Source organism: Celeribacter halophilus, assembly GCF_900114135.1.
GTDB lineage: Bacteria > Pseudomonadota > Alphaproteobacteria > Rhodobacterales > Rhodobacteraceae > Celeribacter > Celeribacter halophilus.
This window is the reverse complement of the sequence record NZ_FORY01000002.1, coordinates 227,695-317,739: the sequence shown is the minus strand read 5'-3', so window position 1 is coordinate 317,739 and position 90,045 is coordinate 227,695. Positions and strand designations below refer to the sequence as shown.

Below are 90,045 nucleotides of genomic sequence, written 5' to 3'. Positions count from 1 at the left end.
TGTCCGACAAGGTGAACCGCATGGCCAATGTGCTCTTGAGCCAAGGCGTCATGCGCGGGGATCGTGTGGTCATCTATATGCCGATGATTCCCGAAGCCGCCTATGCCATGCTGGCCTGTGCGCGGATCGGTGCAATCCACTCCATTGTCTTTGCAGGGTTTTCCCCCGATGCGCTTGCCAACCGCATCAATGACTGCGGCGCGAAGCTTGTCATCACCGCCGACACCGCCCCGCGTGGTGGTCGCCGCACGCCGCTCAAGGCCAATACAGACGCAGCACTCCTGCACTGTTCCGACAAGGTCCGCTGCCTCGTGGTCAAACACACCGGCGATCAGATCACATGGATCGACGGGCGCGATGTTGATGTCAAATACCTGATGGAACACGCCTCGCCCGACTGCCCGCCGCGTCCGATGAACGCCGAGGATCCGCTTTTCATCCTCTACACCTCCGGCTCGACAGGCAAACCCAAAGGCGTCGTGCACAGTTCCGGCGGCTATCTCGCCTATGCGGCTCTGACCCATAAATATGTCTTCGACTATCACGATGGCGATGTGTTCTGGTGCACTGCCGATGTCGGCTGGGTCACCGGTCACAGCTATATCGTCTACGGCCCGCTGGCCAATGGCGCCACCACGGTGATGTTCGAAGGCGTGCCCACCTACCCCGACGCGGGCCGGTTCTGGGCCGTTTGCGAAAAGCATAAGGTCAACCAGTTCTACACCGCCCCGACTGCGCTCCGATCGCTCATGGGGCAAGGTAATGAATGGGTCGAGAAATACGACCTGTCCTCGCTCAAATTGCTGGGCACGGTCGGCGAGCCGATCAACCCCGAGGCATGGAACTGGTATAACGAGGTGATCGGCAAGGGCAGATGCCCCATCGTCGACACATGGTGGCAGACGGAAACCGGTGGTCACCTTCTGACCCCGCTGCCCGGCGCGATCCCGACCAAACCGGGTTCTGCGACCAAGCCCTTCTTCGGCGTGCAACCTGTGCTGCTCGACGCCACCACCGGCGAGGAACTGCACGAAACCGCCACCGAAGGCGTGCTCTGTCTCAAGGACAGCTGGCCGGGACAGATGCGCAGCATCTGGGGCGATCATGAGCGCTTTCAGGAGACCTATTTCCAGCAATATAAAGGCTATTACTTCTCCGGCGACGGCTGCCGCCGCGACGAAGATGGCTATTACTGGATCACCGGTCGCGTGGACGATGTGATCAACGTCTCCGGTCACCGCATGGGCACGGCCGAAGTCGAAAGCGCACTGGTGGCCCACGCCAAGGTCGCCGAGGCCGCCGTGGTCGGGATGCCGCATGAACTCAAGGGTCAGGGCATCTACGCCTATGTCACGCTGATGAACGGCGTGGAGCCCACCGACGAGCTGCGCGCCGAGCTGGAGAAATGGGTCCGCACCGAGATCGGCCCGATCGCCAAGCCGGACTTCATCCAATGGGCACCGGGCCTGCCGAAAACCCGCTCCGGCAAAATCATGCGCCGCATCCTGCGCAAGATCGCCGAAAACGACACCGGCAGTCTGGGAGACACATCCACCCTCGCAGAACCTGCCGTCGTGGATGAGTTGATTGGTAATTCGCTCTATAACAGGGGCTGATGAACAAAGTCCGAACCTGACCGGTCCGATCAAAGAGAAACCGCCCTTCGGGGCGGTTTTTTTGAGTATTTTTGCCATCAGAAAGCCGGACCCCTCGATTTTGCCGCGACATTTACACCAAGCCTTAACCTCTCTACGGCATACAGCAGGTCGGGCACACAGCACCGCACGCTCGCGCCAGCGCGTTTGTTCTCATTGCCGGTCTTGCGAAAAGATGCCTGATGAAGGTCGGCCATATCGCCAGAACGCGCTGCAGGTTGGTGAAGGTCACGGAAGACGCACGGGCGGTAATTTCGTGACGAGATCAAAAGGGAGAATCGAATCTGAAACATTTCAGGAAAATTAATTGTTTTAAATCAAACAACTAAACGCACAAATTGAAACGTCTTCCGTATTTCTCGGAACAATACTCCGGCGGCGTTCATTGTCTCTTCATACATCATGCCAACGCATGAACGAAAGGAAAGACAATGAAAACGCTGACACAAAACCTGATGATTTCTGCCGCCGCTATGGCCCTCGCAACCACTCCGGCCCTTGCTGATATGACGAGTGAAAGTGATGCCACCGTAGAAGACAACGGGGCAGTGATCGAAAACGACACCACCATGACCACGCCGGAGACGGACGGTGCGATGGAGCAGACCGAAGGCGAAATGGAAGAGGTCTGGACCGACACCAAAGACACCGCCTCCGACATGGCGGACAGCACCGCCGAGGCCGCTGGCGAGGCTTGGGCCGCCACCAAGGACGGGGCGCAGAACGTGGTCGCAGCACTTGAGACCTTTGGCGATGAAACCGTCTCCGAGATCGTCGGCACGCAGGTTGTGACCGAGACCGGTGAGGACGTGGGCGAGATTGACGCTATTGTCTCGGCCGACGAGGGCATCATGGCGATTGTTGGCGTGGGCGGCTTTCTCGGCATTGCCGAACATGACGTGCTGATCGGCGTCGACCGCTTCACAATGGTGGATGAAAACAGCGTCATGATCGAAGGCGCAAGCGAGGAACAGCTCAAGTCCATGCCCGATGTGGACCAATCCGATTACACCGCCATCGAGGGCGATATGACCCTTGAACAAGTGATGGGCATGTAACCCGCCCTTCTCCATGTCTCCTCGCGGACATGCAAACCCCGCCCCGGCATTGCGTCCGGGGCGGGGCTTTTCACATCTGACGCGCTTATTTCAGCGCAGCGTCCGTGATGTCGAGAGTATAGGCCCCGACCGGCTCTTTGGTGATAACCGGATCGGACCCGCCGGAGAGCAAAGACGCCACCGTGCGTTCGTAATCCCCCACATCCAGCGCCCCTTCCGTGCCCTCGATCAGCTTGGCCACTTCGGTCATCATGCGCACCTGATGCGTCATCGTCTGCGCACCGGTCTCGTCATATTCGAGCACAATCTCGGCGGCCTCTTCCGGATGTTCCGCCGCATATTTCCAGCCCTCCATAGAGGCCTTCACGAAACGCGCCATCTTGTCTTTGAACGCCTCATCCGTCAGGCTTTCTTCGAGCACATAAAGACCGTCTTCGAGCGTGGCCACGCCCTGATCCTCATATTTGAAGGTCACAAGATCCTCCGGAGAAATCCCCGCGTCAATCACCTGCCAATATTCGTTATAGGTCATGGTGGAGATACAGGCCGCCTGCTTTTGCAGCAGCGGATCGACATTGAAACCCTGTTTGAGAACCGTCACGCCGCCTTCGGAACCGTCGGTCGGGATGCCCAGTTTGCCCATCCACGACAGGAACGGATATTCGTTGCCATAGAACCAGACGCCAAGCGTCTTGTTCGGGAAATCATCCGGCCCCGTGATGCCGCTCTCTTTCAGACAGGTCAGCATCATGCCCGATTTCTTGAACGGCTGCGCGATGTTCACCACCGGCGCACCGTTTTCACGCGCGGCCAGAGCCGAGGGCATCCAGTCCACCATGACATCGGCACCGCCGCCCAGAAGCACCTGCACAGGTGCCACATCCGGACCGCCCGGCTTGATCGTCACATCAAGATCGGCCTCTTCATAATAGCCTTTTTCCAGCGCCACATAATAGCCTCCGAACTGGGCCTGTGTGACCCATTTGAGCTGCAAAGTCACCTCGTCGGCAGCAAAGGCTCCTGTGGTCATGGCGGCCAGAGCAGCCGCGCTCGTCAGTAGCTTTTTCATATTAAATACAACCTCCAAGTTGTTTAAATGGCCGGATTTTTCCCCGTGCCTTTTTATGACGGACCTTACGATCCGCGTTGTGAGGGGTGCCAGAAGGTCACCCGCTTTTCGATGCCCGCGACCAGCCCGTAAAGCGCTGTGCCGGTCACGGCGGACACCACAATTTCAGCCCAAACCATGTCGGTTGCCAAGCGTCCCATCTCTGTGGTGATGCGAAATCCCATGCCACGGATCGGAGAGCCGAAATATTCAGCAACAATAGCCCCGATCAACGCCAGAGATGTTGCAATTTTAAGACCGTTGAACACAAAGGGCAGCGCCGCAGGTCCGCGCAATTTGCGCAGGGTCTGCACATGGCTCGCCCCGTAGGTGCGCATCAGGTCGCGCTGCATCGGGTCAACCGCGGCCAGACCGCCCAGAATATTCACCAGCATCGGGAAGAACACCATCACGGCGACCACGGCGGCTTTCGACTGCCAGTCAAAGCCGAACCACATCACCATGATCGGCGCGAGTCCCACGATTGGCAGCGCAGCAAAGAAATTCGCCACCGGCATCAAGCCACGCTTCAGAAAATCGAAACGGTCAATCACCAGCGCCACCACAAGCGCTGCCAGACTGCCCATCCAGAGCCCGTTGAGCGCGCCTTTCACCACGGTCTGCACCCAGTCTTCCCACAGGATCGGCAGCGAGCCCGCCATCGCGGCAAGGATCGCACTCGGCGCCGGCAGGATCGCCGGAGAGATGCCAAACACCCGCACCCCGATTTCCCACAGAACCAGAACCAGAAGGCCGAATCCCACGGGCCATGCGAGTTTTTCAAATGTGCTGTCCGTTTTCATACCGCACGCCCTCCCATCATATATCGCGCCAGTTTCTCGAACCCGCCGACGAGGAAAATCAGGATCGCCGCAAGGATCGCGGCGGCAAAGAGCGCCGCCCACATGATCATCGGCTCCCCGAATTGCGAGCCGATCAGCATCCGCGCCCCCAGCCCTGCAATCGCAGAGGTGGAGAGTTCCGCGACCACAGCGCCGACAAAGGCGGCGGCGACGGAGACTTTCAGCGAGGCAAAGAAATAAGGCATCGAGGACGGCAGGCGCAGTTTCCAGAACACGTCGCGCTGGCTGGCCCCATAGGTTTTCAACAGATCAAGCTGCATCTGGTCGGGGCTGGACAGGCCTTTGACCATTGAAACCAGCACCGGATAAAAGCTCAGATAGGCGGCGATGATCGCCTTGGGCACCATGAGCGTGCCCGTGCCCGCCGCATTGGAGAGCACCACGATGATCGGCGCGAGCGCAACAATCGGGATGGTTTGCGAAATGATCGCCCAAGGCATCAGCGTCAGCCGCCCCACGCGGCTCAACACGATCACCGTGGCCAGCGCGATCCCGATCACGATCCCGAAGCCAAAACCGAGAAGCGTTGTTTTCAGCGTGATCGAGCCTTGGTAGATCATCGAGCGTTTCGAGGTGATCTTTTTCTCCACCGTGGTCTTCCACAGTTCGGTCGCGATCTGGTGCGGCGCGGGCAAAAGCGGGCGCGTTTGCGACATGGTGTCTGTGACCAGTTCGGAAAAGCTGACCTCGGTGCCTGCACGTTCGGCCTGATCGAAGGTCCAAGTGCTGTTCATCTTCACCGCCGCCGCATACCAGATCACGATCAGCACGGCGAGGACGGTGAGAACGGGAACGATCTTGTTCATGCGGCCCACTCCATCCGGTATTGCGCGGGGGTTCCTTCGGCGTCGGGGCCAATCTCGCCCATAACCTTGAAGCCTTCGCGTTCATAAAATCGATGTGCGCGTGTGTTCGGCTGATGAGTTTGCAGCCAGAGAAACCTGCGCCCTTGTTTGGCCAGATCGATCAGCGCCTTGCCGTGACCCTGCCCCGTTGCCGTCAGGTAGATCGCGCCAATTTTGTCCGTGTCCGGATCCACCGACATATAGCCCACGATGGTCTCCGATGGCGTCTCCGAGACCACATGGATGTCGCGCAGGTCAAAGACCTCATCCATCGCCGTCTCGATCATATCCGTGGTCGGGCCTTCCGGCATCCACGGCATGTCCTTTTCCCACCCCACAACGATTGCCGCCATGTCGGGAATGTCGTCGCGCGTGGCTTTTCTGATCCGTGTTGTCATGCGCGCCCCCTTCCGAAACGGCCTCGCGACTGTGCGCAGGCTTGCCCGACAGATGTCCGACAAAAGTCCGACGCTTTTCCGACCGTGATTTTTCCCGAAAATTCGCTCATAGGTCATGCCCCGCCCGCAGCCCGTCCCGCACCCGATGCGCGATCTCGATGAACTCCGGCGTGTCGCGGATTTCCAGCGGGCGCTCTTTCGGTAACGGTGAGTCGATGACGTCCGTGATCCGTCCGGGACGCGGGCTCATCACCACGATTTTGGTCGAGAGATAGACCGCCTCGGGGATCGAGTGGGTCACAAATCCGATGGTCTTGTTGGTCGCCGCCCAGAGCCGCAGAACCTCTTCGTTCAGCTTGTCGCGCACGATCTCGTCCAAAGCGCCAAAGGGTTCATCCATAAGGAGAATTTCGGCATCAAAGGCCAAAGCGCGAGCAATAGATGCCCGCTGCTGCATGCCACCTGACAACTGCCACGGATATTTCTTGCCAAACCCTTTGAGATCAACGAGTTCGAGCACTTTCTCGACCCGTTTTTCCTGATCCGCTTTCGGAAATTCCATGATCTCCAGAGGCAGTTTGATATTGCCCGCAATCGTGCGCCACGGGTAAAGCCCCGCCGCCTGAAACACATAGCCGTAAGCCCGTGATTTGCGCGCTTCTTCGGGGCTGATCCCGTTGACGGTCAACTTGCCGCCGGTCGGGGTCTCAAGCCCCGCAATACAGCGCAGAAACGTGGTTTTCCCGCAGCCCGAAGGCCCGATGAAGGAGACGAAATCCCCCTTGTTGATCTGGAGATTTACATCTTTGAGCGCATGGACGGGACCGTCACCCGTCTGGAACGTCAGGTCCACCGCCTGCGCGTCGATCACTGGCTTTTTCATTGGCTATGTCTTTGTTTTTGCCGCGTCTTCGCGGTCTGTCCCTGTTGGCAGGCGGGCCGTTTTCCGGCCCTGCCCGATCTCTTCGTGACGCCTCAGACGCCGGTCGCGGGAATACCCGTGCGCACCACCGGTTGCGGCGTGGTCAGCTCTTTCCACTTGGACAGCGCCTTGTTCACCGTCGCATTCGGATCGCGGGCCACAAATTCGCCGTGACCTTCCTTGGCCTTCAACTCGCCCTTATCCACGGCGACATAGCCCCGTGTGAGAACGTAACGCGGCAGCGCCGTAACCTCGATCCCTTCAAAGACGTTATAGTCGATCGCAGAGGCCTGTGTATCGGCCGAAATGGTTTTGCCCATCGACGGGTCCATCACCACCAGATCGGCATCCGAACCCACCAGAACCGCACCTTTTTTCGGGTAACAATTCAATATCTTGGCGATATTTGTTGAGGTAACAGCGACGAATTCGTTCATCGTGATCCGCCCTGTTTCCACACCTTTGGTCCAGAGCACCGGCAACCGGTCTTCAAGCCCGCCTGTGCCGTTCGGGATTTTCGAGAAATCACCAAGGCCAAAGCGTTTCTGCTCGGTCGTAAACGCACAGTGATCGGTCGCCACACAGGAAAGCGTTCCCGACGCCAGACCGGCCCAGAGGCTGTCCTGGTGCTTCTTGTTACGGAACGGCGGCGACATCACCCGCCGCGCGGCATGATCCCAGTCCTCGTTGAAATATTCGCTTTCATCCAGAACGAGATGCTGGATCAAAGGCTCGCCCCAAACCCGCTTGCCGTTCATTTTAGCTCGGCGGATCGCTTCGTGGCTTTCCTCGCAAGAGGTATGCACCACATAAAGCGGCGCGCCCGCCATATCGGCCAACATGATCGCACGGTTGGTGGCCTCGCCCTCGACCTGTGTCGGGCGGGAATAGGCATGGGCCTCTGGACCGGTATTGCCCTCGGCCAGAAGCTGCGCCGTCAACTCTGCAATCACATCGCCGTTCTCGGCATGAACCAGAGGCGTCGCGCCAAGTTCCGCACAGCGTTTGAACGAGGCATAAAGCTCGTCATCATTGACCATCAACGCGCCTTTATAGGCAAGGAAGTGCTTGAAAGTATTGATGCCCTTCTCTTCCGTGATGATCTTCATCTCGTCAAAGACCTGCTCGCCCCACCATGTGATGGCCATGTGGTAAGAGTAGTCGCAGGCGGCCTGACTGGATTTGTTGTCCCAGACCTTGAGCGCATCCAACAGGCTTTCACCGGGGCTAGGCAGGGCAAAATCAATCACCATCGTCGTGCCCCCCGCCAAAGCCGCGCGAGTGCCGGAGGCGAAATCATCGGCGGAGAACGTCCCCATAAACGGCATCTCCAAATGCGTATGCGGGTCGATCCCGCCGGGCATCACAAAACAGCCCTCCGCATCCAGAATTTCGTCGCCGCTCAGGTCCGGCCCGATCTCAACGATCACCCCGTCCTCGATTTTCACATCGGCTTTATAGGTCAGATCGGCTGTGACGACCGTGCCGCCCTTGATCACCTTGCTCATATCTATCTCCTTGTTGGCAAAAAGCGGCGCGCCTTGTTTCCGGCGCGCTCCGGCTTTCTGATGGCTCAAATACTCATTCGACGATTTCGGCGGTTTCCAGCACCGCATGCATCAGCACATCCGTGCCCGCAGCGGCCCACTCCGGCGTGATATCTTCGGCCTCGTTGTGGCTCAGGCCATCGACACAGGGGCACATGATCATCGTCGTTGGCGCCACAGCTGCGGCCCAACAGGCGTCATGTCCTGCGCCCGATACGATATCCATATGGGAATACCCCAGTTTTTCCGCCGCATTGCGCACGTTCGACACAAGTTCAGGAGTGAAGGTCACCGGATCGAAATGGCCGACAGGTTCCACCGAACAGCCCACGCCGATCTCGTCACAAATCGCAGCGGCGCGTTCTTCGATCTGGCTGCGCATAGAGGTCAGTTTCTCGATGCTCGGTGTGCGGATATCGACCGTGAACACCACCGTGCCGGGCAAAACGTTGCGCGAGTTCGGGTTGAATTGCATCTGACCGACACCGCCCACGGCGTTCGGCTGGTGGTCCATTGCAACTTCCTGCACCATCTCCAGAATTCGTGCCATTGCCAGTCCGGCGTTGGTCCGCATCGCCATCGGCGTCGAGCCGGTGTGCGCCTCCTTGCCGGTGAGCGTAAATTCCAGCCACCAAAGCCCCTGACAATGGGTCACAACACCGATGTCTTTGCCTTCGGCTTCCAGAATCGGCCCCTGCTCGATGTGCAGCTCGTAATAGGCATGCATCTTACGCGCCCCGACCTCTTCATTACCTTTCCAGCCAATGCGCTCAAGCTCTTCGCCATAGGTCTTGCCCTCAAGATCGGTGCGGGCATAGGCGTAATCCATCGTGTGTTTGCCAGCAAAAACCCCCGAGGCCAGCATGGCCGGTGCAAAACGTGCGCCTTCCTCGTTGGCCCAGTTGGTCACTACAATCGGGTGTTTCGTCTTGATGCCCAGATCATTCATGGTCCGCACCGCCTCAAGTGCCCCCAGAACACCCAGAACCCCGTCATATTTCCCGCCAGTGGGCTGGGTGTCGAGGTGCGAGCCGACATAGACCGGCAAAGCCTCCGGATCGGTGCCTTCGCGGGTCATGAACATCGTGCCCATCGCATCGACCCCCATGGTCATCCCCGCCTCTTCACACCATTTCTGGAACAGCTTGCGGCCCTCGGCATCTTCATCGGTCAGCGTCTGGCGGTTACAGCCTCCGGCCACCCCGGGTCCGACCTTTGCCATCTCCATGAGACTGTCCCAAAGACGTTCCGAATTGATTTTGAGGTTCTCACCTGCGGCTGCGCTGGCCATGGGGTTTCCTTTCCATAAATCTGTCGCTCCAAACGGATCACCCTTGATCGGCACTGCGGGCACATCGCCCCTGTCGCACCGAGATTGCAGATCACCGCCAAAACCGTTCAAGTGTCCATGTCATACGACAGACCTCTTTGCTCCGGATGTGGTGAAGCTCTATCTCCCTCAAGGTTTGACCATTTGGTCAAGGGAACCCTAACAGCAACTCGCGAAGACACAAAACAATGCGAGTGCCTAAAACCCATGCAAACTTGCACCACGAACGGTTTTAAGGCAATTCGCGCTTCGGTTTGACGTTTTTTTTAGCAAGTATGAGCCTAGAGGCGACAGAAAGCAGGATCAGAATGGGAATCAATCGCGACACGCCGGGCCGAAAACCCCGCACAAGAATCCAGAAAAAGAACACAGAAGCCATTCTGGATGCCGCTCTCGATGTCTTTTCCCAATACGGGTTTCGCGGCTCAACACTGGACCAGATCGCTAAAGCCGCGGGGCTATCAAAGCCGAACCTTCTTTATTATTTCCCCTCGAAAGTCGCGATCCACCGCGCCTTGATCGACGAGTTGATGCAAAACTGGCTTGATCCGTTGCGCAAAATGCAGGCAGACGGCGAGCCGGTTGAAGAGATCCTTGCCTATGTTTTACGCAAACTTGAAATGGCCCGCGAATTTCCGCGCGAGAGCCGATTGTTTGCCAACGAGATCGTGCAGGGCGCCCCCAATATCATGGACAAGATCGAGGGGGAGCTGAAAACACTGGTCGAGGAAAAGGCCGCCGTGATCAACGGCTGGATCGCCTCAGGTGCGCTGGCCCCAGTCGATCCCTATCACCTGATTTTCTCGATCTGGTCGACCACCCAGCACTATGCAGATTTCGATGTGCAGGTCCGCGGTATTCTGAAGCCCGAAGGGGACGCCCATTTCAAAGATGCCGAAGCCTATCTCGACACGCTGTTCCGGCGGATGCTCACGCCGCCTGCGGGTTAACCAAGAGTCAAAATAGTTGGGGATGTTAACCCCTGAAAAACCGTAATCTTTTATAAAGATTCGTGGTGGGGGCTCCTGAGAAAAGGAGCTTGAGCATGACCAATGTGACGGGCGTGCCGGCTTTCGGAGGAGGTGGATTTGCATTCCGGCAGCCACCTGATCCGCCAAAGCCGGACGTTCCGAAAATCGCGGAAACCGCGTTGAACGGAACGGCAACATATACCAAGGGGAACGAGCTTCCCGGCCAGAACGGCGATATTCTAACCTATCCAAGAGAGAGTGACGCCGAGGCCGATACTGCCGCAGTTCCGACATATGTCACGGAATACCCCTTGGCTGCGCAGAACGCCTTGCCCGAAGATGTGCTGGTCGGGCCGACACCGGCATTTCAGGCCTCTGTTCTTGAGGTCAGGATGGATCTGCGCAACGCCATCGCCGAACATGCCGCAAAACGCACGCAATCGGAGGACGAGGCCGCCATTGCGCCTTCGGCTCATGCGCAGAGCGACGAAATGTCGGACATAATATCGGATAGAGTGCCTCTTGAGGACGGGAACGAAGCGACAGCAGACGCACACGCAGAACAACAGGCCGTTGAACAGACATTGTCTCTGAGTGCCGCGCCCGCTGAGGCGATAGATCCAGAAAGCCGCTATGCCGGACCGGCAGCGGTGCAGCCGGCACCTTTCGACGGCGGTTCATAGGCCCGCCTTTGGTGCCGCGTCTCACATCACAAAAAGAAACCCCCGCGACATCACGGGGGTTTACTCTTTTGCATTACTTGCGCCTGCAAGATGAAAGCCAGCACCGGAGGAAAGCACCATCACCTGCGGCGCGCCGGATCACTCCGCCGAACAAGCCGCCACATTGTTGGGATGCGTTGTCCAGTTGGCATAGTCACCAACCGTCTCTCCGGTGCGCGGGTCCACCTCACCCTTTTCAAGCGTTTTCATGGTGATGCAGCCTTCAATCGGGCAGACATTCACACAGAGGTTGCAGGCCACACATTCCTCATCCTTGACAGTAAATGTCCGGTCCGCCGACATTTCAATCGCTTGGTGCGACGTGTCCTCACAAGCCGCATAACAGCGCCCGCACTTGATGCAGTCGTCCTGACTGATCTCCGCCTTGGTGACATGGTTGAGGTTGAGATATTGCCAATCCGTCACATTCGGCGTGGCTTTCCCGACCAGTTCGGAAAGCGCCATGTCCTTTTCATCAAGGTATTGGCTCAGGCCGGAAATCATCTCCTGCACGATTTTGAACCCGTAAGTCATTGCCGCCGTGCAGACCTGCACATTACCCGCGCCCAAAGCCATAAACTCCGCCGCGTCGCGCCATGTGGTCACGCCGCCGATGCCGGAAATCGGCAGGTTTGCGGTTTCGGGATTGCGCGCGATCTCGGCCACCATGTTCATGGCAATCGGCTTGACCGCCGGACCGCAATAGCCGCCATGCGTGCCTTTGCCGTCAATCATCGGCTCGGGCGCAAACAAATCAAGGTTCACAGTGGCAATCGAATTGATCGTGTTGATCAGAGACACCGCATCCGCCCCACCGCGCAGAGCCGCCTCGGCGGGGGCGAGAATATTGGTGATGTTCGGCGTCAGCTTGACGATCACCGGCAGGTCCGTAGCCTCTTTACACCAGCGCGTTACCATTTCGATATACTCAGGCACCTGCCCGACGGCTGCGCCCATGCCGCGCTCGGCCATCCCGTGCGGACAGCCGAAGTTCAACTCGAACCCGTCGCAACCGGTTTCGGCAATGCGTGGAATGATGCTCTTCCAGCTTTCCGCATCACAAGGCACCATCACGGAGGCAATCAGCGCCCGATCAGGATAGTCCTTCTTGACCCGCGTCATCTCTTCGAGATTCACCTCCAAGGGACGGTCGGTGATCAATTCGATATTGTTCAGCCCAAGCAAGCGCCGGTCCGCGCCATAGATCGCGCCGTAACGCGGGCCGTTGACGTTGACGACCGGCGGGCCTTCCTCGCCCAGCGTTTTCCAGACCACACCGCCCCATCCGGCCTCGAAGGCGCGGCGGACGTTGTATTCCTTATCAGTTGGCGGCGCAGAGGCCAGCCAGAACGGGTTGGGGCTTTTGATGCCGCAAAAAGTGCTCGTCAGATCGGCCATGGCTCAGCCCTCCATCAGCTTGGCGTGGATGTCTTCGGCGGCGTCGCGACCCTCGGCCACAGCCGTCACGGTCAGGTCTTCGCCCCCGGTGGCACAATCGCCACCGGCCCAGATGCCTGACACGGAGGTCCGTCCCACAGCATCCACAGCAATCTTGCCGCCAGTGATTTCGACTTCGTCCGGCACACCATCGAGCGTCTGACCAATGGCCTTGAACACCTGATCCGCAGGCAGGCGGAAGGTCTCTCCCGTGCCTTTGAGCGTGCCGCCATCCTCGGCGGTATATTCGAATTCCACCTCGGTCACGGATCCGTTGCCGTAAACCGCCACAGGAGCGGCATTGTAGAAAATCTGCACCCCTTTGGACGCGGCGAGATCCTGTTCGTATTCGGAGGCCGACATCCGCGCGCGGCCACGACGGTAGACCATAGAGACGTTTTGTGCGCCCAGAAGCTTGGCCTGCACTGCCGCATCAACGGCGGTCATCCCGCCACCGATTACCACGACATTGCGCCCAACCGGCAGTTTCGAAAGGTCCTCGGCCTGACGCAATTCTGAGATGAAATCGACAGCATCAAGAACGCCGCCCTTGTCCTCGCCCTCGGCGCGTAGGGCATTCACCCCCGCAAGACCGATGGCAAGGAACACCGCGTCATATTCGGACTTGAGCCCTTCAAGCGAGAGTTCCGCGCCAAGTTTTTTGCCATTCACAACGGTGATCCCGCCGATCTGCATCAGCCAGTCCACCTCTTTTTGGGCAAACCCGTCTGGCGCCTTGTAAGAGGCGATGCCATATTCGTTCAGACCGCCGGATTTCGGACGCGCGTCAAACATCACCACATCGTGACCATACATGGCCAAGCGATGCGCCGCCGAAAGACCCGCCGGACCGGCTCCGACCACAGCGACGGTCTTTCCGGTCGGCTCTGCGCGAGTAAAGGGATGCTCCCCCTTCTCCATCAGAATATCGGTCGCATAGCGTTGCAAACGGCCGATCTCAACCGGCTTGCCTTCCGCCACCTCACGCACACAGACCTCTTCGCAGAGCGTCTCCGTCGGACAGACGCGGGCACACATGCCGCCCAGAATGTTCTGCTCCAGAATGGTCTTTGCAGCGGCCTCCGGTGTGCCTGTCATGATCTGCCGGATAAACAATGGCACATCAATCGAGGTCGGACAGGCCGTCATACAGGGCGCGTCGTGACAAAAGTAACACCGATCCGCAGCCACCAGTGCCTCGTGTTCATCGAGCACCGGATGCAGATCGGAAAACTGCGCCGCATAGCTTTCCTCGGGCAGGCGACCGGCTGTAATGCCGGGCGTCAGCGGGGTGTTGGACATCGGCTTGCTCCCTATTGGCTTGCTTTTCTTGTGACTCGAAGGTGGCAGGCTTCATTTTTTTATCAAGCGGTAAAATTTAAGACATGGTCATTTTCAGTCTTTTGCGCCCCCTCAAGCCAAATAATCATGCGCAAACGCCCAAAACATGGGCAGAGTTTACGTCATTCTCCGGCAAGGCCGGCCGGATAGCGGGTTTTCACGCAACGTCACAACCCCTATATACGGAGATCAGAAGATCAATCAGCCTGGGCTCAAACGGCATGTCCAAACGGGCATCGCCAGAGAACCGGGCGGCCATAAAAACCGAGTTGAACATATGACAAAGCAAAACGACGCCGACGTGGCCTTCATTCAGGCATTGGCCGAACTCCTCAGCGCCAACGAGCTCACCGAACTCGAAGTCATGCGCGAATACGGCGACAATGACAGCCTCAACGTCCGCGTAAGCCGCGCCGCGCCGCAGGTTGTTCAGACCGTTGCAGCCCCCGCACCGGCCCCCGTGGCCGCCGCTCCTGCCGCCGCCGCTCCGGCCGCAGCCCCCGCCGCAGATGCAGGCGATCCGGCCAACGATCCGAACGCCGTGCCCTCGCCGATGGTTGGCACCGCCTACCTCGCCGCAGAACCGGGTGCTGCGCCTTTCGTCAAAGTGGGTGACAAGGTCTCCGAAGGCCAGACGGTCCTGATCGTCGAAGCGATGAAGACTATGAACCATATCCCCGCACCGAAATCCGGCACGGTCAAACGCGTTCTTGTTGAAGACGGCACACCGGTCGAATTCGGCGCTCCTCTGATGATCATCGAATAAGGGGCTCCCGATGTTCGATAAAATCCTCATCGCCAACCGTGGCGAGATTGCCCTTCGGGTGATCCGTGCCTGTCGCGAGATGGGCATCCAGTCGGTGGCCGTTCATTCGGAGGCCGACGCAGACGCCATGCATGTGCGCATGGCGGACGAAGCGGTCTGTATCGGCCCGAATTCTTCGGCACAGTCCTATCTGAACTTCCCCGCGATCATTGCCGCCTGTGAGATCACCGGCGCGCAGGCGATCCATCCGGGGTATGGCTTTCTTTCGGAGAACGCGGCCTTTGTGCAGATCGTCGAAGATCACGATCTGACCTTTATCGGCCCCTCCGCCGAACATATCCGCCAGATGGGCGACAAGATCACCGCAAAAGAGACCGCCGAAAAACTCGGCATCCCTGTGGTGCCCGGCTCCAAAGGCGGTGTGCCCGATGTGGCAGCGGCCAAGAAAGCCGCAGCCGACATGGGTTATCCGGTCATCATCAAAGCCACAGCTGGCGGCGGCGGCCGAGGCATGAAAGTGGCCTTGAACGAAGAAGAACTCGAAGTTGCCTTCCGCACCGCGCGTTCCGAATCCAAAGCCGCCTTTGGCAATGACGAGGTCTATATGGAGAAATATCTCCAGAAACCGCGTCACATTGAAGTTCAGGTCTTTGGCGACGGACAGGGCGGCGGGGTCCACTTGGGCGAACGCGACTGTTCGCTTCAGCGGCGCCACCAGAAAGTATTCGAAGAAGCCCCCGGCCCCTCGATCTCTCCCGAAGAACGCGCCCATATCGGCGGCATCTGCGCCAAAGCCATCGGAGAGATGGGCTATCGCGGCGCGGGCACGATCGAGTTTCTCTATGAGGATGGCGAGTTCTATTTCATCGAGATGAACACCCGGCTTCAGGTCGAACATCCGGTGACAGAGGCGATCTTCCGCCAAGACCTCGTGCGCGAGCAGATTCGCGTCGCGGCAGGCGAGAAACTGTCCTTCACACAGGATGATCTGCTGCTCGACGGTCATGCCATCGAAGTACGGATCAACGCCGAGAAACTGCCGAACTTCACACCCTGCCCCGGCAAGATCACGCAATACCATGCGCCGGGCGGTCTGGGTGTGCGGATGGATTCCGCGCTCTATGACGGCTACACGATCCCGCCCTATTACGACAGTTTGATCGGCAAGCTGATCGTCCACGGGCGCGACCGTCCCGAAGCCCTCGCGCGTCTCAACCGTGCTCTGGGCGAGTTGATCGTGGACGGGGTCGACACGACGATCCCGCTGTTCCACGCGCTATTGCAGGAAGAGGATGTGCTCACGGGTAATTACAACATCCACTGGCTGGAGAAATGGCTCGAGACCCATCTCGGCTGAAATTCCGCACACAAGAGATTTTGAAAGGCCGCGTCGCAAGCGCGGCCTTTTCATTTGCCGAAAGCCGCGTCACATTCTCCCTATGAACCATGTCGAACTGTCCCCCGAACTAATCCTGCAAGCCTATGCCAACGGCGTCTTTCCCATGGCGGAAAGTCGCGAGGATGAAAGCCTGTTCTGGGTCGATCCGCGCGAAAGAGGCATCATCCCGCTGGACGGGTTCCACATCTCACGCTCGCTCGCCCGCCTGATCCGCCAAGAGCGCTACCGCGTGACTTTCGATCAGGATTTTTCCGGCGTCATGGAGGGCTGCGCCGACCGTGAAGAGACATGGATCAATGCCACGATCTTCGACCTCTACGGGCAATTGTTCGAAATGGGCTTCGGGCACTCCGTTGAAATCTGGGACGGCCCGCGCCTTGTCGGAGGCTCCTACGGGCTTGCCTTGGGCACGGCATACTTCGGGGAAAGCATGTTTTCACGGGTGCCAAACGCGTCCAAACTTGCTCTCGCCTATCTGGTCACCCATCTCAGACGCACGGGGTTCACACTGTTTGACACGCAGTTCCTGACCGAACATCTCGCCAGTCTCGGCGGCATTGAAATTTCGCGTGCGCAATATCGCAGCCTTTTGCATGAAGCTTTGCAGCACAACGCGGATTTCAACGCCGTTTCAGAGCCACTCACGCCTCAAGACGTGCTGCAACTCAAAGGCCAGATGTCGTAGCGCTGATGATCCATCGCGTTCAAAGCGGGGCTAGAGGCCACCATCCAGCCTGAGAACACCGGAGCATCCTCGCCCTGCGCACGCACTACGAGATAGGCATAGGCATCACCCGACGGGTTGTTTTCAGGATAACGGCAATCGCCAAGAAACACTTCAATACGGCCAAACGCCTGCGTCTCTCCGGTCTCAAGTGTCAAATCCGCGACTTCACCCGTCAACTTGTCCAACGCGCGCACGGTGGCACCGGCGGCAGAGACAACTTTCTCCTGCAACTCCGTCGTGATGTCTTTCAACTCTTGCTGGAAGCCGCCATTGGGCAGGTCCTGCAAGTCCTCAAGCGACAGCCCGCCAGCCCCGAAACCGCCAATATCGGCATCCTCATCCAGCGGGGTGATGATGATTTCGTCGAGGCCGGTTTCCAGATCGTCATCAAAGCCGCCCTCTTGCGCCCAAGCGGGGGCAACCAGCAGCAAGGACAGCGATGCGGCGCGCAACAACGGAATCACTGTGCCGCCCCCGCGTCATCACCGCTGCCAGTGACGAATTTGAGAAGGAGGTTAATCAGGCTGACCGAACCTTGCGTGTCCGCGATCACCTGACCATCCTCGAAATTGAACATGGAGCCGCCAGGGACCAGTTCGACAAAATTGCCGCCCAGAAGCCCTTCGGACGCGATCAGTGCCGCCGTATCATCCGGCAGAACAACATCGCTATCGAGGGTGAGCTTGGCTTCAGCGCGGAATGTTTCGCGGTTCAGGTCGAGGTCCGTGACCGTGCCAACCTTGACCCCCGCCAGCCGCACATCGGTGCCGATGGAAATCCCCTCGGCGGAGCGGAAAGAGGCGGTAAGTTGGTAATGCTCGGAAGCACCGGACCCAAGCCCGGTGAGCTGGCCTGCATAAAGCAGGAAGCCCACAGCAAGGGCGATCACGCCTGCACCTACCGCAACTTCTGTCGGATTTTCTGCCATTTAAGCCTTCCAGAATGGACTTGAACAACATCGCAAGCAAGAGCCCGCAAGACATTGACGGGTTATCGACACTCCCGAAACCTTGCCGCCCACATATCTGCGCGACGGGTTGGTCGAAGTCGGGTTACTCGGGCTGCCACGCCTCATAGTCGCGGCGTTCGACCGGATGTACGCGGCGAATCGAACCGGCGGGCGCATAGGCGGCCACTGTGCCGGTCAGGTTCTCGACATGCTCTTTTTCCCAGGTCTTGTGCTCAAGCGCCTCATGACCGGGGTGATTGTCGAACGTATGATGCAGCCAACCGTGCCAATCGGGGCTGACGCGGGTCGCCTCAACGTCACCGTTATAGATGACCCAGCGGCGACTGTCGTCTTTGTTGCGATAGAACACATTGCCCTGTGCATCTTCGCCAACCTTGATGCCTTTGCGCCATGTGAAAAGCTGTGTCCCGATGGTTTGACCGTCCCACCAGATCAGCGCGCGTAGCGCCGTGTTCAAAATTCCCATGACCTTGTCACCTTTCGAATTTCGCTCGGTTCTTTCTATGAACCATCCGCGCGCGGAGGTCCAGAGGGCAGCGGCCGCAGAGGATGCGTTTTCCGCCCTACAGAGCGAAAAAGCAAAACCCCGCCGACAGGATTTGCGGCGGGGTGTTGGCTAGTTTTATTCCGCAAGGATCAAGACGCTGTCTTTTCCTTGGCCTCATCCTCGGCAAAGATCATCAAAGGTTTGGCATCCGAAGTCACCGCCTCTTCATTGACCACCACCTCGGAGACATTCTCCATCCCCGGCAGTTCGAACATCGTATCCAGAAGGATATCTTCGAGGATCGAACGCAGGCCACGCGCGCCGGTTTTGCGTTCGATGGCACGTTTTGCGATAGCCGACAGTGCCTCTTCGGTAAAGGACAGCTGAGCATCTTCGAGTTCAAACAAACGCTGATACTGTTTCACCAAGGCGTTTTTCGGCTGCGTCAGAATGGTGACAAGCGCGTCTTCGTCGAGGTCTTCCAGCGTTGCAAGAACAGGCAAGCGGCCAACAAACTCGGGAATCAGGCCGAATTTCAGTAGATCTTCCGGTTCGAGTTCCTGGAACAATTCCCCCACGCCGCGATCATCATCGTTTTTGACATCCGCGCCAAAGCCCATGGCAGAGCCTTTGTTACGCTGCGCAATGATCCGGTCGAGACCGGCGAAAGCGCCACCACAGATAAACAGGATGTTCGTGGTATCCACTTGCAGGAATTCCTGCTGCGGATGCTTGCGCCCGCCTTGTGGCGGCACGGAGGCCACGGTGCCCTCCATGATTTTGAGAAGCGCCTGCTGCACCCCTTCGCCCGATACATCGCGAGTGATCGACGGGTTGTCGGATTTGCGGGTGATCTTGTCGACCTCGTCGATATAGACGATGCCGCGCTGTGCGCGTTCGACGTTATATTCGGAGGCCTGAAGCAGTTTCAGGATGATGTTTTCCACATCCTCGCCCACATAGCCCGCTTCCGTCAAAGTGGTGGCGTCGGCCATGGTGAACGGCACGTCAAGAATACGTGCAAGCGTCTGTGCCAAAAGCGTTTTCCCGCAACCGGTCGGACCGATCAGCAGGATGTTCGACTTCGCAAGCTCGATATCCCCCGCGCCTTTGGCAGCATGGTTGAGACGCTTGTAATGGTTGTGAACAGCCACCGAGAGCACACGCTTCGCGGTTGCCTGACCAATGACATAGTCGTCAAGAACCTGACAAATCTCTTTCGGCGACGGCACACCTTCGGAGGATTTCAGACCGGAGGTCTTCGTTTCCTCACGGATGATATCCATGCACAGCTCGACGCATTCGTCACAGATGAACACGGTCGGGCCCGCAATCAGTTTGCGCACCTCGTGTTGGCTCTTGCCGCAGAACGAGCAGTAAAGCGTGTTTTTGCTGTCACCACTGGACGAATTGCTCATCACATTCCCCTGAACCCCAGACGGGCTCTCTTGTGTTGTGCTTCAACCGACAGGGCCGGCCAAAAGGCGATATTTGACAGAGTGTAGGACAGCCGATTTTCGGGCACAATGGCAAAATCCCATTGACTGAACACCCGATCATGAGGCTGCCCTGCCTCAAGAATGAAACGGCACACCGACCATAGCCGGTGCGCCAAGTGTCTTACTCTTCGAGCGGCGCGCGATTTTCGACGATTTCGTCAATCAAACCAAACTCTTTCGCATCTTCCGGCGACATGAAATTGTCACGCTCAAGCGCATCGACCACGGTCTCGATGCTCTGGCCCGTGTGTTTGACATAGATCTGGTTCAGGCGATCCTTAAGCTTTTGTGTCTCTTGCGCATGGATCATGATATCGGTCGCCTGCCCCTGATAGCCGCCAGAAGGCTGGTGCACCATGACGCGGGAATTGGGCAGCGAGAAACGCATCCCTTTTTCGCCAGCCGTCAGAAGCAAAGAGCCCATAGAGGCCGCCTGCCCCATCACGAGTGTCGACACTTTCGGGCGGATATATTGCATCGTGTCATAGATCGACAGACCGGAGGTCACGACGCCGCCCGGGCTGTTGATATACATCGCGATTTCTTTTTTCGGGTTCTCGGCCTCAAGGAACAGAAGCTGGGCACAGATCAGCGAGGACATGCCGTCATGAACCGGACCGTTGAGGAAAATGATGCGTTCTTTCAAAAGACGCGAGAAAATATCGTAAGCGCGTTCACCACGGCTCGTCTGCTCGACCACCATGGGAACGAGTGTGTTCATGTAGGTATCAATCGGATCTTTCATCGGGCCCTGCCTGTTGCTTCATCTGATGTGTTAGCGCGGAAGTGTTACTCAAGTCTTAGTAGCGGACTTGGGGACCTGCAAGAGCACCCGATGTCTGTCGCGGCTTTCCTCCGGTCATTTGCGGGGGCACGTTATTTGATCAGGCATACAGGAAAAACAAATTTCAGTTTAATATCAAATAATTACACCATTCAAAAGGTAACCGACCACCGTTCACAAAAACGGCAACATGAGGGGTGTTGCCGCTTTGCCTCAAATTTGGAGAAAATTTTTGATAAATGTGATTCACCCGACCAGAGCAGGCAAGGCCACAAGGTGATTGTCCCATGCCAGCCCCGGAACCGCGTTCAATGGTAACATGTTCTCCTTGAGTGCCAGTAGCGCGCCGAATCCGTCAGAGCCAAGATACCCGTCCTCACGCGGCGCCAGGCCACAGATGTCACCACGCAGCACCGCACCGAGAAAGGTGCCATCCGGCGCGAAACGGTGCAGGCGTCCGCCCCGTGGCGAGGTGATCCCCACCTCCGTGCCATCGCCCGAAAAGGAAATCGAGCCGGCATAGCCCTTCATCGCATATTGCTCGCCCATATCCGCCTGCGGCAACATCACCTCTTCACCGCGTCGGTGCAGACCGATCAGCGGGACAAGCTCCATCTCGTCGCCTTCCCATTGCATCGCGAAAGCCACCTGATCGTCGGGGCCAATGGACAGATGCCGGATCGAGTTCTGATGCAGTTCCGGTGCGAGGACATGCTTTTCTTCCAGCGCGAAACTCGGGGAAAGGTAAACCAGCGAAGGCTCCATATCGTCGATATTGAGCTTTTGCCGCCCCTCACCGATATCGGGATGGGTGAAGATACCGCCATTGGCGACCACCAACGTCCCGTCCGACAGCGGGCGCACATCATGCGGACCGATGCCGTGGGTCGCCACCTCGCCCACACGGGTGTAGCCTTTGGCGCGATCCCAGATACCCAGAACCCCTTTTTTCTCGGCGTAATTGTTCTCCGGCGTGACCAGCAAAGCCCCGTCATTCACGAACAGCCCATGCCCCATGAAATGCCGCCCTTCCGGCGCATCAAGCCGGTGGGTGATCTTGCCTGTGGCGCAATTTACCACCACAGCAAAGGTGCCCGGACGGCGGGCGAAGGCCACGGCCTCAGGCTTGGTCGGATGCGCCGCAGCGGCATGACCCCGCGCAGGCAGAGGCGCGCGGAACAGGATTTGTGCATCATGATCCAGACCGTAGAGCGCATAATCGCCATTGGTGTCCTTGGCCGCGCCCAAAAAGGCCGGAGACCCCGCATCGGCCCAGCTCAGGCGTGGAACAAAAGCGGCAGCCAAGGCGGCTTTAATGAATGTACGACGTGTACTCATAACGGAGTTTCCCAGTGTTTTTGCTTTTATTGCGGAAAAGAGAGACGGTCAGTCACCGTCAGAGGCGTTGAAACCTGCGGAGACGCCCAAGGGGGCGCCCACCTCATTGGCCAGATGTCCGAGAATCGTGTCAATGTTCTGGCCGATGATCTCGATCTTGAGGCGACCCATCGGGTCTTCGGCACCTTCAAATGCGGGATCATCAAGCTCTTCGGTCAGAGCAATCGTCTTGGCAAAGGCGGCCTCGGCCAAGGGCATCTCGCCAGGTGCAAGTTTGCGTGCCAGATCGCGGGCGGCTTCGAGTTGGAGCATGACATTGCGCGCGGACCGTTCAGAGCGGCGGGCTTCCGCACGGGTGGGGCGCGGGCGCTCGAACGTGCCGATGGGGCGACCGATGCGCTGCAACTTTGTGTTTTCCAAAGACGACGTGAGCATGGTGTAGAGCGCCTGCACGCTTTCCGTCTCGCTCAGATAAAGCGGCTGGGCGGCGTCTCCGGCTTTCAAAAGCGTGTCGGCAAACCCGTCCGGCATGGTCCATTCCTGATCAATCTCATGCGCCATCCGGCCCAAGTCATGCGCAATGGCCTGCACCAGATGGCAGGCATAGCTGCCGTCCTCATAGCCATCGAACTGCGCATCATAGAGCATGTATTCCAGCGCAAAGAGCCCCCGCACCGCGATAGAGGCGGTGGCGAATTCGGCGGGGTCTTCAATGATCGGGTCCTCATCGGCAATATAGCTGGCCAATGTGCGCGGGGTCATACCTTTTTTATCCGGCCAGAAAGCAATGGCGAGGATACGCCCGTTGGCCTCGACCGGCCCCATGTGCAAATGCTGCAACCCCATCCACGCATCAAAGGCCGCGTGATAGGCGGGCTTCACCGCCTCGGGCAGACAGTTCTGCGCCGCCACATCGGCCAGTGCCGCGGCCTCGGCATCAAAGGTTTTGACCGCCGGTATCGTGTGGTCGTTCACAGCCCGCCTCAGCGCCTCATGAAGCGGATCGGCCGCTAGCGGTGTTGCACAGGAGAGCGAGAGACAAAGAGCAGTGAGCTTGCGCATGGGGTCCTCTAAAGGCTTTCGAGAAAACGGATCAGTGCAGCGCGGTCCTCGGGCAGCATTCGGGTGACGGCGTCGCGGGCATCTTGTGCCTCGCCGCCGTGCCAGAGCACTGCCTCCAGAAGCGAGCGCGCACGCCCGTCATGGAGATAGGTCGTAGGCCGAGAAACACGCGAGGTCAAACCGATCCCCCAGAGCGGCGCGGTGCGCCATTCCCGACCTGTTGCACGATGTTCGGGACGATGATCGGCCAGCCCCTCGCCCATGTCATGCAACAGAAGGTCGGTATAGGGCCAGATCAACTGGAACGAACGCGGCGCGTTTTTGTCACCGGTCAGCCGCGCCGTGACGTGTTTGGGCGTGTGACAGGCGCTACATCCGGCCTCGAAAAACATCTCCTTACCGCGCAGCACTTGCGGGTCGGACAGGTCTCTGCGGGCCGGAACCGCAAGATTTCCTGCATAAAACGTCAAAAGATCCATGCCGATCTGATCAATCTCCGCCCCGCGCACATCATCTGCGCCGTGAGGCGCGGCGAGACACGCGACCTGCTCCGCCGTGCAGTCACCGGAGGGCGCGGTAAAGAGCTGAGAGGAAATACCGATGTCGGAATGGAATGCGGCGGCGGACTGTTCCTCCACCGTCGGCTCGCCCGCTTTCCAGCCGAAACGCCCCAACATGGGCTGTTCAAAATGCCGTGACCACACGATATTCGGACGGCCAGAGATGCCATCCCCATCCGCATCATCAGGATCGGCTAGCGCCAGAATGTCCTCTGAGGGAATCGCTTCCAGAAGCCCCAGCCCGATCATCGGGTTGGCCACACGTGGCGAGAGTTGCAGCGTCTCTGGCAAAGGGCCATAGGCCGGCGCGGAAATCGAGTAGACCGGTTTGCGCAAATTGACGACCTCGCCCTCGCTGAGCATCACGGGCTGCTCTTCGTAGTCAATCTCCATCCGCCCCTCGGGCGCAAAGCCCACGAGCGCCAGATCCTGAAGCTGTCCGCCATAGCCCGGCACGGGGCGCGTGCGCGGCGTGGCGGCCTCCCCGTCGATCTGCGCAAGATAGGCTTCCAGTTCCGTGAGCGGCGCATCCTCTGCGGGCACCGAGAGGCGCAAGAACATGGAAGTCCGCGCATCCTCCGGCCCCTCCGGCGGATGGCCGCGCCCGTCATTGACGTGGCAGCGCTGACAGGAACGCGCGTTATACAGCGGCCCCAGCCCGTCGGAGGCCTTTGTCGAAGAGGGCGACGACACCCAGAGCTTGGCAAAGAGCGCATTGCCAAGTTCAAAATCGAGTTTCGTTTCGAAGGGCAAGGTTGACGGCGGCTGGCTGAAAACCGTCTCGTCGCCCGTATCCGCCACGGTTCCGGCACCGCCCTGATTGGCCTCGAACACCTCCGGCTGGGTGAAATCGGCAGTGGGCGCGATGACCTTGGCAATGCGTGCGCGTTCGGTCTGCGTGCGCGGCACAGCAGACAGATGCGGGTCGGAGATCAGGAGAGGATCAGCACAAACGCCCTGCCCCATGATCGCCGCGAGGCTCAGGGACAGGGTGAGACTTAGAACGGAGTTATTCCGCTTCGTCCATCGGGGCCGCGTTAAGCAGCGCGTAGCCTTGCTCGCCAAGACGGCTGTAGAGATCGAGCTGGGTTTCGAGAAAATCAACATGGCCTTCCTCGTCGGCGATCAGCTCTTCAAAAAGCGATTTCGACACATGGTCGCCAACAGATTCACAATAGCTGCGCGCCTCTTTGTAAAGCGTGAGCGCGTCAAGCTCTCCGGCGAGATCCGCCTCAAGCGTTTCTTTCGGGGTTTCACCGATCCTGAGCGGATCGAGTTTTTGCAGATTCGGGTGACCTTCGAGAAAGATGATCCGGTCGATCAGCTTGTCGGCGTGGTTCATCTCTTCGATGCTTTCCTCGCGCGACTTCTTGGCCATTTTTGCCAGACCCCAATCGGCCTGAAGTCTGAAATGCAGCCAGTATTGCGATACGGCCGTGAGTTCGGAGCGGAGCGCTGCGTTCAGGTATTTGATGACCTTTGCGTCGCCTTTCATGGGGTTATCCCTTTCGTCTGATGCGATGATCCTTCAGCCCACGCAATTCGGCAGGCACTTTGAGGTTATCATTTTGGCGCATAGAAGAAAGGAAAAGCGACATGCACCCGCCGCAATCAGGCGTCTTGCCCAATGCGCGGTAAACTTTTCCCGGTGTGATAATGGTCTGCGGGTCCGACGCACGCATCCAGTCAATCGCGGCATGGATGTCGCGGTCGGTGATGGCATTGCAGGAACAGACAATCATGGGGCACTCCGGTCATTCGGAACCAAGACAGAGCAAGGCGGGACAAGCCCTTGATTTGAAAGCAGCTTGGCGGAGGGCATGAAGCGCCGACAGGTTCCGCCCTTCTCTATGCAAACCACCTGCACAGGCAGGCGACGGGCCGGAAACCTCCGGCCCGTCTTTGTCTTTTATTCAAACACTGCGTCGGGATTGTCCAAGCTGTCGGAGCCTTCGACTTCGATATCAGCTTCGGTCAACACGCTGACAGCGCGTTCGATCTCACGTGTCTGCGCAACCAGCGCATCCACCGCAGACATGATCAACTCTTCACCGGCTTCATTGCCGCGTGCGAGCATCTGGTCATAAGAGAAACCCGCTTCGGCTGCGGCTTTGATCTCGGCCAGTTCCGCCACGGATTTGTCGAGAGCGGAGCCCAGTTCAGCGGCCAGATCGGCGTCTTTCTCGGCCAGCAGGTCAGCAAGGCTTTCGCCTTTCACCTGAGTGCCGTCCACGCGGGTGTATTTGCCGAAATAGACATTGTGCACGCCCATGCCGTCATAGAAATGGGAGTTGTGAGTATTGTCGGAGAAGCAATCATGCTCTTCTTCCGGATCGTTGAGCATAAGGCCAAGCTTCATGCGCTCGCCCGCCTGCTCACCGTAAGACAGCGAGCCCATGCCGGTCAGCATCGCGGTGATGCCCGCCGCCGGATCATCTACAACCGCCGCACGCGCAGCGCCGCCTTCGGCCCATTGCTCGGTGATCCACTCCAGATCGGACACCAGAAGGTCTGTTGCGGCCAGAAGATACTCGGCACGACGTTCACAATTTCCGCCGGTGCAATCATCGCCAGTCAGGTAATCGGTGTAGGGACGTTCGCCAGCGCCATGCTCGGTGCCGTGAAGGTCTTGGCCCCAGAGCAGGAATTCGATGGCGTGATAGCCGGTGGCCACGTTGGCTTCGACCTCGTCTGCCTCGTGCAGCGTGTCGGCCAGTAGCTCCGGCGTGATTTCGGAGGCATCAACCGTTTCGCCCGACAGCTCGAAGGTCGGATTGGCAATAACGTTGAGCGCGGCAAGCGGGTTTTCGTCGGTGGCGCCACCATAGGAGCCGTCCACATAGTCGATCAGACCCTCGTCGAGCGGCCAGGCGTTCACCTTGCCTTCCCAGTCATCGACGATGGCATTGCCGAAACGATACACTTCGGTTTGCTGATACGGAACGCGGGATTCGATCCATGCGGTTTTGGCCGCGGCCAGTGTCGCTTCAGACGGTGCCGCAACAAAGGCCTCGATCGCCGCATCCAGTTCTTTCGCCTTGATCAAGCTGTCTTCATAACCGGCATGGGCAATATCGGCATAGGTGGTCACAACTTCGGCTTCACCTGCAAAAGCAGCGGCCGGAAGAGTGGCGGCAATCACGGCCGTCATCATACGTTTCATCTGGTCTGGTCCCTTTGTCTCATTGCCCCCGACGCTGAATAAAAGCGCGGGGATTCCTGAATGCGCACTCTTGTGTCACGCTCTCCCGCAATATCTGACTTCTTTGGTAGGACAAGTCAATCCTGATTGTTTCAATAGGAATAAGCCAATCAGAAACGCGGCCTCACACCTCCAGTAATCTTACGGGTGACCAAGGCACGGAAAGCGCTTCAAACAACCCATATTATTTTATCAAAATCAATGCCTTACGAAACAAACTTCAACAGAAATTCACCGCATAGACGCAACCAACACCAAACGCAGCGCTAACATTTCAAAGCCGGCACATGTAAATCACATCCAAAAACACACGCGTGCCCCTCGTGCAGCAAGACCACACAGAATCGTGACCCGACAGGGAATGACTTGCGTTTTTACGGGTTTAGCCTAGGTATGTGACTCAAAAGGCTGCCGCCAAAACTACGCACACTCTGCTCAGTCGTAAGGATTCCACCATGTTAACCCGTCGCCATTTCATTCAGACGTCCACCGCTTTATTCTCCGCCACGGCCCTCGGAACCGTTGCCGGCACCCCTGCGCTGGCCGCATCCAAAAGCGACTGGGAACGCTGGGACGCGCAAGTGACACCTGCGGGGTTCGATCTTGAAACCTCGAACCCTTGGGGGCTGCACAAACGCTTCCTCCCGCGCCGCGTCGAGGCCAAGGACGGGCTGCGCCCCGGTGACATCCATGTGGATGCCGTTGCCCGCTACCTCTACCTCGTGGAAGAAGGCGGCACGGCCATGCGCTACGGTGTCGCCATCGGGCGGGACGGGCTATACGAGCCCGGCACTTACACGATCCGGCGCAAGGCGAAATGGCCGACATGGACGCCTACTCCCGCGATGATCAAACGCGAACCGGAAGTCTATGAACAATATGCTGACGGGATGGATCCGGGCCCGCGCAATGCGCTGGGATCGCGTGCACTCTACCTCTATGTCGGCAATCGCGACACCTATCTGCGCATCCACGGCACGCCCTATCCGCGCTCCATCGGGACGCGGGCGAGCTCCGGTTGTGTGCGGATGGTCATGGCCCATGTCATCGACCTGTATGACCGCGTGGATACCGGTGTGACAGCGCATCTCTATCCTGCAGAAAGCTATGTGACCGCGCTGAGCTAAGGCTCTACGTGATCCCTCGAAAGCATAGGGTTGGGCGCAAAGCGCCCACTCTCGATCTGCGCGGGTTTGATATGTCTCTTTAATGAGACTTGATGTGCAGTCTCTATGCATAATCTGCGCTTTGTGGCGCACAGCATCCGCCTTTCGCAACAGATCCGTTATCCAAGTCCATCGCGAAAGGTTTGTTCCAAGCGGATCAGCCCTTCCTCCTTAGAGAGAGCCGAACAAACCGCGTCACATCGCGGTTTCAAGCGTTTCCGGCGCCACGGTGCAGATCGGACGCCCGTCCTTCGCCCGCAGCGGCAGCAGCGTGTTCTCGACCGGCCCGTCATGGCGATACCAGTAGCACCCGTCTTCGGCACTGATCTGCACAGCAGAGAGGTTCTGGTTCGGCGCAGCAATTGCCGCGAGGCCCTCCGGCACTTCCTTGAGATAGCCTTCGTCAGTCAACGGAGCCTCACAGCCCGCAAGAGCCAAAGCGCCCCCAAGCAGCAGCACATATTTCATCGACGTGTATCCTTTCACGCTCATTCTTTTATCCCGCCAGTTAAAGCCCTTTGATGCCCCGACGAAACAGGTTTTGTCCAAAACCGCCATGCAAAGCGGCGGGTGTGGGCCTTTTGCCATGCCCGCCTTTCCTGCAAAGCGCTCAGTTCACAGGTGTCAGCAGAGCTTCACCGGCAAAATAGGCCGTCAGGTTCGCACATTGCAGCAGCGACATATCACGGCGGGTCTCGACAGTTGCAGAGGCCTGATGCGGTTGCAGCAAGACATTGGGTAAGGCGATCAGGCGCGGGTCCACATGCGGCTCGTTGTAGAAGACATCAAGCCCTGCCCCCGCGATCACCCCTGTCTCAAGCGCCTCAATCAGAGCCTCTTCGTCGATACAGGTGCCACGCGCAATGTTGATCACAACGCCACGCGGGCCAAGCGCTTTGATGGCTTCTTTCGAGACATAGCCTTTGGTGTGTTCGCCACCGACAACGGCCACAACCAGCCACTCGACCGCATCAGCCATCGCGACCACATCTTCGCCGTGATAGACCCAGCCCTCCGGTGTCTCCTTTTCGGACCGCGATGTGTAATGCACTTCCATGCCAAAACCGGCACAGCGGTCCGCTATGGCGCGACCGATCCGGCCCATGCCTGCGATCCCGACCGGCGCACCGGACATCTTGCGATTGAGCGGCATGGACTCGCCCGTATCCCATGTCCCGTCGCGCACCCAAGCATCGCCTTTGATGATCTCGCGACACCAGCCCAGCATCATCGCCAACGCCAGATCGGCCACATCCTCGTTGAGCACATCCGGCGTATTTGTCACGCGAATGCCGCGCTCGGTCGCCGCAGCCACGTCGATGGCATCATAGCCCACACCGAATTGAGCAATCACTTCGAGGTTCGGGAAAAGGTCCATCTGCGCCCCGTCGATAGGTTTGTGACCCTTGTTAGCTATCGCCGTGATGCCTGCGCGCAGGTCTTCCGGCAGCGCCGCGCGCTCTTCGGGCGTTCCTGCCAGCACGCTCGGAGCAACGGCTTCAACCCGTGCCAGTTCGTCCGGCGTGAAAAACGGGGCGGAGATGAGGAGCTTTGGATGAGACATGGTTGTCCTTTGTGCTGAAAATAACCGGTTTCCCACTTGGTAGGGCAAAGCCTGCGCTGTGAAAAGCCTCCGCGTTGAAAGCAGCAGTAAACTTTGCGCAATAGCGTCCACGATGCGGCAAGTTTGCAAAACTATGATCTATGTCATTTGAAAGCCTTGGGAAAACAGGCATCAACCTGTTATCATTCAAAACACGGACTCCACGCACAGCCTCGCTATGTTTGATTTTCCAACGCCTCGCCCCTCGGGCAGCCCCGCACGAAAAGCGCCTCTGCATCACTTGACCCTCACTACACAATGTATATACAAAGTATAGGCAAAACAGGACAGAACGATGGCGCCGAAAAATAAAAAAGACAGCACGCTGATCATTCGCCTGCCAAAAGCGGACAGAGATGCCTTTGTCGCGCTTTGCGAAGACATGGACACGTCTGCTTCGCGCGAATTGCGAGACCATATTCGCAAATTCCTCAAGAAAAACGCCAAGAAAGGATCGTGACCCGTGAAAACGCTTCTCGTCGCCAATAGCAAAGGTGGCTCCGGCAAGACGATGACAGCGATCACTCTGGCCGCCGCTCTGAAAGCAGCCGGTCGCAAGGTCGCACTGGCGGACGCTGATCCGCAGCAATCCGCACGGATGTGGGGCAAGCGCCGCTCGGCCTATGCCGCACATATTCCGGTGCTCAACTGGTCTGGTGAGGTGCGGCCTTCTGTGCCGAAAAAGACCGAATGGCTGGTGATCGACAGCGGTGCGGGGCTTGAGGCCGACGAGGCCAAGCCCTTTCTCAAAGAGGCCGATTTCATGGTCACGCCGGTGATGCCCTCAATGTTCGACGAACTCGCGGTCAAAGGCTTTTTGAAGACCCTGCGCGATCTCAAACGCATCCGCAAAGACAAGGTGGAGATTCTCCCCATCGGCTCGCGCATTGACCCCCGCCGCAAGGACGGACGGTTGCTCAAGGAGTTTCTGGAGGCCAACGGGCAGGAGATCGTCACGATGATTTCCGAACGTGCAGCCTATGTCGATCTGGCGCGTGAAGGGCTATCAATCTTTGATAAGACGCAGGCCAAATATGCGCCGATGAAAGAGCAGTGGAAACCTGTGCTCAAACGGCTTGGTGTCAAACTCTGAGCCAATCCTGTGCGCTGCCCCGATCAGCCGACAAGCACCGGATCAGGCGGAGGTAAACCCAAAGGGCGAAAACTTCACCTCGGGGATATGCTGAAAAACCGTGCAACCATAGTGCCCCTGATCATGCGGGGGCGACAGCGGTGACTTCCACCTCGACCTTGAACTCTTCGCGGGTGAACCCCGTGACAATCAGGAGCGTCGAGGCGGGTTTGACCTCCACCCCGGCCAGCCACGCATCGCGCACCGCCATATAGGTCGGGAAATCTTCGCGCGCGGTCACAAAGCCGCTCACCCGCACCACCGCCTCACGCCCCACACCGGCCTCTTTCAAAATCGCGTCTATATTGGCAAAGCACTGTTCGGCCTGTGCTTTGACACCTTCAGGCGTGCTGCCATCCGGCGCCAGCCCCAACTGACCCGAGGTCACAATCACCCGCCCCGCAGGCGCAGAGGCGATACCATGATTGTAAGCTCCGAAAGGCGCGGCGATAGCTGTGGGGGACAAAGGCGTGTGCATAAGATGCTCCGAGGTTGTGATGATCCGGGATTCGCCGGAACGGCTGCCTCGTGATGCCATTTCGCTGAGTTGAGTGCTGCAATTGTGTACAATTTTGCATCCTAAATAACCACCACTTGCCCACAGTTTAACCGCACAGCCAGAATTTCGCCTACAAATCAGGCAATTCACGTTTATGCACAGGAACCCGCCCCGCCCCGACTGCTATCCGCACACGGCGTTGGCTAACGTGATCTGCGGAATTTCACCCACGGAGAATTTACATGACTTTGAATCGCGTCCTCGCGGGGCTTGCCCTTGCCGCGACCACATCGACCGCAGCGCTGGCTGCGGACCTTACGCCGGTCACTTTCGGCACCAACTGGCTCGCTCAGGCCGAGCACGGCGGCTACTATCAGGCCGTGGCCGATGGCACCTATGCCGCATGTGGCCTTGACGTCACGATCCAGCCCGGTGGCCCGCAGGTGAACAACCGCGCGCTGTTGCTGGCCGACAAGATCCAGTTCCACATGGGTGGCGATCTTTTGCAGGCATTCAACGCCGCCAAAGAAGGCATCCCCGTTGTGGCCGTGGCCGCCACATTCCAGAAACACCCGCAGGTGATCATTGCCCACCCGGGCAAGGCCGAGAGCTTTGAAGACCTCAAGGACCTTACGCTTCTGATCGGGGACAACGGCTTTGCCTCCTATTACCAGTGGATGATCGCGGATTACGGTTTCACCGCCGAGCAACGCCAGCCCTACACATTCAACCCTGCACCTTTCCTCGCAAATGAAGATTTCGCGATGCAGGGCTTTCTATCCTCCGAGCCGTATGTGATCGAGACCGAAGGCGGGTTCACGCCGGATGTGTTCCTGATCGCGGATGCGGGATATTCGACCTATGCGACCACGATCGAGACCATGCAAAAGACAATCGACGAAAGCCCTGAAGTGGTGAAATGTTTCGTCGATGGCTCTGCAATCGGCTGGTATAACTATCTCTACAACGACAACTCTGCGGCCAACGAGATGATCATGACGGACAACCCCGACATGACACCGGACAAGCTCGACTTCGCCGTTGAAAAGATGAAATCCGAAGGGATCGTCGACAGTGGTGATGCGCTTGAACTGGGCATCGGGGCGATGAGCGATGAGAAGATCGCGGATTTCTACAAAAAGATGGTCGACGCCGGTGTGATCGAGGACGGGCTGGATTACTCCGCAGCCTATACGCTCGAATTCACCAACGAGAAAGTCGGCATGGACCTGAAATAAATCCGGTCTCATGAAACTGTCGCGGGGGCGAGACCTTGCCCCCGCATCCCCCGAATTCGAAAGACGCACATGACCCTCCCCACCTCCATCCCGCCTATGGGCCAACGTGAAAAACTGTTGGAGATGTCCTCTGTCGACAAGGTCTTCAACGGCAATGTCGTGGCCCTCAAGGATATGAACCTGACCGTAAACCAAGGCGATTTCATTTCGCTTCTGGGCCCGTCGGGCTGTGGCAAATCCACGGCATTGCGGTTGATCTCCGGCCTCATGCGCCCGACATCAGGACATATCAACTGGGAAGGCGGGCAGGACACGGGCGATCTGGGTGTCGTGTTTCAGGAACCGACCCTGATGCCCTGGGCCACGGTGGAACAGAATGTCTGGCTGCCGTTCCGTCTGCGTGGCAAATCCCTTGCCGATGTGCGCGACGAAATCATCTGGGCGCTCAAGATGGTCGGGCTGGAGAAATTCCAGAAAAGCTATCCGCGCGAACTGTCCGGCGGCATGAAGATGCGGGTCTCGATTGCACGCGCTCTGGTGACGGAGCCGCGGTTGATCCTGATGGACGAACCTTTTGCCGCGCTGGACGAGATCACGCGCCACAAGCTCAACAACGACCTTCTGGAACTGCGTGACAAGCTGAAATGCACGGTGATCTTTGTGACCCACTCGGTCTTTGAAAGCGTCTTTCTGTCGGACCGGATCGTGGTCATGGCGGCCCGTCCGGGGCGCGTGTCCTCGGAAGTGACCGTCGATGCGCCCTACCCGCGCACCGAAGAATTCCGCACCTCGGCAAACTATGCCGATCTGTGCCGCAAAGCCTCCGACGCGCTTCATGGCGCGATGAATGAACATGGGGAAAGGGCCTCGGCATGAGCAGCACTGATATGAACACAGCTCCGCTCGTTGATGAAGAAGAGCTGCGCTACGCCCGCGCCCAGAAACGCGAGAAGATCGCCAAATGGGTTCTGCCCGTCGTGGTGATCTCGTTTGCGATTTTCATGTGGGACCGCGTCGTGGTCTGGAATGAAATCCCGCATTACATCCTGCCCGGTCCGGGGCTTGTGATCGAAACACTCATCAAGGACTGGGCGATGCTGTCCTCCGCGCTGGTTGTGACGCTCAAGATCACGCTGGCCGCGCTTGCGGTGGCCGTCATTGGCGGTGTGGGGCTTGCAATCCTGTTCACCCAGTCGCGCTATTTCGAGATGTCATTCTACCCGTTCGCTGTGATTTTGCAGGTGACGCCGGTGGTCTCCATCGCGCCTTTGATCTTTATCTATGTGGACAACCGGCTGGCGGGGCTATTGCTCTGTGCGTGGATCGTGGCCTTCTTCCCGATCCTCTCGAACACCACGCTAGGGCTCAACTCCACCGATCACAACCTGCGCGATCTCTATAAAATCTACGGTGCGACGCGCTGGCAACGGCTGCGCTACCTGCAACTGCCCACGGCGCTGCCCTATTTTCTGGGCGGTCTTCGTATTGCCGGAGGCCTGTCGCTGATCGGGGCCGTGGTGGCCGAATATGTCGCCGGCACCGGTGGCATCGGATCAGGGCTTGCATTCCGCATCTTGGAGGCCGGATACCGTCTCAACATTCCACGCATGTTCGCCGCCCTTCTCCTGATTGCGGCCACAGGCGTCGTGATCTTCACCGCAGCGTCTCTTCTGAGCCATCTCTTGCTGCACAAATGGCACGAAAGTGCGATCAAACGGGAGTCATAAGGACTTATATGAGCTTTTGCGTTCTGCCCAGCGGCGCGAAGACACTTCAAAATGTCACGGTCCCGGCCTGCCTTATCGGTCAGCCCGGCGACCTCATCACCACCGATCTCACGATCAAAAACGGCACGATTGTACAAACGGACGCTGGTGCTTCAGCCGAAACTGCAATCTCCACGCCAAAGATCGACATGAAAGGCGCTATGGTGTTTCCGGCCTTCGTCGATATGCACACGCATCTCGACAAGGGCCACATCTGGCCCCGTGCGGCAAACCCGGACGGCTCCTTTATGGGGGCGCTGGAAACCGTGCGCGCCGATCATGCCAACTGGTCAGCCGAGGATGTGAAAGCGCGGATGGATTTTGCCCTGCGCTGCGCCTATGCCCACGGCACCAAGGCGATCCGCACCCATATCGACAGTCTCGATGATCTCGCGGGGTCCTCCTTTGGCGTCATCAAGGAGATGCAGGAGAAATGGGCCGGAAAGATTGAGATTCAGGCCTCCTGTCTAGTCGCCATCGACCGGATTTTCCGTGAGGAAGGCGACTTTGCCGCGATTGCCAAAATTGTGGCCGAGGCCGGACAGGTGCTTGGTGCCGTGACTTATCCGGTGCCGGACCTGAAAGAGCGGCTTCTGGATTTCTTCCACTTCGCCATGACCTATGATCTCGATGTCGATTTCCATGTGGACGAAACCGATGATCCGACCTCAGACACCTTGCGCACCATTGCCGAGACCGTGCTGGAACTTGGCTTCAAGAACACCGTCACCGTGGGCCATTGCTGTTCGATCTCGGTCATGCCCGAAGAGACCGCAGACGAGATCATCACACTGGTCGCCAAGGCCGGTCTCAATGTCGTCTCCTTGCCCATGTGCAATATGTATCTGCAAGACCGCTACAAGGGCCGCACACCGCGCTGGCGCGGGGTCACAATGGCGCATGAATTGCAGGCGGCGGGCGTGAATGTCTCTTTCGCCTCCGACAATGCCCGCGACCCGTTCTACGCCTATGGCGATCTCGACATGATCGAAGTGATGCGCGAAGCCACGCGGATTTGTCACCTCGACCACACGGATGTGCCTTGGGTGCAGGCCTTTCTCGCCAATCCGGCGCGGGCCTGCGGCTTTGACACACCGACACTGACCGATGGCGCGCCTGCCGATCTGGTCATCTGCAACGCACGCGGCTGGAGCGAGCTGTTCGCCCGTCCGCAATCCGACAGGGTGGTGCTTCGGGACGGAGATCCCATCGACCGCACCCTGCCCTCCTATAGTGAACTTGATGAAATCGTGAGCATGAAATCATGAAACCCAATGTCGCCGCCGCCAAGGCCGAACTCTCCCATCTAGAGATCGACGAAAACCCCGCCACCGTGCGCAACAAATCGCGGGACTTCTTTTGGTATTCGCCGGTTCTGAAAGCCGAGATGGACCATCTGGAAGCCGATTTCGTGGTCAATCCCAAATCCGAGGCCGAGGTCATCGAGGTTCTCAAGACCTGCTACAAGCATGACGTGCCGGTGACATGTCGCGGGGGCGGCACAGGCAACTACGGTCAGGCCATCCCGCTTGCGGGCGGCTGCGTCATGCATCTCACCGGCATGAACAAGATCAAGGAAATCGGCGCGGGCTATGTCGTCGCCGAACCCGGCATCATCATCAAAGAGATGGATGCCGAACTCAAAGAGAAGAGCGGGCAGGAATTGCGCATGTTCCCCTCGACCTATTCGCAAGCCTCACTGGGCGGTTTCATCGCGGGCGGCTCCGGCGGGATCGGATCGGCCAATTGGGGTGCGCTGCGTGATCTGGGCAATATCGACCGGCTGCGCGTGATCACGATGGAAGCCGAACCTCGCGCGCTCGAATTCACCGGCGAGGAATTGCACCGCGTCTCCCATGCCTATGGCACCAACGGCATCATCACCGAGATCGAAATGCCGCTGGCCCCCGCCTATGAATGGGTCGAGATGTTCGTGCGTTTCGACACCTTCCGAAAGGCGACGGAATTTGCCGGACAACTGACCGCAGAGCCGGGCATCCTGATCAAGCTGGCCTCGGTCTACGCCGCCCCGATCGCGCATAAATATTTCCAGCGCGTGAAGAAATATGTGACGGATCAGGACCACCTCTGCGGCGTCATGGTGGCACCGCAATCCATGGCCGCCTTCCAGACGCTGCTCAACCGCTACGAAGGCGGCGAAGTGATCTACCGTTCGGACAATCTCGAATGGGACCGCCACCCCGGTCCGGTCTATGAATACGGCTGGAACCACACCACGTTGCGGGCGCTGAAGTTCCAAAAAGACCTGACCTATCTTCAGGTCCGTTACGGCGATGACATCGAAAAGATCATGACCGCCTACGAGACCTTCAAGGACGATCTCTACATGCATCTCGAAGTCATGCGCGAAGGCGCGGGGATTTCCTTTGCCGGTCTGCCGATTGTCTTCCCGAAGGACAAATCCGAACTGGACGATCTGGTCGCCAAACACGAGGTGATGGACTGCATGATCTTCAACCCGCACCGATACACGCTGGAAGAAGGCGGACGGCAATCGACCGACAAGCGCCAACTTGACTTCAAACGAGAAGCCGATCCGAAGGGCCTGCTCAACCCCGGCAAAATGATCTCTTGGGACGAGCCGGATTTCGACTATGCAGATATGTATAGCTACGTCAAAATCCTGCCGAAACCGGCGCCGGAAAGCGAAGGTGCGCAATGAGTTCTGCCTCGCCTAAGGGCCGCGTGCTTGTGCTCTACGCCCATCCCTGCCCCGAAAGCTTCAACGCGGCTGTGCATGAGGTGGTCGTGGAGACTCTCGCCAAATCCGGTTGGGAGGTTGATGATTGCGATCTCAACCGCGAAGGGTTCTTTCCGGTGCTCACCGAGATCGAGCGCAGAGGCTATCACGACGAGCCGGAGAATATCGAACCCGTGCGCCCCTATGTGGAGCGCATTCAGGCCGCCGATGCCATTGTGATGGTGTTTCCGGTGTGGAATTTCGGCTATCCGGCAATCCTCAAGGGGTTTCTGGACCGCGTCTTCCTGCCGGGCGTGTCGTTCAAACTCATCGACGGCAAGGTGCGCCCCGGCCTGACCAACATCAAAAAGCTCTACGCCTGCGCCACCTATGGCGGCACCCGCTGGCGCGCGATCCAAAATGCCGATCCGCCACGCAAATGTGTTACGCGGGCGGTCTGGTATGCCTGCGGAATGCCGAAGAAGAAATACATCGCCTGCTATGACATGAACCGGAACACGGAGCCGAAGCTCAAAGCCCATCTGGAACGCGTGCGCCGCGAAATGGAGGCCATGTGATGCCTGTTCCCCTGTTCTGCATGGAGGGCGCTCTGTCATGAAACGCGCGCTCATCCTCTATTGCCACCCGCGCGAGACCTCGTTCAACCACGCCATCAAGGAGCTTGTAATTGCGCGGCTTGAAAAAGCCGGTGTCGACTACCGCCTGCGCGACCTCTACGCCGAAGGTTTCGATCCAGTGCTCTCGGCCCATGACCACGAGATTTACGAAACCGTGCCCGACAACCGCGCTCTTGTGGAGCGGGACTGTCAGGACATCGAATGGTGCGACAGCCTGATTTTCGTCTATCCGACATGGTGGTATGGCTTGCCCGCGATGCTCAAAGGCTGGCTGGACCGCACGATGGTTCCCGGCGTGTCCTTCATCATGCCCGAAGAGGTCGGCGGCGACATCAAACCGGGTCTGACCCACATCACAAAGCTTGGCGTTTTCACCACCTGCGGGGCATCCCGCTGGCTCACCTTTTTTGTCGGCGCACCGGGCAAGCGGACCTTGCTGCGCGGGCTGCGGGTGATCCTCGCCAAACGCTGCAAAACCGCCTTTGCCGCGCATTTCCTCATGGACAGTTCCACAGCGCAAAGCCGCGCCAGACATCTGGAGCGGGTGCAAAAGCGGCTCGACAAGCTCATTGCCGCTCCCTCACCCAAGGAAGGTTGAGATGGATATTCCCGTGCTTGACTGGCAACGCTTTGCCTCCGGTTCCGATGTGGCAGGTTTCGTCAAAGACCTCGGCGCGGCCTGTCGCGACACCGGTTTTTTCCTCGTCAAAGGCCACGGTATTCCAGAGACCTTGATCCATGATGTCTTTGCCAAGGGTGACGCGTTCTTTGCCCGCCCGCAGGCGGAAAAAGCCGCGCTCGATATTCGGGGCAACCCGCACAATCGCGGCTGGGCCTGTCAGGGCTCCGAAGCTCTGGATGAAACCTCCGGCCAGATGGACCGCAAGGAGGCGTTCAACGTCGGTTTCGACCTGCCCGCCGATGATCCGCGCGTTCTGAAGGGCGAACCCTTTCGCGGCGTCAATATCTGGCCCGAGATCGACGGGTTTCGCGACACCATGCTCCGCTATTATGACGCGGCTCTGGCGCTCGGCATCGGGCTACACCGCGCTTTCGAGATGGATCTGGACCTGCCGGAGGGCTATTTCGCGCCGCATTTTTCCGAACCTATGGCAACCCTGCGCGTGCTGTCCTATCCGGCGGCCCCGGATGGTGAGGGCATCGGCGCGGGCGCGCATACGGATTACGGCTCTGTCACCCTGCTGATGACCGACGGCGTCGGCGGGTTACAAGTCAAACCCAGAGGCGGCGACTGGATCAATGTGCCCCATGTAAAAGGTGCCTATGTGGTCAATATCGGGGACTGCCTGATGCGCTGGTCCAATGACATTTACGTTTCAACCTCGCATCGGGTCCTGCCACCGAAAACCGCGCGCCGCTCGATCGCCTTTTTCCTCGACCCGAACCCCGACAGCGTCATCACCGCACTGCCGGGCACAGGAGAGGCCAAATACCCCGCCATCACGGGGGCCGACTATCTGCGGTCGCGACTGGATGCGACCTATACACCGAAGGAAATTCAATGAGACGTTTTGATTGGGCAGAATTCCGCACCACGGAATTTGCCGGTTTCGACCCCGAGAAAACCATCGTGATCCTGCCCACGGCCGCCGTGGAACAACACGGGCCGCATCTGCCGGTCGGGGTGGACCAATATATCAACGAGGGCATGCTCGCGCAGCTGCGCGCCACCTGCCCCGATGATGTGAACATCCTGATCCTGCCGGTGCAATCCGTGGGCAAGTCCAACGAACATATCCACGCCAAGGGCACGCTGACCTATACGGCCAAAACGGCGCTCGACGCATGGACCGAGATCGGGCTCTCGGTCGCGCGTGCGGGTCTCAAGAAAATGGTGATCGTCAATTCCCACGGCGGAAATTTAGACTTGATCTCCATTCTGGGCCGCGAATTGCGGGTGCAGGCGGGCATGATGGTCGTCAAATGCCAATGGGGCAATTTCGGCAAGCCCGAAGGCATGTATTCCGAACAGGAAAACCGCTTCGGTATCCACGGCGGCGATTTCGAAACCTCGCTCATGCTGCATTTCAAACCGCATCTGGTGGATATGTCCAAGGCCGAGGATTTCCGCTCCACCGCAGAAACCGCGCCGATCTCGCCCATCGGGCCGGTCAATCTGGCGTGGGTGTCCAAAGACCTCAACCCCAAGGGCACCGTCGGCGAAGCGCATCTGGCCACCGCCGAAAAAGGCGCCGCCACCTGTGCCCATCAGGTCGCGGGCTTCATCGAAATGCTCAAAAAATTCCGCGACCTTCCCGTCGAAGGCTACGAACGCACGATCCCCGACTGAACGGGCATAAAAGACATAGATCAAAGGGGCTGGCCAATGGCGGCCAGCCCCTTACTCTTAATTGGTCAGTCGTCACCGAAACCGCTTATGTCTGCAAAGGCATGTCGATGTCCGGTTTGACGGTCGTTCAGAGGGAACGAAGGGTGCATTCGCTTCAGCTAAGTCAAAGGCTGCTTTGGTAATCCATTCAACAAACGGTCGTTTTTGGAAGTAGTGTGTAGATATAGAAAAGTGCAGGAATAAGCCAATTTGCCGATTTCTCAATAATGACCTAATCGAAAGTGGAAGCTAAAGCTCTAGAAAAAGGAGTATTCAAAATGGCACCAGATTCAAAGAAACATCTAGCATCATGTCATTGCGGCAGCGTGCAGTTTGAAGTCCGTCTCACCGACGAATTTAATACTATTCGCCGCTGTACATGTTCCTATTGCCGCATGCGAGGAGCCGTTGCCGTTTCGGCGCAATTGGACGGTATCAACTTTTTGAAGGGCGAGGAGACTTTAACCCTATACGAATTCAACACAAAAACAGCCAAACACTACTTCTGCCCAGTTTGTGGAATTTACACCCACCATCAACGCAGATCCAATCCAACTCAGATTGGTATCAATGTTGCTTGCCTTGCAGGCGTAAGCCCCTTCGACTTTGCGGAGGTTGTTGTGTACGACGGCGTAAATCATCCGTCTGATGCCTCGTCAGGACCACTGGTCGCAGGTATTTTACGTTTTAGCCCTACCTAAAGCGTTTCATTAAATGGCAATTTTTTCAGATAATTGCCATTCATTTGCGTTCAAAAAAAACTCCTTTGGATACAAGAAAAAGCGCGCCCTTTTATCGCTGCCTGAAACCCCGTTCAAAACCCAAATGATTATTGAAGGTTTTTGACCACGTCGTCCAAAGCTGACAAGACACTCCAATCCTAGGTATCACTCCCCTACAGCACGACACGCAAAGGGGGCCAAACACGGCCCCCTTTTTCTATGATCACACCTTGAGGAACCGCGCCTTTAGTCGTCACTCTGCGGCGGGGCGATCCCGCCGAATGCTCCGCCAAAGGCCGACGGGCTTGCCGGTTTCGGGGCCACTGGCTCCGGCGCGGGGGTGGAGCCGCCCAAGCCCCCGAACGCGCCGCCAAACGCCGAATTGGATTTCGGCAGGGTGTTCTCTTGCGCTTGTTGGGCTTCGATCTTCTCCTGTTGAGCCGCACGCAGGGCCTCTTGACGGGCCATCTTGTCTTGCAACACCGCCGCTTCACACACCGAACTGTCGTGACGCGAACCGGCGTAGCTCAGCCCTGCAATCACCGTGACAAGAATAGCAAAGACCACCCCCGGGTGGGTCAGCGCCTGCGTAATCGGGTTCGCATAAAGTGGAGAGCGCGCCGAAGGTCCACCCGCTTGCGCGGCCTTGCGGCGCTGGTAGGCTTCGTTGGTCAAAGCACCCACAAGCGTGATGGTAATGATGATGACCGCCAGCGCGGACAGGGACGGGTCCGTGCCGTGCCGCACTTTGGAGGCCAGCGCCGTGGTAAAAGTGCTCTCGGAAAGCACCGTGAATACCGTGGTGTTGTAATTCTCGAAAGAGGCCAGAAGCGTGATAAAGGCGGCGGAGCCGATGGCCGGCGCCATGAAAGGCAAAAGGATCTTGCGAAATGCCTGCCCCGGCGTGGCCCCCAGATCCAGCGCCGCTTCGGTCTGTGTCGCATCAAAGCGCTGCAACCGCGCGATAAAGACGAGCATCGCATAGGCTGAGACAAAGGTGATCTGGCCGACGATGGTCAGGAAGAACCCGTTGTAAAGCGCCCCTACCCCCAACCCCCGCGAGATTTGCCCCCAGAGCACAATGGTCGAAATCCCCAAAACCACGCCGGGGATCAGGATCGGCAGGATCAGCACCGTGTAGAGCATGGCGCGCAGCCTGGCCGGAAGCTCCGAGAGCGCCAAAGCCCCCGCCAGCCCGATTGGCACGGCCAAAGCCACAACGCCCAGCCCGATGATGACCGAGTTCAACAGCCCGTCCATCAAACGCGCATTGCCCAGCAACTCGCCGAACCAGCCTGTCGTAAAACATTCCCACGGCACCACACGCGGAAACCGCGAGGAGTTGAAGGCCGTGATCACCATGATCACCAGAGGGCCGAAGAGGAAGGTGAAAAAGGCGATGGCATAGGCCCCGCCAAAGAGCGTGTTGCGGGTCATTTGCCAATCTCCCCGACCGAGACCTTGAAGACACGCATGGTCAACAGGACAAAGGAGATACAGGTCAACAACAGCATCACTGCATAGGCCGAACCTCTGGGCCAGTTCGAGGATTCATTGAACCACTGGTAGATCAGCTGCGTGAACCACAGGCTCGAAGGTCCGCCCAGAATTTGCGGTGCGGCCAGCGCGCCTGCGGTGAGCATAAAGACCATGGTTGCCCCCGACACGATGCCCGGTTTGGCCACCGGCAGCACCACCCGCCAATGCACCCGCCACAAAGGCGCCCCCATATCGCGGGCGGCCTCGACCTGTGTGTGATCCAGTGCTTCAATGGCGTTATACATGGGGAAGATCATCAACAGGATATAGGCGTAGGACAGGCCGAAATAGAGCGCCACATCAGCGCGGATAAAATCCACCGGCGCATCCCACAGCCCGATCTGCATCCCCACCGTATTGATCACACCCGTCGCGCCGAACAGCACGCGAAACGCAAAGGCACGCAGGATTTCGTTGATCCAGTAGGGAATGATCAAACCGATCACCATAAGCCGCGCCGCCACCTCCTTGGCCCCGTGGGCAAGGATATAGGCGATGGGATAACAGATGATGACATCAATCAAGGTCACGACGACCGCAGCCACAAGCGTGCGCACGAGGATCATCAGATCGAGACTGTTCAACGAGCCGTCCGCGTTGAAGAAAAAGCCGCGATATTGCTCCAGCGTATAATGGTCCGCCTCCGTGCCGATCTGGTCGGCGGGAAGGTTGAAGCGGAAGGAATAATCCAGCATCGAAAGCTGCGGCAATGTGATGAACACCACAACCCAGAGCGTCACGGCAATGGCCACGAACAGCGTGGCCCCCATACCGTGTTTCGCCATCAATGTGCTATAGGCAAGTTTCAACTGTTTCATGCTTCGCTCGCCATATGTCCGACCGGAAGGATGGTGGCGTTCATCGGCGCAAAGCCCAGAGACAGGTTTTCCCCCTGCCCCAAAGGACTTCCCGCCAACCCGGCGTTGACCATGGAAATGCGCAGCTCGGTGTCCGCGCTTCGGGCGAAGACATGGTTGGTCGCGCCTTCGAATTCCTGCCGCGTGAGCGTGGCCTCGAACCGGTTTGTGCTGGCACCGGGCGTCAACTGCTCAGGACGCACAAAGAGGATCGCCTCCTCCCCCGGCTTGTATTTGCGTCCGCCGCCCACACGGGCCTCAAAGGTTCCCATCGGGGTCTCAAGCGCGGCCACCTCGCCCGACTGCCCCTTGATGACACCTTGCAAACCATTGTTTTCGCCGACAAACGAGGCCACGAAAGCCGAGCGCGGGCGATTATAGATGAGATCTGGTTCTCCCACCTGTTCGATCACACCACGGCTCATCACCGCCACGCGGTCGGACATGGTCAGAGCCTCGCCCTGATCGTGGGTGATATAGATAAAGGTCACGCCCACCTGTTTCTGGATCGCACGCAACTCCGTGCGCATGTGCTGGCGCAGTTTGAGGTCGAGCGCGGACAGAGGTTCATCCAGCAGCAGAATATCCGGCTCCACCGCCAGCGCGCGTGCAATGGCTACACGTTGTTTCTGGCCGCCAGACAATTCGGAAACCTTTTTGTCCCCGATCCCCGGCAGCGCGATCATGTCGAGTAATTCGTCGGCCTTCTTGCGACGCTCTTTCTTTGACGCGCCACGCACCTCCAGCGGAAAGGCGATGTTTTCGGCCACCGTCATCAGCGGGAACAGCGCCAGATGCTGAAAGATCAGCGCGGTCGGGCGTTTGTTCGGTCCCACACCCGCCATATCCTTGCCGCCGATCAACACACGCCCCTCGGTCGGCTCGGAAAAGCCGGAGATACAGCGCAGCATCGTGGTCTTGCCGCAGCCTGACGGGCCAAGGAAAGAGAAAAACTCGCCGGAGTTGATCTTGAGATTGGCATTGTCGACAGCGGTAAAATTGCCGAAACGAATAGAGACGTGATCGAGGAGAACGGATCTGTCGGGCATTGTGTTCGCTTTTATAAGTATGGAAAGCCGGATCGGAAAAGACCCCGCACCCTGAAGAGGCGCGAGGTCTCCGAAACGTGCTTTATGCGGAGAGGAACTTGTTGGTGAATTCGGAGCGCATTTCCGAATACCACGGGGCTTCCGCAGGCCATGCGTTCAGGTTCGCCAGCGCATCCCCCGGATAGGCATCGGCAAAGTTCTTGGCATAGATCTCGCCGCCATAGGCATCCGCGCCCAAGACCGGCGAGTTGTAGCCGTGGGTCTTGATCGCCTCGCCCGCCCATTCGGGATTGTAGCAAGCCTCGATAAAGGCATAGATCTGGTCGATGTTCTTGGCGCCTGTGGGCATCGACATCCCGTCTACCCACGCCATAGCTCCCTCGACCGGCGCGCGATACATCACCGGCTCGCCTTCGTTCTTGAGCGCGATCGGCGGGCCGTCCCATGTCTGGCCGACGATGACACCTTCGTTCAAAAGACCGTTTTTCTGCGCATCTGCATCATTCCAGATCAGCTTGATATTGCCTTTCTTTTCAATCGCGTGATCGACGACCTTCGTCCAGACTTCGGTCATTTTTTCGGGGCTTTCATACGCCGCCCAGATGGAGCCCGGCTCCAACATGCCAAGACGTTCCATGCCAAGCCCGAGCCCCAGAAGCATGGAGTGCCCGCGGCCCATGGTCTTGCCCGCATTGGCATCGTCCCAGATGTCGTAATAGGACGGGAACTCGCCCGCCGGTATGAACATATCGGTGCGCCATGCGACCCCTTCGGTGCCCCAGATATGCGGCACCCAGAAGGTGCCCTTGCCTTCAAAGTTCCAGTGTTTCTCCCCCAGCGCCATCGCCGGATTGACCTTTTCAATGGCGATTTTCGACATGTCGAACGGCTGCAACAGACCAAGCTCGGCCCAGAGCAGATTGCGGTTGACGGTCGGAGACACGAGATCGAACCCTTCGCCGCCCGTGGCCTTGAGCTTGTTGATGATCTCGTCGTTCGACCCGATGCCGGTGAAATTGAGTTTGATCCCTGTGGACCCTTCGAATGCCGTCACGAAACTTTCCGGCAGATAGTCGGACCACATCATCACGTTGATCTCGCCCGAAGAGGCCAGAGCCCCACGGCTGACCAGCGCCGGAGCCGCCAGACCGCCCAGCACAGTGGCCGACCCTTTGAGAAACCCGCGACGTCCGACGCCTGCTGTGGTGAATTTGAGTTTTGTCATGTCACTCCCCGTGAACCTTTGTGTTTTTATGCGGCGGCCGGTCCATCAAGGGGTGCCTTCATGCCCGAAACCGCTCACGAAAAAGCCTAGAGGGACAAATTTTGCTGAATTTAGAGCCAGACCGTGTAATCTATGGTGCCAAAGGGGGTTTCGCTCTGTGGTCTTCTTCGCTGCACAATAGAGTGGCGCTTGAGCCAAGACTTTGCCCGTATCCGTGCGGCTTCGAAAGATTTGGTTCATACCATTGCGATAGACCGTTCCAACGCCCAGACGACAGGACACAGACACATGCTGGACCGCTATTTCGAGCAGCCTTTCGACCAAAGCGCCTCGCTCCAGCACCAGATTCAGGAACGCCTCATTCAGGCCATTCTCGACGGTGCGGTCTCGCCGGTCGACCCGCTCCCCTCCTCGCGCGCCTTTGCCACGGCGCTCAACGTGTCACGCAACACGATCTCGATTGTCTATGAGCGCCTGCATCAGGACGGGTTCATCACCGCCAAACCGAGGCGCGGCTATTTCATCGACGAGAATTTCGTGCGCGAAAAGCTCAATGTCGCCCCGCCGCGCCGCAAGATCGGGACGGGCACCGTGCCGGACTTCAACCGGTTCCTGCCGCACCGCTTCACCGCCTTGCCCAATATCGACAAACGCAGCGACTGGCGGTGCTTTCCCTATCCGTTCATCTACGGTCAGGTCGGGCGCGACGAGACCTCTGTGGCGCGCTGGCGTGACTGCCTGCGCCGTGCGGGCACCTCGCGCCATGTAGGCACATGGGCGGACGATCTGGTGGACAGCGACGATCCGCTGTTGCTCGAACAAATCTCGCGCCGTGTGCTGCCCCAGCGCGGGTTTCGCGCCGACGCCGACGAGCTATTGATCACCGTAGGGGCGCAAAATGCGATCTGGATGATCGCCAACCTGTTTCTGTCACCGGATCGTGAAATCCATATTGAAGACCCCGGCTATGTCGATGCCCGCAATATTTTCGCCGCCCAAGGCGCGCGGATCATTCCTGTGCCTGTGGACCGCAAGGGCATGAAACCCGATCCAAATCTGGCACATGCCGATATGGTCTATCTGACGCCGGGACATCAAAGCCCGACCAATATCACCATGCCGATGGAGCGGCGGCTGGCGATGTTACAGGCGGCTTCAGATTATGACTTTCTGATCCTCGAAGACGACTATGAGCATGAGCTGAACTTTGTCGGCGCACAGCATCCGACGCTCAAGGCGCTCGACGGAACGGGACGGGTGATCCATGTGGGCTCGCTCACCAAGCCACTGTTTCCGGGCATCCGGCTCGGCTTTGTGGCCGCTGATCGTGCGGTGATCCATGAATTGCGCCACCTGCGGCGTCTGATGTATCGCCACCCCTCGGCGCTGGCGCAACGGGCGATGGCGCTGTTTCTCTCCGAAGGCCATTACGACGCCCACATCCGCCGCCACCGCCGCAGCATGGCGGATAAGTGGCGGGAAATGTTGCGTGAAATCGACCGAAACCTGCCCGATTGCGAAGCCACCATGACCACCGGTGGCTCCGGTGTCTGGGTCAGCCTGCCCGAGGGTATTGAGGCCGCTGCGATCAAGGCGGAGGCAGAGACCCGCGGCGTTCTGGTCGAGGATGGCACGCCGCACTACCTGCGTGCAGACGCCCCGCGCAACCGGCTGCGGCTGGGGTTCGGGGCGATTGATCTGGCGAAAATCGCACCGGGGATTGCGGAGTTGAAAGCGGCAATCACCACGGTGCGTGGTCTCTGATCCCGACGGTTTCACCGCGTCGGCCTTGTGTCGGACTTCTGTCTGACACGTGTCGGGCAACCTGCCATATGGCAACAAACCGCACCGACCGGTTCCCGCGTTCCAAACTCCCGCCAAAACCGGCAGAGCGTCCCGCCCCCCGAAATACAGAGGGGCGGGAATATCTTAGTCCATCGCGATGACGATGGTTTTCGAGCGGGTGAAATGCGCCAGCATCGCCTCCAAAGAGGCTTCCTTGCCGAGCCCCGAACGCCCGAACCCGCCGTAGGAGACGTTGGGCTGGATGGTGAGGTTCTGGTTCACCTGCACATAGCCCGCATTCAGACGCGATGTGGCGTCAAGCGCGCGGGACAGGTTTTCGGTCCACACGGTCGCGGCCAGCCCGTAACGGCTGTCATTGGCCCGTTTGATCACATCCTCGTAGTCGCTCCACTTCTGGATGACCGCCACAGGGCCGAAAATCTCGTTCTGCACACAGGGGTGATCTTCCGGCAGGTCAAGCAACAGCGTCGGCAAGGCGAAGAGATCAGGCGAAAGTTCTGTGCCCTCAGGGACCGCACCACAGCGGATCACGGTTGCCCCCGGCGTGGCCTCGGCCTGTGCCACATAGCCCGCGACAACAGCGGCCTGTTTGGCGTTGATGATCGTGCCGATATCGGTCGCCTCATCCAGCGGATCACCGATCTTGAGCGTATCCAGCTCCGCCCGCAGCGCCGCGAGGAACGCGTCATAAAGGCTTTCATGCACATAGATCCGCGACGACGCGGTGCAGCTTTGCCCCTGACGGGTAAACCGCATCCCCGAAATGGCACCGGCCACGGATTTCTCAAGGCTGGCATCGTCGCACACAATCATCGGGCTTTTGCCTCCCAGTTCCAAAGACACAGGCACAATGCGCTCGGCCCCAGATTTATAGACCGTCTCGCCCACGGCTTCGGAGCCGGTGAAGGTGATCTTGGCCACATCCGCGTGGGAGGTAAGTGCCGCGCCACAATCGGCCCCTGTGCCGTTGATGACATTGAGCACACCGTCCGGCAGGTGCTGCATCAGGATTTCAGCCGCCAGATAGGTCGCAAAGGGCGCTTCTTCAGAGGCTTTCACCACCACAGTGTTGCCCGCAACAAGCGCAGGGGCGATCTTGAGCATCATCAGCACCAGCGGCACGTTCCACGGCAGGATCGCCGCCACGACACCAAGCGGCTCGCGCGTGGTCATGGTCAACATGCGCGGGTTGAACGGGATGGTTTCGCCCTTCAGCTCGGAGCCCAGCCCGCCGTAGAATTCCAGAATATCGGCGGAGGTTTTCACTTCGCCACGGCACTCGGTGCGGATGGCCTTGCCTGTTTCGCGCGCCAGAACCTGCGCGACGATTTCGAAATGCGCCAACAGGGCACGACCACCGGCGGCGACGGCCTTGCCACGTTCACGCGCAGGGATCGCGGCCCATGCGGGACCGGCGGCCTTGGCGGCTTGCACCGCCGCATCGGTCTCCGACGCAGTTGAGGCGGCAGCCTGCCCCAGAACCGCGCCTGTGGCAGGGTTGAGAACATCAAGGCTGGCGGAGACGGGCACATGGCGACCGCCTACGAGGTTAAGGTTGCGATAGGTCGCAATCGCGGCCTGCGGATCGGCGGGAGGGGTGAATGAATCTGTCATGCCCTTTTCCTCGCCGGAAAATATCGCATCGCAAAGGTGCCAGAGAAATCAAAGAAAGAGTCCAGATATCTTCTCGCCTTGAACTGGACTGATATTTGTCTTTCACTGGCTCTAACACCTGCCCCGAAACCCATGATTTGATCGGGAAGATCAAAGAAGGAATCCCCCTATGCACGATAATGATCTCTCCGCCATCATCGAAGCCGACCGCGCCCATGTCTGGCACCACATGTTCCAGCACCAGCTGCTGGAGAGCCGCGACCCGCGCATCATTGTCGAGGGTAAGGGCATGTCGGTCTGGGATCAGAACGGCAAGGAATTTCTTGATGCTGTCTCCGGCGGGGTCTGGACCGTCAATGTCGGCTACGGACGCGAACGCATTGCCAATGCAGTGCGCGACCAGCTGATCAAGATGAACTATTTCGCGGGCTCTGCCGGCTCCATTCCGGCGGCGCAATTCTCGGAAATTCTTACTTCGAAAACCCCCGGATTGAGCCGTATGTATTACTGCAACTCCGGCTCGGAAGCCAATGAAAAGGTTTTCAAAATGGTGCGCCAGATTTCGGCGCAGCGCTATGGCGGAAAGAAGTCGAAAATCCTCTATCGCGAGCGCGATTACCACGGCACAACCATTGCCACGCTCTCGGCCTGCGGCCAGAAGCAACGCGCCCAGCATTACGGCCCCTTCGTCCCCGATTTCGTCGAAGTGCCGCATTGTCTTGAGTATCGCAAACAATGGGATGTGGAGAATTACGGCGAGCGTGCCGCAGAATCCATCGAAGAGGTGATCCTGCGCGAAGGTCCGGACACGGTCGGCGCGCTGTGCCTTGAGCCCGTGACTGCGGGCGGTGGCGTGATCGTGCCGCCGAAAGGCTATTGGGAGAAGGTGCAGGAGATCTGCACGAAATACGACATCCTGCTGCATATCGACGAGGTGGTCTGCGGCATGGGGCGCACGGGCGAGTGGTTCGGCTATCAGAACTACGGCATCAAACCGGACTTCGTGACCACGGCCAAGGGCGTGGCCTCCGGCTATGCTGCGATTGCGGTGATGCTGACCACGGACGAGGTCTTTGGAATGTTCAAGGACAATGCGGACGATCCGCTCAACTACTTCCGCGACATTTCCACCTTTGGCGGCTGCACTGCCGGACCGGCTGCGGCTATCGAGAACGTGGCGATCATTGAGGAAGAAGGCCTTCTGGACAATACCAAGGCTATGGGCAAGCGCCTTCAGGACGGTCTTGCCGCTCTGATGGACAAGCATCCTCTGATTGGCGACACGCGCGGGGTCGGCCTGTTCTGCGGCGCGGAACTTGTGGCAGATCGCGAGACCAAGGAGCCGCTCTCCGAGAAACTCGTGCAGGCGGTTCTGGGCGAGTGCGACAAGCAGGGCGTCATCATCGGCGCGACCATGCGCTCCCTGCCGGGCTTCAACAACACGCTGTGTTTCTCGCCCGCATTGATCTCGAAAGAGGACGACATCGACCGCATTCTGGATGCGGTGGACAACAGCCTCACAACGGTTGAAAAATCGCTTTAAGTTAGGCGATCAACGGTTTGATATAATTCGGATTATGCCCCGTCGATCAGCGGGGCATTTTCTACACCTAGCGCACCGCTTTCTTCCCTGAGCCCTGTGCCGGTCAGCTTGCGCTCAAGAGCAGCGCGGGTGAGCCATGCAATCTTTCCGGCGGCCTGCTCATAGCTCATTCCGCCTTGGCCGTGGATGTTCGAGAGGCAGTTGCGCTGGCTGTCTTTGGTGCCGGGTTTCGGATCATAGGTCAGATAGGCACCCAGACTGTCGGCCACGGTCAGGCCAGGCCGTTCACCGACCAGAAGCACCACCAGACGTGCGCCCAAGGCTGCACCGATTTCGTCCCCGATGGCGACCCGCGCCTGCGAGGCGATCACCACGGGACCAAGGCTCAGCCCCTCAAGACGGGCGCGGGCGGCATGGGTCACGGCGGCGGCATGGGCCTGCACCGCAGCGGAAGACAACCCGTCCGCGATCACAAACGCCACGTCGCAGACCGGTCTGACATTGAGTTTCTCCGCCTCGCCCTCGGCCAGTTTCCGGCCCAGATCGGGGCGGCGCAGGTAGCTGGCACGATCCGGTGCGGCAGAGGTCACGCGGATCACCTCCAGCGGCGCAAGATCCGCTTCGAGCGCATCCAGATCAAGCCCCGAATGAACCGCATCACGGGCACGGGCATGGGCGAACTGGAACTCCAGATTGGCCCGTGTCGGCAGCCCTGCCCCTGACCGTCCGAGCGCGATCCGCGCCGGTGTTGCCTGACGCAAGGCCGCCCATTTGTCTTTCACCACATCACTCATGGGGCGGCCTCCAACAGGCGCGCACTGGCCTGCCCATTGTCCAGAAGCTGTCCGCTCTCACTCACAAGCCCCATGCCCGTGAGCCACGCCTCGAACTCCGGCGCGGCTTTGAGGCCCAGAGAATTGCGCAGATAGGCGATGTCGTGGAAGGACAGGCTTTGATAGTTCAGCATGATGTCATCGGCACCGGGCACCCCGATGAGGAATTGCGCACGCGCATTGGCTAGAAGTGTCATCAGCACATCCATGTCATTCTGATCGGCCTCGGCATGGTTGGTGTAGCACACGTCACAGCCCATCGGCAGGCCGAGGAGCTTGCCACAGAACACATCTTCCAGCCCCGCACGGATGATCTCCTTGCCGTCATAGAGATATTCCGGCCCGATAAACCCGACCACTGTGTTGACGATCAGCGGATCAAAAGCGCGACAGACCGCATAGGCGCGGGCCTCAAGGGTCTGTTGGTCGATGCCATGATGGGCATCAGAGGACAGGGCCGATCCCTGCCCCGTCTCGAAATACATCACATTGGAGCCCGCCGTGCCCCGCTTGAGTGAAAGTGCGGCCTCATGGGCTTCCTTGAGCATGGAGAGCGTCACGCCGAACCCGTCATTGGCCGCCTGCGTGCCCGCCACGGATTGAAACACCAGATCCAGAGGCGCACCGCGTTCGATGATCTCGATGGAATTGGTGACATGGGTCAGCACACAGCTTTGCGTCGGAATGTCGTAACGCGCCCGCAGATCATCGAGCATGGACAGAAGCGTCATCGCCGTGGGGATGTTGTCGGTCGCCGGATTGATCCCGATCACAGCATCGCCCACCGCATAGGACAGACCGTCCAGCGTCGAGGCGACAATGCCCTTGAGATCATCCGCCGGATGGTTGGGTTGCAGACGCGAGCCGATCCGCCCTGCTAGACCAAGCGTCGAGCGAAAGGCGGTGATCACGGTGATCTTGCGCGCCACGGCGATCAGGTCGCGGTTGCGCATGAGCTTGCTGACTGCGGCGACCATCTCCGGCATGAGACCGGGGGCGAGTGCTGTGAGCGTGGCGGCATCTGCGGCATCCGACAAGAGCCAGTCGCGGAATTGCCCGACGGTCATATGGGACACGGGCGCAAAGGCCGTGGCATCATGGCTGTCCACGATAAGCCGCGTGACCTCGTCTGTCTCGTAAGGGATCAGAAGCTCTTCGAGAAAGGCTTTGAGCGGCAAATCGGCCAGCACCATCTGCGCCGCGACACGTTCCACATCGCTTTTTGCGATCAGCCCCGCCAGAGCATCACCTGAGCGTGCAGGCGTGGCCTTGGCCATGACCTCGGCCAGCCCCGCAAAGCGGAACCTCTCGCCTCCAAGTTGGCAATGATAAGCGCCCATGTCTTGCCTCCGTTACTCCCCTGCAACCCTAGTCATTGGGCAGGCTGTTGCACGGGGGCGGCACCGGATTCATCAGGTTTTCCGCGCGACGAACGCCGTATCTGCACAGTTTTCAGGCACCCACGCCCGAATTTCACACAGAACAGCCGTTCAGAAACAGGGAGATCGCCAAGTCGCGGCGCTCGGCCAGTTGTTCCGGCGTGACTTCCGGATGCCCCGCGTCCAGCAGACAAGGCACCGGATCTTCAAAGACCATCGACACCAAAATCTTCGCGGCAAGAGCGGCCCGATCCTCGGTCAGACACAAGCGACCCTCCGCAATCTCGCGCCGGAGTTCCACAAGCACATAACCGATGATCCGTTCATGCCCGTTCTGAACAAGCTCACGCGCCAAGGTCGGATAGGTTTGTGCCCTTGCAATGATGGTTCTTAGGAACTCCCGCTTTTGCTGGTCGGTGCCATGCGGCTTGTTGAAGGTGAGCAGAAACCGCAGCCGCTCCGCAAGAGGCTTGTCCGCATCTTCTGCGGGCAGAGGTCTGAAAAAACTGGCGCTCAAACGGGCGATCACCTGCCCCAGCAGAGCCTCCTGCCCGTCGAAATATTCGTAAAGCGTGCGTTTCGACATGCCCGCACGCCGCGCGATTCCCGCCATAGTGACACGGTCGAACCCCTGCTCCATCATCAGCTCATGGGCTGCATCGAGAATCGCCGCCTCGCGGGCGTCGTGATCCATCTGCACCGGACGTCCACGCCGCCGCGCCGGACCGCAGTCTTCCGGCTGCTCTGCCTGAATTTTAGCCATCTGCACCTCTCCACAACCACTGAGCGATGTCGCACATCACGCACCGGATACACGCGCTTTACAAAACTATCCAGTTTCTTTAATCGAATTTCAAGCAAACTTCGTATATGCCGCGGTAAAAGACGCTTAACATAAATGAGAAGTCGCGAAACCTGTCGGGTGCCAAACCCGCATTCCTCCCCCCGACCCGCAAGGATCGGGTTATTTTCGTCGGAGACCTACATGCACAGCCCTTACCTTCCTTCCCTTCGCCGGGCCTTGCCCATTCTTGCCCTGAGCCTGACCGCGTCGGCCTCAGCGTTTGCGCAGGACGGCCCGCCGCCCAGCCCTGTGACCGTGGTCACGCTGGAGGCCAAGGACATCACCCTGTCGGCCCCCTTGCCCGGTCGTGTGGCCGCCTCATCGGAAGCCGAGGTGCGCCCGCAGGTCAGCGGTATTATTCAGGAGCGTTTGTTCAAGGAAGGCGCCCCCGTGCAGGAGGGCGATCCGCTCTACCAGATTGATGCTGCGACTTACGAGGCACAGAAAGCTGTCGCAGAGGCCAGCCTTGCGCAGGCCAAAGCCGCGCTGAAATCGGCAGAGATCGAATACGAGCGGCAGGAACAGCTTCGGGACCGCAACGTGACCTCACAGCAAAACCTCGACAGCGCCGTTGCCGCACGCGATTCCGCCGCCGCAGCGGTCAAAGTGGCCGAAGCCAATCTGCTCTCTGCCGAGATTGATCTGGAGCGCACAACGATCCGCGCGCCGATCTCCGGCGTCACGGGGTTGAGCGAAATCACCCAAGGGGCCTTGGTCACTTCCGGTCAGGCCAGTGCCCTGACCACGATCCGCGCACTTGATCCGGTCTATGTGGACGTAACACAAGCCGCCGCGGATATGCTGCGCTGGCGCCGGACCAATGCGGCCACGGGGCCGGAGGCCAGCTTTGACGAGAGCGTGTCGCTGACGCTTTCCGATGGCGAGCCTTACGAATACAAAGGCGAACTCTCCGCAGGCGAGCCCTATGTGCATGAGGACACCGGCACGACCGTGCTGCGCCTGTCCTTCCCCAATCCCGACCACTTCCTGTTGCCCGGCATGTATGTGCAGGTGGAAATGCCCCAAGGGGTCGTGCCCGATGCCGTGCTGGTGCCGCAAGAGGCCGTCAGCCGCGATCGTCGCGGACGCCCGATGGCTCTGGTCGTCAATGACGAAAACGTGGTGGAGCAACGCATCCTCAACGTGGTCAGCGATCAGGACGATATGTGGGTGGTCACCGAGGGTGTCTCCGCAGGTGACCGTGTGATCGTGGCCGGATTGCAGAAAGCCGCACCGGGGGCCACCGTGGCCCCGCAGGAACAGACCTCCCCCGAGAGCGCGGATGATGCCGCCGCCTCGAACAACTGATCCGCGAAAGGACCTTTCATGGCGCGCTTTTTTATTGACCGCCCGGTCTTTGCCTGGGTGATTTCCATCATGATCATGGGGATCGGCCTGTTGTCGATCTTCACCCTCCCCGTGGCGCAATATCCACAGATTGCCCCGCCCTCGGTCAGCATCAGTGCGACCTATCCGGGGGCCTCTGCGGATACTGTGGCCAATACCGTGACCCAGATCATCGAACAGCAGATGACCGGTCTGGACGGGATGCGGTATATGTCGTCGTCCTCGACCTCATCGGGATCGGCCTCGATCACGCTGACCTTCGAGACAGGCACGGATCCGGACATCGCGCAGGTGCAGGTGCAAAACAAACTGGCACAGGCCACGGCGCTTCTGCCCGAAGCCGTTCAGCGCCAAGGGGTGACGGTGGAGAAATCCTCCGCCGGCTTCCTCATGGTGATCGGGGTGATCTCCCAAGACGGCAGCATGGATCAGGCCGACCTTGCCGATTATCTCAACTCCAACCTCGTGGATGCGTTCAGCCGCGTCGAAGGGGTCGGCGGCACACAGGTATTCGGGGCGAAATACGCCATGCGCGTCTGGCTCGACCCGTCGAAACTTGCGGCTTTCGACATGACGCCTTCGGATGTGGTGAATGCCATTTCCGGCTATAACGCCCAGATTTCGGCGGGCTCTTTCGGTTCCCGTCCGGCGCCGGAAGGTCAGGCACTTACAGCCACAATCACGGCGCAATCCTTGCTGGAAACTCCGGAAGACTTCCGCAACATCATCCTGCGCTCCGAACAGAACGGCGGGCTGGTCCTGCTCGAAGATGTGGCCCGCGTCGAGATCGGTGCGGAAAACTACATGGCGGTGGCGCAGTATAACGGGAAACCCGCGTCAGGGATGGCGATCCAGCTGGCCCCCGGAGCCAATGCGCTCGACACCTCGAAACGCGTTCGCGCTTTGATCGATGACTATGCCGAGTATTTCCCCGAGGGCATGACCTATGTGATCCCCTACGACACGACGCCCTTTATCGAAATCTCGATCCACGAAGTGCAAAAGACCCTGATGGAGGCCATCGTTCTGGTGTTCTTCGTGATGTTGCTCTTCCTGCAAAACCTGCGTGCAACACTTATCCCGACGCTTGCGGTGCCTGTGGTGCTGCTCGGCACTTTCGGCATCCTGGCCGCCTTCGGCTTTACCATCAACGTGCTCACCATGCTCGCGATGGTGCTGGCCATCGGCCTTCTGGTGGATGACGCCATCGTGGTGGTGGAAAACGTCGAACGGATCATGGAAGAAGAAGGGCTTGGCCCCCGCGAAGCCACCAAGAAATCCATGGGGCAAATCACCGGCGCGCTCATCGGGATCGCGCTTGTGCTGTCCGCCGTGTTCGTGCCGATGGCCTTTTTCGGCGGCTCCACCGGTGTGATCTATCGCCAGTTCTCGATCACCATCGTCTCCGCGATGATGCTCTCCGTGCTGGTGGCGCTCACGCTCACCCCTGCGCTCTGTGCCACGCTTCTGCGCGGCAAGGATGTCCATCACGAGCGCCGTGGCCCCTTCGGCTGGTTCAACACCTTGTTTGACAAGCTCTCCGGCGGCTATGGTGGCACGGTCGGCTATATCATCCGCCGTCCCCTGCGCATGATCATGGTCTACGCCCTGATGGGCGGCGGCATCGTCTGGCTGTTCATGCAGACGCCCACGGGCTTTCTGCCGGACGAAGATCAGGGCATCATGATGGCGCTCGTTCAGGGTCCGTCGGGCTCAACGACCGAGAACACACAGGCGGCCGCAGACCAGATCCGCGACTACTTCCTCACCGCAGAAAGCGACAATGTGGACTCGGTTTTCTCCGTGGTCGGCTTTTCCTTCTCCGGTGTGGGGCAGAACAACGGTCTGGCCTTTGTCCGTATGAAAGACTGGGAAGAACGTCCCTCGCCCGCGCAATCCGTGCAGGCCATCGCAGGGCGCGCTTTTCCGGCGATGATGGGCATTCAGGAGGCTATGGCCTTCCCCATCGTGCCGCCTGCCGTGATCGAACTGGGCAACGTCTCCGGCTTTGACTTCTACCTGCAAGCGCTGGGTGGTCAGAGCCACGAGCAACTGCTCGAAGCGCGCAACATGCTGTTGGGCATGGCCTCGCAAAGCCCGCTCATCGCCTCTGTGCGCCCGTCCGGTCTTGAGGATGCGAGCCAGTTCAAACTCGACATCGACTGGCGCGCTGCAGGTGCGATGGGGGTTTCGCCCTCCGAAGTCGGCAACACGCTTGCGATTGCCATGGCGGGGACTTACGTCAACGACTTCAACGACAATGGCCGTACCAAACGCGTCTATGTCCAAGGCGATGCCGATGCGCGGTCCACTCCGACCGACTTGCAGAAATGGCGCGTGCGCAACTCGTCGGGCGAGCTGGTGCCCTTCTCCAACTTCACCACCGAACGCTGGGTCTACGGCCCGCAGGGTCTCAGCCGCTACAACGGCACACCCTCGATGCAGATTCAGGGCTCCCCCGCGCCGGGCGTGTCCACCGGTGAAGCCATGGCGGAGATCGAAAAGCTCGTCGAACAGATCCCCGGCGGCTACTCGGTCGCATGGACGGGGCTGTCGCTGGAAGAACGCGAAAGCGGCTCGCAAGCGCCGATGCTCTACATGCTTTCGCTTGCGGCGATCTTCTTCTGTCTCGCAGCGCTCTATGAAAGCTGGGCGATCCCCTTCTCCGTCATGCTCGCCATGCCGGTCGGGGTTCTTGGGACATTGTTCACCGCATGGCACTTCGGCTTCCAGAACGGTGTGTTCTTTCAGGTCGGCCTTCTGACCGTGATCGGTCTGACCGGCAAGAACGCCATTCTGATCGTCGAATTCGCCCGTGAACAGGTCGAGGCGGGCAAGGACCTTGCCGAGGCGGTTCTGACAGCGGCAAAACAGCGGTTCCGTCCGATCGTCATGACCTCGATGGCGTTTTCCTTAGGGGTTGTGCCCTTGGTGCTGTCCTCCGGCGCGGGTGCCGGTGGCCGGATGGCCGTGGGCGCGGCTGTACTTGGCGGGACCATCACAGGGACGGTGTTCGGCATTCTCTTTGTGCCGCTGTTCTTTGTGATCGTCTTCAAACTCTTCGGCTCACGCAAGAAAACCGCAGCCTGATCTGACAGGCCGAAATACAAAAGCAAAAGGCCGGGCAATCGCCCGGCCTTTTTCATTGTCTGTCTCAGATACCCTCAGGTGATCACATCCGGTGCATCGCGTCCGGTGCGCAAACGAATTTCTGCCAGCTTGTCTGCCGCAGCAATAATCCCCGACAGCGCGTTCTGCGGATTGTCCTGAAGCGCGGCCACGTTGGTTTCCACCTTTTCGAGATAAACCCGAAGCGTCGCGCCCTCGGTGCCGGTGCCCGAGAGACGAAACACAATGCGGCCCCCGTCCTTGAACATAATCCGGATACCTTGATGCTCGGAGCGCGACCCGTCCACAGGATCGTCATAGGCAAACTCGTCGGCAGCCTCGATGGTCATGCCTTCGACCACACGGCCCGGCTGGTTCGGCAGACGGTTGCGCAGCGCCTCCATCAGCCCGTTTGCCGCATCACTGTCTACCGCTTCGAAATCGTGGCGCGAATAGTAGTTGCGTCCGAATTTCGCCCAATGCTCGGCCATGACCTCTGCCACGCTTTGCTGACGCACGGCCAGAACATTGAGCCAGAACAGAACCGCCCAAAGCCCGTCTTTTTCGCGCACATGGTCCGATCCTGTGCCAGCGCTTTCCTCACCACAAAGCGTTGCCCGCCCTGCATCGAGCAAGTTGCCGAAGAATTTCCAGCCGGTGGGCGTCTCGTAACAGGGAATGTCCAGCGCCTCGGCCACGCGGTCAAGTGCGCGCGAGGTCGGCATGGAACGCGCCACGCCTTTGAGCCCGTCCTTATAGCCCGGCACAAGGGTCGCATTGGCCGCCAGAACCGCGAGGCTGTCAGACGGGGTCACATAGGTGTTGCGGCCCACGATCATATTGCGGTCCCCGTCCCCGTCCGACGCCGCACCGAAATCCGGTGCATCGCAGGAGAACATCAGATCCATCAGAGGCTTGGCCCAGATCGGGTTCGGGTCGGGATGCCCACCTCCGAAATCCGGAGACGGCACCGCATTGACCACAGATCCTTCCGGCGCGCCCAGAGAGCCTTCCAGAATGGCTTTGGCATAGGGGCCGGTCACGGCATGCATCGCGTCAAAGCGCATGGTGAAACCGGAGGCGAACAGGTCGCGGATTGCCTCGAAATCGAAAATCTCTTCCATCATCAGATGGTAATCGACCACGGGATCGACCACTTCGATTTCCATGCCGAACAGCGTGGTCACACCCAGCTTCGACAGGTCCACATCCTGTGCCTCGCAGATGGCATATTCGCTCAGGGTTTTCGTCTGTTCGAATATGGCCTCTGTGATCGATTCCGGAGCGGGACCGCCGTTTGCCGTGTTGAACTTGACGCCGAAATCCTCGGTCGGACCACCCGGATTGTGCGAGGCGGACATGATGATCCCGCCATCGGTCTGGCGTCTGCGGATGAGGTTGGAGGCCGCCGGTGTGGAGAGCAGCGCATTTTGGCCGACGATGACCTTTTTCGCCCCGTTGGCCGCCGCCATGCGCAGGATCACCTGCGCCGCACGGTCGTTGAAATAACGCCCGTCCCCACCCAGCACATAGGTCTTGCCCTCGGCCCCGCCTGTGCCAGTGAAAATCGCCTGCACGAAATTCTCCAAATAATGCGGTTGCATAAACACAGGAGTCTTCTTGCGCAGACCGGAGGTGCCCGGTTTCTGGCCATCAATCGGAGTCGTAGCAACCACATATCGGGTCATAACGTGTTGTTCCTCTCGTTTATCGGTCATTCATGCGCATGATCTCGGCCACACGTTCAAGTTTCTCGTGACGGGCCAAGGCCCGCGCACCGCCCGGCAATCGCAACCGCCAATTCGGGTATTCGCTGGTCGTGCCCGGCAGATTCTGTTGCTCTACCATATCAAGAATTATCTCGGCTTGCACCGCGACAAGTCGCGAGGGGGTGCGGGCCAGAAACATATGCAGCGCGTCCTGATCTGTTGCGGGCAAAAGCCGGTCGAAAGCCGTGGTCTCACGGCGGCGGTGGGCCTGTTCCTGCGCGGCCTGATCCGGTTTGATCCCGCCCGTTTGCAGCCGCGCTGCAATGTCCGCCCCTTGCCGCCAGCCTTGCCACGTCGGCAGGTCATGGGTGGAGAAAGAAGCAATCGCCGCCGCGTCATAGGCCTCTGCGGGTTTGAATTCCGGATCCTCCCAGTTCCAACGCTCGAACATTGCCACGCGACAGCCCAGCACACCGGAGCCCGCCAATGCGCCACTCAGCCCGTCGGGGATGTTGCCAAGATCCTCGCCAATGATGATCCCGCCCTCTCCGCCATTGCCCCGCGCCGCCTCGATCCGCGCCACCGCGAGCATCGAATCGCGCGGCATGGTGACATAGGTGCCCGGCGCATCCTGCGGCACCCAGAAGGTGCGTTCGAACCCGAGAATATGATCAATCCGCAGCATGCCGGAGACCCGCAGCTGACGCGCAAAGGTCTCCGCCAAGGGCGCATAAGCCTTGTCCCGCAGCGCGATGGGGTTGAACGGCGCAAGGCCCCAGTTCTGCCCCTCGGCCGAAAAGGCATCCGGCGGCGCGCCCAAGGCGGCTCCAAAGGCAAAGCTCTCGCGGTCCTCCCAAGTTTCCGCCCCGTGCGGATGGGTGCCCACGGCCAGATCGACGTAAAGCCCGTGGCGCATTCCTGCCGCCTTGGCCGCCTGCTGCGCCTTGGCCAGAGCGGTTTCGGCGCGCCACTGGAGCCAGCTGTGAAAGGCGATCTCTTCGCGCAAATCCACACGCGCGGCATCACAGGCGGAGCTGTCAGGATGCTGATAGGCCTCCGGCCAACCGGACCAGAACGGCCCATACCGTTCCGACAAAGCCTGATGCAGGGCGAAGGTCTCAAGAGAACGTCCCTCGGCAGTCACATAATCGACAAAGGCTTTGGGTGGCGAGCTGGCCTTGAACTCCGCCCGCAGCATCTCGCGCCGCTCCGGCCCGTCTGTTTCATAGGAGACCAAAGGCCCGTCTGTGCCGCCCGCGGTCTGCAAATGCAGTACGTTCAGGCGTCTGCGATGCGAGGGCGTATAGGGGCTGAACAGGCCCGGATCGGTGGGAAACCCCGCATGGACCGGATTCATGCCGAGGAAACTGCCGCCGCGCGCGCCCAAGGCGTCGATCAGTGGCAAAAGATCGTCATAGGCGCCGATGCCCGTCTCCGAGAGCGCGTAGAGCGGCACAGTCATGCCCCATGCCCGCGCGGGCATGGGAATGGTCTTCGGCGCGGCCAGAAGCGTCATGCGCTGTGGCCCGTGCGGCAGATCGGCCACGAGGCGATGGATGCCCAAGGGCAGAACCGGCAGGCTCTCCACCCCCTGCCCCTCGGTCTCGACCCCGTCCTCGCGGGTCAGCCGCCACGACGCGCCGCCGATGTCGACCCAAGGCTGCGTGCCCGCCTCGAACACAATGTCCCACGGCAGATCGGCATCCCCCGCCGCAAGATGGGCGCGGGCTTCCTCCTCCGTCTGCGCCGAAATCCCCAGAGCGCCCAAAAGCGCCACGGCGGTCTCGACACCGGTTTCGTGATAGACGCCCATCTGGTCGTGATAGCTGGCATGAATGCCGCGCGCATAGGCAAGCTCCAGACGGGCGTCACTCATTATAGGCCTCCAGCACCAGTGCCAATGTGGTTTCCCGACCGGCAAAGACCGTGGGAAGGGTGATCTGTTTGCCGTCAATCTCGGGCCGCCCGGTGTCGATCCAGAGCCGCCAGCGCCGCCCTTCGGCACACTCCGGCAGCTTGACCTCCACATCGTGACCACGGTTGAAGATCAGGAACAAAGCCTCTTCGCGTTGGGCATAGACCGGCGTGCCCGAGGCAATCCGCATCTCGACACAGAGCGTTTTGAGTTCCGGCCTGCCCCAGTCCTGATCCTGCATCGGCCGCCCGTCCGCACGCCACCAGAACAGGTCTTCGATCCCGTCGACGATCCGTTCGCGCGAATGGAGAAACCGTTTCTGGCGCAGGATCGGGTGTTCGTGGCGAAAGGCAATCAGGCGGCGGGTGAAGTCGAGAAAATCCGCGTCATAGGACGACCAGTCGATCCAGCCGATCTCGTTGTCCTGACAGTAGGCATTGTTGTTGCCCTGCTGGCTGTTGCCCAACTCGTCACCGGCCAGAAGCATCGGCGTGCCTTGCGAGAACAGCACCGTGGCCAGAAGGTTGCGCCGCCGTTGCGCCCGCGCACTCAGGATCTCCGGATCATCGGTCGGCCCCTCGACGCCCATATTATCTGAGGCATTGTCATTGTGCCCGTCGCGATTGCCCTCGCCATTGGCCGCATTGTGTTTCTGCGTGTAGCTGACCAGATCCATCAGTGTGAACCCGTCATGGGCGGTGACGAAATTGACCGATGTTGTGGCGGGTCGTCCCGAATGGTCGAATTGCAGCGCCGATCCGGTGATCCTGTCAGCCAGCACCGCAACATGCCCCGCATCCCCGCGCCAGAAGCGGCGTATCCCGTCGCGGAACTTGTCGTTCCATTCCAGAAATGGCGGAGGAAAAGCCCCGACACGGTAGCCGCCGGGACCGATGTCCCAAGGTTCGGCAATGAGTTTCACGCGGGTCAGCACAGGGTCTTGCCGGATCGCATCAAAAAAACTCGCGCCGCGATCAAACCCTGTGGGAGTGCGGCCCAAGCTGGCGCAGAGGTCAAAGCGGAACCCGTCCACATGCATCTCCTCAACCCAGTAGCGCAGACTGTCGAGCACCATGCGTAGCACCATCGGGTGATCGATGTTGAGCGTGTTGCCGGTGCCCGTGTCGTTGATGTAGTGGCGCGGATTGTCGGCGAGGCGGTAATAGCTGCGGTTGTCGAGACCACGGAAAGACAGGGTCGGCCCCATCTCGTTGCCCTCGCCCGTGTGGTTGTAGACCACATCCATGATCACCTCGATCCCTGCGGAATGCAGCCGCGCGACCATGTGCTGGAATTCGGCGATCTGGTCATGGGCGAGGTAGCGCGGATCGGGGGCGAAAAAGCCGATAGTTTGATAGCCCCAGTAATTCACCAGCCCCTTTTCGACCAGAAACCGGTCGTTAAGAAAGGCTTGCGCGGGCAACAGCTCGATGGCAGTGATACCGAGATTCACCAGATGGTCGAGGATTGCATCTGAGGCAAGGCCGAGGAATGTGCCCTTCTGCTGCACATCGGGGTGCAGCTGCGTCAGCCCTTTGACATGGGCCTCGTAAATCACCGTTTGCGAGGTCGGTGTGCGCGGCGGCTTGTCACGCCCCCACGCGAACAACCCGTCCTCCACCACACAGCGCGGCATGTAGCGGGCGTTGTCGCGCGGATCAAAGGAGAGATCACCCTGCGCATCCCCGACCTTGTACCCCATAAGCGCGTCATGCCAGACAAAATCACGGGTCAGGCGTTTGGCATAAGGATCGAGCAGCAGTTTGTTGTAATTGAAACGGTGGCCCTCCAGCGGCGCATAGGGACCGTCGGCGCGCAGGCCATACATCTGACCGGGGCGCAGGCCCGGCACATAACCATGCCAGACATCGCCATCACGCTCCGGCAGGTCGAGCCGGTGGGTTTCCGTCTGCCCGTCCGGCGAAAAGAGACAGACCGAAATCCGCTGTGCATGTTCGGAGAACACCGCGAAGTTGACGCCCTCTCCGTCACATGTCGCACCGAGCGGCGCGGGGTCTCCGGCAAGGATCGTCAGTGAGGTCATGCGCGATTGCCCTCTGTTTCATCCTCGGCCACCATCTGCGCAAACAGCGCGGCATAGGCCTTGGCTGAAGTGTCCCATCCCACAGGCTGGGCCATGGCGTTGGTCATCATCTGCGTCCAGACCTCGCGCTGGCGGTAGAGATCGCAAAGCCGGATCAAAGCCTGAGTCAGCGCCTCTGTGGTCAGCGGATAGAATTGCAGACCTGTGGCCACGCCTTGCGCCAGAGCCGCCGGATTGGCGTTGATCACCGTATCGGCCAGCCCGCCGGTGAGTGAGACCACAGGGATCGTGCCAAAGCGCAGCCCGTAGAGCTGTGTCAGCCCGCATGGTTCAAAGCGCGAAGGCACAAGGATTGCGTCGCCCCCTTCGATCAGGCGGCGGGCGAAAGCCTCGTCATAGCCGATCCGCACGGCAACACCCGCATGTTTAAGCGCGGCATCGCGGAAGGCGCTTTCGAAATGACCTTCGCCAGAACCGAGAAGCGCCAGTTGCCCGCCCTGTTCCAGAAGCGCGGGCAAGGCTTCGAGCAACAGATCAAAGCCTTTCTGACCAGTGAGCCGAGAGATCACCACGCACAAAGGCCCATCACTGTCCGGCAGGTGCATCTCTTCGCGCAGAGCGGCCTTGAACGCCACCTTGCCTTCGGGCGATTTGTAGGGCGGCGACCAGACCTCTTCATCGATGCCGTTGAGAATGCCGGAGAAATCCGCCCCACGAGAGGCCAGCACCCCTTCCATTCCCATGCCGAACGCACCATCCATCAGCTCACGCGCATAGGTGGGAGAAACGGTCGTGACCTTGGTCGCAGTCATGATCCCCGCTTTCAGCGTCGAGATTTGCCCCCAATATTCATAGCCGCTCATGGTAAACCCCTGCGGCGGCAGGCCCAGCGTGGAAATCATCTGTGCGGGAAAACAGCCTTGAAACGCGACGTTGTGAATGGTCATCAACGTCTTGACCCGCTCGGCTGCGCCCAGTTCGCGCAGATAAATCGGGGTCAGCCCCGCCTGCCAGTCATGCATATGGATCACGTCCGGAAACCAGTCCTCGATCCCGTGCGCGGCGATCATCGCGGCAGCCAGAGAGAGCGCGGCGAAACGCTCCGCATTGTCCGCCCAGTCATGACCATCGGGGGCGAGGTAAAGCGTGCCGTCACGGTCGTAAAGATGCGGTGCGTCGAGGATATAGAGCACCTGCGCGCCAAGATGGCCGCGCCGGATACGGGCAAAGCCGCCGAAAAGATCCCAGATCTCGAACACGGTCTCGGCCTCCGGCTGGGCCTCCAGCACCGCGCGATACCCGGGCAGCAGCGTGCGCATCTCCACACCCAGCGGAGCCAGCGCTGCGGGCAAGGCCCCCGCCACATCGGCCAAACCGCCGGTTTTCACCAAGGGCACACATTCGGACGCGACAGAGAGAACCTGTGTCATAAGCCCCTCGCCCTCGCATCAATCATGTCTTGTGTGATCAGCGTGATCCCTCCGGGCGATACGCTGAACCAACGTGCGTCCACCTCGGGGTCCTGACCGACGACAAGCCCCTCGGGGATATGAACCCCACGGTCGATCACCACGTTCTTGAGTTGGCAATGCCGCGCGATATAGGCGTTGGGCAGGACCACAGCCCCCTCCAGAGAGGAATAGGAATTGGTCTTCACATGGGTGAACAACAGGCTTTCGCGAATTTCCGTCCCCGAAATGATACAGCCGCCCGAAACCATAGAACTCACCGCAGAGCCGCGCCGGTCGGGGCGGTCATGGATGAATTTGGCCGGCGGCGTGTTCTCCGAATAGGTCCAGATCGGCCAGTCGCGATCCCACAGGTCCAGCTCCGGTGTGAAATCCGTCAGGTCGATATTGGCCTTCCAATAGGCGTCAATCGTCCCCACATCGCGCCAGTAGGCGGGCGCTTCGGGATGGCGCACACAGCTTTCGGTAAAACGATGGGCCTGCGCCTTGCCTTTGGAGACGATCTCGGGGATGAGGTCATTGCCGAAATCATGGCTGGAATTCGGGTCTTCCATATCGGCCAGAAGCCGCTCGCGCAGGAATTTCCAGTTGAAGACATAGATACCCATAGAGGCGAGCGATTTGTTCGGATTATCGGGAATGGTGGGTGGATCGGCGGGTTTTTCGAGAAACGAAGTGATCCGGTCGGTTGCATCCACGCCCATCACACCAAAGGCCGTGGCCTCTTTGCGATCAACGGTGAGGCAGCCGACGGTGACATCCGCGCCGGTTTCCACATGCTGACGGATCATGATCTCGTAATCCATCTTGTAGATGTGATCGCCCGCGAGGATCAGGATATAGTCCACATCATAGCTGTCGATAATGTCGATGTTCTGCGCCACCGCATCCGCCGTGCCGCGATACCATGTGCTTTCCTCATAGCGTTGCGAGGCGGGCAGAATGTCGAGGAACTCGTTGCGCTCGGCGCGGAAAAAGGTCCAGCCGCGCTGGATGTGGCGGATGAGCGAGTGCGCCTTATACTGGGTCGCAATCGCCATCTTGCGAATGCCGGAATTGAGCGCGTTGGAGAGCGCGAAATCGACGATCCGGTTCTTGCCCCCGAAATAGACTGCCGGTTTCACCCGACCGTTGGTCAATTCCTTGAGCCGCGAACCACGCCCGCCTGCGAGAACGAAAGCAACGGTGCGACCAGACAGTCTGTTTCTGGAATATGGCATCTTATTCTCCCTCTCGTGCGGCCTGAGCGGCTCACGTTCTCTCCCGAATGAAAATCAAAGTGGACAGCGGCGGCAAGGTAAGTGTGGCTTGCGCAGGTTGCCCCTGCCAAGTCCCGCTCACCGCGTCCACCTGCCCCATATTGCCGCACCCGCTGCCGCCGTAGCAGGCCGCGTCGCTGTTGAGTGCCTCGACCCATCGCCCCTCGGAGGGGAAGCCGAGCTGGTAGCCCGTCCGCTCCACAGGGGTGAAGTTGCAGACCACGACCGCTTCCGCATCCTCCGGCCCGCCGCGCCGCACCCATGCGTAGACGGAGGCTTCGGCATCATTGGCCTCGATCCACTGGAAGCCCTCCGGCTCGCAATCCTTGGCGTGAAGTGCGGGCGTGGCGCAATAGAGCCGGTTCAGGTCGCGCACGAGGTTCTGCATTCCCTCATGCATGTGATAGCCGAGACAGGCCCAGTCGATCTCCGCCTCGTGGTTCCATTCGTGCCACTGACCGAACTCCTGCCCCATGAACAGAAGTTTCTTGCCCGGATGGCCCCACATAAAGCCGTAATAGGCCCGCAGGTTGGCGAATTTCTCCCATTCATTCCCCGGCATTTTCGAGAGCATGGATTTCTTGCCATGCACCACTTCGTCATGGCTGATCGGCAGGATGAAATTTTCCGAGAAGGCATAATGCAGGCCGAAGGTCATCTGGTGATGATGATATTTGCGATGTACCGGCGTGTGCGACATGTAATCGAGCGTGTCGTTCATCCAGCCCATGTTCCACTTGAAGCCAAAGCCAAGCCCGCCCGTATCCACCGGCGCGGAGACCCCCGGATAGGCGGTGCTTTCCTCAGCCACGGTCATGATGCCCGGCACCTCGCCATAACTGAGCGTGTTCATGGTCTGGAGCATGGAGATGGCTTCGAAATTCTCGCGCCCGCCTTGGGCGTTGGGAATCCACTGGCCCTCCTCGCGCGAATAGTCGCGGTAGATCATCGAGGCCACCGCATCCACGCGCAGCCCGTCGATGTGATATTCTTCCAGCCAATACAAGGCGTTGGAGGTCAGGAAATTGGCGACCTCATGACGTCCGTAATTGTAGATCAGCGTGTTCCAGTCCTGATGGAAGCCCTCGCGCGGATCGGCATGTTCATAGAGTGCCGTGCCGTCGAACTGGGCCAACCCGTGGCTGTCGGTCGGAAAATGCCCCGGCACCCAGTCGATCAGAAGCCCCAGCCCCGCCTCATGGGCCGCATTCACCAGATCGCGAAACTCGTGCGGCGGGCCAAAACGGATCGTCGGCGCAAACAGCCCCACCGGCTGATAGCCCCAAGAGCCGTCGAACGGATATTCGGAAATCGGCATCAGCTCGATATGAGTGAACCCCATGTCTTTCGCATAGCCCACCAGCTCGACCGCCGCCTCTTTGTAAGAGATCGGACGTGTCCCGCCGCTGGCGTCCGGTTTGTGCCGCCACGAGCCAAGTTGCACCTCATAGATCGAGATCGGCTTGTCACGGGCCTGCGCCACGGCGCGGGTCTCGATCCAGTCGGCATCCGACCAGCCATAGCCAGAAATATCGCGCACGATGGACGCAGTTTCCGGCGGATGCTCGCTGCCAAAGCCCACGGGATCGGCCTTGAGGCGCGCCTCGCCATAGGCACCGATCACCTCGTATTTATAGGCCGTGCCGTCGGACACGCCGGGCATGAAGATTTCCCACACGCCTGTGGCACCGCGCCGGCGCATGACATGACGCCGCCCGTCCCATGCGTTGAAATCCCCTACCACAGAGACCCGCCGCGCATTGGGGGCCCAGACCGCGAAATGCGTGCCTGCGACGCCCTCATGGGTCATCACATGTGCGCCCAATGCCCGCCAGATATGGTGATGCGTGCCCTCGCCCAGAAGATATTCGTCAATCTCGCCCAGAACGGGGCCGAAGCGATACGCGTCCTCGACCTGCCACGTTGTGTCCGCCAGACGTCCCTCCAGCAGATAGGGTTTTGTCCCCGAAACCTTGCCATGAAACACACCGGGATAGCCGGTCACAGCGGCCAGCGGATAGCGTTTTCCGCCCGAGATCGCTGTCATTTCCTCGGCACCGGGATCAAAAGCGGTCACATAGCGCAGCCGCCCCTTTTTATGCGGCCCCAGAACAGCGAACGGGTCATCGAAAAGCCCCTCGCAAATCAGCGACAGTGTCTTCGGCGCGGCGAAGTCGTTTTCAACGGACGGGGCCATGTCTTTTTCCTTTGTTCATGGCGAGAGTAAAGGTTTCGCTCTTTCGCACAACCCTTTGAATTTTAGGGTATAAGACTTTTGGCTCCCCAAATATCGCACATATAGCCGTGAATTGTGCGGTCAGAGGAGAACCAGCCGGAGCGTGCGGTGTTCAGCGCAGCCATTTTTGCCCATGCCTTACGATCCTGATAGGCTTTGTCCACTTCGCGCTGTGCCCGCCAGTAATCGGTGAAGTCGGAACAGACGAGGAAGTAATCCGACCATGTCAGATTGTCGGCAATGTGGGTGTAGCGGCCCGGATCTTCGGGGCTGAATGTCCCGTCGCGCAGCGCCTCAAGTGCGCGCCCGAGGCGCGGGTCGGCATTGATGGCCTGTTGCGCGTGATCGTGCATCATTCGGCGCTGCATCACCTCATCGGCCAGCATCCCGAAGAGAAAGAAATTCTCCTTGCCCACATGGTCGCGGATTTCCACATTGGCCCCGTCAAGCGTGCCGATCGTCGGGGCGCCGTTGAGGGCGAATTTCATATTGCCCGTGCCGGAGGCTTCCTTACCCGCAGTCGAGATCTGTTCCGACAAATCCGCCGCCGGCACCAGACGTTCGGCCAGAGAGACGTTGTAATTGGGCAGGAAAATCACCTGCAACACATCGCGCGTGGCGGCATCGGCATTCACCAGCTTGGCCACATCGTTGATCAGATGGATGATGTCCTTGGCGAAATGATAGCCCTGCGCCGCCTTGCCCGCGAAAATCTTGACGCGCGGCACCCAGTCGGCGGTCGGGTTGTCCCTGATTTCCTGCCAATGTGCGATGGTCTCAAGGATGTTGAGATGCTGGCGCTTGTATTCGTGCATCCGCTTGATCTGGATGTCGAACATGGCTTCGGGATTGAGGTTCACCCCATGCACCCCCGCCACATAATCACAAAGCGCGGCCTTGTTTGCGTTTTTCACATCCGTGAAGCGGTCGAGCCAGCCCTGATCCTCGATGGAGGGTTCAAGTTTTTCAAGCTGTTCAAGATCGGCGATCCAGTCCTCGCCTATGGTCTCCGTGATCAAACCGGAAAGCGCCGGATTGCACGAATGCAGCCAGCGGCGCGGCGTGACCCCGTTGGTTTCATTCACGATCCGGTCGGGATGCAGCGCGTTGAGTTCCTTGAACACGGTCTGTTTCATCAGATCGGTGTGCAGCGCCGAGACCCCGTTCACACGGTTGGCCATGATAAAGGACAGCTCGCCCATCTTTACCTGCCCGTCGGACCGCGCGGAGAGCGTGCGGTGCGGGTTGGCCTTGTAATGCGCGTCATCAATGCGGTTGATGATGTCCAGATGGCGCGGCAGCAGCCGTCCGAACAACCGTTCATCCCACCGCTCCAGCGCTTCCGGCAGAAGCGTGTGGTTCGTGTAGTTCATACAATGATGAGTGATGTGGAGCGCCTCTTCAAAGGACAGTCCGCGCTCGTCATGCAGGATGCGCAAAAGCTCCGGTCCCGCAATCGCAGGGTGCGTGTCGTTGAGCTGGATCGCGATCTTTTCCGGCAGGAGTTTCAGATCGTTGTGCTGGCTGTCAAAGCGGCGCAGGATGTCACGGATCGAGGCGGCGGAGAAGAAATACTCCTGTTTGAGACGCAATTCCTTGCCCGCCTCGTTGCTGTCTTCGGGATAGAGCACACGCGAAATGGTGCGCGCCAGTGCCTCATGCTCGGAGGCGGCCGCGAAGTCACCGGAGTTGAACAGGTCCAGATCGAAGGGATCAACCGCACGCCCCGCCCAAAGCCGCAACGTATTGGCCCAGCGCCCCTGCCAGCCGACGATGGGCGTGTCGAAGGCTTCGGCCTGTATCATCTCGGCGGGCCGCCAGACGGTTTTGCCATTCTCGAAATGCACATCCCCGCCAAAGCCGATGTTGATACGCACTTCGGGGCGTTCGAATTCCCACGGGTGCGGTTCCTGCAACCATGTTTCCGGACTTTCGACCTGACAGCCATCGACAAAGCTCTGTTTGAACAGGCCGTTCTCGTAGCGGATGCCATAGCCATAGGCCGGACAACCGATGGTCGAGAGACTGTCGAGGAAACAGGCGGCCAGTCGCCCCAGCCCGCCATTGCCCAGCGCCGCGTCCGGTTCGTCATCCAGAATGGTGCGCATATCCATGCCAAAGGACTCCAGCGCCTCTTTCGCCTCTTCGACCATGTCCAGATTGAAAATCCCGTCCTCAAGCAGACGCCCGATCAGAAATTCCATCGAGAGGTAATAGACCCGCTTGCCGTCCTGTTCGTAGGTCTTGCGCGTCGAGGCCACCCAAGTGTCCACGATCCGGTCGCGAATTGCATGGCTGAGCGCCATCCGCCAGTCGAAGGGCTGCGCATGTTCCGGATCCTTGCCCATCGTGTAGGTGAGATGTCGCAGCAGGGCATCGCGGAAATTGGAGGAGGTCTGAACTGATCGCGCCATGAATCACCTTTTGACTATAGAAAAGACACCGGAGAACACTCGTACTCTATACGCTCCCCTCCAGCTAACTCCCAAAGCCCCTGTCGTGGCAAGCTGGAGCCGCCTGTTTTCGGGCTGCGCTGCGGCATTTGCATCCAAATCGCACATTTTCACCCCCGTATAGCGTCAGGAAACAGGCATTGCATGATCCACCTGCGCCATCTCCCTGCGCCGAAACGCCGCGCTTGAGCTGGCCTAACCCGAGACACGCCCCTTCGTCTTAGAGGCCAAGTATGAAACTTTCATGCAAGCGCTGCGCCCTTCCGGCTTCGTTGTCCCTAGACACACCCACACATACAGCCGCCTCTCAGTCCGGCGTCTCAGTCCAACGTCTCCGGCAGCGGCGGGTTGGTCTGCTCCACCACTGCTTCCATCACCACAAAGGTCGAGGTCGCCTGCACATGCGGCAGGCTAGAAATACGTCGCCCCATGACCTCGCGGTAAGCCTCCATAGAGCCCGTGCGCACTTTCAGCAGATAATCGAAATTGCCTGCGATCATGTGACATTCAGCAATCTCCGGCACGTTCTTCACCGCATCGTTGAACTTCTTGAGCGCCGCATCGCGTGTGTCGTCCAGCTTCACCTCCACAAAGGAGACATGCGAAAGGCCCAGCTGTTGTGTCGAGAGGATCGCACGGTAGCCAACAATGATCCCCGCCTGCTCCAGCGCCTTGACCCTGAGCGCCACGGGATTCTTCGACAGACCGACCCTTTGGCTCAATTCCGTCAGGGACATCCGCGCATCCGTTGACAGGCAATCGAGAATCTTTCTGTCAAAACAATCCAGCTCTTTTACCATTTCCCATATATCCCGAAAATTTTGGTCATTTTGATCAGCAAAAATCACGTTAATGGGAAAAATGAAAAGTTGAAATCCTGTATATTAAACAAAACGCATTTTCTCACATAGGATCACGCTCATGGGCCAGTCTGCTTCCCTTCCGGACCTCATGTCCGCTCTTTCTGCGCAAAAGTTCACGGATGAAGCCACAGTGCTTGAAAACCTGATTGCCTCTGCCGGTATATCCGGGGCCCAGCGCGCGACGATATCGGCCCGTGCGACCGACCTTGTCCGCCGCATCCGCAAAGAATCCGCGCCGACCCTGATGGAGCATTTCCTTGCCGAATACGGGCTGTCCACCCGCGAGGGCGTGGCGCTGATGTGTCTGGCCGAAGCCATGCTGCGCGTGCCGGACCGCGAGACCATCGACGATCTGATCGAGGACAAGGTCGCCCCTTCCAACTGGGGAGAGCACCTCGGTCACTCTTCCTCGACGATGGTCAATGCCTCCACATGGGCCTTGATGCTCACAGGGCGGGTTCTCGATGACGAAAAGCCGGAGCAAAGCTCCAACGTGGCGGGCACTCTGCGCGGATTGGTCAAGCGTCTGGGCGAGCCGGTGATCCGCACCGCCGTTTCACGTGCCATGAAAGAAATGGGGCAGCAATTCGTGCTGGGCCAGACCATCGAAGCCGCCATGACCCGCGCCAAGGGGCAGGAGAAGAAAGGCTACACCTACAGCTATGACATGCTTGGGGAAGCCGCGATGACCCAAGCGGATGCCGACAGCTATGCCAAGGCCTACTCGGACGCCATGACAGCGATTGCCAAGGGCTGCACCAAGGGCTCCGTGGCCGCCAATCCGGGGATTTCCGTCAAACTCTCCGCGCTCCACCCGCGTTACGAGGTGGCCCAAGAGGCCCGCGTCATGGAGGAACTGGTCCCCGTGCTGCGCCGCCTCGCCCGTCAGGCCCGCGCTGCCGATATGGGGTTCAACATTGATGCCGAGGAACAGGCCCGCCTGTCGCTTTCGCTCAAAGTCATCCGCGCCACGCTTGAGGACGAGGAACTGGCCGGCTGGGACGGTTTCGGCGTTGTGGTGCAGGCCTATGGCAAACGTGCGGGGCTTGCCCTCGACTGGCTCTACAAGACAGCCGAAGAGCTGGACCGCAAACTCATGGTCCGTCTGGTGAAAGGCGCCTATTGGGACACGGAGATGAAACTCGCGCAGGTCGAAGGTCATCCCGGATTTCCGCTCTTCACCACCAAAGACGCGACCGATGTCAGCTATATCACCAATGCCAAGAAACTTCTGGGCTACAGTGACCGGATCTATCCGCAATTCGCCGGTCACAATGCCCATACGGTTGCAGCCATCCTCGAACTGGCGCGTGAGGCTGGCAACCCCGCCTTTGAATTCCAGCGCCTGCACGGGATGGGCGAGCGTCTGCATGACATCGTGCTCAAGGACGAAGGCACGCGCTGCCGCATCTATGCCCCTGTAGGCGCACACCAAGACCTTCTGGCCTATCTGGTGCGGCGTTTGCTGGAAAACGGCGCGAACTCTTCCTTCGTGAACCAGATTGTCGACGAGAGCGTCCCCCCCGAAGATATCGCCACCGATCCGTTCCTCTCCGTCACACAGGCCAAGCCCCCTGCCGGTCTGGTGCAACCCTCCGAGATTTTCGGCCAGAGACAGAACTCCACAGGGTTTGATCTGTCCGATGAAGGCACATTGGCCCGCATCAATGCCGCGCGTCAGGCCCCGCTTGATCTGAAAGCCGCGCCGATGATTGCCGCAGAAGCCACGGGCGAGGCGCATACGGTCTATAACCCTGCCACAGGAGCCGCCGTTGGCGAGGTGATCCATGCCGATGCAGACACGGTGTCACGCGCTCTGGAGGCTTCCGCACCTTGGACCGCGCCCGTCTCCGAACGTGCCGCCGTGCTGCGCCGTGCTGCCGATCTCTACGAGCGCAATTTCGGGCCGATCTTTGCCATTCTGGCCCAAGAGGCCGGCAAGACCATGCTGGATGCCGTGGGCGAATTGCGCGAGGCGGTGGACTTCCTGCGCTACTATGCCGATGAGGCCGAGCGCCGCCCCGACGCCAAGCCGCTGGGCCGTGTCACCGCGATCTCGCCGTGGAACTTCCCGCTGGCGATTTTCACCGGTCAAATCTCCGCCGCGCTCGCCACAGGCAATGCGGTTCTGGCCAAGCCCGCCGAGCAAACGCCGCTTATGGCCGCCCATGCGGTCGCGCTTTTGCATGAGGCCGGTGTCCCGCGCACCGCGCTGCAACTTCTGACCGGAGACGGGCCAACCGTGGGCGCAGCGCTCACCTCGGATGCACGCATTGATGGCGTGGTCTTCACCGGCTCGACCGAGACCGCGCAGGTGATCCGTCGCGCGATGGCCGCCAACCTTGCCCCCGGCGCGCCGCTCATTGCCGAGACCGGCGGGCTCAATGCGATGATCGTGGACAGCACGGCACTGCCGGAACAAGCGGTGCGCGACATTGTCGCCTCCGCCTTCCAGTCCGCAGGTCAACGCTGCTCCGCGCTGCGCTGTCTTTATGTGCAAGAGGACGTTGCCCCACAGATGATCGAAATGATCAAAGGCGCGATGGACGAGCTGTCCGTGGGCAATCCGTGGCATCTTTCGACCGATGTCGGCCCTGTCATCGACCGCGAGGCCCGCGACCAGATCGCAAGCTACATCGCAGCGGCAGGCAACCGTGTGCTGCACCAGTTGCCAAGCCCTGCCGAAGGCACCTTCGTCGCCCCTGCCCTCATTCAGGTGGACGGGATCGAAGCGCTGGAACGCGAGGTCTTCGGCCCCGTGCTGCATGTCGCCACGTTCAAGGCCCGCGAACTAGGTCAGGTGATCGAGACGATCAATGCCACGGGATATGGGCTGACCTTCGGGCTGCACACGCGGATCGATGATCGGGTGCAGCAGGTCTGCGACAGGCTCCATGTCGGCAACCTCTATGTGAACCGCAACCAGATCGGCGCAGTGGTCGGCTCCCAGCCCTTTGGCGGCGAAGGCCTGTCGGGCACAGGTCCGAAAGCCGGTGGTCCGCGCTATCTGAACCGTTTCTGCGCTCCGACACCCCAAACCGCGCAGGAGAGCTGGGACAGCACAACCGATGCCGCCACACTCCAGCGGGCCATCACCGCGCTCACCGTGCCCGAGACCCCGCTGAGCAAAGAGCAGCTGCCCGGACCGACCGGCGAGGCCAACACGCTCTCGACACATGCGCGTCCGCCCTTCCTCTGCCTTGGACCGGGGCGCGAAACCGCAGATGCACAGGCCAAGGCCGTCGAGGCGCTAGGCGGGCTTGCGGTGCGGGCCGAGGGGCTGTTGCCACCTCATGCGCTCAAGACCCTCTCGGGATTTGGTGGTGCTCTGTGGTGGGGCGGCGAAGATGACCCGACCTCCCGCGCCTATTTGCAAGCCCTGTCGCAACGGACGGGCGCGATCCTGCCGCTGGTGACATCGCTGCCCGATGCCGCTCATGTCCTGCATGAACGCCATCTATGCGTGGACACCACCGCCGCAGGCGGCAACGCCGCGCTTCTGTCCGGCGCGGCCTGAACATGAGGCAAGGCTTTGGGAACCGTCCCCAAGGTCTTGCCTTTTCGCCCACGCCCGAACAGCGCAAAAGCGCGATCTTGCCCGTAACGACAAGGCGTGACAGAAAGAGAGTATGACACGCCCCACCACTGAACAGCTTCCCGTCTATCTGGTCACCGGTTTTCTCGGTGCGGGGAAGACGACCATGCTCAACCGCCTATTGGACGATCCAACGCTTCAGGACACGGCGTTGATTATCAATGAATTCGGCCTTGTTCCCGTTGATCACGATCTGGTGCAAGAGGGCTCCGAACGGCCCATGCTCACCACCTCCGGCTGTATCTGCTGCACGGCGGGCAGCGATCTGCGCTCCTCACTGGACCAGCTTCTGGCCGGACGCAAAGACGGCAGCCTGCCGCCGTTTCGCCGCGTTATTGTGGAGACCACAGGGCTTGCCGATCCCGCTCCGATCCTCAACAGCCTGATCCCCGGCGGACTTCCGGCGATGGGCCTGCGCGATCACATGGTGGCCCGCGCCTTCCGGCTATCCTCCGTCATCACCGTGGTGAATGTCGCGGGGATTGAGGCAGCTTTGGCAAACCATCCCGAAAGCCTGCGCCAGATCGCCTTTGCCGACCATCTCGTTCTGACGCGCAGCGCTGACGTGACGCCGGACAAGGCCGAGACCGTGCGCGCGCGGTTGCGCAGCCTGAACACGTCAGCGCAGATCCATGACAGCAATGCAGAAGGTTTTGCCCCCGCCGCTCTGCTCAAGGCCGGAAGCTATTCCGCCTTTGGTAAAGGGGAGAATGTCACCGACTGGCTGAACGCGGAGACCGCTCATGACGCCTGCGGAGCCTTCCACGATGTGAACCGTCACGGCTCGGTCACCGCCCTGCCGCTGACCGCCGATGCACCTCTGGCCCCCGAAGCGGTGCGGTCCTTTCTCAATACGCTTTGCCTGTCCACCGACAACGGCCTTTTGCGGATCAAGGGCCTTGTGGCGCTCAGTGACAATCCCGCCGCACCTGCACTGGTCCATGCGGTCGGGCACAAGCTCTATCCGCTCCAACGGCTGGAGACGTGGCCCGGTGGAGATGCACGCACGCGGCTTGTGGTGATTGGCACCCGTCTTGATGCGGCAGGAATTCAGGCGCAGTTTGCACGCCTTTCCGGCACACGACAGACCGTCCTTTCAATATGAATCTGCCTCATCATAATCATAAGAATTATTCGCTACCGCTCATGTTGGACTGCGACTATACCGCATGTTTCAACGCCCTCCTTGCCTCGCGCAGCTCCGCGCGCCCTTCAACATGCCTGTAGCCAGAGTAGAGCCATGATCAACTTTTCACTACCCGACGCCCCGTCTCTCGCCCCGCTGCGCAAGCTGGCAACTGAGCGTATTGTCATTCTCGACGGCGCCATGGGCACACAGGTCCAGACCCTCGGTCTTGGCGAAGAGGATTTTCAGGGGGACGGGAGTTATGACCTCAAGTCCGATCTCCCGCAGAAGGGCAACAACGACCTGTTGTCCCTGACCCAGCCAAAAGCAATTGAGGATATCCACTTCAGCTTCGCCATGGCGGGGGCGGATATCATGGAGACCAACACCTTCTCCTCGACCACCATCGCGCAGGCCGATTACGGGCTGGAACATGCCGTTCATGATCTCAACGTGGCCGGTGCGCAGGTCGCACGCCGCGCCGCCGAACGCGCCGAGGCCGAGGACGGGCGCAAGCGCTATGTCGCGGGCGCGGTCGGCCCGACGAACCGCACCGCCTCGATCAGCCCCGATGTGAATGATCCGGGCTACCGTGCCGTGACCTTCAACGATCTGCGCGTGGCTTACGGCGAACAGATCAGAGGCCTCATCGCGGGCGGGGCCGATATCATCCTGATCGAGACGATTTTCGACACGCTCAACGCCAAGGCCGCGATTTTCGCCAGTTTCGAGGGTTTCGCCGAAGCCGGTGTGCGCCTGCCAGTCATGATCTCCGGCACGATCACCGATGCGTCGGGGCGGACCCTGTCCGGCCAGACCCCCACAGCGTTCTGGCATTCCGTCATGCACGCACGGCCCTTTACCGTCGGGCTCAACTGTGCGCTGGGGGCCGAAGCCATGCGCCCGCATCTGGCCGAACTTGCCAGCGTCAGCACCTCGCTGATCTGCGCCTATCCCAACGCGGGCCTGCCCAACGCCTTCGGCCAATATGACGAGACCCCTGAACAAACCGCCGCACAGGTGGGCGGCTTTGCCCGTGAAGGTCTGGTCAATGTTGTCGGCGGCTGCTGCGGCACCACGCCCGACCATATCCGCGCCCTTGCGGATGCTGTTGCTCCTTTTGCTCCTCGTGAGGTGTCCGCATGACCCCCTATCTGCGCCTTTCCGGTCTTGAACCCTTTGTTCTGACGCCCGACATCCCCTTTGTGAACGTAGGGGAGCGGACCAATGTCACCGGCTCCGCACGGTTTCGCAAACTGATCGTCAACCGCGACTTTACCGCAGCGCTCGACGTGGCGCGCGATCAGGTGGAGAACGGGGCCCAGATCATCGACATCAACATGGACGAGGGTCTCATCGACTCGAAAGCCGCGATGGTCGAGTTTTTGAACCTCATCGCCTCCGAACCCGACATCGCCCGTGTGCCGATCATGATCGACAGTTCCAAATGGGAGGTGATCGAGGCCGGTCTGCAATGTGTTCAGGGCAAGTCCGTCGTGAACTCCATCTCGCTCAAAGAGGGCGAGGACGCCTTCCGCCATCACGCGGGGCTTTGCATGGCTTACGGCGCGGCGGTGGTGGTTATGGCCTTCGACGAACAGGGACAGGCCGACACGTTCAAGCGCAAGACAGAAATCTGCGCCCGTGCCTACCGGATTCTGGTCGAGGAAATGGGTTTCCCGCCGGAAGACATCATCTTTGATCCGAACGTCTTTGCGGTTGCGACCGGCATTGAGGAACATGACAATTACGGCGTGGACTTCATCGAGGCGACACGCTGGATCCGTGAAAACCTGCCGCATTGTCACATTTCAGGCGGGGTCTCGAACCTCTCCTTCAGCTTCCGTGGCAACGAACCGGTGCGCGAGGCGATGCATGCGGTGTTCCTCTATCACGCCATCAAGGCGGGGATGGACATGGGCATCGTCAACGCAGGACAGCTGGCGGTCTATGACCAGATCGACCCCGAACTGCGCGAGGCCTGCGAAGACGTGGTGCTCAACCGTGCGCCCAAGGCGGGCGGCACGGCCACAGAACGGCTGCTCGACATTGCCGAACGCTTCCGCGGTGACAAGCGCGAAGAGAAGGTACGCGATCTGAAATGGCGCGAATGGCCGGTGGAGAAACGGCTTGAACATGCGCTGGTCAACGGCATCACCGAGTTTATCGAGGATGACACCGAAGAAGCCCGCCTTGCTGCCGAACGTCCGCTCCATGTGATCGAAGGTCCGCTGATGGCGGGGATGAACGTGGTGGGCGATCTCTTCGGCGCGGGCAAGATGTTCCTGCCGCAGGTGGTGAAATCCGCCCGCGTGATGAAACAGGCCGTCGCGGTGCTTCTGCCCTATATGGAAGAGGAAAAACGCCTCAACGGGGGTGAGGGCCGCGAAACGGCAGGCAAGGTGCTTATGGCCACGGTGAAAGGCGATGTGCATGACATCGGCAAGAACATCGTGGGCGTTGTGCTGGCCTGTAACAACTATGAAATCGTCGATCTCGGCGTCATGGTCCCGCCGCAAAAAATCCTGCAGGTCGCGCGCGAGGAAAAGGTCGATGTGATCGGCCTCTCCGGCCTCATCACGCCGAGCCTTGACGAGATGGTGCATCTGGCCTCCGAAATGGAACGCGAGAATTTCGACATTCCTCTGCTCATCGGCGGGGCCACCACGTCCAAGGTCCACACGGCCGTGAAAATCGCACCGCGCTATTCCGGCCCTGCGGTCTATGTGCTTGATGCAAGCCGTGCGGTGGGTGTCGTGGGCAAACTGTTGTCTGTCGCCAACAAAAACGAGTATGTCGAAGAAATCCGTGCCGAATATACCAAGGTCACGGAACGCCACGAACGCTCCGAGCGGGACAAGGAACGCCTGCCGCTAGCAAAGGCGCGGGCGAACCCTTTCCGGATCGACTGGAGTGATTACACGGTTGCTGCACCGGAGTTTCTGGGCACGCGTGTCATTGATGACTGGGATCTCGCAGAGATTGCAAACTACATCGACTGGACACCGTTCTTCCGCACTTGGGAGCTGAAAGGCGTTTACCCGAAAATCCTCGACGATCCGAAACAGGGCGAAGCGGCGCGTGCGTTGTTTGATGACGCGAAAGCCATGCTCAAGCGGATCATCGATGAAAAATGGTTCACCCCGCGCGCCGTGGTCGGGTTCTGGCCAGCCAATGCGACCGGCGACGACATCCGGCTTTACACGGATGACGAGCGCAGTGAAGAACTGGCCATGCTGCACACGCTCCGCCAGCAGCATTCCAAACGCGCGGGCAAACCGAATGTGGCCCTGTCCGACTTTGTCGCGCCTGAGGGCGGGCCTGCGGACTATGTCGGCGGCTTCGTTGTCACGGCCGGACCGCAAGAGGCCGAGCTGGCCGCACGGTTCGACCGCGAAAACGACAATTACTCCTCCATTCTGGTCAAGGCACTGGCAGATCGCTACGCCGAGGCTATGGCGGAGATGCTGCATGAACGGGTTCGCCGCGACTATTGGGGGTATGCCAAGGACGAGACCTTCGCCCCCGAAGAATTAATCGCGGAACCCTATCGTGGCATCCGTCCGGCCCCCGGCTATCCGGCACAGCCTGACCATACGGAGAAAAAGACCCTTTTCCGCCTGCTCAATGCTCAAGAGGCCACGGGCGTCGAGCTGACCGAGAGCATGGCGATGTGGCCGGGGTCTTCCGTGTCGGGGCTCTATCTCGGACATCCGGACGCCTATTACTTTGGCGTCGCCAAGATCGAGCGCGATCAGGTTGTGGATTATGCCGCGCGCAAGGGGATGGAGATCGAAGAGGCCGAGCGCTGGCTCGCGCCGATCCTGAACTATATCCCGAAAGCCCCCCGCAGCACCCCTACAGATCAAGTGGCCTGAGTGCCGGATCCTGCGGCTCTGATCAGCGGGACACGGGGTTTCATCGCGATGAAATAGCACAAGAGGCGCACAAGGCGCCTCTTGTCGTTTCTCGTGCTAAGTGCCAAAATCAGGCGGGGCGATGTGTCAGCTTGCGCACGATCACATAGAACGCCGGCACCATGAAAATCCCGATGAATGTTGCTGCGGTCATCCCGCCCAAGACGCCCAAACCGATGGCATTTTGCGCAGAGGCCCCTGCCCCCGACGCCGTAGCCAGCGGCAGAACTCCCAGCATAAAGGCCAGAGAGGTCATCAGGATCGGACGCAAACGCAGCTTGGCGGCTTCAATCGCAGCGGCCACGGTTTTCATGCCCTTCTCTTCCAGCCCTCGGGCAAATTCCACGATCAGGATCGCGTTTTTCGCCGCCAGACCGATGGTGGTGAGAATACCGACCTTGAAATAGACGTCATTCGACTGCCCGAAGAGCCATGCAAACGCCAGCGCCCCGAAGACCCCCACAGGCACCGCCAGCATGACGGAGAACGGGATGGTCCAGCTTTCATAAAGCGCGGCCAGACACAGGAAGACCACCAGCACGGACAGCGCGTAGAGATAAGGTGCCTGATTGCCGGATTGTTGCTCCTGATAGGACAGGCCCGTCCATGCCACCCCGTAGTTGCCATCCAGAGACTCGGCAAGTTCCTGAATGGCGTTCATCGCCTCACCTGAACTGACGCCTGTCGCGGGCGAGCCGGAGAACGCGATGGAACTGATCGCATCGATCCGCTTCAACGTCGGCACGTTGGACACCCATTCGGTTGTCACAAAGGCGGAGAACGGCACCATATCCCCGTCATCATTGCGGGCATACCAGTTTTCCACATCTTCCGGCTGCATCCGGTAGGCCGCATCAGCCATCACAATCACCGGACGCAAGGAGCCATCGAGGTCGAAATCATTGACCTCGGAACCCGAGAAGATCGTGGAGAGGATGCTGTTAACCTCGCTCACGGAAACCCCGAAACTCTCGGCCTTTTGCTGGTCGATGTTGAGTTTCAACACGGCTTCCGTGTCGGTCCCCGTCACCCGAATGTTCTCAAGACGGCTGTCCGCATTGGCCAGCGCCTCCAGTTCCTCTGCCGCCGCACGCAGGGCGTCGGTTCCATTGCTGGCATAATCCACCAGTTCCATGGAGAATCCGTCGGTATTGCCAAGCCCCTGAATTGCAGGCGGCTGCAAGAACTGAACAGTGCCCGCACGCAGACCAGCGAATTTCATCGACGCACGATTGGCAACAGAGGCCGCCGACAAGGCATCATCGGTGCGATCGTCGAAATCCTTGAGCTTCACAAAGACCATCGCATAATTCTGCCCCGAGCCTTGGAAGCTGAAACCGAAGGTAGCGAAGGTGCTGTCCACCGCATCAGCCTCGTCATTGCGCAGATAGTCTTCAACCTGAGTGACCACGCTTTCGGTCTGCGGCGTGGTCGAGCCTTCGGAAAGCCCGATCATGACCATCAGAACGCCTTGATCCTCTTCCGGCAGGAATGAGCTTGCAAGCCGTGTGTAAAGCCCGGAGCCGCCCGCAATGAGAAGCGCCAGCACTCCCAGCATGATCACCGGCTTTTTCAGAATGCGGGATACGCCCGAGGTATAGCTCTCGTTCAAACGGTCAAAATTGCGGTTGAACCAGCGTGCAGGCGCAATGCCGTCGCCATGATGCGTCGGGCGCAAAATTGTGGCGCACAGCGCGGGCGTCAGGATCAAGGCCACAAGCGCGGACAACGCCATCGCCGAGATGATCGTAACCGAGAACTGGCGATAGATCACCCCCGTGGAGCCGCTGAAAAAGGCCATCGGCAGGAACACGGCGGACAGCACCACAGCAATCCCGATCAGTGCGCCTGTGATCTCTTTCATGCTTTTGATCGTGGCTTCCAAAGGCGACAGGCCTTCATCCTCGATCATCCGCTCGACATTCTCCACCACCACAATCGCGTCATCCACCAGCAAGCCGATAGCAAGCACCATAGCAAACATGGTGAGCGTGTTGATCGAATAGCCGAGCGCAGAGAGCACCGCGAATGTCCCTGCCAGAACAACTGGCACGGCGATGATCGGAATGATCGTCGCGCGCCATTTTTGCAGGAAGACGAGGATCACGAAGAACACAAGCACGATGGCTTCGATCAACGTGTGGTAGACTTTCTCAATCGACAGCACGACAAAGGGCGATGTGTCGTAAGCAATCCGGAACTCGACCCCTTCAGGCAAGGATTTTTCCAGATTGTCGAGGGTTTCATAAACGGCCTCCGCCGTATCGACGGCATTCGCCCCCGTAGCGAGGTTCACCCCGAAACCGGAGGCATTAACGCCGTTGAACCGCGAATCCGAACCGTAATCCTCCTGCCCGATCTCGATCCGCGCCACGTCACCCAGAAAGACGGAACTGCCATCTTCATCGGTGGTCAACAGGATGTTTTCGAATTCATCCACCGAGGTCAGCTGGCTCTGCGCCGTGATGGTGGCCGTGAACTGTTGACCCGACACTGTGGGTTGATCGCCCAGACTGCCGACCGTGACAGTGCTGTTTTGATTCTGCACCGCACTGGTCACATCGGAGGGCGTCAGGCTGTATTTCGCAAGGTCCAGCGGATCAAGCCAGATGCGCATGGCATAACCGGATCCGAAACTGTTAATCCCGCCGACACCTTCGGTCCTTTCAATCGGACCTTCGACCTGCTCTTCGAGAATATTGCCCAGCTCGATGGTGGAATAGCTGCCATCCGTGGAGACAATCGCGCCGATCATCAGAATGGAAGAGGTCGAGCGCTCAACTGTCACACCGGAATCCTGCACCGTATCCGGCAACTGGCTTTCAATCTCGGAGATTTTCGTCTGCACTTCGCTGAGTGCTGTGGTCGCATCAATCGAGCCATCAAAGACAAGCGAAATGGAGGCGGAGTTTTCCTGCGAGCTGCTCTGCATGTAGAGCATCCCGTCAATATCCGTGAGGTTGTCCTCAATCACCGAAGTTACCGAATCCTCAACCGCCGACGCCGTCGCCCCCGAATAGGAGGCTGAAATTCGGATGGTGGTTGGCGCGATGTCGGGATATTGCGACACGGGCAATTGCGTATAGGCGAAAATCCCTGCCAGCATTGTCACAATGGCCAGAACCCATGCAAAGATGGGACGATGGATAAAGAAATTCACCATGATTATTCTGCCTCGGATTGGGTTTCGGACTCCGTGGACACAATATCCTCGACCACACCAACCTCATTGATCGTCACCGGCACAGTGGTGATCTCTGCCCCGTCTTTGAGATTGGTCAGCCCGTCGAGAATGATCATATCACCGACCTCGACCCCGTCCGTCACGACCCATGCGTTCTCCGCCGTACCACTATAGCTCAAGGTGACCTGATGGGCTGTGCCATCCTCGGCGATAAAGGCCGTCAGCGTGCCGTCGCTTTGACGCGTTGTGGCACGTTGCGGGACCAGAATGCCACGTGTCGTGCCGAATACCACTTCTACACGCAGGAACTGACCCGGCATGATCTTGTGCTCGGAGTTGTCGAATTCGAACCGTGAATCGATGGAACCGGTGGTGGTCGAGACCGTCACACCGGGGCTCACCAGCGTGCCTTTCCGGCCGTAGACCTCGCCGTTCTCCAATGTCAACGCTACGTCGAGCTCCCGGCCCGGCGTCAAAGCGCCTGCCTCGAACAGCTCGCCAATACGCATCCGGCGCGCCGAGCTTTCCGAGACATCGACATAGATCGGATTAAGCCGTGTCACCGTCGTCAGCGCATCGCTCTGGTTGGCAGTCACCAGCGAACCGACGGAATATACCGGCACATCCGGAATACCGGCAATCGGACTGCGGATTTCCACGCGTTCAAGATCAAGCTGCGCCTGCTGCAAATCGGCTTCGGCGCTTTTCACACTGGCTTTGGCTTGCGCCAGAGTGGCCCGTGCGCTTTCCAGATCGGAAGTCGAGGCCCCGACGCCTTCGAGTTTCGCATAACGGTCATAAGCGGCCTGCGCGGTGCTGAGTGTGGCCTTGGCGCTGTCGAGCGCGGCTTCCGCAGAGGCCAGCGCCGCCTCATAGGTTTCCGAATCAAGGCGGAACAACAAATCCCCCTCCTGAACGCGTCGACCCGGTGTATAGGCAATCTCCTTTATCACACCTTCGACACGGGGCCGGATTTCCGTCTGCTCTTTGGCCACGGCCCGTCCCGGCATGGTGGTGGACACCGGCACGTCAGACTCGGTCAGTTCCATGACACCGACCTCAGTCACCTGCCCCGGCCCGCCCATAGGCGCGCCTTGCGCATAGCTCAAAGAGGGGACGGCAAGACAAACTAGTGCGGCGGAGAGACGAAGCGCCCGCAGGGAAAGAGGCATGAAAATGTGTCCTTTTATTGTGGTTTTTGACCGAGGGTGCGTGTGGCAATACCGCCGTTATACGCAACATACCCATTTTTCTGTCTCAGGGTTTCCAAATTTATACTGTGCTCTCATGAACAGGTTCAGGACATGATTGCACAACGGACCTCCATGCCAAATCAGAGCAAACGGGAACCAATTACACTCCGGCGGCGTTCTTTGTGCAAACGGAGAACAACATGACACAGATCACGACGCAGATTTTGCGGGGGCATTGGGCCTTAATCCTTTTGACCCTGCTTGCGGTCGTGGCCGCGCTCGATGCGTCCCAAACCCTTGTTGCGCCCTTTGTGTTGGCCTTTGTCTGCGCCGTGGTGCTCTCCCCCGTCTCCGCCTTCTGGGCACGTATCGGCCTGCCGCCGACAGTGGGCGCGCTGTTGAGCTTCGGCTCGGTTCTGAGCCTCTTGGGCGCTTTGGTGTTTTTCACGGAACCGCTCGTCGAACGGGCCTATGCACAAATCCCAAGCATCAAAGCCGAACTGCAAGAGGGCCTCGGCCATCTACGTCAACTCTTTCGCGGCATCAGCGATGTGACGCAGGAAGTGCAAGACACGATCTCACCGGAGAATGCCGCCTCCGAAGACGCGCAGTCCGTGAACCTGCCCTCACTCGGCGATGCTCTCTTTGCCGCGCCGTCTCTGGCGGCTCAGGTTCTGCTCTTTGCAGGGGCGCTGTTCTTTATCCTTCTGTCGCGGGACGAGCTTTATGGGGCCATCTCCAAACTTCATCCGCAAAGCCCCTCTATCGCATGTCTGCGCGACGCGGATGCGCGGGTGTCGCGGTATTTCCTGACCATCACACTCATCAACACCTGTTTCGGCGCCATTGTGGCACTGGCGCTAGCCGCAATCGGCCTGCCCGGTGCGATGCTTTGGGGCGGGATTGCCGCCATGATGAACTTCATTCTCTATGTCGGCCCGGCAATGGTCGCGCTTGTGCTGCTGGTGGCGGGGCTCATGTCCTTTGACGGTGCGTTGTCCTTTGCACCAGCGGCGGCCTTTGTGACGCTGAACATGATGGAAGGACAGTTCATCACCCCCACGCTCGTCGGGCGCCATATGCAGGTCAACCCGCTGCTGGTCTTTCTGTCCCTGTGTTTCTGGCTCTGGCTTTGGGGGCCGCTCGGCGGTTTCATCGCCATTCCGCTGCTGGTCTGGGGGCTGGCCGTGTTCAAAGGGATCGGTCCTGCACCCTGCCCTGACACGTCGCGCCCCTGAGGCCAAATGGCCCCAGAGGCGCTACAGGTCATTCCATCTCGGAAATCCCGCTGTCCGTCTCTGCATCATCGAAATCGGCTATCGGGAAATCCACGATGACACTGTAATGCAGATCATCTTCCTCTACCGTCAACTTACCGCCAAGCTGCTGGGCGAAAGCTTTGATCAGGTTGGACCCAAGCCCCGTGCCGGAGACCTGTTCCGGCGGCACAAGCGCCACACCCTTGCTGTTCTCGATCGCCAGCCGCGCCATGTCAGGGGCGATCTGGGTCAGGCTGACATGGACATAGGGCGCCCCCCCTGTCGGACGCCCGACATATTTCAGCGCATTGGTCGAGGCCTCCGCCGCCAAAAGCGACAAGGGCACCGCCTGATCGGGATAGAGCACAACCGGCTCATAAGTTTCCGCGCTTTTCAGGCCGGTCTCATGACCGACACCGGCGCGGATCAATTTGCCGATTGTGCTGCCCAGCAATTCATCAGCACGCACGCGACCCTCGGTGGTCGTCTCGTAAAGGCTGCGATGAACCGTGGCGATGCTCATCACGCGGCCCTGCACCTCCTTGAGCGCAAAACGCGCCTCGGGCGTCCGCGCCTTGCGCACCTTCATATTCACAATAGAAGCAATGAGTTGCAGATTGTTCTTGACCCTGTGATGCACCTCTTTGAGCAGCACGGATTTGTCGTGGATATTGTCCTCAAGCTCCGCCTCGTCGCGGATCACCGTGTCTGCAAGATCATGCCAAGCCTCGTCGATCTCGCGCAGCTCACGCGGCAGCGCCATGTCTTTCGAGCGGCGGGCGTGGCGTCGGGTTGTGGCAAAATCCCGCATATCGCGGCTGAGGTGGCGGATGTGTTTGATCGCCAGCCGGTGCACTGCGAAATAGGCCACGCCAAGACTGGTGAGCCACATGGCAATCGGGAAGATCATCGGGGTCGTCATGGTGAACCCCGGCGCAACCGACAGGCGTTCACGCGGCCAGCTGCCAATGGCATAAACCTGATTGCGCAGGATCGGAACCACAGCAAAAATTCGTGGTTCTCCATCGTTGGTCGTGCCAAGAAAAGACATGCGATACTGGCCGGTCAGATTGGCCAGAGGGCGCCCCTTGGGCAAACGATCCCGAACATCATCCAAGCCCCCCGCGGCGCTCAGGATTTCGCCTTCTCGATTGAAGGTGATGAGTTCCACAGGACGGTCAACCGGCGCATTGTCCAGCACCATCCGGCTTTCGTTATGCGGCAGGGACACCGCCACATAGCCTGCAAACGCTCCGTCGATACTCACGGGCGAAGACAGGACGATCACTGAGGTTCCACTGATTGGTGCGCTCAGCGTCAGATCGCTGCGCGGAGCGGGGTTTTCGATCATGTCGTGGTAGACTTCGCCTTCGCTAAAGTCATAACCGACCGAGCTTGTCCCGCATTTGAGAATACCATCCAACCCGACAAAACCCGCGAAAGAAAACGCGGGGCTTTGCGCGACAAAGTCCCGAAAAATCTGACTACACGCCGGTGAGTCCGTATCCATCGACGGGATCACCGCGGCCAGCGCATTGGTCGCGCCGAAACCGGAGCGGATAAACCCCTCTTCCCCCGCCGCCGCTTGCGCGGTCAGGGCCAGAAGGTTGCTCTTTGCTCGGTCGTCAGCGGCGTTCGAGAACTGATGCGTCAGCGAGACGGCAATCAACCCGATCGGAAAAAGCGCGATGGAGAGAAGTGCGGCCAGCCGCACGCCCAGCCCGTCGACATACCGCCGCCAGCCCCCACCTTTCACGCGGCATTCCCCCGTCCGGGGATGGCCGAACTCATGACCGCCATGGTTTCCTGATCGGTCAGTTCCAGACTGGCACCTTCCTCCAGTCCCAAAATCCCGACCAAACTCTGACGCGCGCGGTTGACGCGGCTCTTGATCGTGCCCACCGCCACCTCACAGGTCTCTGCAGCTTCCTCATAGGAAAACCCCATCGCACCCACCAGCATCAGCGCCTCGCGCTGTTCGGGTTTGAGTTGAACGAAAGCAGTCTCGAAATCGGCCATCGCAAGACGCCCGTCATGATCCGGCTTCTCCGCAAGTGTGGCCGCAAAGGCTCCGTCCGTGTCCTGCACCTCGCGCCTGTGTTTGCGGCGATCAGAATAGAACGTGTTGCGCAGGATCGTGAAAAGCCACGCCCGCATATTTGTTCCGGCCTGAAAGGATGCCATATTTTTCCACGCCTTGATCACCGCATCCTGCACCAGATCGTCGGCTTGTGAGGAATTACGGGTCAGGCTGAGGGCAAAGGCACGCATGGCGGGCAAATGGGTGACGATCTCTTCGCGCGGATCAAGAGCGCTTTCGTCCTGCGGAGGGCTATCTTTATTTGTCATGCTGGGCGTCCTGCTCCTTGAGTTTCTCAAGCAGGCTCAAGAAGCGGTCCGGAATCTCTTCCTCCAGCGTCTTTTGATATACCCGTCGCAAATTTTCCTCGATTTGCTCGTCAAGCTCGTGTTTTTGTTCGTTCTGCGCCATTGTCTTTCCTGTAACCTGAGCCGTTTCGGGGCGTCTGAGGCCCCTCTCATCCCCATCTCTTCGAATATTAGCCCGAAAAATTTCTACTGTCTTCGGAACCAAACGCTTCGTCTGTGCGTTTGGTTCCGAAGAATTCGAAAAAAGGACGATATTTATGTCGACAGCTGTGAACGAGAAGTCCCTGTCCCTCACCGTGGCCAGCCTTCTGCCCTACCTGCGCCGCTATGCGCGTGCTTTGACTGGAGACCAGCAGACCGGCGACAAATATGCCGCGACGACGCTTGAGGCGCTTTTGAGCGACCGCTCCGTCTTTGAACAGATCAAGAGCCCGAAGGTCGCGCTGTTCCATGCCTTCCATCTGATCTGGTCCAGCGCAGGCGCGCCCACGGGCGAGGACGAAACCGGTCTTGCCAAGCGCGCACAAGCCCATTTGCGACGCCTGACGCCCAACACGCGCGAGGCGCTTTTGCTTCACACGATCGAGGAATTCACCCTTGATGACGTGGCGCAGATCATGGGCAACACCGTCGACGAGGTCGAGCACCTTTTGAGCATTGCCGACGCGGAAATGGCCGAGAGCATTCAGGGCCGTGTGATGGTGATCGAAGACGAGGCCATCATCGCGCTGGACCTTCAGGGCATTGTCTCCGACATGGGCCACCAGATTACCGGCGTGGCCAGCATCGCCAGCGAGGCGGTGACACTCGCCGCCGAGACCAAACCCGATCTGATCCTCTCGGACATCCAACTGGCAGATGGCTCTTCGGGCATCGACGCGGTGAACGCTATTTTGAAAAGCGCCAAGGATGTGCCTGTGATCTTCATCACCGCCTTCCCCGAACGCCTGCTGACAGGCGAGCGACCCGAGCCGGCCTTTGTGATCACCAAACCCTACAGCGAGGATCAGGTGCGCTCTGCCGTGTCTCAGGCGATGTTCTTCTCCAGCACGGAAACGCTTCTGGCCTGACGCTTCATGCCTGACAACGGCTTTGACATTGTGTGAAATGCAAAACGCCCCGTCGATCTCTCGGCGGGGCGTTTTTCTATGTTTTCATAGGGATGCAAGATCGCCTTAAACCGGAGGCTTGCCCCGCACCGCCCGCGCGATCATCGCCACGAGGAACAGCATGATAAAGATAAAGAACAGAACTTGCGCGATCCCTGCGGAGGCGCTGGCGATCCCGCCAAAGCCGAAAACCGCAGCAATAATTGCGACAGCGAGAAAAGTAAGTGCCCAGCCAAGCATGAGTGTCTCCTTCGTTATTTCGATCAATGCGCCTGTTTGGCGCGCTCTGTAGAAGAAACGATCCGCCGCACCCAAAGGTTCCCAAAACTTATTTCGGAACTTTTCGCAGGAGTTGCGCATTGGGTCGGTAACAACG

Annotated in this window: 75 protein-coding genes; 30 read left to right on the top strand and 45 right to left on the bottom strand. The window is 59.3% G+C overall.

The annotated features are described in order from the left end of the window. Both acs and BM152_RS03155 read left to right on the top strand, forming a co-directional pair. The coding region (gene acs / locus BM152_RS03160; RefSeq protein WP_074913940.1) for an acetate--CoA ligase at nt 1-1,616 on the top strand (1,616 nt) is incomplete at its 5' end. Nucleotides 1,617-2,086: 470 nt separating this feature from the next. Further along, nucleotides 2,087-2,713 carry a PRC-barrel domain-containing protein gene (locus tag BM152_RS03155; protein WP_066606447.1) on the top strand — a complete coding sequence of 209 codons (627 nt, stop codon included), beginning with the start codon at nt 2,087-2,089 and terminating at the stop codon, nt 2,711-2,713. 85 nt (nt 2,714-2,798) lie between these two features. Here BM152_RS03155 and BM152_RS03150 read toward each other — a convergent pair whose 3' ends face one another. The 7 genes from BM152_RS03150 to BM152_RS03120 form a co-directional block, all read right to left on the bottom strand. After that, on the bottom strand, nt 2,799-3,782 hold the full coding sequence (locus BM152_RS03150) for an ABC transporter substrate-binding protein (RefSeq protein ID WP_066606445.1): 984 nt from the start codon (nt 3,780-3,782) through the stop codon (nt 2,799-2,801). Nucleotides 3,783-3,847: 65 nt separating this feature from the next. Then, complete coding sequence (locus BM152_RS03145; RefSeq protein ID WP_066606442.1) at nt 3,848-4,624, bottom strand: ABC transporter permease; 777 nt, start codon at nt 4,622-4,624, stop codon at nt 3,848-3,850. Then, nucleotides 4,621-5,490, bottom strand: a complete 870-nt coding sequence (locus tag BM152_RS03140; protein WP_066606438.1) for an ABC transporter permease — start codon at nt 5,488-5,490, stop codon at nt 4,621-4,623. Before BM152_RS03140 ends, BM152_RS03145 begins: the two co-directional genes overlap by 4 nt. Beyond that, nucleotides 5,487-5,927: a GNAT family N-acetyltransferase gene (locus BM152_RS03135; protein ID WP_066606436.1), complete on the bottom strand. Its 441-nt coding sequence runs from the start codon at nt 5,925-5,927 to the stop codon at nt 5,487-5,489. Before BM152_RS03135 ends, BM152_RS03140 begins: the two co-directional genes overlap by 4 nt. 106 nt (nt 5,928-6,033) lie before the next feature. Next, nucleotides 6,034-6,810 (bottom strand): ABC transporter ATP-binding protein, encoded by a 777-nt coding sequence (locus BM152_RS03130; RefSeq protein ID WP_066606432.1) that lies wholly within the window; start codon nt 6,808-6,810, stop codon nt 6,034-6,036. Nucleotides 6,811-6,902: 92 nt separating this feature from the next. After that, nucleotides 6,903-8,357: a dihydropyrimidinase gene (gene hydA, locus BM152_RS03125; protein WP_066606430.1), complete on the bottom strand. Its 1,455-nt coding sequence runs from the start codon at nt 8,355-8,357 to the stop codon at nt 6,903-6,905. Nucleotides 8,358-8,430: 73 nt separating this feature from the next. Next, the gene (locus tag BM152_RS03120; protein ID WP_066606418.1) at nt 8,431-9,687 is read right to left on the bottom strand and encodes a Zn-dependent hydrolase; all 1,257 of its coding nucleotides are present in this window, start codon (nt 9,685-9,687) and stop codon (nt 8,431-8,433) included. A gap of 347 nt (nt 9,688-10,034) precedes the next feature. Here BM152_RS03120 and BM152_RS03115 point away from each other — a divergent pair, with 347 nt between their 5' ends. Beyond that, entirely contained in the window at nt 10,035-10,676 is a 642-nt protein-coding gene (locus BM152_RS03115; protein WP_066606417.1) for a TetR family transcriptional regulator C-terminal domain-containing protein, read from the top strand. A 95-nt stretch (nt 10,677-10,771) separates the two neighbouring features. Next, nucleotides 10,772-11,380, top strand: a complete 609-nt coding sequence (locus tag BM152_RS03110) for a hypothetical protein (RefSeq protein WP_066606415.1) — start codon at nt 10,772-10,774, stop codon at nt 11,378-11,380. A 138-nt stretch (nt 11,381-11,518) separates the two neighbouring features. Here BM152_RS03110 and preA read toward each other — a convergent pair whose 3' ends face one another. Together preA and BM152_RS03100 are read right to left on the bottom strand one after the other, a co-directional pair. Further along, nucleotides 11,519-12,817: an NAD-dependent dihydropyrimidine dehydrogenase subunit PreA gene (gene preA, locus BM152_RS03105; RefSeq protein ID WP_066606412.1), complete on the bottom strand. Its 1,299-nt coding sequence runs from the start codon at nt 12,815-12,817 to the stop codon at nt 11,519-11,521. Nucleotides 12,818-12,820: 3 nt separating this feature from the next. Continuing rightward, a complete protein-coding gene (locus tag BM152_RS03100; protein WP_066606409.1) occupies nt 12,821-14,158 on the bottom strand; it encodes an NAD(P)-dependent oxidoreductase in 1,338 nt (445 codons plus the stop codon). A gap of 316 nt (nt 14,159-14,474) precedes the next feature. Here BM152_RS03100 and accB point away from each other — a divergent pair, with 316 nt between their 5' ends. The 3 genes from accB (at nt 14,475) to aat (ending at nt 17,047) form a co-directional block, all read left to right on the top strand. After that, nucleotides 14,475-14,963: an acetyl-CoA carboxylase biotin carboxyl carrier protein gene (gene accB / locus BM152_RS03095; protein ID WP_066606407.1), complete on the top strand. Its 489-nt coding sequence runs from the start codon at nt 14,475-14,477 to the stop codon at nt 14,961-14,963. A gap of 10 nt (nt 14,964-14,973) precedes the next feature. Continuing rightward, nucleotides 14,974-16,320: an acetyl-CoA carboxylase biotin carboxylase subunit gene (accC, locus tag BM152_RS03090; RefSeq protein ID WP_066606404.1), complete on the top strand. Its 1,347-nt coding sequence runs from the start codon at nt 14,974-14,976 to the stop codon at nt 16,318-16,320. Between the two features lie 82 nt (nt 16,321-16,402). Continuing rightward, nucleotides 16,403-17,047: a leucyl/phenylalanyl-tRNA--protein transferase gene (gene aat, locus BM152_RS03085; RefSeq protein ID WP_066606402.1), complete on the top strand. Its 645-nt coding sequence runs from the start codon at nt 16,403-16,405 to the stop codon at nt 17,045-17,047. Here the strand turns inward: aat and BM152_RS19670 are convergent. The 11 genes from BM152_RS19670 to BM152_RS03030 all read right to left on the bottom strand — a co-directional run bounded on the left by BM152_RS19670 (nt 17,011) and on the right by BM152_RS03030 (nt 26,952). Next, complete coding sequence (locus BM152_RS19670) at nt 17,011-17,553, bottom strand: DUF2155 domain-containing protein (protein WP_331711571.1); 543 nt, start codon at nt 17,551-17,553, stop codon at nt 17,011-17,013. The genes aat and BM152_RS19670 overlap by 37 nt on opposite strands. Further along, nucleotides 17,550-18,017 carry an outer membrane lipid asymmetry maintenance protein MlaD gene (gene mlaD, locus BM152_RS03075; protein WP_066606399.1) on the bottom strand — a complete coding sequence of 156 codons (468 nt, stop codon included), beginning with the start codon at nt 18,015-18,017 and terminating at the stop codon, nt 17,550-17,552. The genes BM152_RS19670 and mlaD overlap by 4 nt, the downstream gene beginning before the upstream one ends. Nucleotides 18,018-18,141: 124 nt before the next feature. Beyond that, the gene (locus BM152_RS03070) at nt 18,142-18,525 is read right to left on the bottom strand and encodes an NADH:ubiquinone oxidoreductase subunit NDUFA12 (protein WP_066606396.1); all 384 of its coding nucleotides are present in this window, start codon (nt 18,523-18,525) and stop codon (nt 18,142-18,144) included. 170 nt (nt 18,526-18,695) lie between these two features. Then, a complete protein-coding gene (gene clpX / locus BM152_RS03065; RefSeq protein WP_066606393.1) occupies nt 18,696-19,964 on the bottom strand; it encodes an ATP-dependent Clp protease ATP-binding subunit ClpX in 1,269 nt (422 codons plus the stop codon). Between the two features lie 202 nt (nt 19,965-20,166). Continuing rightward, nucleotides 20,167-20,790, bottom strand: a complete 624-nt coding sequence (locus BM152_RS03060; protein ID WP_066606390.1) for an ATP-dependent Clp protease proteolytic subunit — start codon at nt 20,788-20,790, stop codon at nt 20,167-20,169. A 285-nt stretch (nt 20,791-21,075) separates the two neighbouring features. Further along, complete coding sequence (locus tag BM152_RS03055) at nt 21,076-22,167, bottom strand: DUF1513 domain-containing protein (RefSeq protein ID WP_066606387.1); 1,092 nt, start codon at nt 22,165-22,167, stop codon at nt 21,076-21,078. Between the two features lie 48 nt (nt 22,168-22,215). Continuing rightward, on the bottom strand, nt 22,216-23,229 hold the full coding sequence (locus BM152_RS03050; protein ID WP_066606375.1) for an imelysin family protein: 1,014 nt from the start codon (nt 23,227-23,229) through the stop codon (nt 22,216-22,218). An 8-nt stretch (nt 23,230-23,237) separates the two neighbouring features. Next, on the bottom strand, nt 23,238-24,755 hold the full coding sequence (locus BM152_RS03045) for a di-heme oxidoreductase family protein (RefSeq protein WP_066606373.1): 1,518 nt from the start codon (nt 24,753-24,755) through the stop codon (nt 23,238-23,240). 43 nt (nt 24,756-24,798) lie between these two features. Then, the gene (bfr, locus tag BM152_RS03040) at nt 24,799-25,284 is read right to left on the bottom strand and encodes a bacterioferritin (protein WP_066606371.1); all 486 of its coding nucleotides are present in this window, start codon (nt 25,282-25,284) and stop codon (nt 24,799-24,801) included. A gap of 4 nt (nt 25,285-25,288) precedes the next feature. Beyond that, complete coding sequence (locus tag BM152_RS03035) at nt 25,289-25,531, bottom strand: (2Fe-2S)-binding protein (protein WP_066606369.1); 243 nt, start codon at nt 25,529-25,531, stop codon at nt 25,289-25,291. A 167-nt stretch (nt 25,532-25,698) separates the two neighbouring features. Continuing rightward, on the bottom strand, nt 25,699-26,952 hold the full coding sequence (locus BM152_RS03030; RefSeq protein WP_066606367.1) for an imelysin family protein: 1,254 nt from the start codon (nt 26,950-26,952) through the stop codon (nt 25,699-25,701). Nucleotides 26,953-27,446: 494 nt separating this feature from the next. On the opposite strand from BM152_RS03030, the gene BM152_RS03025 reads away from it, so the two are divergent. After that, nucleotides 27,447-28,118, top strand: coding sequence for a L,D-transpeptidase (locus tag BM152_RS03025; protein ID WP_066606365.1), 672 nt, complete (start codon nt 27,447-27,449; stop codon nt 28,116-28,118). A gap of 234 nt (nt 28,119-28,352) precedes the next feature. Here the strand turns inward: BM152_RS03025 and BM152_RS03020 are convergent, their stop codons facing one another. Together BM152_RS03020 and BM152_RS03015 are read right to left on the bottom strand one after the other, a co-directional pair. Continuing rightward, nucleotides 28,353-28,649 carry a hypothetical protein gene (locus tag BM152_RS03020; protein WP_231730559.1) on the bottom strand — a complete coding sequence of 99 codons (297 nt, stop codon included), beginning with the start codon at nt 28,647-28,649 and terminating at the stop codon, nt 28,353-28,355. Between the two features lie 118 nt (nt 28,650-28,767). Then, on the bottom strand, nt 28,768-29,721 hold the full coding sequence (locus BM152_RS03015; RefSeq protein ID WP_066606353.1) for a 2-hydroxyacid dehydrogenase: 954 nt from the start codon (nt 29,719-29,721) through the stop codon (nt 28,768-28,770). A 334-nt stretch (nt 29,722-30,055) separates the two neighbouring features. Here BM152_RS03015 and BM152_RS19180 point away from each other — a divergent pair, with 334 nt between their 5' ends. Both BM152_RS19180 and BM152_RS03010 read left to right on the top strand, forming a co-directional pair. Then, nucleotides 30,056-30,220, top strand: coding sequence for a hypothetical protein (locus BM152_RS19180; protein WP_170125644.1), 165 nt, complete (start codon nt 30,056-30,058; stop codon nt 30,218-30,220). 3 nt (nt 30,221-30,223) lie between these two features. Then, nucleotides 30,224-30,853 (top strand): ParA family protein, encoded by a 630-nt coding sequence (locus BM152_RS03010; RefSeq protein ID WP_066606347.1) that lies wholly within the window; start codon nt 30,224-30,226, stop codon nt 30,851-30,853. Between the two features lie 121 nt (nt 30,854-30,974). Here the strand turns inward: BM152_RS03010 and BM152_RS03005 are convergent, their stop codons facing one another. Further along, nucleotides 30,975-31,370 carry a RidA family protein gene (locus BM152_RS03005; protein ID WP_066606521.1) on the bottom strand — a complete coding sequence of 132 codons (396 nt, stop codon included), beginning with the start codon at nt 31,368-31,370 and terminating at the stop codon, nt 30,975-30,977. Nucleotides 31,371-31,633: 263 nt separating this feature from the next. Between BM152_RS03005 and BM152_RS03000 the strand changes: the two genes are divergently transcribed. The 10 genes from BM152_RS03000 (at nt 31,634) to BM152_RS02955 (ending at nt 40,785) form a co-directional block, all read left to right on the top strand. Then, entirely contained in the window at nt 31,634-32,629 is a 996-nt protein-coding gene (locus tag BM152_RS03000) for an ABC transporter substrate-binding protein (protein ID WP_066606344.1), read from the top strand. Between the two features lie 96 nt (nt 32,630-32,725). Beyond that, nucleotides 32,726-33,505 carry an ABC transporter ATP-binding protein gene (locus tag BM152_RS02995; RefSeq protein WP_082715425.1) on the top strand — a complete coding sequence of 260 codons (780 nt, stop codon included), beginning with the start codon at nt 32,726-32,728 and terminating at the stop codon, nt 33,503-33,505. Next, nucleotides 33,502-34,356: an ABC transporter permease gene (locus BM152_RS02990; RefSeq protein ID WP_066606337.1), complete on the top strand. Its 855-nt coding sequence runs from the start codon at nt 33,502-33,504 to the stop codon at nt 34,354-34,356. Before BM152_RS02995 ends, BM152_RS02990 begins: the two co-directional genes overlap by 4 nt. Nucleotides 34,357-34,364: 8 nt before the next feature. Then, nucleotides 34,365-35,663: a cytosine deaminase gene (locus BM152_RS02985; RefSeq protein WP_066606336.1), complete on the top strand. Its 1,299-nt coding sequence runs from the start codon at nt 34,365-34,367 to the stop codon at nt 35,661-35,663. Beyond that, complete coding sequence (locus tag BM152_RS02980; RefSeq protein ID WP_066606335.1) at nt 35,660-37,078, top strand: FAD-binding oxidoreductase; 1,419 nt, start codon at nt 35,660-35,662, stop codon at nt 37,076-37,078. The genes BM152_RS02985 and BM152_RS02980 overlap by 4 nt, the downstream gene beginning before the upstream one ends. Beyond that, nucleotides 37,075-37,674 (top strand): NAD(P)H-dependent oxidoreductase, encoded by a 600-nt coding sequence (locus BM152_RS02975; RefSeq protein WP_066606333.1) that lies wholly within the window; start codon nt 37,075-37,077, stop codon nt 37,672-37,674. The genes BM152_RS02980 and BM152_RS02975 overlap by 4 nt, the downstream gene beginning before the upstream one ends. 37 nt (nt 37,675-37,711) lie before the next feature. Next, nucleotides 37,712-38,332: an NAD(P)H-dependent oxidoreductase gene (locus tag BM152_RS02970; protein WP_066606325.1), complete on the top strand. Its 621-nt coding sequence runs from the start codon at nt 37,712-37,714 to the stop codon at nt 38,330-38,332. Between the two features lies 1 nt (nt 38,333). Further along, nucleotides 38,334-39,260, top strand: a complete 927-nt coding sequence (locus BM152_RS02965; RefSeq protein ID WP_066606322.1) for an isopenicillin N synthase family dioxygenase — start codon at nt 38,334-38,336, stop codon at nt 39,258-39,260. Next, on the top strand, nt 39,257-40,045 hold the full coding sequence (locus BM152_RS02960; RefSeq protein ID WP_066606315.1) for a creatininase family protein: 789 nt from the start codon (nt 39,257-39,259) through the stop codon (nt 40,043-40,045). The genes BM152_RS02965 and BM152_RS02960 overlap by 4 nt, the downstream gene beginning before the upstream one ends. A gap of 317 nt (nt 40,046-40,362) precedes the next feature. Beyond that, nucleotides 40,363-40,785, top strand: coding sequence for a GFA family protein (locus BM152_RS02955; RefSeq protein ID WP_074913935.1), 423 nt, complete (start codon nt 40,363-40,365; stop codon nt 40,783-40,785). A 267-nt stretch (nt 40,786-41,052) separates the two neighbouring features. Here the strand turns inward: BM152_RS02955 and BM152_RS02950 are convergent, their stop codons facing one another. From BM152_RS02950 to BM152_RS02935, 4 genes are all read right to left on the bottom strand, one after another. Further along, the gene (locus BM152_RS02950; protein ID WP_066606312.1) at nt 41,053-42,243 is read right to left on the bottom strand and encodes an ABC transporter permease; all 1,191 of its coding nucleotides are present in this window, start codon (nt 42,241-42,243) and stop codon (nt 41,053-41,055) included. Next, nucleotides 42,240-43,163, bottom strand: a complete 924-nt coding sequence (locus BM152_RS02945) for an ABC transporter permease (RefSeq protein WP_082715422.1) — start codon at nt 43,161-43,163, stop codon at nt 42,240-42,242. The genes BM152_RS02950 and BM152_RS02945 overlap by 4 nt, the downstream gene beginning before the upstream one ends. Further along, on the bottom strand, nt 43,160-44,251 hold the full coding sequence (locus BM152_RS02940) for an ABC transporter ATP-binding protein (protein ID WP_066606310.1): 1,092 nt from the start codon (nt 44,249-44,251) through the stop codon (nt 43,160-43,162). Before BM152_RS02940 ends, BM152_RS02945 begins: the two co-directional genes overlap by 4 nt. Before the next feature lie 82 nt (nt 44,252-44,333). Continuing rightward, entirely contained in the window at nt 44,334-45,476 is a 1,143-nt protein-coding gene (locus tag BM152_RS02935; RefSeq protein WP_066606308.1) for an extracellular solute-binding protein, read from the bottom strand. A 189-nt stretch (nt 45,477-45,665) separates the two neighbouring features. On the opposite strand from BM152_RS02935, the gene BM152_RS02930 reads away from it, so the two are divergent. Then, nucleotides 45,666-47,240: an aminotransferase-like domain-containing protein gene (locus tag BM152_RS02930; RefSeq protein ID WP_231730558.1), complete on the top strand. Its 1,575-nt coding sequence runs from the start codon at nt 45,666-45,668 to the stop codon at nt 47,238-47,240. 165 nt (nt 47,241-47,405) lie between these two features. Here BM152_RS02930 and BM152_RS02925 read toward each other — a convergent pair whose 3' ends face one another. After that, the gene (locus BM152_RS02925) at nt 47,406-48,896 is read right to left on the bottom strand and encodes an aldehyde dehydrogenase family protein (protein WP_066606302.1); all 1,491 of its coding nucleotides are present in this window, start codon (nt 48,894-48,896) and stop codon (nt 47,406-47,408) included. A gap of 169 nt (nt 48,897-49,065) precedes the next feature. Between BM152_RS02925 and BM152_RS02920 the strand changes: the two genes are divergently transcribed. After that, nucleotides 49,066-50,439: an aminotransferase family protein gene (locus BM152_RS02920; RefSeq protein ID WP_066606299.1), complete on the top strand. Its 1,374-nt coding sequence runs from the start codon at nt 49,066-49,068 to the stop codon at nt 50,437-50,439. A 32-nt stretch (nt 50,440-50,471) separates the two neighbouring features. On the opposite strand, the gene eutC is transcribed toward BM152_RS02920, so the two are convergent. The 3 genes from eutC to BM152_RS02905 all read right to left on the bottom strand — a co-directional run bounded on the left by eutC (nt 50,472) and on the right by BM152_RS02905 (nt 53,414). Further along, nucleotides 50,472-51,233: an ethanolamine ammonia-lyase subunit EutC gene (eutC, locus tag BM152_RS02915; protein WP_066606296.1), complete on the bottom strand. Its 762-nt coding sequence runs from the start codon at nt 51,231-51,233 to the stop codon at nt 50,472-50,474. Beyond that, the gene (locus BM152_RS02910; RefSeq protein WP_066606293.1) at nt 51,230-52,612 is read right to left on the bottom strand and encodes an ethanolamine ammonia-lyase subunit EutB; all 1,383 of its coding nucleotides are present in this window, start codon (nt 52,610-52,612) and stop codon (nt 51,230-51,232) included. The genes eutC and BM152_RS02910 overlap by 4 nt, the downstream gene beginning before the upstream one ends. A 133-nt stretch (nt 52,613-52,745) precedes the next feature. After that, the gene (locus BM152_RS02905; RefSeq protein ID WP_066606291.1) at nt 52,746-53,414 is read right to left on the bottom strand and encodes a TetR/AcrR family transcriptional regulator; all 669 of its coding nucleotides are present in this window, start codon (nt 53,412-53,414) and stop codon (nt 52,746-52,748) included. Nucleotides 53,415-53,636: 222 nt separating this feature from the next. Here BM152_RS02905 and BM152_RS02900 point away from each other — a divergent pair, with 222 nt between their 5' ends. Together BM152_RS02900 and BM152_RS02895 are read left to right on the top strand one after the other, a co-directional pair. Next, entirely contained in the window at nt 53,637-54,803 is a 1,167-nt protein-coding gene (locus tag BM152_RS02900) for an efflux RND transporter periplasmic adaptor subunit (protein ID WP_066606290.1), read from the top strand. Nucleotides 54,804-54,821: 18 nt separating this feature from the next. After that, nucleotides 54,822-57,932 (top strand): efflux RND transporter permease subunit, encoded by a 3,111-nt coding sequence (locus tag BM152_RS02895; protein WP_066606287.1) that lies wholly within the window; start codon nt 54,822-54,824, stop codon nt 57,930-57,932. Nucleotides 57,933-58,006: 74 nt separating this feature from the next. Here BM152_RS02895 and BM152_RS02890 read toward each other — a convergent pair whose 3' ends face one another. From BM152_RS02890 to BM152_RS02855, 8 genes are all read right to left on the bottom strand, one after another. Beyond that, nucleotides 58,007-59,638: an alpha-D-glucose phosphate-specific phosphoglucomutase gene (locus BM152_RS02890; RefSeq protein WP_066606280.1), complete on the bottom strand. Its 1,632-nt coding sequence runs from the start codon at nt 59,636-59,638 to the stop codon at nt 58,007-58,009. 19 nt (nt 59,639-59,657) lie between these two features. Beyond that, entirely contained in the window at nt 59,658-61,535 is a 1,878-nt protein-coding gene (locus BM152_RS02885) for a 4-alpha-glucanotransferase (RefSeq protein WP_066606277.1), read from the bottom strand. Beyond that, nucleotides 61,528-63,618 carry a glycogen debranching protein GlgX gene (gene glgX, locus BM152_RS02880; RefSeq protein ID WP_066606275.1) on the bottom strand — a complete coding sequence of 697 codons (2,091 nt, stop codon included), beginning with the start codon at nt 63,616-63,618 and terminating at the stop codon, nt 61,528-61,530. Before glgX ends, BM152_RS02885 begins: the two co-directional genes overlap by 8 nt. After that, nucleotides 63,615-65,048: a glycogen synthase GlgA gene (gene glgA, locus BM152_RS02875; protein ID WP_066606274.1), complete on the bottom strand. Its 1,434-nt coding sequence runs from the start codon at nt 65,046-65,048 to the stop codon at nt 63,615-63,617. The genes glgX and glgA overlap by 4 nt, the downstream gene beginning before the upstream one ends. After that, nucleotides 65,045-66,307, bottom strand: coding sequence for a glucose-1-phosphate adenylyltransferase (gene glgC, locus BM152_RS02870; RefSeq protein WP_066606273.1), 1,263 nt, complete (start codon nt 66,305-66,307; stop codon nt 65,045-65,047). The genes glgA and glgC overlap by 4 nt, the downstream gene beginning before the upstream one ends. A gap of 31 nt (nt 66,308-66,338) precedes the next feature. Then, nucleotides 66,339-68,543 carry a 1,4-alpha-glucan branching protein GlgB gene (glgB, locus tag BM152_RS02865; RefSeq protein WP_066606271.1) on the bottom strand — a complete coding sequence of 735 codons (2,205 nt, stop codon included), beginning with the start codon at nt 68,541-68,543 and terminating at the stop codon, nt 66,339-66,341. Between the two features lie 62 nt (nt 68,544-68,605). Further along, nucleotides 68,606-70,996 carry a glycogen/starch/alpha-glucan phosphorylase gene (locus BM152_RS02860; protein ID WP_066606269.1) on the bottom strand — a complete coding sequence of 797 codons (2,391 nt, stop codon included), beginning with the start codon at nt 70,994-70,996 and terminating at the stop codon, nt 68,606-68,608. Nucleotides 70,997-71,355: 359 nt separating this feature from the next. After that, nucleotides 71,356-71,835 (bottom strand): Lrp/AsnC family transcriptional regulator, encoded by a 480-nt coding sequence (locus BM152_RS02855; protein WP_066606516.1) that lies wholly within the window; start codon nt 71,833-71,835, stop codon nt 71,356-71,358. Between the two features lie 121 nt (nt 71,836-71,956). Here BM152_RS02855 and putA point away from each other — a divergent pair, with 121 nt between their 5' ends. From putA to metH, 4 genes are all read left to right on the top strand, one after another. Next, the gene (putA, locus tag BM152_RS02850; RefSeq protein WP_074913934.1) at nt 71,957-75,415 is read left to right on the top strand and encodes a bifunctional proline dehydrogenase/L-glutamate gamma-semialdehyde dehydrogenase PutA; all 3,459 of its coding nucleotides are present in this window, start codon (nt 71,957-71,959) and stop codon (nt 75,413-75,415) included. A 112-nt stretch (nt 75,416-75,527) separates the two neighbouring features. Next, nucleotides 75,528-76,598, top strand: coding sequence for a CobW family GTP-binding protein (locus BM152_RS02845; protein WP_066606266.1), 1,071 nt, complete (start codon nt 75,528-75,530; stop codon nt 76,596-76,598). A gap of 135 nt (nt 76,599-76,733) precedes the next feature. Then, the gene (locus BM152_RS02840) at nt 76,734-77,765 is read left to right on the top strand and encodes a homocysteine S-methyltransferase family protein (protein ID WP_066606262.1); all 1,032 of its coding nucleotides are present in this window, start codon (nt 76,734-76,736) and stop codon (nt 77,763-77,765) included. Further along, nucleotides 77,762-80,497: a methionine synthase gene (gene metH, locus BM152_RS02835; RefSeq protein WP_066606260.1), complete on the top strand. Its 2,736-nt coding sequence runs from the start codon at nt 77,762-77,764 to the stop codon at nt 80,495-80,497. Before BM152_RS02840 ends, metH begins: the two co-directional genes overlap by 4 nt. A gap of 109 nt (nt 80,498-80,606) precedes the next feature. Here the strand turns inward: metH and BM152_RS02830 are convergent, their stop codons facing one another. Continuing rightward, the gene (locus BM152_RS02830; protein WP_066606256.1) at nt 80,607-83,699 is read right to left on the bottom strand and encodes an efflux RND transporter permease subunit; all 3,093 of its coding nucleotides are present in this window, start codon (nt 83,697-83,699) and stop codon (nt 80,607-80,609) included. A gap of 2 nt (nt 83,700-83,701) precedes the next feature. Further along, on the bottom strand, nt 83,702-84,892 hold the full coding sequence (locus BM152_RS02825) for an efflux RND transporter periplasmic adaptor subunit (protein WP_066606253.1): 1,191 nt from the start codon (nt 84,890-84,892) through the stop codon (nt 83,702-83,704). A 221-nt stretch (nt 84,893-85,113) separates the two neighbouring features. On the opposite strand from BM152_RS02825, the gene BM152_RS02820 reads away from it, so the two are divergent. Then, complete coding sequence (locus BM152_RS02820; RefSeq protein ID WP_066606250.1) at nt 85,114-86,151, top strand: AI-2E family transporter; 1,038 nt, start codon at nt 85,114-85,116, stop codon at nt 86,149-86,151. A 28-nt stretch (nt 86,152-86,179) separates the two neighbouring features. Here the strand turns inward: BM152_RS02820 and BM152_RS02815 are convergent, their stop codons facing one another. From BM152_RS02815 to BM152_RS19175, 3 genes are read right to left on the bottom strand one after another with little or no spacing between them, the layout of a single operon-like run. Next, entirely contained in the window at nt 86,180-87,928 is a 1,749-nt protein-coding gene (locus tag BM152_RS02815) for a sensor histidine kinase (RefSeq protein WP_066606244.1), read from the bottom strand. Then, nucleotides 87,925-88,521 (bottom strand): RNA polymerase sigma factor, encoded by a 597-nt coding sequence (locus BM152_RS02810; protein ID WP_066606242.1) that lies wholly within the window; start codon nt 88,519-88,521, stop codon nt 87,925-87,927. The genes BM152_RS02815 and BM152_RS02810 overlap by 4 nt, the downstream gene beginning before the upstream one ends. Next, nucleotides 88,511-88,663, bottom strand: coding sequence for a NepR family anti-sigma factor (locus BM152_RS19175; protein WP_158527938.1), 153 nt, complete (start codon nt 88,661-88,663; stop codon nt 88,511-88,513). Before BM152_RS19175 ends, BM152_RS02810 begins: the two co-directional genes overlap by 11 nt. 154 nt (nt 88,664-88,817) lie before the next feature. On the opposite strand from BM152_RS19175, the gene BM152_RS02805 reads away from it, so the two are divergent. Then, nucleotides 88,818-89,630 (top strand): response regulator, encoded by an 813-nt coding sequence (locus BM152_RS02805; protein WP_066606240.1) that lies wholly within the window; start codon nt 88,818-88,820, stop codon nt 89,628-89,630. A 105-nt stretch (nt 89,631-89,735) separates the two neighbouring features. On the opposite strand, the gene BM152_RS02800 is transcribed toward BM152_RS02805, so the two are convergent. Continuing rightward, nucleotides 89,736-89,909: a DUF1328 domain-containing protein gene (locus BM152_RS02800; protein WP_074913933.1), complete on the bottom strand. Its 174-nt coding sequence runs from the start codon at nt 89,907-89,909 to the stop codon at nt 89,736-89,738. Nucleotides 89,910-90,045: the final 136 nt, after the last annotated feature.

Coding starts and splice junctions, on each gene's coding strand:
- BM152_RS03155 (WP_066606447.1), top strand. CDS start 2,087: ATGAAAACGCTGACACAAAACCTGATGATTTCTGCCGCCGCTATGGCC.
- BM152_RS03150 (WP_066606445.1), bottom strand. CDS start 3,782: ATGAAAAAGCTACTGACGAGCGCGGCTGCTCTGGCCGCCATGACCACA.
- BM152_RS03145 (WP_066606442.1), bottom strand. CDS start 4,624: ATGAAAACGGACAGCACATTTGAAAAACTCGCATGGCCCGTGGGATTC.
- BM152_RS03140 (WP_066606438.1), bottom strand. CDS start 5,490: ATGAACAAGATCGTTCCCGTTCTCACCGTCCTCGCCGTGCTGATCGTG.
- BM152_RS03135 (WP_066606436.1), bottom strand. CDS start 5,927: ATGACAACACGGATCAGAAAAGCCACGCGCGACGACATTCCCGACATG.
- BM152_RS03130 (WP_066606432.1), bottom strand. CDS start 6,810: ATGAAAAAGCCAGTGATCGACGCGCAGGCGGTGGACCTGACGTTCCAG.
- hydA (WP_066606430.1), bottom strand. CDS start 8,357: ATGAGCAAGGTGATCAAGGGCGGCACGGTCGTCACAGCCGATCTGACC.
- BM152_RS03120 (WP_066606418.1), bottom strand. CDS start 9,687: ATGGCCAGCGCAGCCGCAGGTGAGAACCTCAAAATCAATTCGGAACGT.
- BM152_RS03115 (WP_066606417.1), top strand. CDS start 10,035: ATGGGAATCAATCGCGACACGCCGGGCCGAAAACCCCGCACAAGAATC.
- BM152_RS03110 (WP_066606415.1), top strand. CDS start 10,772: ATGACCAATGTGACGGGCGTGCCGGCTTTCGGAGGAGGTGGATTTGCA.
- preA (WP_066606412.1), bottom strand. CDS start 12,817: ATGGCCGATCTGACGAGCACTTTTTGCGGCATCAAAAGCCCCAACCCG.
- BM152_RS03100 (WP_066606409.1), bottom strand. CDS start 14,158: ATGTCCAACACCCCGCTGACGCCCGGCATTACAGCCGGTCGCCTGCCC.
- accB (WP_066606407.1), top strand. CDS start 14,475: ATGACAAAGCAAAACGACGCCGACGTGGCCTTCATTCAGGCATTGGCC.
- accC (WP_066606404.1), top strand. CDS start 14,974: ATGTTCGATAAAATCCTCATCGCCAACCGTGGCGAGATTGCCCTTCGG.
- aat (WP_066606402.1), top strand. CDS start 16,403: ATGAACCATGTCGAACTGTCCCCCGAACTAATCCTGCAAGCCTATGCC.
- mlaD (WP_066606399.1), bottom strand. CDS start 18,017: ATGGCAGAAAATCCGACAGAAGTTGCGGTAGGTGCAGGCGTGATCGCC.
- BM152_RS03070 (WP_066606396.1), bottom strand. CDS start 18,525: ATGGGAATTTTGAACACGGCGCTACGCGCGCTGATCTGGTGGGACGGT.
- clpX (WP_066606393.1), bottom strand. CDS start 19,964: ATGAGCAATTCGTCCAGTGGTGACAGCAAAAACACGCTTTACTGCTCG.
- BM152_RS03060 (WP_066606390.1), bottom strand. CDS start 20,790: ATGAAAGATCCGATTGATACCTACATGAACACACTCGTTCCCATGGTG.
- BM152_RS03055 (WP_066606387.1), bottom strand. CDS start 22,167: ATGAGTACACGTCGTACATTCATTAAAGCCGCCTTGGCTGCCGCTTTT.
- BM152_RS03050 (WP_066606375.1), bottom strand. CDS start 23,229: ATGCGCAAGCTCACTGCTCTTTGTCTCTCGCTCTCCTGTGCAACACCG.
- BM152_RS03045 (WP_066606373.1), bottom strand. CDS start 24,755: ATGGGGCAGGGCGTTTGTGCTGATCCTCTCCTGATCTCCGACCCGCAT.
- bfr (WP_066606371.1), bottom strand. CDS start 25,284: ATGAAAGGCGACGCAAAGGTCATCAAATACCTGAACGCAGCGCTCCGC.
- BM152_RS03035 (WP_066606369.1), bottom strand. CDS start 25,531: ATGATTGTCTGTTCCTGCAATGCCATCACCGACCGCGACATCCATGCC.
- BM152_RS03030 (WP_066606367.1), bottom strand. CDS start 26,952: ATGAAACGTATGATGACGGCCGTGATTGCCGCCACTCTTCCGGCCGCT.
- BM152_RS03025 (WP_066606365.1), top strand. CDS start 27,447: ATGTTAACCCGTCGCCATTTCATTCAGACGTCCACCGCTTTATTCTCC.
- BM152_RS03020 (WP_231730559.1), bottom strand. CDS start 28,649: ATGAGCGTGAAAGGATACACGTCGATGAAATATGTGCTGCTGCTTGGG.
- BM152_RS03015 (WP_066606353.1), bottom strand. CDS start 29,721: ATGTCTCATCCAAAGCTCCTCATCTCCGCCCCGTTTTTCACGCCGGAC.
- BM152_RS19180 (WP_170125644.1), top strand. CDS start 30,056: ATGGCGCCGAAAAATAAAAAAGACAGCACGCTGATCATTCGCCTGCCA.
- BM152_RS03005 (WP_066606521.1), bottom strand. CDS start 31,370: ATGCACACGCCTTTGTCCCCCACAGCTATCGCCGCGCCTTTCGGAGCT.
- BM152_RS03000 (WP_066606344.1), top strand. CDS start 31,634: ATGACTTTGAATCGCGTCCTCGCGGGGCTTGCCCTTGCCGCGACCACA.
- BM152_RS02995 (WP_082715425.1), top strand. CDS start 32,726: ATGGGCCAACGTGAAAAACTGTTGGAGATGTCCTCTGTCGACAAGGTC.
- BM152_RS02990 (WP_066606337.1), top strand. CDS start 33,502: ATGAGCAGCACTGATATGAACACAGCTCCGCTCGTTGATGAAGAAGAG.
- BM152_RS02985 (WP_066606336.1), top strand. CDS start 34,365: ATGAGCTTTTGCGTTCTGCCCAGCGGCGCGAAGACACTTCAAAATGTC.
- BM152_RS02980 (WP_066606335.1), top strand. CDS start 35,660: ATGAAACCCAATGTCGCCGCCGCCAAGGCCGAACTCTCCCATCTAGAG.
- BM152_RS02975 (WP_066606333.1), top strand. CDS start 37,075: ATGAGTTCTGCCTCGCCTAAGGGCCGCGTGCTTGTGCTCTACGCCCAT.
- BM152_RS02970 (WP_066606325.1), top strand. CDS start 37,712: ATGAAACGCGCGCTCATCCTCTATTGCCACCCGCGCGAGACCTCGTTC.
- BM152_RS02965 (WP_066606322.1), top strand. CDS start 38,334: ATGGATATTCCCGTGCTTGACTGGCAACGCTTTGCCTCCGGTTCCGAT.
- BM152_RS02960 (WP_066606315.1), top strand. CDS start 39,257: ATGAGACGTTTTGATTGGGCAGAATTCCGCACCACGGAATTTGCCGGT.
- BM152_RS02955 (WP_074913935.1), top strand. CDS start 40,363: ATGGCACCAGATTCAAAGAAACATCTAGCATCATGTCATTGCGGCAGC.
- BM152_RS02950 (WP_066606312.1), bottom strand. CDS start 42,243: ATGACCCGCAACACGCTCTTTGGCGGGGCCTATGCCATCGCCTTTTTC.
- BM152_RS02945 (WP_082715422.1), bottom strand. CDS start 43,163: ATGAAACAGTTGAAACTTGCCTATAGCACATTGATGGCGAAACACGGT.
- BM152_RS02940 (WP_066606310.1), bottom strand. CDS start 44,251: ATGCCCGACAGATCCGTTCTCCTCGATCACGTCTCTATTCGTTTCGGC.
- BM152_RS02935 (WP_066606308.1), bottom strand. CDS start 45,476: ATGACAAAACTCAAATTCACCACAGCAGGCGTCGGACGTCGCGGGTTT.
- BM152_RS02925 (WP_066606302.1), bottom strand. CDS start 48,896: ATGACAGATTCATTCACCCCTCCCGCCGATCCGCAGGCCGCGATTGCG.
- BM152_RS02920 (WP_066606299.1), top strand. CDS start 49,066: ATGCACGATAATGATCTCTCCGCCATCATCGAAGCCGACCGCGCCCAT.
- eutC (WP_066606296.1), bottom strand. CDS start 51,233: ATGAGTGATGTGGTGAAAGACAAATGGGCGGCCTTGCGTCAGGCAACA.
- BM152_RS02910 (WP_066606293.1), bottom strand. CDS start 52,612: ATGGGCGCTTATCATTGCCAACTTGGAGGCGAGAGGTTCCGCTTTGCG.
- BM152_RS02905 (WP_066606291.1), bottom strand. CDS start 53,414: ATGGCTAAAATTCAGGCAGAGCAGCCGGAAGACTGCGGTCCGGCGCGG.
- BM152_RS02900 (WP_066606290.1), top strand. CDS start 53,637: ATGCACAGCCCTTACCTTCCTTCCCTTCGCCGGGCCTTGCCCATTCTT.
- BM152_RS02895 (WP_066606287.1), top strand. CDS start 54,822: ATGGCGCGCTTTTTTATTGACCGCCCGGTCTTTGCCTGGGTGATTTCC.
- BM152_RS02890 (WP_066606280.1), bottom strand. CDS start 59,638: ATGACCCGATATGTGGTTGCTACGACTCCGATTGATGGCCAGAAACCG.
- BM152_RS02885 (WP_066606277.1), bottom strand. CDS start 61,535: ATGAGTGACGCCCGTCTGGAGCTTGCCTATGCGCGCGGCATTCATGCC.
- glgX (WP_066606275.1), bottom strand. CDS start 63,618: ATGACCTCACTGACGATCCTTGCCGGAGACCCCGCGCCGCTCGGTGCG.
- glgA (WP_066606274.1), bottom strand. CDS start 65,048: ATGACACAGGTTCTCTCTGTCGCGTCCGAATGTGTGCCCTTGGTGAAA.
- glgC (WP_066606273.1), bottom strand. CDS start 66,307: ATGCCATATTCCAGAAACAGACTGTCTGGTCGCACCGTTGCTTTCGTT.
- glgB (WP_066606271.1), bottom strand. CDS start 68,543: ATGGCCCCGTCCGTTGAAAACGACTTCGCCGCGCCGAAGACACTGTCG.
- BM152_RS02860 (WP_066606269.1), bottom strand. CDS start 70,996: ATGGCGCGATCAGTTCAGACCTCCTCCAATTTCCGCGATGCCCTGCTG.
- BM152_RS02855 (WP_066606516.1), bottom strand. CDS start 71,835: ATGGTAAAAGAGCTGGATTGTTTTGACAGAAAGATTCTCGATTGCCTG.
- putA (WP_074913934.1), top strand. CDS start 71,957: ATGGGCCAGTCTGCTTCCCTTCCGGACCTCATGTCCGCTCTTTCTGCG.
- BM152_RS02845 (WP_066606266.1), top strand. CDS start 75,528: ATGACACGCCCCACCACTGAACAGCTTCCCGTCTATCTGGTCACCGGT.
- BM152_RS02840 (WP_066606262.1), top strand. CDS start 76,734: ATGATCAACTTTTCACTACCCGACGCCCCGTCTCTCGCCCCGCTGCGC.
- metH (WP_066606260.1), top strand. CDS start 77,762: ATGACCCCCTATCTGCGCCTTTCCGGTCTTGAACCCTTTGTTCTGACG.
- BM152_RS02830 (WP_066606256.1), bottom strand. CDS start 83,699: ATGGTGAATTTCTTTATCCATCGTCCCATCTTTGCATGGGTTCTGGCC.
- BM152_RS02825 (WP_066606253.1), bottom strand. CDS start 84,892: ATGCCTCTTTCCCTGCGGGCGCTTCGTCTCTCCGCCGCACTAGTTTGT.
- BM152_RS02820 (WP_066606250.1), top strand. CDS start 85,114: ATGACACAGATCACGACGCAGATTTTGCGGGGGCATTGGGCCTTAATC.
- BM152_RS02810 (WP_066606242.1), bottom strand. CDS start 88,521: ATGACAAATAAAGATAGCCCTCCGCAGGACGAAAGCGCTCTTGATCCG.
- BM152_RS19175 (WP_158527938.1), bottom strand. CDS start 88,663: ATGGCGCAGAACGAACAAAAACACGAGCTTGACGAGCAAATCGAGGAA.
- BM152_RS02805 (WP_066606240.1), top strand. CDS start 88,818: ATGTCGACAGCTGTGAACGAGAAGTCCCTGTCCCTCACCGTGGCCAGC.
- BM152_RS02800 (WP_074913933.1), bottom strand. CDS start 89,909: ATGCTTGGCTGGGCACTTACTTTTCTCGCTGTCGCAATTATTGCTGCG.